Genomic DNA, 110,045 nt, shown 5'->3' with positions numbered 1-110,045 from the left:
GGTTCATAGCACCGGTCGCGGTCAATCCTATGCCACCCTCACCGTCAGCATAGGCAACGGACAGAAGCATGCCGCGAAGAAGAGGTGACAGCGCGGCGACATCGACGTCACCCTGCAGCTTGATTTCTGGAAGCATCGTGCGGCTTTGATCCCCAACCTGCGCCATGGAAGTGCAAGCGAGTATCGAGCGGCAAAAGAACAATTGCTAGTGAGAAAGCTAAAGCCGAAGGGTGCCCCTCACCCGCCCCCGCTCCGCCCTTTCAACCTGGCCCAGCCGGTCGGATCGGGGGCTGATCATCAGAGCCAGCGTCGCGTTTCTAACTGGCTGACAATGTCGCCCCTCTAGTCAGCTTTGGCATGATGTTGTAGCCGGTACACTCTATTTCCAGGTGCGACACGCCAAGAAAAACAATGGCTTGTGATTCTGGGATGTCTCGACGCAATCTGCAGCCGATGGTGATCGATTCCCCCTCGCCTGCACCAGCTTGCTGAACGCAAGGTGCCTACGACATCCGGACCGCGGATCGGCTTTTCTCGCAAGCCGGCCGGTTTAGCGTTGCCTTAAAGAAACTGTGCAAGGATGCAGGCGTATCCATCCACGCCGGAAACCTGATGACGTTTCGAAGAAATCCAAAGATAGTACGTGGCCTTGGCGCCTCGGCAGCCAGCCATGCAAGCGCATTTGCTCCGGCTCTATTTGCGGCAATTATTGCAGTCATCGTCGTCTGGGTCGCAACCAACTGGCGGCTGGAGCGATCGCTGGCGGAGGAGCGCTCGATTGTTGCCGGCGAGCTTTCGACAATATCATCTCGGCTTCAGACGAACCTCAATAGCAATGTGAAGCTGCTGCAAGGGCTGGCGGCTGGCATCGCGGTCGATCCGGCAATGGGCCAAAACGGATTTTCCAAACTTGCCGCGCAGATCCTGCAGCCCGATTCACAATTGCGCAGCTTCGCTGCGGCGCCGGACATGGTGGTCAGGTGGGTGTATCCGGAAAAAGGAAACGAAAAGGCCATCGGGCTCGATTACCGGAAGAATGAGAAGCAACGGGCTGCCGCGATGCTGGCGCGCAACACCCACAATATCGTTCTGACAGGCCCGGTGGAGCTCGTCCAAGGCGGAACTGCTTTCGTCGTCAGGTGCCCGATTTATATCAATGATGGAAAAAGCCAGATCTTTTGGGGGCTGCTCTCCGGAATTGTCGATATTCCGAGGCTCTATAGCGATAGCGGGCTTGGATCGACCGAGCTTGAGATTGCCATCAGCACGGTGCCCGAGCCCAACTCACCCAAACAGGTTTTTCTCGGAAATCTGGAGACGTTTTCGAAGCAACCGGTCGTGACATCCGTCGATATGACTTATGGCCGGTGGACGTTCGGCGCAGTGCCCAAGCGCGGATGGGGCCAGAACAGCGGGATCGGCATTTTTGAACTCTATGCGAGCCTGTTGGCTTTATGTGTCGTTGCGCCGATCATTTGGGTCGGCTTCCTGACCAAATCACGCCAACGAACAATCGAGAAGCTTCGGCTTCACAAGAAGAAGCTCGTTCGAGCGCGGCAAAGGCTGGAATATCTGTCGTTGCACGACGCCCTGACGGGGCTTGCGAACCGCCGGTTTGTCGACCAGATGATCGCGCAGCCAGAGAGACCCGGTGGAGAAGACTGTCTGATCCTCATTCATATCGACCTCGACCGATTTAAAGAGATCAACGATACGAAGGGGCATGCCGGCGGTGACATGGTCCTGCAAATAACGGCTTCGCGCCTCGCCGATTTGACCGGCCCGAACGACGTCGCGGCTCGGATCGGTGGAGACGAGTTCATCTTCGCCAGGTGGAGCACCAATCCCGAGCCTGAAGCAACCGAATTGGCCAAACAGATTGTCGACGCGCTCCAGCAGCCCCTCCTTATCGATGGGGCGGAGTATGTGGTCGGAGCAAGCGTCGGTGTCGCCTGGGAGAGCAAACGTGCTCGCGGGCGGGATCTCGGTCAGTTGCTTCTGAACGCCGATTTGGCTCTGTACGAGGCGAAGAAGGCGGGCCGCGGCCGCGCGGCGATTTTCACCGAAGAGCTTCGCAGCGCCGCAATCCATTCAAAAGAACTGGCGGATGAATTCAATCAGGCGCTCGACCGCGATGAGCTCGTTGCATTCTTCCAACCGCAGTTCAATGCAGACACGCTTGACATAGCAGGCGTCGAGGCGCTTGCCCGTTGGGAGCACCCGCAAAAAGGTCTGCTCGGCCCGAACAATTTTCTCGACGCCGCGGAAAGGCTGGGGCGGAGCGGCGACATGGACAGGCTGATCCTGCAGAAGGCTCTGTTCGAGCTGACACGATGGGACAGCCTGGGAATGCAGATCCCGCGCGTCTCAGTCAATATATCGGCGCGCCGACTGGCGCAGGCAAATCTGCTGGGCGAGCTGTCCGAGCTTCCCGTATCGAGAGGTCGCCTGTGTTTCGAGCTGCTTGAGACGATTTCCTTCGACGAGCTTCAACCTGCGCTCAATGACGTTATTCCGATGATCAAAGAGCTTGGCATTGAAATCGAGATCGACGATTTCGGCACCGAACATGCCAGTATCATCAGCCTGCTTCGATTTGAACCGCGACGGCTCAAGATCGATCGAGAGATCATCAAACCGATCATCGCGTCTGCATCTCAACGCCGTCTGGTCTCCTCCATCATCGAAATCGGCCGGTCGCAGAACATCGACATCGTTGCCGAGGGCGTCGAGACAATGGAGCATGCGAAGATCCTGAAAGATCTCGGTTGCCATTTGCTGCAAGGTTACGCCCTGGCCCGACCCATGACCTCGGATCAGTTGATCGAATTTTGCCGGATGAAGGGCAAGGGAGCGGCAAAGGCGAGCCGATAGCCTGCTCAAGCCGCCTCGGTCACGAGCTTCGTATTGAAGTAACTCTCCATTGCTTCAGAGCCGCCTTCCGAGCCGTAGCCGGAATCCTTGATGCCTCCGAAGGGCAGTTCCGGCAGCGCCAGCCCATGATGATTGATCGACAGCATGCCACTTTCGATATCGCGAGCAAGGCCTGCGCTGGTCTTTGCCGAAGTTGTGTAGGCATAGGCCGCCAGGCCGTATGGCAGGCGGTTGGCCTCCGCAATGGCAGAGTCGTAGTCCGAAAATGCACTCACGATCGCCAAGGGGCCAAATGGTTCTTCGCTGAGCACGCGGGCATGCTGTGGAACGTCGGTGAGAACCGTCGGCTGGAAGAAGTTGCCGAGATTGCCGATCCGTTTGCCGCCGGTCGCAATCTTCGCACCGTGCATCACCGCGTCGGCTGTCAGCGCCTCCATGGCTCCTACCCGCCTCGCGTTGGCAAGCGGTCCCATGGTCACGCCGTCGCTCAATCCATCGCCGACCTTGATCGCCTCGGCCGCCCTTACCAGGCCATCGAGGAATTGTTCGAAGACACGTTCCTGGATGAGGAACCGGGTCGGCGCCACGCAGACCTGCCCGGCGTTTCGAAATTTCGCAGCCGCCAACAGTCTGACCGCGAGATCGATATCGGCATCATCGAACACGATTGCCGGCGCATGGCCTCCGAGTTCCATCGTCACCCGCTTCATGTTGGCGCCGGCAAGGGAGGCCAGCTGCTTTCCGACGGCGGTCGATCCGGTGAAGGAGATTTTCCGGATAATCGGGTGCGGGATAAGGTGATTTGAAATATCGGCCGGAATTCCGAAAACCAAATTGAGGACACCCGCCGGCAGGCCCGCATCGGCAAAGGCGCGAACCAGTTCAGCGCAACTCGCCGGCGTCTCCTCCGGCCCCTTCAGTATGATCGAGCAGCCAGCTGCAAGGGCCGCCGAAACTTTGCGGACGGCCTGGTTCAATGGAAAATTCCAGGGACTGAAGGCCGCCACCGGGCCGACAGGCTCCTTGATCACCATCTGCCTGACATTGGCCGCTCGTGGCGGGATGAGCCGGCCGTAGGCACGGCGGGCTTCCTCGGCAAACCAGTCTATGATGTCGGCAGCCGCGGCTGCCTCTGCCCTGGACTCGGCGAGCGGTTTGCCTTGTTCCAATGTCATTATTACAGAGATCGCCGCAGAGCGCTGCCGCAGGATCTCCGCCGCCGCGTGCATCAGCCTTGCCCGCTCGAACGCACTTATGCGCCGCCACTGCTCAAACCCGGCGGCGGCGGCCGAAAGCGCTTCATCGAGATCAGCAGCGCCGGCATTGGAAACACGGCCGATGACTTCGCCCGAGGCCGGATTGACGACGGTCAGATCGTCGTTTGAACCCTGCCTCCAGCGGCCATTGATATAAAGTTGGGTATTCGGATATGCCGACATTCAGCTCTCCACTGCCTCTAGTAACCGAGCGCGCAACCATCTTTTCGATGATCGGAGGCGCCCAGCAGCGTGTTGTGTTGATCGTCTATCCAGATCGCCTGGGCGCCGCCGATCGCCCAATTCGGTGCGACGACCTTGAAGCCGCGGGCTTCGAGATCACGCCCGATCGAGGCTCGCAGAAGCGCTTCGGTTTCGATTGATGTCGTGCCGGGAAGTGGAAAGAGCCGAGGCAGGTCAATCGCACTTTGTATGTCCAGATTGAAATCGAACAGCTTGGAGAGGAAGTGGGCGTGGCCCATCGCCTGATAGTGCCCACCCATCACACCGAACGACAAGACGCTTTTGCCATTGCGGGTGACCAGGCCCGGGATGATCGTGTGCATGGGCCTCTTGCGCGGCCCCATCGCGTTCGGATGCCCCTGCTTCATACTGAAGCTCTGCCCGCGATTGTGGAACAACACGCCGGAATTCGGCGCCATCAATCCGCTTCCGTAAGAATGGAAGATCGAGTTGATGAAACTGGCGACATTTCGGTCCTTGTCGACAACCGAAATGTAGACAGTGTCGGCATGCTCGACGCCGTCGATAACAGCCCCGGCATCGGCGATGGTTTTCAGGTCGATCCTGGCGGCAAGGCTGTCGGCGAGTTCATCGGATAACAGGAAGTCGACCGGAACGTCTGAGGCGGCCATGTCTGCGACCCATCGATCACGAGCCGCATAAGCCAGCCGCGTGGCCTCGACTTCGATGTGCAGATTGTCCACACCAAGCGGATCGCCTTTGCGTTCGAAACGCTCCAGGATCTTCAGGATCATCAGAGCGACGATGCCCTGCCCGTTCGGCGGGCATTCATGCACCGTCCATCCGCGGTATGTCGCGCTGACCGGCTTCACATATTCGCCGGCAGCTGAGGCAAAATCGTCAAGGGTATGGAGGCCGCCAAGGGAATTCAGCCGGGTCACCATGTCGGCTGCCACCGGACCGCGATAGAAGCCGTCCCGGCCCGACGTTGCAATCGTTTCCAGCGTCTGCGCCAGTTCCGGCTGACGTTGAACCGATCCGACCGTCGGAGCCTGATCATCGATCAGGAACAGGCGACGGGTCGATGGATCGCGCAGCAGCAGGTCGCGTTGGTTCGAAATGTCGGCGGCAACCCGTGGCGTGATCGCATAGCCGTCGCGAGCCAATGCAATAGCCGGCGCAAGAATTTCCGACAGCGGCATCCTGCCGTGATCGGCAACGAGGCGGGTCCAGGCGTCCACCGCCCCAGGAACGGTCACCGCATGCGGCGATGCCCGCTCGATCGAACCGATGCCGTTTTCCTGAAACCAGGCAAAATGCGCCGCCGCCGGCGTCCGCCCCGAGCCGTTATAGGCAAGGACATCATCATTTCCATTCAACGCCAGTAGAGCAAAACAATCGCCGCCTAGGCCTGTGGATCCGGCCTCCACGACACATTGGACGGCACAGGCGCCGACGGCGGCGTCGATGGCCCTGCCGCCGGCTTTCAGGATCTCGATCGCTGTCAAAGTCGCCATCGGGTGCGATGTCGCGGCCATGCCATTGCGACCGACGGCCATCGATCTTCCCGGCAATTCGAAATTTCGCATATCGTCGCTTCCTTCGCTCAATAGAGGCCGGTTGCCCTCGCCCATGTATAAGTATCATCCAATGCGCGCGTGGAGCGATCGAACAATTCGTGGATCTCCGCCTCGGTGATGATAAGCGGCGGGCAAAGCGAGTAGTTGTCGCCAAGGGCGCGCGTGATGACGCCATGGACCTGGGCTCGCTTGCCTGCGTGAATGGCAATGCCGTCCGTCGGCTTGAACGGCTCTTTTGTTTCCTTGTTGCGAACCAGTTCAAGGGTGCCGATAAGGCCACGACCGCGGGCGTTGCCGACGAGCGGATGGTCGCCAAGCTCGTTCAACCGCCGCTGGAATACCGGAGCGATGTTGCGGACGTGGCCGACGATGTCACGTTCCTCGTAGATTTTCAGGGTTTCCAGGGCGACGGCCGTCGCGACCGGATGGCCGCTATAGGTGAAACCATGTCCGAATGTTCCGATCTTCTCGCTCTCGGCAACGACCGCGGAATGGATCTTTTCATTGATCATCAGGGCGGAGATCGGCTGGTAGGCTGCCGAAAGCTGCTTTGCCATGACGATCATATCCGGCTGAAGCCCGAAGCTTTCCGAACCGAACATCGTGCCGAGCCTGCCAAAGCCGCAGATGACTTCGTCGGCGATTAGCAGCACGTCGTATTTCTTGAGGATTGCCTGGATCTTCTCGTAATAGGTTGGCGGCGGAACGATGCAGCCGCCGGATGCCATCAAGGGCTCGGCGAAGAATGCGCCGATGGTTTCCGGTCCCTCGGCAAGAATCATCTGTTCAAGCGAATTGGCACAGCGCGTCGCGAATTCTTCCTCCGTTTCGCCCGGGCGGCCATAGCGATAGAACTCCGGGCAGTCCGTATGCAGCACCCGATCAATCGGCAGATCGAAATCACGGTGATTGTTCGGCAGTCCGGTCAGGCTTGCCGAAGCGATGGTCACGCCGTGGTAAGCCCGCATGCGCGAGATGATCTTCTTCTTTTCCGGCATGCCGATAGCATTGTGATAGTACCAGACAAGCTTCATGGCCGTGTCGTTGGCCTCGGAACCCGAATTGGCGAAGAACACTTTCGACATCGGAACCGGTGAAAGCCGAATGAGCCGTTCGGCAAGTTCGACCGCCGTCTCATGCGTTTTGCCGCCGAAGCTGTGATAGAAGGGCAGCTCTTTCATCTGGCGGGTCGCCGCGTCTACCAGACGTTGTTCGCTGAAGCCCAGCGACGCGCAGAACAGCCCACCAAGACCTTCGATGTATTTGTTGCCTTCGCTGTCGACGATGTGGATCCCCTCGCCCCTGGTGATCACCAGCGGGCCGTCCTTCAGATGCTGCGAAGCGTTGGTATAGGGATGCAGAACAAACGCAGCGTCCCGGGATTCGACGGAGTTGAGAAGGATGGTCACAGAGGTTCTCCAAATTGGGGTCTATTTCAGTGGCGGCTCCTGGCAAAGCTCTGCCGGTCAGCCGGCGCGACCTACTCGGTGCACCGGCTGCCAATTACTGCCGAGGGAGCTTTGCCGCTCAATCAATCAAGGGATGTCTTGATCCATTTCTGCGCCAACTTGTTGATCGTGCCGTCGGCTTCGGCGGCTTCGATCGCGGCGTCGAACATCGACTTCAACACCGTATCGTCCTTGCGGATGCCTGCCGCGATCCCCTGTCCAAAGACCCCGCCTTTGAAGGTCGGGCCGGCGATCTTGTAGTCCTTGAAGTCGTCCTTGCCGAGCGTTGCAGTCAATGAGGTTTTCTGGGCAACGACGGCGTCGATGCGACCGGCCTGAAGGTCCAGATCATGCTGCTCGACCGTCTTGTATTCTCTTGGATCGACAACGCCCTTGAAATAGGTATCGAGAAAGGCTGCGTTCGCCGTCGATACCTGGGCGCCCACGGCCTTGCCTTTGAGGGCGTCCCGAAGCGGCTGCAATTCCTGCTCGACCTTCGCCTTATCAGCGGCGAGGTCGACCGTCGTCCCCGTCCCCGGCAGATCGGCGAGAGGACCGGTTTTCTCGACCATGAATGCGGCCGCGGTCGGGGCATAGGGCTTGCTGAAGGAGATGACCGCAAGGCGCTTTTCGGTCACGATCATCGAGGCCATGATGGCATCGAACTTCTTGGCATTGAGTGATGGAATGAGCCCGTCCCAGTCCTGGGCGACGATAGTGCATTTCACCTTCATGCGGGCGCAAAGGTCATTGGCGAGATCGATCTCGAACCCGGCCAGCTTGCCGTCAGGACCGGTAAAATTCCAAGGCTCGTATGCGCCCTCGGTCGCAATGGTGATTTCGGTTGGTTTCGTCTGCGCGGCGGCAGCGCCGGCCGAGATGACGCCGAGCAAAGCGGACGTCAGCAAAAGCTTTGATACTTGCATGTTTTTATTCCCCTTTTTGGTGCGCCCTGCCCTTTTCCCAAGCAAGGCGGTTGCAGACTCCGCGACGTCCGTTTGTTAGGGCGCGCGAACCTTGATTGCCTCGGCCGCAAGGCAGAGGAGTTCGAACAAAACCTGAGCGGCGATTTGCGCCGTATTCGACGTCGGGTCGTATTGCGGAGCGATCTCGACAACGTCGCCGCCGACAATGTTCAAGCCGATAAGACCGCGCAGAATGCCAAGCGCCTGCGCCGAGGTCAGGCCGCCGACTTCGGGGGTTCCGGTGCCTGGCGCGAATGCGGGATCGAGAGAATCGACGTCGAAGCTGACATAGGTCGGCCCCGCCCCGACGATCTCTCTCGCCTTGGCGATGACGGCGCTGATGCCGAGATCACCGACCTCCTCCGCATGAATGACGGTCATGCCGGATGCATACGAGAATTCCCATAGATATTCGGAATTGCCGCGAATTCCGATCTGGATCGTCCGCCTGGGATCAAGCACACCATCGAGAACCGCCTGGCGAAAGGGTCCGCCATGGTGGAATTTACATCCCTCGAACGAACCGCCCGTGTCGCAATGCGCGTCGATGTGGATCATCCCCACAGGACGATCCCTGCCGACGGCCCTGAGAATCGGAAGGCCGACCGAGTGGTCGCCGCCGACGGCCAGGGGCACGACCCCCGCCTTTATCAACCCGCCGACAAATTCCTCGATATCGTCGTGAGATGCCGCAAGATCGAAGCGGCTTTTGAACGGGACATCGCCGACATCGGCAACACGGGCATGGGCAGTCGGGACGGTCCGCAAGACATGATCGTAAGGGCCAACCCGGTCGACGTTGCGTACGGCTCTTGGCCCGAACCGCGCACCGGATCGGTTTGTCACCCCGAGATCCATCGGAATGCCGAAAAGCGCGATATCTATATCAGCAAAACTGGGTGCGGCGTCCGGTCGATACGGCGCCTTCAGCAATGTCGGGACGCCGCAGTAAGGCGCTTGGCGACGATCGCCCCCGCCGAAGACCAGGTCGGCCACCTTGCGAAACTCCGGATCGAACATCTCACCGCCCGAAGCGTTCGAAAAGCGCTCCCGCAGTTCGTCCAGACTGAGAATCTCCGGCATCGGACCTCCAGATGTTGCGACCAGATCGCGGGCGGCTTTTAAACGCCGGCGAAAAGACGATTGCTTGTTGTAGTCAACATTGTATACATAATCGTATTCCGCTTGATCGAGCAAGAGGGAAAAAGTTATGGTGTCGTTCACCGAGGGGTGAGTGGACCAGAGACGGAAGGGGAATCGATTGGCATCGACCAAGACAGAACAGCGAGGATCGTTGCGTGAGAGCACCTATTCGCAATTGAAGGACCTGATCCTCACCGGCCAGCTTCGCCCCTCCGAGCGCCTTTCGGAGGTGACGCTGGCCAAGCGCTTCGGCGTCAGCCGAACGCCGTTGCGTGAAGCGCTGATGAAGCTGGAAGAAGAAGGGCTTATCGTCGGGCAGCGGAATTTCGGCTACACGGTGACCGATCTCGACGTCACCAAGTTCTGCAATCTGCTGGTCGTTCGCGAAGCGCTCGACGTTTGCGCGGCGCAACTCGCCTGCGAGGTTGCGAGCGAGGAAGACCTCGATCGGCTCCGGGACGTCATTGCCCAGATGGTGGAACTCAAGGATACGACCAACAAGACGCCGTCTGACGCGGCCCGCAACCTCGATCTTGGACTATACATCCATCGCGTCATCGTGGAATCGACCCGAAACGAGGCCCTCGTCAGGGTGACGGATCAAGTTTATCAGCAGCTTCGCCTCGCCCTTTGGCTTGAAGTTCTCTGGGTGGATCTGGAGCACACGGACCTCGACGAACACAGGGCGATCGCGGACGCCATCTGCGCGCGAGACCGGGAGGCGGCGGCGGCGGCAGCGCGAGCGCATGTGCAAAGCTCGCTCAAAAACATGTCGAAGCTCCAGCGCATCTGGGCGCATCGGCGCGCAGCCGACTAACGCAACCCCGATCTTTCACCAAGAGGCCCCGCATGGCACCTATCGACAGTTACCTGGCTCTCGTCGGCTTCGGGCAGACGGGTTGGGGTTGGCTCCTTCTCACTGCAGCGGCCATGACAATCGGCGTATCCGTCTGCGGTTTTCTGGCCGGAACGGTGATCGGTACGATGATCACCTTCATGCAGCTGTCCCGCCACATGGCCATTCGCTGGGTTGCGGATTGTTACACCACCGTTCTGCGCGGCGTTCCGGACCTTCTGGTTATCTATCTTTTCTATTTCGGCGGCAGCGCATTCCTGGGATCCGTCGGCGGGCTGTTCGGCTATCAAGGGTTCATCGGAATGCCGGCATTTCTAACCGGAACCCTGGCGCTCGGCGTGGTTTCGGCGGCCTATCAGGCGGAGGTATTTCGCGGAGCCTACAGATCGGTTGCACGCGGCGAAATCGAAGCCGCCAGCGCCGTCGGCATGCGGCCATGGGCCAAGTTCAGGCGCATCGTCGCCCCACTCGTCCTGCGCTACGCCATTCCGGGTCTCGGAAACACCTGGCAGCTGGTGTTGAAGGAATCGGCATTGGTCTCCGTCACGGGTCTCGTCGAACTCCTGCGCCAATCGCAAATCGCTGCCGGATCGACCCGCCGCCCCTTCGAGTTCTACCTGATGGCGGTTGTTCTCTATCTTGTCATCACCTGGTTCTCGTCAATCCTGTTCAAACGAATGGAAGCTCGAACCACCCAGGGCATAAGGGGGGCGTTGTAATGGATACGGGCTTCCTGTGGGATACGTTTCTCACGCTTCTGAGCGGTTTGCCGCTAACCCTTGAGCTTGCCGTTACGTCCATCTTGGCAGGAAGCATTCTGGCGCTTGCGATTGCGCTCCTGGCCGTCACAGGCGGCGCAGCCGGTCGAACCATCACCAGCGCTTACGTCTTCGTGTTCAGAGGATCGCCCCTGCTCGTCCAGATGTTCCTCATCTACTACGGCCTCGGTCAATTCCGGCATGAACTGCAGGACCTCGGCGTCTGGGGTTTCTTTCGCGAACCCTACTGGTGCGCGGTGCTGGCGCTCACTTTGAACACCGCCGCCTATTGCAGCGAGATTTTCCGTGGCGGCCTGCGGGCCGTCTCCATTGAGGAAATCGAGGCGGCGCGCGCCTGTGGCATGTCGGGCATTCTCTTGTTCAGACGGATCATTCTGCCGATTGCCATCAGGCATGCGCTGCCTGCTTATGGCAACGAGATCATCCTGATGATCAAAGCAACGGCGCTCGCGTCTGTCATCACGCTCATGGAAGTCACCGGCCTGGCTGGAAAATTGATCGCCGACAGCTTCCGCGCTTTCGAGATCTTCATCGTCGCAGGCGCGCTTTACCTTACGATCATTTTCGTCGTCACACGAATGCTCATGATGGTCGATTTCTGGCTTTCGCCTCATACGCGTATGCGGCTGCAATCTTAAACGGGAGTGCGCATGTCTGACAGGGGAACAGTTTTGGCCAGCGACAACAAAGACAAAAGCGCTGCCGTTTCGGTCAAGGATCTTCGCAAATGCTTTGGCCCATTGGAAGTCTTGAAGGGAGTCTCCCTCGAAGCTCATGAAGGAGAGGTGATTTCCATTCTCGGTTCATCCGGGTCCGGAAAATCGACGATGCTCAGATGTCTCAATATGCTCGAAGTCCCCGACAGCGGAGAAATTCGCATCGGCGGCGAGATGTATGCTCTGAAGAAAGCCAGGCATAGAACGGAACCGGCTGACCGCAGGCAAGTCGATCGGATGCGCGAACACATCGGCATGGTATTCCAGAGTTTCAACCTTTGGTCGCACATGACCATCCTGGAGAACGTGATCGAAGCACCGGTGCATGTGCAGAAACGCAACCGCGCGGAATGTATCGCGGAGGCGGAAGCTCTGCTCGAACGGGTCGGTATCGCCGACAAGCGAAACTTTTATCCCGCGCATCTTTCCGGCGGGCAGCAGCAACGAGCTGCGATCGCTCGCGCACTTGCGCAGCGTCCGAGGGTGATGCTGTTTGACGAACCGACTTCGGCGCTTGATCCCGAACTCGTCGGCGAAGTGCTCAAGGTCATGCGTTCCCTTGCTGAGGAAGGCCGGACCATGCTTGTTGTAACCCATGAAATGGCCTTCGCGCGAGACGTGTCCAGCAAAGTGGTGTTTCTTCACAAGGGTGTCGTCGAAGAAACAGGCGCGCCTGCCGAGCTTTTCACGCATCCGAAATCGGAACGGTTCCGGCAGTTCCTGGCAGGGTCGAGGTGACGTCGTTTGACCTCCGACGCGGATCTCAGGTGACCAGATTCTGACGGAGATCGTCGTTCAGCCTGCCTGTTTGATGCTTGCGGGCACGGGGCAACAGGTTCATGCTGGCCCTCAGTTTTGAGGCCCGCCGGTGCGGCCGAGATAGCCGCAGCATATCGGGCTTTCGTGGGACGCGTGCGATGGAGTGCGCAGGCTGCGGTTTCGATATTCAGAGCGGTTTTGCTTTCTGTCCGCGATGCGGCGCAAGGCAACCCCTCTCCTGTGCCGCCTGCGGTTATGCGTGTCAGCCCGATTTTGCCTTCTGCCCCAAATGCGGCGCATCGATCTCAGGTAACGCTCTGCCTGCGCCGAAGCCGATTATCGAGCTGGTGCCGGCAAAATCCGACAGCGATGCCGACCGGCGGCCGGTGACGGTGCTGTTTGCCGATCTCTGCGGCTTCACCACGCTGAGCGAGCAGATCGACCCCGAAATCATGCGGGTGCTGCAGAACGAATTGTTCGAAGAGATGACCCAGGCGGTCGAGGCTTATGGCGGCTTCGTCGACAAGTTTGTCGGCGATGCGCTGCTGGCGCTGTTCGGTGCGCCGGTCGCCCATGAGGACGATCCGGTCCGGGCGCTCAGTGCCGCGCTCGATATGATCCGTCGGGCGACCGAAGTCGGCGATCGCTGGCAGCCGCGCGCCGGCGTGCCGCTGCGTCTGCATATCGGCATCAACAGCGGCCCTGTCGTCACCGGCGGTTTCGGCGCGGTCAGCACAAAATCCTATTCGGTCACCGGCGACACGGTGAACACCGCCCAGCGGCTGCAATCGATGGCCGGCGAAAACGATATCCTCGTCGGGCCACTGACCTATCGCCTCACCCGCCATGCCTTTGCCTTCGACAGTCTCGGCGCGCAGACGCTGCGCGGCAAAAGCGGAAACGTCCTCGTCCATCGGCTGGCAGGGTTGCTGGAAGCGCCGCATACGGCGCGCGGTCTCGAAAGTTTCGGCCTTCAGGCGCCGATGATCGGACGGGATGCCGAGTTGTCGCGGCTGCTGACCTGCCTCGATCTCGCCTGCGGCGGTGCGGCGCAGCTCGTCCGCCTGATCGGCGAAGCCGGGATCGGCAAATCGCGGCTCGTCAATGAATTTGTCGGAACCGCTTGCGATGCGGCCCGTTTCCCGGGCCTTGCCATCCGCAAAGCCACCTGCTCTCCGCTCGGCGAACAATCCTATGGCACGCTCGCCGCGGTGGTGCGCAGCGCTTACGGCATCGGCGAACGGGATGATTTAGACCGGACGCGGCAACTGCTGACAACCGGATTCCGCGCTCTCGATCTCACACAAGAGGATGTCGACGGGCTTTTGCCGCTGTTTCTGCATGTGCTCGGCCTTGGCGATCCCGATGGGGCGTTACGGCACATCGAGCCGGAACAGTTGCGGCGGCAGATCTTCTATGCGGTGCGCACCGTCTTCGAGCGGCGGCTGGCGCAAGGCCCTCTGCTGCTCGTCATCGAGGATCTGCACTGGGCGGACGCCGCCTCGCTGGAAGTGCTCCGTTTCATGATGGATCGGCTGGAGCGGAGCCGGCTGATGCTGCTGGTGATCTACCGGCCGACATCGCAGACCGACCCGCTGAACTCCGATCGCGTCAACGTCACCGTGCAACGTCTTGACCCGCTCTTTGCGGCCGATGGGCAGAAGCTGCTCGCTGCCTTTTTTGGTGAAGGTCATGGCAAGCTGCCGGTCGCGATGCGCAAACGCATCCTCGACCGGGCCGGCGGCAATCCGCTTTTCATCGAAGAAATCCTTCGCGGATTGATCGACATGGGCACGCTGCACCATGACGGTCACCGCTGGCATGTCGCGGCCGACGACACCGATGTCGATATCCCGGTCAATCTGCAGGCGCTGCTGCTTGCCCGCGTCGATCGCCTGCCGCAGGAGATCAGACGCTTGACGCAGGAAGCGGCGGTCGTCGGCCCGAAGTTCGATACCGCCCTGCTCCGCACCGTCACCTCCGACCCGGCCGCAGTCGACGCGGCGCTGGATTATCTCTGCGATGCCAATATCATCGAGGAATTGCGCGGGCCGGATGTGGCCGGGTCGCCGGGCTATCGCTTCAGCCAGACGCTGATGCACGATGTCATCTATCATAATCTGCTGCTGCAGCGGCGCATGGAGCTTCACGGCAGGATCGGCAGGGTTCTGGAACGCCAATATGGTGCCGCACCCGACCGGGCCGAGCATCTGGCGCAACTCGGCCATCATTTCAGCCTGACCGCCGAAAAGGCCAAGGGCGCCGGCTATCTGATGGCGGCGGGCGATCTGGCCCGCAAGACCTACGCCAATGACGATGCCATGCGCCTCTACCATCAGGCTCTTGCCGGCTTCGCCAATGAGCCGGAGGTGACGCCGGAGCAATTGGCGCTGATGGAGCGTCTTGGCGATCTCTGCGGTCCCGCCGGCCGGCGCGATGCTGCCTTGAGCCATTATCAGCGGGCGCTTGCGGTCCACCGCACCAAGGACGATAGGATCGCCGCGGCAAGGATCCTGCGAAAGACCGGCCGTCTGCATCTCGACGCGGGGCGCCGCGACCAGGCGGAGACCCATTGCGCCGCGGCCGAAGCGATGATCGCGACGATCGATGCGCCGGTCGAACATGCGCATCTCCTGCAGGAGCGCGGCCATCTGGCTTTCCGCATGGGCGATCAGGCGGCCGCCGCCGAGTGGGCGACGCAGGCGCTGCAACGGCTGCAGACGCTGCCGGTCGACGGAACGACCGAGGCCGGACGCGAAGCCGCGCGCGCGATGGCGGAGGCCCTGAATACCAAGGGAGCGGCACTGGCGCGGCTCGGGCGCCGACGCGATGCCGTGCAGGAAGTCGAGCGCAGTCTTTCGGTCGCCGAGAAGGCCGATCTGCAAAGTGCGGCGTGCCGCGCCTATTCAAATCTCGGCGTTCTCTACACCATCGTCGATCCGGCCAACGCCATCAAGATCTGCCGGCGCGGGCTGGAGGTCGCTACCCGGATCGGCGATCTCGGCTTCCAGGCGCGCCTCCTCGCCAATCTCGCAGTGTCCTGCTGTACCTTTACCGATCGCTGCGCGGCCGAGGGTGTGCCGGCGGCGGAGAAGGCCGTCGAAATCGACCGGGCGCTCGATCAGCGCGACCATCTCTCCGTGCCCTTGATCGTGCTGGGGCAGATTCACCAATGCCATGGAAAGCCGAAGCTAGCTCGTAAGTATTACGAGGAAGCCCTTGAGGTTGCGAAGGAAATTGACGAACCGCAACTGCTCTTTCCGTGCTATGATGGCTTGGCGACACTGAGCCTCGAGCATGACGACATGGACGAGGCGGAACGGTATTTCACGCTGGCGCAGGATGTGTGCATCCGCCACAACCTCGATCCAGGCACACTCGTCGTCTTGCCGTTCCTCGACTGACCCTCTCATATGCAGCCGCTGGAGATCGGTTAATCCAATCAAGTCAAATAGATAAAAGGAGGAACTAAACATGCAGGAGAACCACTCGGAAAGACCATTGAAGCCCGGCGATCGCGCGCCGAACGTGGTGCTGGATGCGATCACACGCCAGGGCAAGATCGCTATCGACGATTTCCGCGGCCAGAAGCCGGTGTTTGTAGGGTTGTTCCGCGGGCTGCATTGTCCCTTCTGCCGGCGGCAGATCGCCGCCATGTCCGAGCTTACCGACGCATTGCAGGAGAAAGGCATCGAAAGCCTGACGGTCGTGAATACCCCGATCGAGCGCGCCCGCCTCTATTTCCGCTACCACCCGCTTCCCAATCTGCTGGCAGCCTCCGACCCGGAACGGATGTCCCACAGAGCCTTCGGCCTGCCGAGCGTTCAATTCACGGAAGCCGAGAACGACTGGCCGCGCAAGGTCAGCATGAACACGGTGATGTCGATGCGCATCGATATGCCGGGTGAGCTTCCCGAGCCCATGGACCCGATGGCGGCGTCGGAATACCTCGACGAGGTGGACGGCTACGAATTGACCGAGGATGACAATAAGATGATCGCCACCGGCAGAGGCCAGCTTGTCGGCGAATTCCTGCTCGATCGGGATGGCGTCGTGCGCTGGTGCTTCACGGAAGTCGAAGGGACCGGCCGCCATATGTTCGGCGTTCCTGCCCCGCGGGAAGTGATGTCGGCAGCGTCGAATATGGCTGTTTGACGTGAGCGATCCTGCGTTCAGGGATCATTCCTCGGGAATGATCCCGGACGCGAGGCCAGCCAATCGTAAAAGGCCGCTACCTCTTGGCGGCGCAGCGCCTTTGGCGCGGCGACGATGTAGTACGCCCACTTCACCGGCCAGCGGACATCCCGCAACAGATGGACCAGCCTGCCACTGTCGAGTTCCTGCGCTACGAGCGCCTTGCGCACGAGGGCGACGCCCCTCGCTCGGGCGGGTGGCCGAACGCTTCGGCTCGAAGCCGACCACGTCATTCTGCGTCCTGGCCTTCCTTGCCGGCTGCCTGCTGCTGCCGCTGGTCTTCAACGCATGGCTGATCTGACCGCTGATTTTCGTCTGGGGCGGGGTTTCGTTCGGGATCTACACCATGTCGCTGATCCAGCTGGGCGAGCGTTTCACCGGCCCTGCCCTGATCGCCAGGAACGCGGCCTTCGCCTTCGCATGGGGCATTGGCGGTTGACGGGCTCACCCTCGGCGGGAGTGGCGATGCAGCTGATCGGACATCAAGGGCTGCCGTTGTCCCTTGGCCTGCTCAGCTGTGTCCTGGCGGCGTTTCTGATGGCCGGGAGACGGACGGGCTGATGGTCGCGCAAAAGCCGCTATCTTACCGCCGCCGGCAGCACTTCGAATTTCCAGAAGTTTTCCGGGCTGAAATAGGTCTTAGCGAATGCGCGGATATCGCCGGCGGTGACCTTGTCGTAACCGGTTAGATTGTCGCGTATCCGGTCTAGACGACGCGAATCCGTCTGAGCGCCGCGCAAATATTCGATCCAGTATTCGTTGCTCTGCCGCTGATGCTTCAGCGTCTCGACGATCGGTCCCCGGGCGCGTGCGAACTCGTCCGGCGAGACATCCTGCGACCGCAGATCATTGGCGATGTCGTCGACCAGTGCGTAGAAGCGCCCGATCTTTGCCGGCTCGGTCTCGACGTAGAAAAATGCATAGCCATAGCCGGGGATTTCCCGTGAGAGGTTGGCGTCACCCTCCAGGACATAGCTTGCGCCTTCTGTAATGCGAAACTGGTCGATCAGCCGGTTCTGGAAGATCTGAGTGGCGATATTGGCGGTGAAGGACCGCGGCAGATCGGAGAGCAAATCGCCGATCGGAGCGCCAAGGGCGGCGGCCGCGTTATCCGCCCTGCCGCTATGGGTGAGCAAAACGGGCGTCTTGCTGGCAGCGGGAAAACGCACGTCGCCCCAATCTTTGCTCGGCGCCGCCTCCGGGCGCGGCGGCAAAGCGCCGAAGGTTTCCGCTGTCATCCGGATGGCGTCGTCCACCATGACGTCTCCGACGATGGTGATATCGATCGGGCCGTTGGACACCATGGGCCGGAACAGCGCCTCGAAATCTTCCGGCCTGGCAGCGGACAATTGAGCGCGATCGGGGAAGGTCCAGCGCGGATCGCCGGAATGCACGAGACCTGCGAAATCACGGCTGACAATGCCGCCGGGGGTCGCTTGATACTGATCGAGGCCACTCAAATAGGCCTGCTGCACCCGCTTGAATGCCTCGGGCCGGTAGGCGGGATCGGAGGTATATGCAGTCATCAGCTGCAATTGCGTCGCAAGATCTTCAGTCCGCGTGCGACCGTCAAAGTTGAAAGAACCGTCGCCGACCGAGAAGTCGATGCCGACGATGTTGGCCGTCAGCGCTTTCTGGATATCCTGGTAATCCATGGCCTTCACGCCGGACAGCGCGACGGCCGGCGATGCCCAGATCGGGGCGGGACGGTCGTGCGGCAGATCCAGACGGCCGCGGCCGATATCTTCGCGCACCAGCACTTCATTGGCGCGCAGCTTGGTGGGCTTGACGGTAAGGCGCACGCCGTTGGCAAAACGCACCATGGTCAGGCCGAGATCGTCGACGCTGCGGCGTTCGACCACGGCGCCCGGCTCGCCGAAATGGGTGTAGGGCCAGGCGATGTCGGCCGCACTGGATGGCGCCGAGACGGCAACGGCCTTTGAAGCATCATAGGCTTGCCGAACTGCGTCGGCTCCGCCCTGCGGTGATTGGGCCGTCTGCAGCACGACCTGCGGACCGTTGCCGGAGAAGGCATGCCGCAGCGCCTGATTCACCTCGGCCGCCGTAACGCCGTTCGTGATCGTCTCGAACAGCGAAAGGTCATCGGCGGGCGACGTGAAGACCTGATTGTCATCGACGCTGCTGGCCAGCATGGAAGCGATGTCGGTGGTCGTGCGCGTCGCGGCTCCGGCCGCAGCAGCCTGGAGGAACGAGCGATATTCGAGGACTTCACGATCGAGTTCAGCCTGCGCAACGCCGAACTCCTGGATACGCCGCTGTTCCTGGTCGATGGTCGTGAGCGCCGCCTGCCATTTATCCGGCTCGCAATTCGCCACGATCAGGACGATATGCGCCGAATCAAGAAGATCCTGGGAGCCGGCGATCGCGCTGATAAAAGGGGCATCCGCCTTGCTGGCAATGCTGCTCACCCGGCGTTTGAGCACCAACAGGCCCAGATCTTCGATAAGCTGCGTGCGGCGCTTGGCAAAAGTATCAGGCGCGGCGTCATAAGGACGCGTCCAGGCGATCTGTACGCTGGTCATGCCGCCGGGAACAGCGAGGACGTCGGCGCTTTCGCCTTTCGTCTCCAGCGTGCCCGGATCCGGTTTTGACGGTGTCGGACCTACGGCCGTCCAGTCGCCGAAGTGCTGCCGGACTTGGGCTTCCATGGCAGCCGGGTCGATATCGCCCACCACCATCAACGTTGCCCGATCGGGCCGGTAATTGGCCCGGTAATAATCGCGGACGAGGTCCACAGGCGCATTGCTGATGATGTCGGTTTTGCCGATCGGGACGCGGATGGTCGCGCGGCGGCCGGCGAGCAAGGAATTCATGATTCCGAGCCCCGCGCGATATTGCGGCGTATCGCGCAGCCGCTCCTCCGACAGGATGACGCCGCGTTCGCGATCGAACGCTCCGGCATCAAGGGTCAGCTCGCTCGCCGTCTCCCGCATCAGCATCAGGCCGGTCGAAACCGTGTCGGCATCGACCTCGGGAAGATCGAGCGCGTAGACAGTCTCATCATAAGAGGTATGGGCGTTGGTATCAGGCCCAAAGGCCAGGCCCTTGCGCTGCAGGATGCGGATCATCTCGCCTTCGGGGACATGCGTCGAACCCTTGAAGGCCATGTGCTCGAGAAAATGCGCCAGGCCCTGCTGATTGTCGTTTTCCTCGAGGGAGCCGGAGCCGATGCGAAAGCGGATCGCGGCCTGCCCGGGCGGCGTGGCATTGCGCATGATCGCAAACCGCATGCCGTTGGCAAGCATGCCGAAATGGACGTTGGTGTCGGCCTGAATGTCTCTTTGTGTTTGTGGCCAGGACGTGGACAGGGTGTCCGCATAAGCCGACGACGCGCAGCTTGCGACCAGAGCGAGCGTCGCGAGAAACCGCCAGGCGGCGGAGCATTCCATTTTGTGAGACATTCTTGTCCAGGAGATGAGCATGAAAGAGGCTGAGAGGCGTTGATCAGACTATTCCACAGGTTGCATTTTTCTTCAACTTCTATGTGTGCGTGGACGGAAAGCGAAAACGCTGGCGAGCCGCTACACCGCTGTCAGACCAATGTCATCGAAGTCTCCTAAGGGATTGCGCCTCATCTGTCACCAGGAGGCGTTTTCGATGGCGACATTGCAGCAGGTCGCATTCCGGGCCGGATGCTCGCTGGCGACGGCAAGCCGGGTTCTCAACCGCAACGGCCCGGCAAGCGACCTGATGGTGCGCAAGGTGCGCCGTGCCGCCGCGGAACTCGGCTATCGCCCGGCCGGCCCGTCCGCCGGGCGGCTTGGGCGCAGGCCGGTGATCGGCGTGCTGATTCCGAGCATCACCAATCCCGTCTTCGCCTCGTCGCTGTCGAGCATTCAGAACCGCATGCTGGTGGCTGGCCATGGCGTGTTGATCGCCCAGTCGAACTACGATCCGGCGCGGGAGGCCGATGCCGTCGCAGCACTCCTGAACGACCGGCCGACCGGGCTGATTCTCACTGTCTGCGATCCGTCGACCAGCGAGGCGCTGCTGGCCAGGCTGCCACCGACCGTGCTGCTCAACAACCTGCCGACGGCGCAGTTTCCGGCTGCCGTCACCGCCGACAATCGCGGCGCGGGCCGCGATATCGCCACCTTCCTGATCGGCATGGGCCATCGCCGCATTCTTTTTCTCTCCGGCAATTTCGCCGCTTCCGATCGCGCCCGCCTTCGCTACCGGGGCTATCTCGACGCCATGGCCGAGAACGGGCTGACACCGCTAGACGCCATGCAGATCCCCTTCGTCGGCGGCTACGACCAGCTCGATCTCGGCACCGCGATGACCTCGCTTGCGCCGACGGCGATCATCGCCTCCAACGATCTTCTGGCGCTCGGTGTCATCGGCGCGCTGAAGCGCGAGGGGCTGTCGGTGCCGGGGGATGTTTCCGTCTCCGGCTTCGACGGCATCGCCATCGGCCGTCTGATCGATCCGCCGCTGACAACCATCGAAATGCCGGATGCCAGCATGGGGGCGACGGCCGCCTCGCTGCTGCTCGACATGGCGGAGAATGCCGCCCCTGCCCGCCATCTCGACGTCGCCTACTCGCTTCGCCGCGGCGGCACGGTACGCGCCATCTAAACCACCCGGAAATAAAAGGCCGCCGCGCGCTCGGCGTGGCGGCCCTTCTTCTAACGCGGAAAGCGATCAGCTGCGCGGCAGCATGCCATCGACATCAGCGGCTGCGTCGTCGAGCGCTTCCTTCGGTTCGGCCGACTGGTCGACGATGCGCGAGAGGTTGTCGACGATCGTCTGGGTGACCTTGACGCCGTTCGAGCCGGGGAAGGCATACCAGGGGATCATCACCGGCATCTGGCTGAGGCCAGCCTGGAACAGCGGGTTCTGCTTGTAGAAGTCGCCGAGATATTCCGGCGACTTGGCGGCAAGCTCGTTGTTCGGAACATAGCCGGTGCCGGGCACGACGACCGAGGCGCCGTAAGGGCCGGCGGCGAATTTGGCGAACTTCCAGGCGGCGTCCTGCTTGGCGGCGTCATGGGTGAGGATGACGACGGCGTTGCCGCCGGTGGGAAGACGGCCGTTCACCGGATCGATTAGCGGAATCTTGGCGGTGCGCAGATCGAACTTGTCGCCGACATTCTTGATCGTGTTGCGCAGTGCGCCTGTGGTCTGGAACTCGAAACCGACCTTGCCGGCTGCGAAGGCCTGCTCCCCGGCAGGCTTGGTGAAGACCGGCATGCCGCCTTCGGTGACGAGGCGATGCAGGACCTCGACGGCCTTCTGGCCTTCCGGACCGTTGAAGGCGACCTTGCTTTCATCGTCGCTCAACATCTTGCCGCCGGCGCCGAAGAGCAGAGCCGAAAACATCCAGTCGTCGCCCTGCCAGCGGAAATCGATGCCGTCGACGCCGTTGCCGAGCGCCTTGATCTTGCCGCCGAGGGCGATGACCTCGTCCCAGGTCTTCGGCGGATTGTCGGGATCGCCGCCAGCTGCCTTCACGAGATCGGCGTTGTAATACATGATCGGATTGGAGGTGGCGAAAGCGAGGCCCACCTGCTTGCCCTTGACCTGTGCGAGCTTCAGGATGGTGTCGGAGAAGCCCTGCTCGGTCATGTTGCCGTCCTTCTGGACGAGCGGGCCGAGGTCGACGGCGACATCGCGTTCGTCGAGCATGCGCAGGCGGTTCAGGCCGATGAAGGTGATATCGGGCATTTCGCTGGTGCCGACCTGGCGAAGGATCGTCTGGATGCCTTCTTCATAGGTCGCCGAGGGGCTGGCGAACTGAATCTTGATATCGGGGTTCTCAGCCATGAACTTCTTCGAGATCGTGTCCATCACGTCCTTGAAGAAACCCGGCATCGGGTAATGAACCGTCAGCGTCGTCTCGGCATGCGCGGGAAGCGCGATTGCCATCGATACGGCCGCTGCGGCGAGCAGCTGGGTGATAAGTTTCATCGCTCATTCTCCTGAGTTGAAACCGGTCAGCCTTTGAGACCGGTCATGGTGATGCCCTCGACGAACCGCTTCTGCGCAAGCAGGAAGGCGGCGACGAGAGGAAGGGTAATGATCAGGGTCGCCGCCATCAGTGCGCCGTAGTCGTCGCCGGCCTCGGCGGCGCGGAAATACATCAGCCCAAGCGGCGGCGTGGCATAGTCCTGCTTGCTGATGACGATCAGCGGCCAGTAGAGATCGTTCCAATGGGCGACGACCGAGAAGATGGCGAAGGCGGTGACCGCCGGCCAGGCATTCGGCACGATGACGCGGGCGACGATGCCGAGCTCCGACATGCCGTCGAGACGGGCGGCATGGATGAGATCATCCGGCATGGCGCGGAAGAACTGCAGGAACATGAAGATCGCGAAAACCGAAATGGTGAAGGGCGCGACAAGAGCAGCATAGCTGTTGAGCAGCGAAGCGCGGTCGAAGGCGACATAGAGCGGCAGCGCGGTCGCGTGGATCGGCACGAGAAGGCCGAGCATAACCAGCACCATCATGGCCCGCGCCGCGCCGAAACGCAGTTTCGCCATGGCATAGGCGCAGGGGATGGCCACCAGCACCTGAAAGAGGAAGATCAGCCCGCAGACGACGACACCGTTCCACAACAACCGCGCCATCGGCACGCGGCTCAAGGCCTTGGCGAAATTCTCGACATAGGCGAGATGCGCCGGGATGAGCGACAGCGACGAGGTGAAGATGTCGCTCTGCGTCTTGCCGGCCGCCGAGATCATGAAGACGTAGGGCGCGAGAAAAACGATCGCCCCGAGGGAAAGCAGGCTGAGGCGGATGACCCTGCCGAGGGAAAAAGCGCTCGTCATCATGTGTAATGCACCCGGCGGTCGAGAATGCGGTACTGCAGGAACATCAGCACGACGAGGATTAGCAGGAAGACCACCGTCATCGCCGAGGCATAACCGACGCGCAGATAGACGAAGCCTTCCTGGTAGATCGTGAAGAGCAGCACCTCAGACGCCTTGTTTGGGCCGCCCTCGGTCAGCGTCTTCACCGTCTCGAAGACCTTGACCGCATTGGTGATGCTGATGGTGATGACGAAGAGCGTCGTCGGCCCGAGCATCGGCCAGGTCACCAGCAGGAAGCGGTCGAAGGCAGATCGGGCGCCGTCCACTTCGGCGGCCGCGTAAAGCTCACGCGGGATTGCCGTCAGCCCGGCCAGGAACAGCACCATGTTGAAGCCGGCCGATTGCCAGACGCCAATGATCGACAGGCTGTATAGAACCGTGCCGGAGCTGCCCAACCAGTTCGGACCGGGCAGACCGACGAGCGCCAGCAGCGCATTGATCGGGCCGATCGTCGGGTGGAACATATATTGCCAGACGGTCGCCATGGCGACGATGAGCGAGGCGACCGGCAGGAAATAGGCAGTGCGGAAGACGCTGCGGGCGGCGGTCTCGCTTTCGATCAGCATGGCGATGCCGAGGCCGAGCAGGATCGAGACGGGCGCGACGATCGCCGTATAGACCGTGGTATTCCACAGCGACTTGCGAAAGGTGCGGTCGGTAATCAGGTGAGCATAATTCTCGAAGCCGACGAAACGGAACTTGCCGTAGCCGAGTTCGAAATCGGTAAAGCCGAGCACGACGACAGCGGCGACCGGCAAAAGCACGAAAAGAAACAGCAGGATCATTGCCGGCAGCACCAGCATCCAGGCGATGCGGGCCTCGCTGCGCCGATGCGCAGCGGCGGAATCATGCGGCACGGCCATGGAGACGATGCTAGCCATGCGCCCTCTCCCGTGCGGCATCGCTAATAGCGAGCCCGGCATTGCCAGTGGCGAGCCCGGCATCAGCGGCTGCGACGCTGCCGGCCAGCCGGCTGCCATCCTCGGCAAAGATCAGCGTGCGGCCGGGCGACATCCGAAGCCCCACGGCATCGCCGGTCGCAAGCCCCGAGGCGTCGGACGGTTGAACCTTGGCGACGACCGTCTCGCCGACCGCATCGAGCCGGCAATGGATGATGACCTCGGATCCCAGGAACTCGACGCGTTGGATATGGGCGGCAAGGCCGTCATGCCGGTTCCTGGACAGGAAGACGAATTCGGGACGGATGGCGAAGGTGACCGGCATCTTCCTGTCCGGTGCATTTTCAAGTGTCAGGCGTAAACCGCCGAAAGCAACGACGCCGCCTTCGGCAGCAGCCGGCAGCAGATTGATGCGCGGCTGGCCGATGAAGCGGGCAACCTCGATATGGGCGGGGTCGTCGTAGATGACCTCGGGGCTGGCGATCTGCAGCAACCGGCCGCCCATCATCACGGCGACGCGGTCGGCCATCGACAGCGCCTCCGCCTGGTCATGGGTGACGTAGAGTGTCGGCACGCCGGCGCGCCGATGCAGGTCGACAATCTCGCCGCGGGCATGGACACGCAGGTTGGCGTCGAGATTGGAGAGCGGCTCGTCCATCAGGAAGACGTTCGGCTGGCGCACCATGGCGCGGGCGAGCGCCACGCGCTGACGCTGGCCGCCCGACATCTGGCCGGGCTTGCGGTCGAGCAGGTGGTCAATCTTCAGCGATTTCGCCATTTTCCTGACATCGCGGGCGATCGCAGCACGGGTGGCGCGCTGGCCCGGCATCAGGGATCCCAGGAAGGGCAACCGCTGCGTCCTAGACAGCCGGCGCATCGCCAGCGGCACGGCGATATTCTGAGACCCCGTCAGATGCGGATAAAGCGCGTAGGACTGAAAGACCATGGCGATGTTGCGATCGGCGGCCGCCACGCCGGACATGTCTCGGCCGCCGATCAGAATCTCGCCGCGGTCGGCGTGATCGAGGCCAGCAAGGACACGCAAGAGCGTGCTCTTGCCGCAGCCGGAGGGGCCGACCAGCGCGATGAATTCGCCGGCCTCGACATCGAGGCTGACGCCATTGAGGATCTGGTTGCCGCCGAAAGCTTTGGTGATGCCGCGAAGCGAGAGGGCGCTCATTCGGCAGCTTCCCGCTGCTTCACCGCTTGCGGATAGACCTCGTGTACGACCTCGTCGAGCACATAGGCGGTCATGCCGGGTACGGCGACGATCGTGCTGTCGACCGACGCGTCGAATTCATGGACGACGGCGCCGATCAGGCGCTCGCCCGGCATCTCCCGCTCCATCTTGTCGATGATGAAGGCGGCCGACGGCCCCCAGGTCAACGCAGTATTGTCGAAACGACCCTGCCAGGCCCAGTGAAGGTGGCCGCTGGCAAACAGCGCCACGTCATGGGCGGCGATCAGATCATAGAGCCGCCGGCGCTGAGCCGGGCGAATGCTCCAGTAGCCGGTATCGCCTTCATCCGGCGCATCGACGAACAGCGGCTTGTGCGCGAAGAGAGCCACGCGTCGCCCTGCCCTGTCCTCGAGCGCCTTGGCGAGCCATTCGAACTGGGCCTCTTCCTCCTCATCCTCATGGCCGAGAAGCAGCGAATTCAAGCCGATGAGGCGCCAGCCGGCCGCATCCTCCAGCCAGCGATCGTCACCGGCAAGGCTGCGCCAGCGGGCCAGCCGCTCACGATTGACGGGCTGGTCGGATCCCTTGAGATGGCCGACATCGTGATTGCCGGGGACGATCAGCATCGGGATCGACGCCTGGCGCATCAGATCCATCGAGAAGGTGATGTCCTCGTCCTTGTCGGCGCCATCGACGGTGAGATCGCCGGTGTGGATGATCAGATCGGCGCCGGTTGCTTCGATCCAGCTCAGAAGCGGCGCCCAGTTGCCGTTGAAATGCGGCTTGTTGGGGCTGAAATGGGTGTCGGTGATCTGAATGATTTTCATGGGCGCGCGTCTCCGAGACCTGGGACGCGCGTCGTGCGCAGTCCCTTCTCGGGCCCTCAATAGAAGGCTCGCATGTCAATCAGACACCTGATGTCTTCAGCTGCTTTTCAGTTTTGACATCAATTTGTCATGCAAGAAGAAGGCTGCCGCGGGCACGGGCAGCCTTTTTGAATTCTGAACCAGTGCGATCAGTGCCTTGGCGCGTTGGCGGGAATGGACGATACCGTGGCCGAGACGGGATCGCTCGCCGGAAACGAGTCCTCCAGGCCTTCGTTCAACTCCTCCTCCAGCACTTCGCTATCGTGAGTCGAGCGCGCGCTCGGCTGGGCGATCAGGCCCTTGCTGCCTTCGTCGAAATTGCCGTTGCTCAAGGCATCGTAACGGTTGATGCTGCCATCCGTCTCCCCGCCGGCAAAGCTGGTGAGCTGGACCATCATCACCTTGGCGTGGTCGACGGCCGTGGAATGGTCGAGTTCGCCGTGAGAGTTGTCGATCCTGACGGAGATCGATTCTCCTCCCTCGCCCAAAAACTCGACAGTGAAGACGTCACCGGCCTGTGTCACTCGCGTATCGATCAACTGCATGGAAACCTCCTGTGGTCATCGATATCAACGGCAATCACGCTCCGTGAGTTCCACGGGCAAGGCCATTCAGCGCTCACATGTGCGGCTCAGACGTTGGCACGCACTGCGCTTCTCCGTGGCGCTTATGGTTAATTTATTAATAATTCAGAGTTTACAAAGGGAACGAAGCGGCCTTTCCGACTGTTGATGGTGCGCCGCGGAGGAACCCCGATGATCCTGAAAATCCTTGCTCGCAAGATCGACCCCGATTGCCATGATACCGGCACCTATCCCGATGGGATCTTTGCCGAAAACCGGATCGATCTTTCCATCCGCGACGGCCGTCGCCGCTCGCCGCATGAGCGCGACTACGGTGCCGACAGGAAACTGGACAAGCTGCCGCTCGGCCTTGCCTGACCGCTCCTGCCTACCATTAAAGCCTGCGGAAGACCGGCATGCCTGGCGCAGGCAATACGGCGTTCAGCGCTCCTGCCGTGGCTTTAATCTTCTCGCCGCGATTGCCGATGTTCCAGCCGCCATATCGGGCGGCGCATCATATCCGCCTTCGTCCCGGGAAGGCCGCGTTGCGACGGTCGCCGTCTCACCCGGGCATGATCTGCCGGTTGAATAGGAGAATACAAGCAAAGATTGATAGTCGCATCACATAAGGATCGAACCGAAACGAGCCACATTCAGGTCAATATATGATGGTTAACCGACAGCCCTAGACCGGCCGCCATCATGTATTAAACCGAATTGGCGCTCGGAGATGGGGATGTATTCCTACGGCCAATTCCCTCGTGAACCGGGAGAAAAACTTATGGCTCAAACCGTTAGAATAAACGATATCAGCGTCGACAGGATCCAGGATTTTTCCTCTGCGGCTGAAGACAAGCTGCTGCTCGACCATTCGATTTTCGCCGCGCTCAGCCTATCCGAATTTTCCGATGAGAATTTCGTTCTCGGCACGAAAGCGCTCGAGGCGAATGACAAGCTGATTTACGATCAGGCGAGCGGCATGTCGTCTTTTGACGCGGATGGGAGTGCGGCGGGCACGGCCATCCCGGTCGCGGATCTCGATAATTCCGCCGCACTTCACTTCAACGATTTCCTGCTGATCTGACTTGGAGAGGCCCCGCTGCACTTCGGCGGCGGGCGGGCGCACCACGCGCTTTTCCAGGCTCCTCTTGCCGGCATCACATTGCCGGCCACATTCTCCGTTGACGCCACTCGCAACAGCGGAGAAGCCCTTGCCCTGGATTGCCTATATCGCCCATTTCATCGCAGCCGCCTTTCTGACCAACGGCATCCCGCATTTCGTCAACGGCGTCAGCGGCCGGCGCTTCCGCACGCCATTCGCAATGCCCAGTTCGCCGACGGCGAATGTCGTCTGGGGCTGGGCGAATTTCCTTATTGCCTTCCTGCTGTTTGCCAATATCGGGCCGCTCTATATCGGCACGCCGGGCGATACGATCTTCGTGGCGGCCGGCATGCTCGTCACCGGCACCCTGCTCGCCCGGATTTTCGGCGGCGATGCGAATTAGCGCAAATCTGTGGGGAAGCTCAGCTTGACGGTCGTTCCGTGGCCGGGAGAGGAATAGATGGATGCCTCTCCACCGCTCTGACGGACGAAGCCGTAAACCATGGCCAGACCAAGCCCTGCTCCACCATGTCCGCCTCGTGTGGTGAAATAGGGTTCGAAAGCCTTGTCTACGACCTCTGGTGTCATGCCGATGCCGCTGTCGGTCACCGAGATCAGCAAGGTGTTTCCCTTTGCCGTTGCACCGATAATGATGACGCCTCCCGTCGGCATCGCTGCCGACGCGTTGAGACAGAGGTTCAGAACGGATTGCTCCAAAAGGGCCGCGTCGAGCGATACGACCGGCAGGCCGGCATCCAGTTCCAGCTTGATGTGGCACTTTGCGCCGACAGCGATCTCCAGGATATCGGCCATTCCGCGAAGGAGGCTGGCGACATCCACGGCGCTTGGATAGAACGGCTGCTGGCTGCCGATCGACAGCATGCTGCCGGCCAGCGACCGTCCTCGCTCGGCAGCCTTGCGAATTCGCGCAATGTTGCGTTTCTGCCGATCGTTGAAGCCGGTTTCACGCTCGAGAAGGCCGAGGCTGCCGGTGATGATCCCGATCATGTTGCCGACTTCGTGGCTCACCTGATGCGTCATGCGCATAATGCCGTCCAGTCGCTGAACCTTTGCCGCTTCCGCCTCCTGTCGATCCATCAACGTGACGTCGCGTGCCAGAAGAACGATGCCGCCCTCCGGCTGTCGTGACATGGAGATCTCGATCACCCGCTGGTCGCTGGTGCGATGGCGGACGACTGCACGTTCCAGCAGGGCGCCGCGCTCCGGATCGGAGGGCAGCAAAGCGGGATCGATCTCCGGCACCGGCTCGACAAACCGGCGCAGCGGCAATTTGCGCGCGGAACCCGAATGGCCGAACAGTTCGATGATCCGCCTGTTCATGGTGATCGGTCGCCCCATCCTGTCGAAAAGCGCAATCCCCTCGTTCATATTGCGAAAGGTTGAACGGATGGTGCGAGCGGCGGCTTCTGCCGTGCGTCTCAATCGAGACACGCGATCCACGCTGTCCTTGAAGGCGCGGAAGGCGTCCAGCAGACGCACAAGCTCGGTTTCATTTCCACGGTAGGCTGGCGGACCCACTTCGTTTTCGCCCTTGGCGAGCGCATTCATGCCGTTCGACAGCGCCACGATGCCCCGTGACACACGCATGACCGACCGGATGGAGAAAATTGCCATCACGAGCACGAGCAGGAAAGCCAAGGCCACGGTTACCAGCAGTCGGCTCAAGGCATCGGAGGTCGAAAGCAGATCGTCGTTCAGCTGGCGTGCAACTGCATCGCTTTGCGTCTCCGTTGCATGGGAGAGGTCGCGTGAGACAGCATGCAGCTTTGCGACCGCCGCCCGGATCGCGAACATGTTCAAGAGGTATCGTGTCTGAGCTTCGAATACACGCTCATACGGCTGGAGCTCGGCAGGCGAAATCCTCAAATCGGCCGCGGTTTTCCCCTGCGCGGCCGTCGTATCCGCCACGTATCGTCTGCGAAGTTCACCGAGCTGGAAAAGACTGTCGGAGGTGGAAGCCGCTTGCACGATTCCATTCACTTGACGGCGCAGCTCGTGATCGACGATGCCTTTGCCGGTCGCCACCTCCCCCAGCGCCGCGGCCGCTTTAGCCTTGTGATTCTGTGCAGCGTCGGCGTCCCTGGCAAGCACAAGCGTCTGTGTCCTGATAAGATCGAGAAGCTCAACCATCCTCGGGCTCGCAAAGCCGCGGGCAGCCTGGTCTGCTCCGTGAGGCGCGGCCGTCTTCAGCAGGCTGTCGACCTGCAGCACGACAGCGCGGCTCTCGCTCGCCACCCGGTATGGCGAGGTCGAGTTCATCAGGAAGGGCGCGCTCGACACCAGATCGGAGACTTGCCGGGAAACGAGCGAGGCCTTGGCGAGGCTCGTGAAGGCCTGCAGGCCGTAAGCTGCCATCTCGTCACGGGCGCGCTGCAGCCCGTAGATCGCGATCGCCGACAGGCTGAACACCAGAAAGCAGATAAACGCAATCGCGAACGGCAGGCGAAAGGCAATGGAAGACAGAAAGGAGCGGCTGATCACGCGGACGGCTCGCCGTCGCCGGTGTGCAGGACATAGCCCTTTCCGCGTCGTGTCTTGATATGGCGTGGGAGGTCGGGATTGCGTTCGATTTTCCGCCGGAGCCGCAGAACCAGGACGTCGACGTTGCGGTCGATGTAGCGATCGCTTTCCGAGCCAAGCCGATCGAGGATCTGCGCCCGGCTCACCGGCTGGTTGGGGGTCTGCGCAAGGATTTCAAGCAGGGCGAATTCGGCCGTCGTCAGCGTTTTGCTGCGGTCGGCGAGGCAGACGGCTTGCCGGCCCATCAGGTCGATGGCCCAATCGCCAAGCAGCAGAGAGGGACGTTCGTGCTCCCGCTCACTCTCCTTTTCCTGTTTCAGCGACGGCACGGTTCGCCGCAAGACAGCTTTGATGCGGGCCGTCAGTTCGATCGGTTCGAACGGCTTGACGACATAGTCATCCGCAGCAGTTTCCAGGCCGAGAACACGATCGGCGGCACTGCCGGCTGCCGTCACCATGACGATACCGATATTGGCCTCCGACCGCAGTTTTTGGGCGAAAGCCCGGCCGGATGTCCGCGGCAGGTTGTGATCGACCAGCACCAGATGCATCTGCTCTCGTGCCAGGATATCGGTCGCCTCCTCGGCTGATCCCGCGCAGGTCGGAATCCACCCCTCGGCCTCGACGAGATCGGAGATAAGTTCCGCCATATCCGGATCGTCCTCGACGATCAGAATTCGAACCTTCTGATTCAGCACCGCTTGATCCTCCCGGCGCCATCATAGGCATGCTGCCGCCAATGTTCAAAGACACTCTGATGATGAGGTTTGTCACATTTGTAATGAATGTAACGTCGCTCCGCCCGGCGATGAAAAATCGGTAACCATTCTTCGATTGCGGCGACGCGAAGATCTGACATGCTGGCTGTGGAGATTGGAACGGGAGGTTCCAAGGGAGGCTTGCGTGAGGATATTGACCGCTTTTGCTGCGGGCATGGCTTTCTGGCTGTGCGGCGCAAGCCAAGGCATGAGCGAGGCGCGATTGAACGTCCTGTGCGGCGTCGACGAAGCCTGGTGCATGGCCATGGAAAAAGCGTTCGAAACCCGCGCGGGTATCGATATCTCGATGGTTCGCAAGAGCACCGGTGACATACTCGATCAGATCCGTGCCGAAAAATCCCATCCGACAGTGGATGTCTGGTGGGGTGGAACCGGTGATGCCCATCTGCAGGCTGCGTCAGAGGACTTGCTCGATCGATATCAGCCCGACCATGAACACGATATGCTGCCTTGGGCGCAGAACTTTTTTGCTATGTCCGGCTCCCGGTCGGCCGCCATATATGCGGGGGCTTTGGGTTTCGCCTACAATTCCGATCTGCTCGCAGCCCTGAAGCTTCCGGCCCCCACCTGCTGGCAGGACCTGACGAAAGAGGCCTATCGCGGCCATATCCAGTCCGGCAATCCGAATTCCTCCGGAACCGCTTTCACAATGCTGGCCACACTCGTGCAGCTCCTCGGCGAAGAGGAGGCGTTCCGTTACATGGCCGCGCTCAACCGCAATATCGTCGAGTATACCCGGTCCGGCTCGGCGCCGGTAAAGGCTGCCGCCCGCGGTGAAATCCTGATCGGCATTTCGTTCATGCATGACGCGGTAACCCTGAAGGAAGCGGGCGCGCCGCTGGTCATCGTCGCTCCCTGCGAAGGAACGGGCTACGAAATCGGCGCGGTCAGCATCGTCAAGGGTAGCCGCAATGCCAGGGCCGCCCAGGCATTCGTCGATTTCGCCCTCAGTCCCGAAGGCCAGGCGACAGGCGCTGCGGCCGGCCAGAACCAGGTTCCGTCGAACGCCAAAGCGGCTCTGCCGCCGGCTGCGCCCGACATCACCATGATCAAGATGGTGGATTATGACTTTGCAACATTCGGCCTGTCCGACGAGCGAAGTCGGCTGTTGAGCCGTTTCGACACCGAGATCTCACCGACCCAATAGGCCGGGATCCGACTTCCATCCGACATTTGACACACGGTGCGATCGACGCGCCGCGACGGGCAGCGCTTGTGCCGCTGACCCAACACCCACTCAGACGCAAGCAACAGGAGGATACCCATGCGACTGACAGTTCTTTCCACGCTTCTCTTTGCCGGAACGGCGCTGGCTGCCGGTTCGGTCCAGGCCGCCGGCGAGCTTAACCTCATCTGCTCGGCCGATGTCGTCATCTGCGAGCAGATGCAGGGCGACTTCGAAAAGGCTCACGACATCAAGGTCAATATGGTGCGTCTGTCGTCGGGCGAGACCTATGCCAAGATACGCGCCGAGGCTCGCAACCCGAAGACCGACATCTGGTGGGCCGGCACGGGGGATCCGCATGTCCAGGCAGCATCGGAAAACCTGACGCTGGAATACAAGTCGCCGATGCTCGACCAGTTGCAGGACTGGGCAAAGAAGCAGGCGGAGAGCACCGGCTTCAAGACGGTCGGCGTCTACGCCGGTGCGCTCGGCTGGGGTTACAACACCGAGATCTTCAAGACCAAGGGTTACAAGGAGCCCCGCTGCTGGGCTGATCTCCTGGCGCCGGAATTGAAGGGCGAAATCCAGATCGCCAATCCGAACTCCTCGGGCACTGCCTATACGGCTCTCGCTTCTCTGGTACAGATCATGGGCGAAGACCAGGCTATCGACTATCTGAAAAAACTGAACGCCAACGTCTCGCAATACACCAAGTCCGGATCGGCTCCGGTCAAGGCGGCGGCGCGGGGCGAAACGGCGCTTGGCATCGTCTTCATGCATGACGCCGTTGCCCAGACTGCCGAAGGCTTTCCGGTCAAGTCCGTCGCGCCATGCGAGGGCACCGGCTATGAAATCGGCTCCATGTCGATCATCAAAGGCGCCCGCAATCTCGACAACGCTAAGGTCTGGTACGACTGGGCGCTGCGGCCCGAAGTGCAATCGCGCATGAAGGATGCCAAGTCGTTCCAGCTGCCGTCGAACAAATCGGCGGAGGTGCCGAAGGAAGCGCCGAAGTTCGAGGACATCAAGCTGATCGACTACGACTTCAAGACCTATGGCGATCCGGCAAAGCGCAAGGCCCTGCTGGAGCGCTGGGACCGGGAAGTCGGCGCCATTGCCAACTGAAGATCGACGAGTGGCGCGGCATCCCGGACGGATCCGGGGTGCCTCTCCATTCTCCCATTTCATCAACCTGAAATAAGCGAGGTATGCCATGAGACGTGGCAATCGCCGATTGGACATCGTCCTTGGCCTGGGGGCGGCTGCCCTGATCCTGGTCCCGTGGTATCGCATCGAGGGCGGCTTCTTCGGATTCAACTGGCTGTCTGCCTTCCCGTTCTCCGCCGATACGGCGCCCGGCCTGCTGCAAATCCTGCAGCATGGAAGAACCTGGCTTGCCGGCGTGCTCCTGCTGTTTTTGCTCGGCTGTTTGGCGCGCCTGGTGCGCGATCCGATGCGGCGCGGAACCTTGCTCGCCTCGCTCGGCGCCGTCGGCCTCGTCTTCCTCTCTCTGCAGGGATTGGCGATCGGCTTTTCCGGCTGGACCTGGGCAATCAGTGAAAACCTGTTCGGCATATTATCCGAGGGACAGCCGTCGATGGGTGCCGGCGCGGTCCTCTTGGCGCTCGTCTTCGTTCTCCTCTTTGCGTTCGGACTGGCCGAACGCGGGGTGATGAAGGGAGATGCCTTCATCGTCGGCTCGATTTGCATTCTCGCGTTTCTGGTCACCGTCTTCGTTTTCTACCCGATCGGCAGCATGTTCATCGCTTCGGTGCAGGACTTCGACGGCTCCTTCAATCCGGATGGCCTTATACGCAACATTCAGGACCCCGGCATTTGGAGCCTGGGCTGCATAGCGGGTGAAGAACGTTGCGGCGTTGCCTGGCGCACGCTTCTTCTCGCCGTCATGACCGCTTCCGGCTCGACCCTGCTCGGCCTCGGCTTTGCGCTGGTCGCGACGCGCACGCGCTTTCCCTTCAAAAAGGGATTGCGCCTGCTGACGGTGCTGCCGATCATCACACCGCCCTTCGTCATCGGCCTGGCGCTGACGCTGCTGTTCGGCCGCGCCGGCGTTATCACCGAGGCCTTGTCCAGCCTGTTGGGTATCGAGCCAGGCCGCTGGCTCTATGGGCTCACCGGCATCTGGATCGCCCAGGTGCTCTCATTTACGCCGATCGCCTTCCTCGTCCTTATCGGCGTCGTCGAAGGCGTCAGCCCCTCGATGGAAGAGGCATCGCAGACCCTGCGTGCCGGTCGCTGGCGCACGTTCTGGCGCGTCTCCCTGCCGCTGATGAAGCCGGGTCTCGCCAACGCCTTCCTGATCGGATTCATCGAGAGCATGGCCGATTTCGGCAATCCGCTCGTGCTCGGCGGCACGCATGGCGTGCTTTCGACGGAAATCTTCTTTGCGGTCGTCGGATCGCAGAACGATCCGTCGCGCGCGGCCGTTCTTGCCATCGTGCTCCTGTGCTTCACGCTCTCGGCATTCCTCGCTCAGCGTCTCTGGCTATCGGGCCAGAGCTTTGCCACGGTCACCGGCAAGGGCGACAGCGGCGCTCATATCGCATTACCGCGCGGCCTTTCCATTGCCGTACATGCGGTGGTCGTTCCGTGGATGATTTTCACCGTCATCGTTTATGGAATGATCCTGATCGGCGGCTTCGTGAAAACCTGGGGCCTCGACAACTCGCTGACGCTCGACCATTACGCTCGCGCCTTCTCGATCGGTTTCGACAACGGCGCAATTGCGTGGACCGGCGTGGCGTGGAACTCCTTCTGGACGACGATGGAAATCGCGCTCGTCTCCGCACCCCTGACCGCTGCGGTTGGCCTGCTCACGGCCTATATCATCGTACGGCAGAAATTCGTCGGGCGGAACGTCTTCGAATTCGCGCTGATGATGAGCTTCGCCATCCCCGGAACGGTCATCGGCGTCAGCTACATCATGGCTTTCAACCTGCCGCCGATCGAGATGACCGGCTCGGCGCTGATCCTCATCCTCTGCTTCGTCTTCCGCAACATGCCGGTCGGCGTACGCGGCGGGATCGCGGCGATGAGCCAGCTCGACAAGAGCCTGGACGAGGCGTCGCTGACTTTGCGTGCGGACAGTTTCCGCACGATCCGCAAGGTGATCCTGCCGCTGCTGCGGCCAGCCATCACCGCTGCCCTGGTCTATTCCTTCGTGCGCGCCATAACCTCGATCAGCGCCGTCATCTTCCTCGTCAGCGCGGAATACAACATGGCCACGTCCTATATCGTCGGCCTCGTCGAGAATGGCGAGTACGGCGTAGCGATCGCCTATTCATCCATGCTGATCGTGGTGATGAGCATTGTCATCGCCGGCTTCCAGCTCGTCGTCGGCGAGCGCCGCCTACGCCGCGAAAATCGCGTCGCCGGCACCAGCTCAGCTCCCTCTGTTCCTCTCGGTCAGGAGAAAACCGCATGATCACCGTCAAACCCGGGTCCGTCACCTTCCAGAATGTCCGCAAGTCTTTCGGTGCATTCACGGCCATTCCGGACCTTTCCATCTCCATCGAGCCGGGCACGCTGGTGACCTTGCTCGGCCCATCCGGCTGCGGCAAAACCACCACGCTGCGCATGCTGGCCGGGCTCGAGCATCCGACATCCGGACGTATTCTGATCGGCGGCGCCGACGTTACCATGCTGCCCGCCAATGAGCGCGACGTGTCGATGGTGTTTCAGTCCTATGCCCTGTTTCCGCATATGACGTCGCTCGACAATGTCGCTTACGGTCTGCAGTCGTCGGGCCTCGGCAAGAAGGAAGCGCGGGAAAAGGCCGAGGAAGGATTGAAGCTCGTCGGCCTTGCGGGCATGGGCCATCGCCTGCCGGCCGAGCTTTCCGGCGGCCAGCAGCAACGCGTCGCGGTTGCCCGCGCGCTTGTGCTCGAGCCGCAGGTGCTGCTGCTCGACGAACCGCTCTCCAACCTCGATGCACGCCTGCGCCGCCGGGTGCGCACGGAGATCCGCGAACTGCAGCAACGGCTCGGCTTCACCGCCGTTTATGTCACCCATGACCAGGATGAGGCTCTGGCGGTGTCCGACCGCATCATCGTCATGAAGGATGGCGAGATCGCCCAGTCCGGGACGCCGCGTGAACTCTATGAAGCGCCGGCATCGTCCTTCATCGCCGATTTCATGGGCGAGGCCAATGTCATCCCTTGCGAGGTGATCGGCGTCGAAGGGACGGAGGCGCTTATCCGCGTGGCCGGCGTGGACCATCGTTTGCCAAGCCGCAGCGCAAAGCCCGGCATGGCAAAACTCGCCGTCAGGCCCGGATCGATCACCATAGCGGCAGCCGGCCAGCGGGGCTTGGCGGGACGCGTGCTCCACAGTGCCTATCTCGGCGGACATGTCGAATATGAAATCGAAACCGATGTCGGAACGCTCTTCATCATCGATCATGCCGTCGAAAGAAACCTGCCGCCTGCGAGCGATGTCACACTCGGGTTCGAGAACCGTGGCATTGCGCTGATCAATGCCTGAAACATCTGGGCCTGAAACATTTGGGCCTGAAACATTTGGAATGCGAATAAAGGATAGCAATATGACGATGCATGACACTGATCTGGAGCGGCGCTTCACCCTGGCCAAATCCCTTGCTGCGGAGGCTGGTGCTTTGGCGTTCGACTATTTCAATAAGCGCGAGACTCTTGTGATCGAGACCAAGCGCGATCTTCAGGACGTCGTGTCGATCGCGGATCGCAACGTCGAGACCTTCCTGCGTGAGCGGGTTGCGGCAGCAATTCCCGAGGACGGTTTCCTCGGCGAGGAGTTCGGCCATCAAGCCGGAAGTTCCGGCTATACCTGGGTTGTCGATCCAATCGACGGCACAGCGCCCTTCGTCAATGGCATGCCAACCTGGTGCGTTTCGGTCGCTGTCCTCTACCAGGGCGTCCCGGTTGTCGGCGTGATCCAAGCGCCTTGCGCGAACGAGCTTTATGCCGCAGCCCTTGGCCTTGGCGCGAGCTTGAATGGCGAGACGCTTTTGCTCGATCCCTCCCGCACGATACAGAACGCCATGACCGGTATTGGCTGCAATACGCACGTCGCTCCGGAGGTTGTCGGCTCCATCATAACGGCGTTGCTCGCCAGCGGCGGCACGTTCATTCGCAACGGCTCCGGAGCGCTGATGCTTGCCTATGTGGCTGCAGGGCGTCTCGTCGGCTATTATGAACCTAACATGCGGGCTTGGGACTGCATGGCGGGTTATTGCCTTGTGAAAGAAGCTGGAGGCCAGTACCTGCCCTTCCCGACCGAGGGCGAAGATTTGTTCAAGGGGCATCCCGTCCTGGCCAGCAATGTTTCCGCATATCCGGAATTGTTGGCGATTCACAATCTGCGCGACGGCAATAGAACCGCACTATAGAGCAGGCTACGTGGCGGCGAGCGCACGGCTGACAACGGCGGATGGTTGCGCCTACAACTGATTGTCATAATCTGCCATGAACCCGCTCAGGCAGGTGAAGAATCAGCAAATTCAACAATCCCCAATTGCCATGAAGACTCCGAAAAAACGCAGCAAGCCTCGACCAGACAAGTCTCAGCCATTGCTGCGGCAGCTCGCCGCCGTTCCTGCCAAGCTGTTTTCGGGGGCATTCCGCCAACAATACGGCGCGATTTGCTTCCGCCACGCCAATGACGGACCGGGAATCGAAATCCTGGTGATCACATCGCGCGAGAGTGCGCGCTGGGTCATTCCGAAAGGGTGGCCGATGAAAGGGAAGAAGCCGTTTGAAGCGGCAGCGATCGAAGCCTGGGAGGAAGCAGGCGTGCGCGGGACGGTGAGGAAAAAACCGGTCGGCCGCTACACCTATCTGAAAGAACTCGACAATGGTGACGTAGCCCCCTGCATCGTCGACTTGTTTCAGGTTGAGGTCATCGAGATCAGCGAAGATTTCAAGGAGCAAGGCCAGCGTATTCTCGAGTGGGTCAGCCCTGATGAAGCGGCAAGACGCGTTCGCGAGATCGAACTCAAGTCGCTGCTCGTCGAGTTTGAGGCCCGCGGGCGCGCTAAGCGCAATCCGCGCTGAAGGCTGTCCCTCCTCAAGTAACTTGCATCATGATAGTCACTGCTGTAGTGACAGATCCATGCAGCGGACGAGCTTCAGTCAATTCAAATGCCCGGCGGCGCGCGCGCTCGACAGCGTCGGCGACTGGTGGAGCATCATGATCCTGCGCGACGCCTTTCAGGGGCTGTCGCGCTTCGACGAATTTCAGAAGAGCCTCGGCGTGGCGCCGAACATCCTGACACGGCGGCTCAAACAGCTGACAGATCAGGGGCTGTTCGAACGGCGGCTCTACCAGCAACGCCCTGCCCGCTACGAATATCGGCTGACGGACAAGGGCCGCGATTTCTTTCCGGTGCTGATGACGCTGTTTTCCTGGGGAAGCCGGCACATGCCGGCGGAAGATCTCGCCTTTCTGCTCGGCGACGCCGCTTCGGGCAGAGAGCGCCAAATGGTACTGGTCGACGCACGGACCGGCCAAGAAGTGACACCCGAAAACACCAGCCTGCTTCCAGGCCCCGCAGCCGATGACGAGGTGCGTGCGCGGATCGCCCGCATGCGCGCCTGGTATCTCGGCATCGACGCATAGAGAGGAAAATATCATGGACCGCATTGTTGTCACCGGCATGGGACTTGTCTCGCCACTCGGCATCGGCGTCGAGCCCGCCTGGAAACGCCTCCTCGGTGGCGCTTCAGGTCTGAGGGTGCTGGCGGAGGATGTCGTCGGCGAACTCTCAGCCAAGGTCGGCGGCATCGTTCCCGGCATTGCTTCGGATGTTGAGGCGGGCTTCGACCCCGACCGCTACATCCCGCCCAAGGACCAGAAGAAGATGGACCGCTTCATCCAGTTCGCCATGGCGGCGACGGAGGAAGCGGTGAAGCAGGCCGGCTGGATGCCCACAGACGAGGGCGCGCGCGAACGCACGGCAACGATCATCGCCTCGGGCGTCGGCGGCTTTCCTGCCATCGCCGAGGCGGTGCGGATCGGTGAGGCGCGCGGCGTGCGGCGGCTGTCTCCCTTCACCGTGCCCTCCTTCCTCGTCAACCTCGCCGCCGGCCAGGTCAGCATCCGCTACGGCTTCAAGGGCCCGCTCGGCGCGCCGGTGACAGCATGCGCGGCCAGCGTCCAGGCGATCGGCGATGCGGCGCGGCTGATCCGTTCCGGCGAAGCGGATGTGGCGATCTGCGGCGGCGCCGAGGCCTGCATCGACAAGGTGAGCCTTGGCGGCTTTGCCGCTGCGCGTGCCCTTTCCACCGGCTTCAACGAGACGCCGGAGTTAGCCTCGCGGCCCTTCGACACGGAGCGCGACGGCTTCGTCATGGGCGAAGGCGCCGGCATCCTGGTGATCGAAACGCTGGAGCACGCGCTTGCCCGTGGCGCGACGCCGCTTGCCGAACTCGTCGGCTACGGCACGGCAGCGGACGCCTACCACATGACCTCAGGCCCCGAAGACGGCGACGGCGCGCGCCGGGCGATCGAGACAGCGCTCCGGCAGGCCAAGATCCCGGCGTCCGAGGTCAAGCATCTGAACGCGCATGCGACCTCGACACCGGTCGGTGACAAAGGCGAGATCGCGGCGATCGCCACGGTCTTCGGCCGCAATGGCGGCATCGCCGTCAGCGCGACGAAATCGGCGACCGGCCACCTGCTGGGTGCTGCCGGCGGGCTGGAGGCGATCTTCACCATCCTGGCGCTGCGCGACCAGATCGCGCCGCCGACCCGAAACCTCGATGAAGCCGATCCTGATGCCGACGGCATCGATATCGTCGGCAAGGTGGCGCGGCCACTGGCAATGGACTATGCCATCACCAACGGTTTCGGCTTCGGCGGCGTGAATGCCAGCGCCCTCTTCCGCCGCTGGTCGTAAAGGCCGCTTTTCTTGCGCTGGAAATGGCCTACACTTCCGCTCCATCGGGATCTTTTCCCCCGATAGAGCCGGAGATCCCCATGCGCGCCTTCTTCGCAGTTGTCATTCTGTGTGCCGCGTCCCTCCTCTCCCCTGTCTCGGCCCGGGCCGAAGATCCGATCGACGCCACACGGGCGATGATCGAGGAACAGATCAAAGCCTTCCTCAAGGACGATGCCGAGACCGCTTATTCCTTCGCCGCCCCCGGCATCAGGGCGATGTATCCCGACAAGAACCTGTTCTTCGCCATGGTGAAGAAGAGCTACGAGCCGGTCTATCACCCCGGCAACTACGCCTTCGGCCGCAGCCGCTCGATCGACAATGGCGCGCTGATCTACCACGAGGTGCTGATCTCTGGCCGCGACGGCAAGGACTGGACGGCGATCTACCAGATGACGCGACAGCCGGACGGCAGCTACCGGATCAACGGCGTGCAGATCATGCCGGATGCGGACAGCAAGGGTATTTGATCAAACGGGTGTGAGGTCGCCTCTCGCCCATTCCTCCATCGTTTCCGCCATGAAATCGGCGAAGCGGCCTTCGGCGATGGCCTTGCGGATGCCCTGCATCAGTTCCTGGTAATAGGCGAGATTGTGCCAGGAGAGCAGCATGCCGCCGAGCGCCTCGTTGGCGCGGACGAGATGGTGCAGATAGGCGCGGGAATAATCGCGCGAGGCCGGGCAGTTCGACTGATCGTCGAGTGGGCGCATATCCTCGGCATGACGGGCATTGCGAATGTTGACCTTGCCGCGGCGGGTAAAGGCCAGGCCGTGGCGGCCGGAGCGGGTCGGCATGACGCAGTCGAACATGTCGATGCCGCGGGCGACCGATTTCAGCATATCGTCCGGCGTGCCGACGCCCATGAGATAACGCGGCTTTTCCAGAGGAAGCACCGGCAGCGTCGTGTCCAGCATCTGCAGCATGACGTCCTGCGGTTCGCCGACGGCAAGACCACCGATCGCATAACCCTTGAGGTCGAGCTGGCTCAGCGCCTCAGCCGACCGGATACGCAGCGCCGGGATGTCGCCGCCCTGGACGATGCCGAACATCGCCTTTCCGGGCTGCTCGCCGAAGGCGACCCGGCAGCGCTCGGCCCAGCGCAGCGACATTTCCATGGCGCGCTCGATCTCCTTCGGCTCGGCCGGCAGGGCCACGCATTCGTCGAGCTGCATCTGGATATCGGAGCCGAGCAGCCCCTGGATTTCGATGGAGCGCTCCGGCGACATATGGTGCAGGCTGCCGTCGACATGCGACTTGAAGGTGACGCCCTGCTCGTCGAGCTTGCGCAGGCCGGAGAGCGACATGACCTGAAAACCGCCGGAATCCGTCAGGATCGGGTGTTCCCAGCGGATCAGCTTGTGCAGGCCGCCGAGGCGGGCGACGCGCTCGGCACTGGGGCGCAGCATCAGATGATAAGTATTGCCGAGGATGATGTCGGCGCCGGTCTCGCGCACCTGGTCGAGATACATCGCCTTGACGGTGCCGACGGTGCCGACGGGCATGAAGGCCGGCGTGCGGATGGTGCCGCGCGGCATGGAAATTTCGCCGAGGCGGGCGCCGGCATCAGTCTTCTTCAACGTAAATTGGAAGTTTTCTGTCATTTGTCTTTCCGGAAAAGAAGGCTCGCGTCTCCGTAGGAGTAGAAGCGGTAGCCTGTCGAAATGGCGTGTTCATAGGCCGCATGCATGGTCTCGAAGCCGGCAAAAGCCGAGACCAGCATGAACAGCGTCGAGCGCGGCAGGTGGAAATTGGTCATCAGCATGTCGACCGCGTTGAAGCGATAGCCGGGTGTGATGAAGATACCGGTGGCGCCGGCCCAGGGCTTGATCTCTCCGCTTTCCGCCGCTGCACTTTCGATCAGCCGCAGCGAGGTCGTGCCGACGCAGACGATACGCCCGCCCCTTGCCTTGACGGCATTCAGCCGGGCGGCGATCTCGGCGCTGACATAACCGCTTTCGAGATGCATCTTGTGATCGTCGGTATCGTCGGCCTTCACAGGCAGGAAGGTGCCGGCGCCGACATGCAGCGTGACGAAATGGCGTTCGATGCCGGCCTTATCCAGCGCCGCAAACAGATCAGGCGTGAAGTGCAGGCCGGCAGTGGGGGCGGCGACGGCGCCCTCCTCGCGGGCATAGATCGTCTGGTAATCGGCGCGGTCGCGCTCGTCCTCGGGCCGCTTGGCGGCGATATAAGGCGGCAGCGGAATATGGCCGACGGCGGCGATTGCCTCGTCGAGCGCCGGGCCTGTGAGGTCGAAGGCGAGCGTCACTTCGCCGGCCTCGCCCTTTTCCTCGACGGTGGCATCGAGCGAGCCAAGGAAGCAGCTTTCGCCGCTGTGACCGAAGGCGATGCGGTCGCCCTCCTTGATGCGCTTGCCGGGTTTGGCAAAGGCCTTCCAGCGGCTGGGGCCGATGCGCATATGCAGCGTTGCCGACACCTGCTGGCCGCCCGCCCCCTCGCGATGGCGGATGCCTTCGAGTTGGGCTGGAATGACCTTGGTATCGTTGAAGACCAGCGCATCGCCCGGCCGCAGAAAGGACGGCAGATCGCCGACTCGATGATCGGAGAGCACGCTTTCAGCATGGGGGTTGACGACGAGCAGGCGCGCGCTGTCGCGCGGCTCGGCGGGCCGCAACGCGATGCGTTCATCCGGCAGATCGAAATCGAAAAGGTCTACGCGCATAACGGCACTTTCAGGCAAAGCGAAACCCGCCCCCACGCGGTTGACGCGCAAGAGCGGGTTTCAGCAGAAATCACAATCAGACGTCGGCGGCAACCCGCATCGAGACGATCGAGTCCGGATCGGAAACCGGCTCGCCGCGCTTGATCTTGTCGACGTTGTCCATGCCTTCGATGACCTGGCCCCAGACGGAATACTGCTTGTTCAGCCAAGGCGCGTCGGTGAAGCAGATGAAGAACTGCGAATTGGCCGAGTTCGGGTTCTGCGAACGGGCCATCGAGCAGGTGCCGCGCGTATGGGTGGTCGCGGAGAATTCAGCCTTCAGATCCGGCTTGGAGGAGCCGCCCATGCCGGCGCGGCCGGGATTGAAGGTTTCCGAGCCCTTCTTGCCGAATTCGACATCGCCCGTCTGCGCCATGAAATCCTGAATGACGCGGTGGAAGACGACGCCGTCATAGGCCTTTTCACGGGCGAGCTCCTTGATGCGGGCGACATGCTCCGGGGCGACCTGCGGCAGAAGCTGAATGACAACCTTGCCCTTGGTGGTTTCCAGAATGATGGTGTTTTCGGGATCCTTGATCTCGGCCATTGTCTTCTCCTCTTGTTTCTCTCGTAACTTACTTCTTGCCCAGGGTGACCTTGATCATCCGGTCGGGACTTTTGACTTCGCCGTTCTGGCCTTCGCCGCGCTTGATCTTGTCGACATTCTCCATGCCGGAAACGACCTTGCCGACCACGGTGTACTGACCGTTGAGGAAGGAGCCGTCATCGAACATGATGAAAAACTGCGAATTGGCGGAATTCGGATCCTGCGAACGGGCCATGCCGACCGTGCCGCGCACGAACGGGGTCTTGGAAAACTCCGCCGGAATATCCGGCATATCGGAGGAGCCGGTGCCGGCGAGGCTCGCATCGAAACCCTTCTCCATATTGCCGTATTTGACGTCGCCGGTCTGGGCCATGAAGCCGTCGATGACGCGGTGGAAGGCGACGTTGTCATATTCGCCCTTCTTGGCCAGCGCCTCGATCTGGGCGACATGCTTCGGCGCCACCTCAGGCATCAGCTGGATGACGACGGGGCCGTTCTTCAACTGGATGGTGAGATAATGATCGGCCGACTGGGCGAAGGCGTCCCCCGCGAAGGAGGCGAGATACAACACGCCGGCAAATGCGAGATAAAAGAGTTTCATATGGGCTCCGTTGCGGCGGGTTTCGCCTGGTCTTTGCGCTTGCCAGACTTCGTATTTATCAGTCTGGGCGCTTGGATGTGAGGGCTTGCAAGACGGCGGCCGGCACGAAGGCGCTGACATCGCCGCCCATGGCGGCGATCTGGCGGACCAATGTGGCCGTAATGGGCCGCGAGGCCGTTCCCGCCGGCAAAAAGATGGTCTGGATATCGGGCGCCATCGTCCTGTTCATGCCGGCCATCTGCATTTCGTAATCAAGATCGGTGCCGTCGCGGAGACCGCGGATCAGAAGCGTGGCGCCATGGGCGCGGGCGGCATCGACGACCAGATTGTCGAAAGCGACGACATCGATGTCGCCGGTCTTGCCGGGCAGCGCTTCAGCCAGCGAAAGGCGGATCAGCTCGGCTCTCTCCTCGAAGGAAAAGAGCGGCGCTTTGCCGGGGTGGATACCGATCGCGACGATCACCTTTTCGGCGACGTTCAGCGCCTGGACCAGAACATCCACATGCCCATTGGTGATCGGGTCGAAAGACCCGGGATAAAAAGCTGTCGTCATCTGGCCCGACCGTTGGTTTGACGCCTTTTGTCACGGATGCCGGCTTGCCGCAAGTGATTTGGCCAATCGTCCCGGACGGTTGAACCGCGGATGAACGGCCCGTTCAAGGCGGTTTCAGACAGTATCTGCTTAACTCAGATCATCAACGCAGCCGATGCCATTCCGGCATCCGGCGCCTCCCGAAAGACCAATTCCATGCTGATCGTGCTCGTTGCACTTGCCGTCGTTTCCTCGCTCGCCGCCGAGATGGCCTATGGCTATTTCGCCGATCGCTACGAGGTGAGCTGGGTGCGGCCGGAGCTTGCTGAGCATGCCGCGATCGTGCGCGCCCAGGGCCGGCTGCGCGCAAAAAACTACGTTCGAATCTGAACGCCAGATGAACGAGACATTCAAGGAGGCTTCAGATCGGCATTGGTAAACACCGCCTCAACATCCGGCGGAACCATTTAAAAACGGATGCGTTCATTCAACCGATACATAGATGCGATTATCGCGGCAGGAAGGACTAAAGATGCCCGGCAAGATTACGATGATTAACGTGCTCTGGATGGTAATGGTCACGGGCATGCTGACCGCAACTGTCGCTCTCTATGATCAGAAGGTTGATACGTCCAAGGTTTATGGCCCCTATGCTTCGGCCCGGACGGCCGTACTGGGCCAGTACTGAGGGGCGAGAACGCAACTCCCCAGGAAAGGAATGCCTATGTTCACGATCTTGACAGTGCTCACCGCCCTTATCAGCGTCATGTTCATAGTGTCTGTAGCCTCGACGATATCGGCGCTTCGGCGCGAAGGTGAAGAGGTAAAGGCGCTGAACGAAAAACATAGCGCATTCTGACATTCCTCTTTTTCCAACTCCTTCCCCACCTTGAGCGGCACCCCTTCCGCTGCCAAGGCCATTCAAAGCCGGATGCACCCAGCGTCCGGCTTTTTCTTTGGGCCGGTAAGGACGGGCGCGGCTTGAAAAGAAAAGGGCGGCCCGAAGCCGCCCTTTCACTTGATTATTCCTCAGCCGACCCGGCCGGGTCACCATCGGTAGCCGGCGCCTCGCCGGCAGCCGCGTCCTCGGTGGTGGCGGCGCCTTCGGCGACCTCGACAGTCTCCTCCGCCTCATCCTCCGGTTCGCTGATGCGCTCGACCGAGACGACCTTCTCGTCCTTGGCCGTTGAGAAGATGGTGACGCCCTTGGTGGCGCGGCTGGCGATGCGGATGCCGCCGACCGGCACGCGGATCAGCTGGCCGCCATCGGAAACCAGCATGATCTGGTCGCCATCGTCGACCGGGAAGGCCGCGACCAGTTCGCCGATCTCGCCTGTCTTCGACGTGTCGGTGGCGCGGATGCCCTTGCCGCCGCGGCCGGAGATGCGGAAATCATAGGACGACGAACGCTTGCCGAAGCCCTTTTCGGAGACGGTGAGCACGAATTGCTCGAGCTGCTTCAGCTCCTCATAACGCTCGTCGGAGAGCTGTCCCTCTTCGGTGACCTCCTCGCCGACCAGCGCGATCTCCTCGGCCTCACCTGTCGTCAGGCGGCGGTCGTTGGCGGCGCGCTTCAGATAGGCGGCGCGCTCCCACGGCTCGGCGTTGACGTGGCGGACGATGGTCATCGAGATGATGCGGTCGCCGCCGGCAAGGCTGATGCCCCGCACGCCGATCGAATTGCGGCCGGCGAAAACGCGGACGTCGTCGACTGAGAAGCGGATGCACTGGCCGAGCGCCGTCGTCAGCAGCACGTCGTCACTTTCCGTGCATGTCTCGACGGAGAGGATTTCATCGCCCTCCTCCTCGAGTTTCATGGCGATCTTGCCGTTGCGGTTGACCTGGACGAAGTCCGACAGCTTGTTGCGGCGAACCGTGCCGCGCGTCGTCGAGAACATGACGTCGAGATTGTCCCAGCTCTCCTCGTCCTCGGGCAAGGGCAGGATGGTGGTGATGCGTTCGCCGGGGGCGAGCGGCAGCATGTTGATCAGTGCCTTGCCGCGCGAGGTCGGCGTGCCGATCGGCAGTCGCCAGACCTTTTCCTTGTAGACGATGCCGCGCGAGGAGAAGAACAGGACCGGGGTATGAGTGTTGACGACGAATAGCCGGCTAACAAAATCCTCGTCACGGGTGGTCATGCCGGAGCGACCCTTGCCGCCGCGGCGCTGGGCGCGATAGGTGGTCAGCGGCACGCGCTTGATATAGCCGAGATGCGAGACGGTGACGACCATGTCCTCGCGGGCAATCAGATCCTCGTCGTCCATTTCGAGGCCGCCATCGACGATCTCGGTGCGGCGCGGCGTGCCGAATTCATCACGCACGGCTGACAGTTCGTCCTTGACGATGGTCTGGATGCGGACGCGCGAGGAGAGAATATCGAGGTAATCCTTGATTTCCTCGCCGATTTTATTGAGTTCGTCGCCGATTTCGTCGCGACCAAGGGCCGTCAGACGGGCAAGGCGCAGTTCGAGGATGGCCCGGGCCTGCTCTTCGGACAGGTTGTAGGTCAGGTCCTCGTTGATGCGATGGCGCGGATCGTCGATCAGACGGATCAGGCTTTCGACATCTTCGGCCGGCCAGCGGCGGGTCATCAGTTCTTCGCGGGCCGACTGCGGATCGGGCGCCTGGCGGATGACGCGGATGACTTCATCGATATTGGCGACGGCGATGGCGAGGCCGACCAACACATGGGCGCGGTCACGCGCCTTGCGCAGCAGGAATTTCGTTCTCCGGCTAACGACTTCCTCGCGGAAGGAGACGAAAGCCCGCAGCATGTCGAGCAGGGTCAGCTGCTCGGGCTTGCCGCCGTTCAGCGCCACCATGTTGCAGCCGAAAGAGGTCTGCAGCGGCGTATAGCGATAAAGCTGGTTGAGGATGACCTCGGCATTGGCGTCGCGCTTCAATTCGACGACGACGCGATAGCCCTGGCGGTCGGATTCGTCGCGCAGATCGGAAATGCCTTCGATGCGCTTGTCGCGCACCAGTTCGGCCATCTTCTCGATCATCGTCGCCTTGTTCACCTGGTAGGGAATCTCGGTGATGATGATCTGCTCGCGGTCGCCGCGCATCGGCTCGATGGCCGCTACGCCGCGCATGATGACCGAACCGCGGCCGGTTTCATAAGCCGAGCGAATGCCGGCGCGGCCGAGGATCTTCGCACCGGTCGGGAAGTCCGGGCCGGGAATGATCTGCATCAGTTCCGGCAGCTCGATCGCCGGATCGTCGATCAGCGCAATGCAGCCGTCGATGACTTCGGAGAGATTGTGCGGCGGGATATTGGTCGCCATGCCGACGGCGATGCCGCCGGCGCCGTTGACCAGCAGGTTCGGGAACTTGGCGGGAACCACGACCGGCTCGGAAAGCGTGCCGTCGTAGTTGTCGCGGAAATCGACGGTTTCCTTGTCGAGATCGTCGAGCAGCGAATGGGCAGCCTTTTCGAGGCGGCATTCGGTGTAACGTTCGGCCGCCGGCGGATCGCCGTCGACCGAGCCGAAATTGCCCTGGCCGTCGATCAGCGGCAGACGCAGCGACCAAGGCTGGGCCATGCGGGCCAGCGCATCATAGATCGCCGAATTGCCGTGCGGATGGTATTTACCCATCACGTCACCGGTGACGCGGGCGCATTTGACGTATTTCTTGTTCCAGTCGATGCCGAGCTCGGACATGCCGTAGAGGATGCGCCGGTGCACGGGCTTCAGGCCGTCGCGCACGTCGGGAAGCGCGCGGCTGACGATGACGCTCATCGCGTAATCGAGATACGACCGCTGCATTTCCTCCATGATGGAGATGGGCTCGATGCCTGGCGGGAGCTTCCCGCCGCCGGGGGGTGTTTGCTCAGTCAAAACAGATCACGATCTCTTCTAGAATCACTTGAAGATTTATAGCGGAAAGCCCGTTCCCGCGCCAATTTCACGCGGCGTTTTGAACAGGCTTTTGCGGCTTAAAGAGGGTAAAACATGTAAGTTGCGCGGCCGAACCGGACAAATCCGCCGCGGGCCGCCGCGGGATATTTGCCAAATCGGAATAGCCGCTTCACAATCATAAAACCACACATAATAACCACTATATGGGGTTCCCGAGAGACGATGGCAAGCGCCGACCTATTGATCAACGCCTTCACGACGCTGCTCGTCACCATCGATCCGCCGGGGCTCGCGCCGATCTTCCTGGGGCTGACGACGGGCATGAGCCGCGCGCAACGGACGCAGGTGGCGCTGCGCGGCTCGACCATCGCCTTCATCATCCTCGCCGTCTTCGCGCTGTTCGGGGCCGGCGTGCTCGGCGTGCTCGGCATCTCGATCGGCGCCTTCCGCATCGCCGGCGGGCTGCTGCTCTTCTGGATCGCCTTCGAGATGGTGTTCGAGCGGCGCCAGGAACGCAAGGAGAAGGCGAGCGAGGCTGCCGTCACCAAGGATCATATCGAAAATATCGCCGTCTTTCCGCTCGCCTTGCCGCTGATCGCCGGTCCCGGTGCGATCTCGGCGACGATCCTGCTTGCCGGCACGCTGCCGACCTCCGTGGAAAAAGCCCAGCTGATCTCCGTCATCGCCGCCAATCTGCTGCTGACCTTCCTGATGCTGCTGATTGCCGAACGGCTCGACCGTTTCCTCGGCGTCACCGGCCGGGCGATCCTGACACGGCTGCTCGGCGTCATCCTCGCCGCCCTAGCAGTGCAATTCGTCGTCGACGGCGCGAAAGCGGCGCTCAATCTCATCAGCGCGACGCCGCACTGAAAAGTGCGGCATCTGCCGCGCGATAAGAAATGCGCGGGATCAAAGAAAAAGAGCATGACGCCATCAAAGGCATCATGCTCTCGGATATTCATCATACAGGAAAAACGGTCGATCAGAACGGGATGTCGTCGTCGAGGTCGCGCGAGAAGTTGCCGCCGCCACCGCCGCGGCTTGGCGATGATGACGGAGCCGGGGCGCCGTAGTCATCGCCATAATCATTGTTGCTGCTGCCTCGGCCGCCGCCGGAGCTTGCACCGCCGCCTTCACCGCGGCCGTCGAGCATGGTCAGGGTCGAACCGAAGCCCTGCAGCACCACTTCCGTCGAGTAGCGGTCTTGGCCCTGCTGGTCCTGCCATTTGCGGGTCTGCAGCTGGCCTTCGATATAGAGCTTGGCGCCCTTCTTCACATATTGCTCGACAACCTTGCAGAGGCCCTCGTTGAAGACGACGACCGTGTGCCATTCGGTCTTTTCACGGCGCTCGCCGGAATTGCGGTCGCGCCAGGTCTCCGAGGTCGCGATACGGAGGTTGGCGATCGGCCGGCCATCCTGCGTGCGGCGGATTTCCGGGTCCGCACCGACGTTTCCAATCAGAATTACCTTGTTTACGCTACCAGCCATGCTTCTCACCCTGCCTGCCGCCCTGCCCGGCGGCGTTAATCGATCAGCGCACCTTAAACCATCGCGGACCGCCGATGCGCGTAAACGGTCGTTCATCCACATGTTTATCCCATCAGAAAGCCGCATGCATTCATCAGGAATTTTGTTCTTTATTTGTTCTAGTTTATCCGTATGATCCTGTCAACAGAATCGAAAACCTTGACCCTAGTTGACATTCAGCCTCGACTCGCCGGTCGGCATCACTAAATAAGGGCTGTTATCCCAAAGGACCAAAGCTGAGACGATGAGCGAACTGAAGACGATCTCCATCCGCGGCGCGCGCGAGCATAATCTCAAGGGCATCGATCTCGATCTGCCGCGCAACAAGCTGATCGTCATGACCGGGCTTTCGGGCTCCGGCAAGTCCTCGCTTGCCTTCGACACGATCTATGCCGAGGGCCAGCGCCGTTATGTCGAGAGCCTGTCGGCCTATGCCCGGCAGTTCCTTGAAATGATGCAGAAGCCCGACGTCGACCAGATCGACGGGCTGTCGCCGGCGATCTCGATCGAACAGAAGACCACCTCGCGCAACCCGCGCTCGACGGTCGGCACCGTCACCGAGATCTACGACTATATGCGCCTGCTCTTTGCCCGCGTCGGCGTTCCCTATTCGCCGGCGACCGGCTTGCCGATCGAGAGCCAGACCGTCAGCCAGATGGTCGACCGCATCCTCGATTTCGGCGAGGGCACCCGTCTTTATATTCTCGCGCCGCTCGTGCGCGGGCGCAAGGGCGAATACAAGAAGGAACTGGCGGAGCTGATGAAGAAGGGCTTCCAGCGCGTCAAGGTCGATGGCCAGTTCTACGAGATCGCCGAAGCGCCGGTGCTCGACAAGAAATACAAGCACGATATCGACGTGGTGGTCGACCGCATCGTCGTGCGCTCGGATGTCTCGGCCCGCCTGGCCGACAGTCTGGAAACCTGCCTGAAGCTCGCCGACGGGCTGGCTGTCGCCGAATTCGCCGACAAGCCGCTGCCGCCGGAGGAGACTTCGGCCGGCGGCTCGGCCAACAAGTCGCTGAACGAGACGCATGAGCGCGTGCTGTTTTCGGAGAAATTCGCCTGCCCGGTCTCCGGCTTCACCATTCCCGAGATCGAGCCCCGGCTGTTCTCCTTCAACAATCCCTTCGGCGCCTGCCCGACCTGCGACGGCCTCGGCGCCCAGCAGAAAATCGATCCGGATCTGATCGTGCCGGAGCCGGAACGGACGCTGCGCGACGGTGCGATCGCCCCCTGGGCCAAGTCGACCTCGCCCTATTACAATCAGACGCTCGAGGCACTCGGCAAACATTACGGCTTCAAGCTCGGCACCCGCTGGAACGATCTCTCCGACGAGGCCAAAGACGTCATCCTCAACGGCACCGAGGACAAGATCGAATTCCACTACGCCGACGGCGCCCGCGCCTATACGACGCAGAAGAATTTCGAGGGCATCATCACCAATCTCGAGCGCCGCTGGAAGGAGACCGATTCCGCCTGGGCGCGCGAGGATATCGAGCGCTTCATGTCGGCAGCCCCCTGCCCGTCCTGCAACGGCTTTCGCCTGAAGCCGGAGGCCTTGGCGGTGAAGATAAACACGCTGCATATCGGCGAAGTCACCGGCATGTCGATCCGCATCGCCCGCGATTGGTTCGAGACGCTGCCGGCCAGCTTCAACGCCAAGCAAAACGAAATCGCCGTGCGCATCCTCAAGGAAATCCGCGACCGGCTGCGCTTCCTCAACGATGTCGGCCTGGAATATCTCAGCCTGTCGCGCAATTCCGGCACGCTGTCTGGCGGCGAAAGCCAGCGCATCCGGCTGGCCTCACAGATCGGCTCGGGGCTGACGGGCGTGCTCTACGTGCTCGACGAGCCGTCGATCGGCCTGCATCAGCGCGACAATGCCCGGCTGCTCGACACGCTGAAGCACCTGCGCGACATCGGCAACACCGTCATCGTCGTCGAACATGACGAGGATGCGATCCTGACGGCCGACGACGTGGTCGACATCGGCCCGGCCGCCGGCATTCACGGGGGCCAGGTCATCGCCCACGGCACGCCGCAGGATATTATGGACAATCCGCAGTCGCTGACCGGAAAATATCTGTCCGGCGAACTCGGCGTTCCCGTTCCCCACGAGCGCCGCAAGCAGAAGAAGGGCCGCGAGATCAAGGTGGTCGGGGCGCGCGGCAACAATCTGAAGAACGTCACGGCGGCAATCCCGCTCGGTGTGTTCACGGCGGTGACCGGCGTTTCCGGCGGCGGCAAATCCACCTTCCTGATCGAGACGCTGTATAAATCGGCGGCGCGCCGCGTCATGGGCGCGCGCGAAATCCCGGCCGATCACGACCGCATCGACGGCTTCGAGCATATCGACAAGGTGATCGACATCGACCAGTCGCCGATCGGCCGCACGCCGCGCTCGAACCCGGCGACCTATACCGGCGCCTTCACGCCGATCCGCGACTGGTTCGCCGGCCTGCCGGAAGCCAAAGCGCGCGGCTACCAGCCGGGCCGCTTCTCCTTCAACGTCAAGGGCGGACGCTGCGAAGCCTGCCAGGGCGACGGCGTCATCAAGATCGAGATGCACTTCCTGCCGGATGTCTACGTCATCTGCGACGTCTGCCACGGCAAACGCTATAACAGAGAGACGCTCGACGTCACCTTCAAGCAGAAGTCGATCGCCGACGTGCTCGATATGACCGTGGAGGAAGGCGTCGATTTCTTCGCGGCAGTACCCGCCGTGCGCGACAAGCTGCAGGCGCTGAAAGATGTCGGCCTCGGTTATATCAAGGTCGGCCAGCAGGCCAACACGCTATCCGGCGGCGAGGCGCAGCGCGTCAAACTCGCCAAGGAACTGTCGAAGCGCTCGACGGGACGTACGCTCTACATTCTCGACGAACCGACGACCGGCCTGCATTTCCACGACGTCGCCAAGCTGCTCGAAATGCTGCACGAACTGGTCAACCAGGGCAATTCGGTTGTGGTGATCGAGCACAATCTCGAAGTCATCAAGACGGCCGACTGGGTGCTCGATTTCGGCCCTGAGGGCGGCGATGGCGGCGGTGAAATCGTGGCTTTTGGCACGCCGGAGGCGATCGTCAAGGAGAAGCGCTCCTATACCGGACAGTTCCTCAAGGAATTGCTGGAACGGCGGCCGGCCAAGAGGGCGGCTGCGGCGGAATGACGATGCGGCCAGCCTCGCCCGAGGATCTGGAAACGGTCACGACTGAATGGCTGCCAACTGGGAGGACGACATGACGAAATCCGGCACTATCCGCACCGGCATCGGCGGCTGGACCTTCGAGCCCTGGCGCGGGCATTTCTTTCCTGATGACCTGAAGCAAAAGGACGAGCTGAATTATGCCAGCCGCCAGCTGAAGGTCATCGAGGTCAACGGCACCTATTATAGCACCCAGAAACCGGCGGTCTTCGCCAAATGGGCAACCGATGTGCCCGACGGTTTCATCTTTTCGCTGAAGGCCACGCGGTTCGTCACCAACCGGCGGGTGCTTGCCGAAGCCGGGGAATCGATGGAGCGGTTCCTGTCATCTGGAATCAGCGAGCTCGGCGATCATCTCGGGCCGCTGCTCTGGCAGTTCGCGCCGACGAAGAAGTTCGATGCGGACGATTTCGAGGCCTTCCTGAAGCTGTTGCCGGAAAAACAGGACGGGCTGGCGCTTCGCCACGTGGTCGAGGTGCGCCACGATTCCTTCAAGGTGCCGGAGTTCGTGGCGTTGCTGGCGAAATACGGCGTGGCGCCTGTTTGCGCCGAACATTTCGAATATCCGATGATCGCCGACGTCACGGCCGATTTCGTCTATGCCAGGCTGCAGAAGGGATCGGACGATATAGCAACCTGCTATCCCGACAAGGACTTGAAGGCCTGGGCGGACCGACTCGAGACCTGGGCCGAAGGCAAGGTTCCCGAGGATCTGCCGTTGATCGACAAGGGGCGCAAGGTCAAGGCCGAGCCGCGCGACGTCTTCGCCTTCATGATCCATGAAGGCAAGGTGAATGCGCCGCATGGGGCGATCGCCCTGCAGAAATTGCTCCAGTCATAAGTCGAGCTAAAGCGGCAAGACGTGGGCTGCGAGATCTTCCGCCGTCAGGCCCTTGCCGGCGCGTTGCCCTGCCTCTCCGTGCAGCCAGACGCCGGCCGCCGCGGCCTCGAAGGCCGGCAGGCCCTGGGCGAGCAATCCGCCGATGATGCCGGCGAGCACGTCGCCTGAACCGGCAGTGGCAAGCCAGGCGGGAGCGTTGGTGTTGATCAGCGCGCGGCCGTCCGGCGCGGCGATGACGGTATCGGCGCCTTTGTAGACGATAGCGGCATTGGCGCGGCGGGCCGCTGCTAGGGCCTTGTCCACCTTCCCCAGCGCATCGTCGCCGCCGATATCGGGAAAGAGCCGCGAAAATTCGCCCTCGTGCGGCGTCAGCACCAGCCGCGGCTCGCCCTGGAAAAGATCGAAAAGCTGCTGCGGATCGTCCTTGAACGAGGAGATGCCGTCGGCATCGAGCACGAGATGGCGCTCGGCAAGGGCCGAGACGAAAGCGCGCGCCCTGGCGCCGACGCCGAAACCGGGGCCGAGAACGAAGGTCTGCAGCCTGTTGTCGGCGAGCCAGTCTTCAAGGTCGGCCTCGGCGTCGATCCCATGCAGCATGACGGCGGTGAGATGGGCGGCATTGGCAGCCATCGCCGCGCGCGGCGCTGCTATCGTCACCAGGCCGGCGCCCGCCTTCAGGCCCGAGGTCGCCGACATGCGCGCGGCCCCCGTCTTGTCGGCCTCGCCGGAGAAGACGACCAGATGGCCGCGTTTGTATTTGTGGGTTTCCAACCGTTCGGCTGGCAGCACGGCTTTCCAGGCGTCCGGCCTGTTCTCGGCGATGACGCCGGCTGCCTCGGTCCGGATGATGCGGGCGGAAATACCGATGTCGAAGACCTCCAACTCTCCGCACAACTCCCTGCCTGGCATCAGCAGATGGCCGGGCTTGCGGGTCATAAAGGTGATGGTGTTGCAGGCGCGGAAGGCGGCGCCCAGCACCCGGCCGGTGCGGCCATCCAGGCCGGAGGGCAGATCGATGGCAAGCACGGGAAGACCGGTCTCGGCGACCCGCTCGACCACCCTGCGGACATCGGCCGGCACCTCGCGGCCGAGCCCCGCGCCGAACAGGCCGTCAATGACGACGTCGCCGCTTTCGGGACTATAGAGGTGCAGCGGTTCGCCCCGCAGCGCGCATCCGGCTTTCGCGCGGGCCGCATCGCCCTTCAGTCTGGCGGGATCGCCAAGATGGAAGAGCGCCACCAGAGCCCCACTCTCCTGCAGATGCCGTGCGGCGACATAGGCGTCGCCGCCATTGTTGCCCGGCCCGCAAAGCACGACGAAGCGCAACGCTTCGGGATGAAGGCGCAGGGCGACGGCCGCGGCCGCGGCACCTGCTCTTTCCGTCAAGGCGAAGGAATCGATGCCGGAGGCGGCAGCGGCAGCGTCGACCGCAGCCATCTCGGCAGGTGTCAAAAGAAGGTCGGACAGCTGGTGACTCATTGGCCTATTCAATCAAAAAACGCCTAAAAAACAACCGCCTGAAACATCAAAGAAAAGAACCAATTTTGTGCATTTGCCTATCTTTTCATCTCATCGAGGCATAGTTGCGCGACTCCTTAAATTAAGGTTTTTTTCGATTTTCGATAGGATTTTGATCGAAGGACAGAGTTTTCCAGCTGATTTGCTACCAAACCGACATCAGAATCTCCGCAAATGCGGCGGTTTCAGCAAAATCCGCGAATTTTTTTAAGAAGATGGATTTCAAACTGGCACGATATCTGCATCATATCCGGCGAGCGGGAACATTCCTGCCATAACGGGAGAAGCGGAGAGACATTTTCTCATGAAAAAGATCGAAGCGATCATTAAGCCTTTCAAGCTGGACGAAGTGAAGGAAGCTCTTCAGGAAGTCGGCCTGCAAGGTATCACGGTCACGGAAGCCAAGGGCTTCGGCCGTCAGAAGGGTCACACGGAACTTTACCGCGGAGCCGAATACGTCGTCGATTTCCTGCCGAAGGTGAAGGTCGAAGTCGTACTGGCCGACGAGAACGCGGAGGCCGTCATCGACGCGATCCGCAAGGCGGCGCAGACCGGCCGTATCGGCGACGGAAAAATCTTCGTTTCCAACGTCGAAGAGGTTATCCGTATCCGCACCGGCGAGACCGGCATCGACGCCATCTGACCCACTTTGCCAAGCGCGCAAAGTTCGATACGGTCAGCGCAGCCATGTATTGTCATCGTAAATCGGAGGAAGGTATTTAATGGCGACCGCAAGCGAAATTCTGAAGCAGATCAAGGAAAACGACGTGAAGTTCGTCGATCTGCGCTTCACCGACCCGAAGGGCAAGCTGCAGCATGTGACGATGGACGTTGTCTGCGTCGACGAGGACATGTTCGCTGACGGCGTGATGTTCGACGGCTCCTCGATCGGTGGCTGGAAGGCCATCAACGAGTCCGACATGGTGCTGATGCCCGATACCGAGACGGTGCATATGGACCCGTTCTTCGCTCAGTCGACCATGGTCATCGTCTGCGATATTCTCGATCCGGTTTCGGGCGAGGCTTACAACCGCGATCCGCGCGGCACCGCCAAGAAGGCCGAAGCCTATCTCAAGGCATCCGGCATCGGCGACACGATCTTCGTCGGCCCGGAAGCCGAATTCTTCGTGTTCGACGACGTCAAGTACAAGGCCGATCCCTACAATACCGGCTTCAAGCTCGATTCGACCGAGCTGCCGTCGAACGACGACACCGATTACGAAACCGGCAACCTCGGCCATCGCCCGCGCGTCAAGGGCGGCTATTTCCCGGTCCCGCCGGTTGACAGCGCCCAGGACATGCGTTCGGAAATGCTGACGGTTCTGTCCGAGATGGGCGTCGTCGTCGAAAAGCATCACCATGAAGTCGCCGCCGCCCAGCACGAACTCGGCATCAAGTTCGATACGCTGGTGCGCAACGCCGACAAGATGCAGATTTACAAATATGTCGTGCACCAGGTGGCCAATGCCTATGGCAAGACGGCGACCTTCATGCCGAAGCCGATCTTCGGCGACAACGGCTCGGGCATGCACGTGCATCAGTCGATCTGGAAGGGCGGCAAGCCGACCTTTGCCGGCGACGAATATGCCGGTCTTTCCGAGAGCTGCCTCTACTACATCGGCGGCATCATCAAGCATGCCAAGGCGATCAACGCCTTCACCAATCCGTCGACGAACTCCTACAAGCGTCTCGTCCCGGGTTATGAGGCACCGGTTCTGCTTGCCTATTCGGCCCGCAACCGCTCGGCCTCCTGCCGCATTCCGTTCGGCACCAATCCGAAGGCCAAGCGCGTCGAAGTCCGTTTCCCGGATCCGACCGCCAACCCCTATCTCGCCTTCGCCGCCATGCTGATGGCCGGCCTCGACGGTATCAAGAACAAGATCCATCCCGGCAAGGCCATGGACAAGGATCTCTACGACCTGCCGCCGAAGGAATTGAAGAAGATTCCGACCGTCTGCGGCAGCTTGCGCGAAGCGCTCGAAAGCCTCGACAAGGATCGCAAGTTCCTGACGGCCGGCGGCGTGTTCGACGACGACCAGATCGATGCCTTCATCGAACTGAAGATGGCAGAGGTGATGCGTTTCGAAATGACGCCGCATCCTGTCGAATACGACATGTACTATTCGGCCTGATCGGCCAGAACACGGAAAGTCCCGGCGTGCCGGGGCTTTCCCCTCCCAGGGTCATGGACGCCAGCAGGAGGATATGACGTTCATGTGACGCGCTTGCGCAAAAATCTTGATTTGCGCGGCACCAATCACCAAATTTGGTGATGAAAGGAAGTCGTACCATGAAAGAAAGAGTAGCAAAATTCAGTATCGGCGAAGTGGTCCGGCACAAGGTTTTCCCGTTTCGCGGCGTCATCTTCGACGTTGATCCGGAGTTCGCGAATACGGAGGAATGGTGGAATTCCATTCCGGCCGAGGTGCGCCCGAGCAGAGATCAGCCCTTCTATCACCTGCTCGCCGAAAATGACGAAAGCGAATATGTCGCTTATGTCTCCGAGCAGAACCTGATGAACGATGAAAGCGGCACGCCGCTTCGCAACCCACAGATCTATCAGATTTTCGATCAGGCCCCGTCCGGGCAGTTCAAACCCAAGATGAGCTTCGCCCACTAGATCGGTTGATCGACAGCATGAACAAGGCCTCGCCTCTCCCAGCGAGGCCTTTCTTTTGCCTTTCGCCGAGAAAAGCCTCTCATCCGGCTGCCGCCACCTTCTCCCCGTAAACGGGGCGAAGGGATATGCCGCAACCTTTCCGTCCCTCGCCGACGTCCTGCGTGGCACGTCCCCTCGCCCCGTTTACGGGGAGAGGGTTAGGGTGAGGGCAGCCATCAGCGTGAATCGAACAGCGATGGCGCAAAGCCGAGACCTATCAACAAAAAAACCCGGCCTGAAGCCGGGTTTTTATTCGATGCGGCCGCAGGATTACTGCGCCTTGGCGGCCTTCTGGGCGTCTTCCAGCTTCTTGCGGGCTTCCTCGGCCTTCTTCTGCATGCCTTCCTGCAGGCTGCGCTGGCTTTCAGCGAGCTTCGATTCGGAAACCGGTTCGCCGTCATAAGCGCCGGTGAAGCCTTCGAGCGAAATCTTGATCGGGTTCGGGGCGCGGCGGAAGTTTATCGAGGTGAAGATCACGTCGCTGCCCTTCTTGAGGCTGGCGATCATCGCGTCGGTCAGCGGAACTTCAGCGGTGCACTTGTCCGGCAGGCAGACGGCGTAGTCGAGCTTCTGGCCCTTGCCGCCGTCGATCTGCATGATGACGCCCGGGGGGATCAGGCGAGCTGTCGGAACCGAGACCTGCAGGAGCTTGCGGTTGATCTTGCCGGAAACCGAGATCAAGCCAACAGCCGTAACGAGCTGGCCGCCATTGGCGAGGATCAGGTTCTGGACAACACAGATGTCGTTGTCTTCCTGCTTGCTGCAGGTTTTGTACCAGCCGAGCCTCGGCGCGCCGGCGGCCTGTGCCTGGCCATCGGCAGGAGCTGCCGCTTCCTGGGCGAAGGAGGAGACCGGAGCCGAAGCGGCGCCGAACATCACTGCCAGAACGGACAGCGCTGCCCGCATTTTCTTTTCAGACTTGAACATCATAACGAATTCCGTCTCCTGATATCCGTTCAGGACAGCGACTTGCCGCCCCAACCTCGGGTCGTTCGGCACCCACCTCTTAAAAAAATAAGGCAAATGCATGACCCCGAAACTTCGGGTTCACCTGTTACATCGCAGCGTTCAAGATATCCAGCTTTTCTTTGGCAATTTGAGGAGCATTTCGTCGCGAAGCCAAAGAAATCGCCGCTTCGTGTTGGAATCGCTCGACCCCATGATAATCTCCGCGGTGAATCATGCCCGTTTTCGTGATCGCAAGGATTGCCGAATGCTCCGGATCGTCGTCCCCCTCGTCCTCTCGCTGCTGTGCGGCGCTGCCGCCGCCGAGCCGCTGTACGGCATTGCGATGCACGGCGAACCGGCCTTGCCGGCTGATTACAAACACTTCCCTTACGTCAATCCTGATGTGAAGAAGGGCGGCAAGATCACTTACGGCGTCGTCGGCACCTACGACAACCTCAACCCGTTCATCGTCAAGAGCAATCGGACGACGGCGCGCGGCATGTGGGATCCGGAATACGGCAATCTGGTCTACGAATCGCTGATGCAGCGCTCCAGGGACGAGCCGTTCACGCTCTACGGCCTGCTGGCCGAGACGGTCGAATGGGACGACGCCAGGAGCTTTATCCAATTCAATATCAATCCGAAGGCAAAATGGGCCGACGGCCAGCCGGTGACGCCTGAGGACGTGATGTTCACCTTCGAACTGATGCGTGACAAGGGCCGCCCGCCCTATTCCGATCGCCTAAAAGTCGTCACCAAGATGGAGAAGGTCGGCGAACACAGCGTGCGCTTCACCTTCAACGAAAAGGCCGACCGCGAGACGCCTTTGATTTTCGGCCTTTTCCCGGTGCTGCCGAAACATGCGGTCGATCCGGAAACCTTCGACCGCACATCGCTGACGCCGCCTGTGGGATCCGGTCCCTACAAGGTGAAGACGGTGAAGCCCGGCGAGAGCATCACCTATGAGCGTGATCCGAATTACTGGGGCAAGGACATTCCCGCCAAGGTCGGTACCGACAATTACGACCAGATCACCGTCCAGTATTTCCTGCAGGACACGACATTGTTCGAAGCCTTCAAGAAGGGTGATGTCGACCTCTACCCCGACGGTAATCCCGGCCATTGGGCCAATGCCTATAATTTTCCTGCCGCTACCTCCGGGGCCGTGATCAAGGATGTGTTCACGCCGAAACTCCCAAGCGGCATGCTCGGCTTCGTATTCAACACGCGCCGGCCGATCTTTGCCGATCTCAAGGTGCGCGAAGGCCTGTCGCTGGTGTTCGATTTCGAATGGGCAAACAAGAACCTCTATTCCGGCGCCTATAAGCGCACCCAGAGCTTTTGGCAGAATTCCGTATTTTCAAGTTTCGGCGTTCCTGCCGATGCGAGGGAACTTACCCTGCTCGGGCCGATCAAGGACAAAATCGCGCCAGAGATTCTCAACGGCACTTATAAATTGCCAGTCACCGACGGCTCCGGCCGCGACCGCAATGTGCTGAAGCAGGCCGTCGGACTGTTGAAACAGGGCGGCTATGCGATCCAGGGCGGCAAGATGCTGGATGCCTCCGGCCACCAACTCGCCTTCGAGATCATGACGCAGAATGCCGACCAGGAGAAGCTCGCAATTGCCTATCAGCGTTCACTGCAGACGATCGGCATTGCCGCTTCGATCCGCACCGTCGACGATTCGCAATATCAAAGCCGAACGAACAGCCGCGACTACGATATGATCATCAAGTCCTACACGTCGTCGCTGTCGCCCGGAAACGAGCAGCTCGGCCGATGGTCTTCAGCCGCCAAGACCAGCGATCGCGCCGACAGTTTCGCCGGTGCCGCCGATCCTGATATCGACACGCTGATCGACCATCTACTCAGGGCGCGCTCGGCAGAGGACTTCACCGCGGCGGTGCGCTCCCATGATAGGTTGCTGCTGTCCAGCCATTATGTGGTTCCGCTCTACCATATAGATCAGCAATGGGTGGCGCGCAGCAAGCGCATCGGCCGTCCGGACACGGTGCCGCTTTACGGCTACCAGCTGCCGGTATGGTGGGATACGAGTGTGCAGTAAGATTCGGCCGAACCGCGCGGCCTTTATGTCTCCCTTCGGAGACGCATAGACATAAGGAAAATCATCATGGAGCGTATCACCATCGACGTCGTCTCGGATGTCGTCTGCCCCTGGTGCTATCTCGGCAAGGCGCGGCTGGAACTCGCCATCGCCGAAGTGCAGGACGAAATCGGCGTCGACATCAACTGGCGGCCGTACCGGCTCAATCCCGACTATCCCAAGGAGGGCGTCGACCAGAAGAAGGCGCTGGCTGAGAAGCTCGGCGGCGAGGAGCGCGTGGCGCAGGCCCATAAGATGCTCACCGATTTGGGCCGCGAGGTCGGCATCGCCTTCGATTTCGAGGCGATCAAGATCGGGCCGAATACGCTCGATGCGCATCGGCTGATCCACTGGGCGATGATCGAAGGCCGCGAGAAGCAGGACAAGGCTGTTGACGCCCTGTTCAAGGCGAATTTCGAGGAAGGCCGCAACGTCGGCGACCATGCGGTGCTGCTCGACATCGCCGAAAAGGCCGGCCTCGACCGCTCGGTCATTGCCTCGCTGCTCGCCTCCGATGCCGATCGCGATCTGATCGTCGCTGAGATCAAGGCGGCGCAGGAAATGGGCGTCAACGGCGTGCCGTTCTTCATCTTCGACCAGCAATATGCCGTTAGCGGCGCCCAGACGCCCGACGTGCTGGCGAATGCGCTGCGCGATATCGCCAAGGCGAAGGCCGAGGCGCGATCGGGGCTCAACTGAGGCTGCGGCCATGTGAAGGCGGTCGCAGTTCCCAATCCTAATTAGAAGGTGGACTTTGTCCGTGGGACTGATTCATCAGCAGATAAGACTCTGCAATCACAGTGACCATGTGCTGACCTATTGAGTATGGCGATAGTGTTCTAGAACGGCTTGCTCCGCCTCAACCCGTTCGATTGTAACTCCCATCGATTCCAGAAACAGCGTTAATCTCCACCAATCGACTTTGGAGCAATCTCCAAATTGATCATGCATCTCCACGACCAGCTGCGGAGCAGGCAACTCTCTAACGAATCTTAAGCCCGAACCATGTTTAACAAAATTCCACCGCTGACCATCAACGACAAGAGCTCCAGATCGAGGAAAACCTAAAAGGAGTGTAAAGTCGTTCGCGTGTGAGTAGTCTTGAGTGAATGCCGAAAACAACTGGTACTGAATATTCAATAGTTCGCGGATTTTCGATGAGTAAAGAGACAAACTTCATCTCCCGAAGCGAGTATTGTGACGGCCGTTCAATATCGCTTCAGTTTTGCTTGGAGCGCTGCCGACACCCGTGAAAGTGTTGATGCGCGTTGACAGGTTGAGGACAAGATCGCAATTTTGCGACGTCCAAGCTCAACCCAAAACCGGAATGCAGCGCACCTCGGTCTTTACCGAATTGGCGATGAAACATTCATCGTGGGCGCGGTGATGCAGGGCTTCGAACTCGCTCAAAGAGGGCAGCCTCTCACCGCTGAAGACGACATGCGGCCTCAGCGTCACGACGGTCATGGCGAGACGGCCTTCGGCGTTCTTCTCCATGATGCCCTCGGCAGCATCGGTGTAGTTGTCGACGCAAAATTGCTGCTTTGCGGCGATCGACAGGAACCACAGCATGTGGCAGCTGGAGAGCGAGGCGACGAAAGCCTCCTCCGGATCGACGGCGTCTTCGGCGGAATAGGGCAGCGGAACGACATGTGAGGACGAGGACGCTCTCACCTCGATGCCGCCGTCGAAAGTCCAGCGATGGGCGCGGCTATAGCGATTGTCGGTGAAGGTCTCGCCGTTCCGCTCCCAGGCGATCGTTGCGCCGTATGTGGCCATGCCGTCTCCTTCGGTTTACTTCGCCATCTCGGCCAGTTGCGTCATGATCACGGCGGCGCCCTGCAGGCGTTTCTCCGGCGTCGGCAGGTCGCGGGTCAGGAACAGGCTGTGGTCGGGGCGGATCTTTGCCATCGTGCCCTGTCTGCCGATATAACCGACGAGGTTTGCCGGGTTGGGGAATTCCTTGTTGCGGAACTGCACGACGACGCCCTTCGGGCCGGCATCGAGCTTTTCGACATTGGCGATGCGGCAGAGCGATTTGATGTAGACGATCTTCAGGAGATGCTGGACTTCGATCGGCATCGGCCCGAAACGGTCGATCATCTCGGCGCCGAAGCCGTCGATCTCCTTGAGTTCGGTGATTTCGCCGAGACGGCGGTAGAGCGCCATGCGCAGATGCAGGTCAGGAACGTAACCCTCAGGGATCATCACGGTCGTGCCGACGGAGATTTGCGGCGACCAGCCGGTGTCGTGGATCTCGTCGACACCCTTGACCTCGGCGACCGCCTCTTCCAGCATCTGCTGATAGAGTTCGAAGCCGACCTCCTTGATGTGGCCGGACTGCTCTTCGCCGAGCAGGTTGCCGGCGCCGCGGATATCGAGGTCGTGGCTTGCCAGCTGGAAACCGGCGCCGAGCGTGTCCAGCGACTGCAGCACTTTCAGCCTGCGGTCGGCCGTTGCCGTCAGCACCTTGTTGACAGGCAGGGTGAAGAGCGCGAAGGCGCGCACTTTCGAGCGGCCGACGCGGCCGCGCAGCTGATAGAGCTGGGCAAGGCCGAACATATCGGCGCGGTGGACGATCAGCGTGTTGGCTGTCGGAACATCGAGGCCGGATTCGACGATGGTTGTGGACAGCAGCACATCGTAGCGGCCTTCATAGAAGGCGTTCATGATGTCTTCGAGTTCGCCGGCCGGCATCTGGCCATGGGCGACGGCAACCTTCAGTTCCGGCACATCCGACTGCAGGAAGGCGTGCACATCGGCGAGATCGGCGAGCCGCGGGCAGACGTAAAAACTCTGTCCGCCGCGATAGTGCTCGCGCATCAGCGTCTCGCGGATGACCAGGCTGTCGAAGGGCGAGATGAAGGTGCGCACCGCCATGCGGTCGACCGGCGGCGTGGTGATCAGCGACAGTTCGCGCACCCCGGTCATCGCAAGCTGCAGCGTGCGCGGGATCGGCGTCGCCGATAGGGTCAGAACGTGCACGTCGCTCTTCAGCTCCTTCAGCCGCTCCTTGTGCTTGACGCCGAAATGCTGCTCCTCGTCGATAACGAGCAGGCCGAGATTGGCGAATTTGATGCCGGCGCCGAGCAGCGCATGCGTGCCGACGACGATATCGGTCTTGCCCTCAGCCACTTCCTTCTTGGTCAGCGCCAGCTCCTTGGCGCCGACAAGGCGCGAGGCCTGCTGGACACGCACCGGCAGGCCGCGGAAGCGCTCTGAAAAGGTCTTGAAATGCTGGCGGGCAAGCAAGGTCGTCGGCACCACGATGGCAACCTGGACGCCGTTCATCGCAGCGATGAAGGCGGCGCGCAGCGCCACTTCGGTCTTGCCAAAGCCGACGTCACCGCAGACCAGGCGATCCATCGGCCGGCCAGCGCCGAGATCGGAGCGCACCGCGTCGATGGCGTTATCCTGGTCCTCGGTCTCATCATAGGGGAAACGGGCGGCAAACTCGTCGTAAAGGCCGTCCGGCGTCGTCAGCATCGGCGCGTGGCGGGTCAGCCGCTCGGCGGCGATGCGGATCAGGGCATCGGCCATATCGAGCAGGCGCTTCTTCAGCTTGGCCTTGCGCATCTGCCAGGCGCCACCGCCGAGCTTGTCGAGCTGGGCCTCGGTGCCCTCGCCGCCATAGCGCGAGAGAAGATCGATGTTTTCGACCGGAAGGAAGAGTTTGGCCTCGTCGGCATATTGCAGTTCGAGGCAGGCATGCGGGGCGCCTGCGGCCTCGATCGTCTTCAGCCCGATGAAGCGGCCGATGCCGTGTTCGGCGTGGACGACGATCGAGCCCTCGTCGAGGCCGGCGACCTCGGCGATGAAATCGGCGGCGCGCTTGCGGCGCTTGGAGCGGCGCACCATGCGGTCGCCGAGAATATCCTGCTCGCCGATGACGACGAGATCGCCCGCCTCGAAGCCGGATTCGAGATTGAGCACGGCGGCCGCCGCCTCGCCTTTGCCCAGCGCGCCGACATCTTTCAGCGCCTCGACCGGCTTGACCTTCTCCAGACCATGCTCGTTCAGCACCTGCAGCAGGCGCTCCAGCGAGCCTTCGGTCCAGGCGGTGACCAGCACTTTCGCCCCGCCGGCCCGCCGATCAGCGATATGCTTGACGACAACGTCGAAGATGTTGATGCGTTCGGCATCGCCTCCGCCCTCGGCATTCGAACGGGCCCAGCGCTGGCCCTGGCGGGCGTCGATATTGACGACCCGCCTCGCCTCACTCTCGATCTCGTTGAAGGGGCTGATGCGGATCGCCCCGAGCGCGTCGAGGGTTTTGGCGAAAAGCTTGCTGTCGAGATAGAGCTGGCCGGGCGTTACCGGCTTGTAGGGCGTGCCCTGGGCCATCTGGCCCTTGGCCGGCTGGCCGGAATTCAGCCGGGCATCGTAATAATCGAAGACGAGCTTGGAGCGCTCCTCGGCTGCCTCGCGCACCGTATGGTCGGTGACGACGCGGAAACCGCTGAGATAATCGAAGACGGTATCGAGCTTCTCGTAGAAGAGCGGCAGCCAGTGCTCCATGCCGGGATAACGGCGGCCTTCGGAGACGGCGAGATAAAGTGCGTCGTCACGCGTCGTCGCGCCGAAAGCCGAGAGGTAATTCTTGCGGAAGCGGCTGATCGTATCCGGCGTCAGCGTCACCTCGCTCATCGGATTGAGGTCAAGCGAGCGCACCTGGCCGGTCGTGCGCTGGCTCGCCGGATCGAAACTGCGGATCGATTCCAGCGTGTCGCCGAAGAAATCGAGGCGGACCGGCTCTTCCGAACCCGGCACGAAGACGTCGAGAATACCGCCGCGCACGGCATATTCGCCGACTTCGCGAACCGTCGCCACACGGTCGAAGCCGTTGCGCTCCAGGCGGCCGGCGAGATCGTCCATGCGCAGCTGGTTGCCGGGGCGAGCCGAAAAGCTCAGGCTTTCGATGACATCCTGCGGCGCCACCTTCTGCAGCATGGCATTGGCGGTGACGAGCACGATGGCCGCATGCGGCTTCTTGCGATGAGCGATGAGGCCGCCGAGTGCGGCCAGCCGGCGGGCCGAGGTATCGGCGCTCGGGGAGACGCGGTCATAGGGCAGACAGTCCCAGGCCGGCAGGGTGAGAACCGGAATATCGGGGGCGACGAAGCCCAGCATCTGCTCGAGATCGGCCATGCGGTGGCCGTCCGATATGACGTAGGCGACCGGCTCTCCCGCCCGGGCGAGTTCGGCCAGCAGCAGCGGTTCGAGGCCGACAGGCACATTGCCGATCGTCAGCGGCTCGGCAATGGCCGCAAGCTTCTTCGCATCAAAACCAGGGATCATTCCGGCGTCCTGAGGGGCTTGTCGAAATCGGGCGTATAGGCGGCAAGGCGGGCAAAGATCGGTGTCTTGAAACGCTCGGGGACCGGCCATGTTCCCATGATCCAGCGGACCAGATCATTGTCTTCCTCAGCCATGATCGTCTCGAATTCGTCGAGCTCGGCTTCCGAAAGCGTCGCGATCTCTGCTTCGGCGAACTGGCCGAAGACCAGATCCATCTCGCGGATGCCGCGGTGCCAGCAGCGGAAAAGGATCCGGCGGCGGCGCGGGTCGAGACCGGCACTGGTGAGCGTGACACCTGTCATGGCATTACCTTCCTGTTGATGCGCCTCTATAGACCCTGGAAAGCGGCTTGTCAGCCTTGCCAAGGCCGCATTGTTCATCGCATTTTGGCCGCATGCGCCCCGCCATTCTCGATCCTCTGTTTTCCCCCATTTCGGGCCTTCCGGGCGTCGGCCCGAAGATCGCCGAACTGCTGGTCAAGCTGCTCGGGCGCGAGACGCCGGAGGATTGCCGGGTCATCGATCTCATCTTCCATGCGCCCTTTTCGCTGATCGATCGGCGCAACCAGCCGGGCATCGCCCGCGCGCCGCAGGGCGCGATCGTGACGATCACCGCGCGCGTCGACCGGCACCAGGTGCCGCCGCGTGGCAAGAGCAATGTGCCCTACCGGGTCTTTCTGCATGACGAGACCGGCGAGCTGACACTGGTCTTTTTCCGAGGCCAGGCCGCCTGGCTAGAAAAGCAGCTGCCGATCGATGCGGAGGTGACGGTCAGCGGCAAGGTCGACTGGTTCCACGGCCGCGCCTCGATGGTGCATCCGGACTATATCGTCAGGGCCGATGAGGCGGAGAACCTGCCGCTGGTCGAGCCGATCTATCCGCTGACGGCAGGACTTTCACCGAAGACATTGCGCAAGATCATCGACGCTGCCTTGCCGCGTTTTCCCGAGCTGCCGGAATGGATCGACCCGGCGCTGGCGCAGAAGCAGGGTCTGCCGTCGATCCGCGACAGCTTTCATATGCTGCACGAGCCGCGCGACCCCGCCGATATAGACCCACAGGCCCCAGCGCGGCGGCGGCTTGCCTATGACGAGTTCCTCGCCGGCCAGCTTTCACTGAGCCTGGTGCGCCAGCGGCTGCGCAAGGTGGCGGGCCAGCCGGTGGAGGCGACGGGAGACATCAGCGGCAAGATCCTGAAGTCCCTGCCCTTTTCGCTCACATCAAACCAGAACGAGGCGATCGCCGAGGTTTTGCAGGACATGGCCGGGGCCGAGCGCATGCTGCGGCTGCTGCAGGGCGATGTCGGCTCCGGCAAGACGCTGGTGGCGCTGATGGCGATGGCGGCGGTGATCGAGAGCGGCGGCCAGGCCGTGCTGATGGCGCCGACCGAAATCCTGGCGCGCCAGCACCACGCGACGATCTCGAAATTCGCCGCCTCCGCCGGGCTTGGCATCGAGGTGCTGACCGGCCGCACCAAGGGGCGTGAGCGCGAGGAAATCCTCGAACGCATCGCCTCAGGCGCGGCACAGATCATCATCGGCACGCATGCGCTGTTCCAGGACAGCGTCTCTTACGCCAAGCTGATGCTGGCCGTCGTCGACGAGCAGCATCGTTTCGGCGTGCATCAGCGCCTGAGGCTGACCGCCAAGGGCATCTCGCCGCACATGCTGGTGATGACGGCGACGCCGATCCCGCGCACGCTGGTGCTTGCCGCCTTCGGCGATATGGATGTTTCCAAGCTCACGGAAAAACCGGCCGGCCGCAAGCCGATCCAGACGATCACCGTGCCGATGGAACGCACCGGCGAAATCGTCGGCCGGTTGCAGGGCGCGCTTGCCGAGGGCAAGAAGGCCTACTGGATCTGCCCGCTGGTCGAAGAATCCGAAGAGCTCGACCTGATGTCGGCCGAGGAGCGGCATGCGACGCTCGTTTCCGCCCTCGGCCCCGATATCGGCCTCATCCACGGCCGGATGAGCGGACCGGAGAAGGATGCGGCGATGATGGCGTTCAAGAACGGCGAGACCCGGCTGCTCGTCGCCACCACCGTCGTCGAGGTCGGCGTCGACGTGCCGGATGCGACGATCATGGTGATCGAACATGCCGAACGCTTCGGCCTGGCGCAATTGCATCAGCTGCGCGGCCGCGTCGGGCGCGGCGACGAGGCCTCGACCTGCATCCTGCTCTATAAGGGGCCACTCGGCGAAACCGGCCATGCCCGGCTGTCGATTATGCGCGAAACCGAGGACGGCTTTCGCATTGCCGAGGAAGACCTGAAGCTGCGCGGCGAAGGCGAATTGCTCGGCACCCGCCAGTCCGGCACGCCGGGTTTCCGCATCGCCAGCCTCGAGGCGCATGCCGACCTGCTGGAAATCGCCCGCAAGGATGCCGCCTATCTGATCGAGCGCGATCCGGAGCTCACCAGCGAAAGAGGACAGGCGATCCGCACCCTGCTCTATCTCTTCCGCCGCGACGAGGCGATCCGGTTCTTGAGGGCAGGATAAGCGCGACGCGCTCTATCTCTTCTTTCCATGCATGTCGTTATCTCAAAACCGCCGAACGCTTTTGGGTGACATGCATCAATCCGCTTTTGAAACCGCCACCGGCTTCGGCCGCGGCAGATGCTTCTGCTTCGGCTCGGTTGGCGTGTGACCGGGGGCGACGAGGCCGCCCGAAATCAGGAACTTGGCGGCGTCTTCCGGGCTCATGTCGAGCAGGACGATTTTCTCACGCGGCACGAAGACGAGGAACCCGGCGGTCGGCACCGGCGTCGGCGGCAGGAAGACGGCCACCATGTCCTGGCCCATGGCGTTGAACTTCGAGGCGATCTCGCCCTTGGCATCGGTGGCGATGAAGACCAGCGCCCAGAGGCCGGGACTGGGATATTCGATGAGGCCGACCTTCTTGAAGGAGTTCGCCTGTTCCTTCAGCACGGTTTCGAAAATCTGCTTCACACTTCGATAGACGGTGCGCACCAGCGGCATGCGCTGGACGATCGATTCGCCGAAACGGACGATGCTCTGGCCGATCAGGTTCTTGCCGAGAAAACCGACGACGGTGATCAGCACGACGGCGATCAGCAAGCCGAAACCGGGAATGGCGAAATTGAGATAGCTTTCCGGATTCCAGCGCGCAGGAATATAGGGCCTGACCCAGCTGTCCGACCAGTGGATGAAGGTCCAGGTCAGCCAGATGGTAATCGCGATCGGCGCGCAGATGATCAGGCCTGCAAGAAAATTATTCCTCAGCCGCGTTGCGACCGGCATTCTGGGGGTGTTGTCGGTCATCTCTCCTGATGAGCTCCATCTCGGTCCTGGACAGGCCGGAACGCCGGCCTTTCCCCCTTGTCCGCCTGGTAAAACTGCCAGAATTCGGGGCGTGGCACAATATGTTTCAGCGCGAAGATCGGGTCCTCGTGGGCTTATTCCACGGTCACGGATTTTGCCAGATTGCGCGGCTGATCGACATCGGTGCCCATGAAGACGGCGGTGTGATAGGCGAGCAGCTGGATCGGCAGCGAGAAGATCATCGGCGCGATGATTTCGTCGACGACCGGCAGAGTGATCGTCGCCATGGTCGGCAGTTTCGAGGCCGCCGCCCCCGCCTCGTCGGTGATGAAGATGATGCGGCCGCCGCGGGCTGCGACCTCCTGCATATTGGAGACGGTTTTTTCGAAGAAACGGTCGTAAGGAGCGATGACGATCACCGGCATGTTCTCGTCGATCAGCGCGATCGGCCCGTGCTTCAATTCGCCGGCGGCATAACCTTCGGCGTGGATATAGGAAATTTCCTTGAGCTTCAGCGCGCCTTCCATGGCGAGCGGAAAGCTGGTGCCGCGGCCGAGATAGAGCACGTCCTTGCATTTCGACAATTCGCGCGACAGGCTTTCCATCTGCGGCTGGATGAGGTTCAGCACCCGGCTCATGATGCGCGGCATTTCGGCGAGATGGCGCACCAGCGCCCTCTCCTCCTCGGCGCTCACCGTGCCGCGCGCCTTGCCGGCGCCGATCGCCAGCGATGCCAACACGGCCAGCTGGCAGGTGAAAGCCTTGGTCGAGGCGACGCCGATTTCAGGGCCGGCCATGATCGGGAAGACCGCGTCGGATTCGCGGGCGATCGTCGATTCGCGGACATTAACGACGGCGCCGATCTTCAGGCCGTTCTCCCGGCAATAGCGCAGCGATGCCAGCGTATCGGCGGTCTCGCCGGATTGCGAGATGAACAGCGCCGCCTGCGACGGCGACAGCGGCATTTCGCGGTAGCGGAATTCGGAGGCGACGTCGATCTCCACAGGCAGGCGGGCATAACGCTCGAACCAGTATTTGCCGACAAGGCCAGCCAGATAGGCGGTGCCGCAGGCCGAGATTGCCAGGCCGGTCGCCGCCTTGAAATCGATCGCGGCGGCATTGGCGCCGATGGTGTTCTCGGCGAAATCGACGTAATGGCTGAGGGCGTGGGAGATGACCTCCGGCTGCTCGTAGATTTCCTTTTCCATGAAATGGCGGTGATTGCCCTTGTCGACGACATAGGCGGTCGCCTGCGAGATCTGGCGGGTGCGCTTGACCGGCTTGCCGGTAAAATCGATGACGGCGACGCTGTCGCGGGTGATGACGGCGCAATCGCCGTCGACGAGATAGGTGATCTCGTTGGTGAAGGGCGAGAGCGCGATGGCATCCGAGCCGAGGAACATCTCGCCGCGGCCGTAGCCGACGGCAAGCGGCGGGCCGGATCGGGCGGCCATGATCGTGCTGGGATCGGCCTTGAGCATGACAGCGAGCGCATAGGCGCCGGTTAGCCGGTTCAGCATCTCCAGCATGGCGGCGCGCGGCTCCAGGCCCTCGCGCAGATATTTCGCCATCAGCTGGGCGACGACCTCGGTGTCGGTCTGGGTTTCGAAGACCGCGCCCTCGGCGGTCAGTTCGTCGCGCAGCTCGGAGAAGTTCTCGATGATGCCGTTATGAACGACGGCGACACCTTCGACGAAATGCGGATGGGCATTGGTTTCGTTGGGAACACCGTGGGTCGCCCAGCGCGTATGGGCAATACCGACCAGGCCTGGGAGCGGCTCGGCGTCCAGGCGCTTTTCCAGGTTGAACAGCTTGCCTTCGGCGCGGCGGCGATCCATCACCCCCTCATGGATGGTGGCAACGCCAGCGGAATCATAACCGCGATATTCGAGACGCTTCAGCGCATCGACCAGCCGCCCGGCTACAGGCTGAGTTCCGACGATCCCCACAATTCCGCACATGCAATATCCCCACAAGGCTCCGACAATCGAGGCCAGTCCTAACGATTCCCGCTTAGTTATCAATCACCTCGGCGGTAACTTTCAATTTCCGCCGGTTACGCAAAGCGCCCCTCAGGCCTTAGCCTTCTTCGCCGCCTTGATGGCGAGCGCGCGCTCGCGCAGCAGCGATGCACGGCCGGGCTTCATCTCCTGCCGGGCACGGCCGAGCGCCAGCGCATCGGCCGGGACGTCGGCGGTGATGACGCTGCCGGAGGCGATATAGGCGCCGTCGCCGATCGTCACCGGGGCGACCAGCGAGGAGTTGGAGCCGATGAAGGCGTTTTCGCCGATCACCGTCTCGGCCTTGTTGACCCCGTCATAATTGCAGGTGATCGTGCCGGCGCCGATATTGCTGCCGGCGCCGATAGCGGCGTCGCCAATATAGGTGAGATGGTTGACCTTGGCGCCCTCGCCGATCCGGCCATTCTTCACCTCGCAGAAATTGCCGACCTTCGAACCATTGCCGAGGTCGGCACCTGGCCGCAGCCGCGCGAAGGGGCCGACGGTCGCGCCTTGGCTGACATGGGCACCTTCTATATGCGAGAAGGCATGGATGACGGCGCCGCTGTCAATCACCGCGCCGGGGCCGAAGACGACATTCGGCTCGATCAGCGCATCCTGGCCGATGACGGTGTCGTAGGAGAGAAAGACCGTTTCCGGCGCTATCATGGTAACGCCTGACAGCATCATCTGGTGGCGGCGGCGCTCCTGCCAGAAGCGCTCGATGACGGCGAGTTCGGCCCGGGTGTTACAGCCGGTCATCTCGATTTCAGGGGCGTCGACAGCGGTGACGCGGCCACCGAGTGAGCGGGCGATCTCGACGAGATCGGTCAGATAGAATTCGCCCTTGGCATTGGCGTTGCCGATGCGCGAGAGCAGATCGAGCGCCTTGCGGCCGTTGATCGCCATCAGCCCGCTGTTGCACCAGGTCACAGTTCGCTCGGCATCGGTCGCGTCCTTTTCCTCGCGGATGGCGATGAGTTCGCCGTCCTTGACGAGCAGGCGGCCGTAGCCGGTGGGGCGATCGGTGTGGAAGCCGATGACGACGATATCGCTGCCTTCGGCAAGGCCCTGGCGGGCAGCCTGCAAAGGCCCCTCGGTCTGCAGCGGCACGTCGCCATAGGTGACCAGAATATCGTCATAACCCTTGGCGATCGCCTCGCGCGCCGCCAATACCGCATGGCCGGTGCCGAGCCGCTCCTTCTGCAGGCAGGCTTCGATGCCGACGCCGGCAATCGTTGCAGCCTTTGCCACCTCCTCGGCATCGCGGCCGACGACGAGCGCGACGGAGGAAATGCCGGCGGAGGCGACTGCCTCGACCACGTGGGCGATCATCGGCCGTCCGGCGACCGGATGCAGCACCTTCGATTTCGAGGATTTCATCCGCGTGCTGTCACCGGCGGCAAGGATGACGGCAAGACAAGTACGTTCCATGATCTGCTCCGCGAATCCGCGCCATGAGGCGGCTTTGTTGCCTCATACTGCATAATTCCTGAAATCGGAATCGATTTTCGGAAAGCGCGTCGGGTGGATTGAAAGTCTTGCAGCGTGCTTTGCGCGCCCGAAAAGACGCGCGGCGCTCTCGGATCAGCCAAGCCTTTACGGGTGTTAAATTTCGGTCGAAATCGACACGATGACGGTCTCCGAACCGCGGGCTGCGAAGGCCTCGTGCACATGGTGACGGCCGTCCAGGATGACGAGCTCCATGGCGCGGCGCGCAGCAAGGCTGTCACCGGAAACGATCGCATCGACGATGCGCATATGGGTGTCGGCGATATTGGCGAAGCCGTTTTCGGTGGGCGGCGTGCTCATACGGAACATGCCGACGAGGGCCGCCTCGATCAGGCTGCCCAAGGTGCGCATAAAGGGATTGTGCGAGGCTTCGGCGATCGCCAGGTGAAAGCGAAGGTCGGCAAGCGCCAGGCTGTCGGCCGTATGCCCACTCGCCGCCATATCGAGCGCCAGTGCGCGCAGCGTCTCGATATCCTCGGCATTCGCCCGTTCGGCGACGAGACCGGCGGCGAAGGGTTCGACCGCGAGACGGATATCGTAGAGCTGCAGCAGGAACTCTTCGGTTACGCCATTGTCGAAGTGCCAGGCGATGATCTCGCTGTCGAACATGTTCCAGAGGTTCTTCTCGGTCACACGCGTGCCGACCCTCGCCTTGGCGACGACCATGCCCTTGGCGGCGAGCGTCTTCATCGTCTCGCGCAAGACGGTGCGGGACACCTTGAAGCGCTGCGCCAGTTCGGTATCGCCAGGCAGGATAGAGCCGACAGGATAGGTGCTGGCGACGATCGCCTTGCCGAGTTCGTCGACCACCTGCGCGTGGCTCGTCCGGGTTCTGCGCCCCGTCTTACGTGTCTCTTCCAATGTGTTGCGCAAGCGATCCCTCTCCCCTCAGGCGTACCTCTTGTTCAGACTGGAAACGAACAGGATGGCTTTCTGCATCAGAATGAATGCAAACAGCAGAAGGCCGATCAGGATCTTGGTCCACCAGCTCGACAGCGTGCCGTCGAAGGTGATGTAAGTCTGAATGAGCCCCTGGATCAGGATCCCGATGAAGGTTCCCGCCACGAATCCCGCTCCTCCGGTCAGCAGCGTCCCCCCGATGACGACCGCCGCGATGGCATCGAGTTCGACGCCGACTGCTGCAAGAGAATATCCGGCAGAGGTGTACAGCGAAAAAACGATCCCGGATAGGCCTGCCAGGAAACCCGACAGCGCATATATCTGGATTGTCGTGCGTCCCACGGGCACGCCCATCAGCCGCGCCGTCTGCGGGCCGCCGCCGAGTGCATAGACATTGGTGCCGAAGCGGGTGCGCTGGGCGATGAAAATGCCAACCGCAAAGACCAGAAGCATGATGCCGCCGATCAGCGTCAGCCGGCCGCCTCCGGGCAGGCGCCAATAGAGGCTCGTCAGCGTCGAATAATAGTCGTGGTCGATCGGGATGCTGTCGATCGACAGCACGAAGGCCATGCCGCGCGCCAGGAACATGCCGGCGAGCGTGACAATGAAGGCCGGCATTTCGAGATAGTGGATGATTGCGCCCATGACCGCGCCGAAAGCGGTGGTGATGACCAGCACCAGCGCGAAGGCCAGCAGCGGATGGATCGAGGTCTTCTGCAGGATCACCGCGAGAAAGACGCCGGTGAAGGCGATGATCGAACCGATCGACAGATCGATGCCGCCCGAGATGATGACGAAGGTCATGCCGACGGCGGCGATGCCGAGGAAGGCATTGTCGGTCAGAAGATTGCCGATGACGCGGGTCGACAGCATGTTCGGATATTGCAGCGTGCAGCCGGCATAGGCGAGCACGAAGATGACGATGGTCGCCAGCAGCGGCAGGTATTTGGAGTTCATTTCGGCTGCTCCCTTCCGCCCTGCCGGCGGCTGGCGAAGATGGCGAGCGACTGCACCGCCGGCGACTGGATGACGAGGATGACGATAATGATGACCGCCTTGATGATCAGGTTGAATTCGGGCGGGAAACCGGAGGACAGAATGCCAGTATTCACCGCCTGGATGATCATCGCGCCGATCAGCGATCCGAGGATGCTGAAGCGTCCGCCGAGCAACGAATTGCCGCCGACGACAACGGCGAGGATGGCGTCGAGTTCCAGCCAGAGGCCGGCATTGTTGGCATCGGCGCCCTTGATGTCGGCGGCGACGATGATGCCCGCGATCGAGGCGCAGAGACCGCTCAGCATGTAGACGGCCATCAGCAGCACCGGCGTCCGAATGCCCGACAGCGTGCTGGCGCGGCGATTGATGCCGACGGCCTCGATCAGCATGCCGAGCGCCGTGCGGCGGACGAGCAGAATGACGAGCAAGGCGACGAGCAGCCAGATGACCACAGGCATCGGCAGGAGCGCCAGGGAACCGCTGCCGAAGAAGGTCAGCCCGTCATCGTTGAAGGTGAGGATGGCGCCTTCGGTGATGAGCTGGGCGATGCCGCGGCCGGCGACCATCAGCACCAGCGTGGCGATGATCGGCTGGATATTGAGGACCGCCACCAGGAAACCGTTCCAGACGCCGCAGGCAATGCCGATCGCCAGCGTCAGGACAATGGTGTAGGCCACTGAATTTCCTGCGACAATCGACGAGGCGGCGACGGCGCCGCAAATGGCGATGACAGCGCCGACGGACAGGTCGATGCCCTTGGTGGCGATCACCAGTGTCATGCCGATCGCCAGCAACGCCACCGGCGCGCCGCGATTGAGCACATCGATCAGGCTCCCGTAAAGCCGGTCGTTCTGAACAACGACATTAAAAAACTGCGGCGACGTGATGAAATTCAACAAAAGAATGACAACGAGCGCAATCAATTGCGGCGCCAGGCGATAAGCCAGCGCCTTGAGCGAGGACCTCATGCATCCTCCTTCTTATGTTCGGCGGCGGCAATGGCTTCGACAATGCCGGCCGCGGTGATACGTTCGCCGGTGAGTTCGGCGATATGCTGTCTGTCACGAAGGACGATGACACGTGAACTATAGGCGACAAGCTCTTCAAGTTCCGAGGAAATCACGATCAGCGACATGCCTTCGGCGCAGAGCTGCTCGATGAGCTTGATGATCTCGGCATGGGCGCCGACATCAATGCCGCGGGTCGGCTCGTCGAGGATCAGAAACTTCGGATTGGTCGCCAGCCAGCGGGCGAGGATCGCCTTCTGCTGGTTGCCGCCGGAAAGCAGGCGGATCGGCTTTTCGCGATCGGTGGTGCGGATATCGAGCGCCTTGATGTAGCGGTCGGCAAGCGCATTCTGCTCGGCGCGCGACAGCGGCCGGGTCCAGCCGCGGCGCGCCTGCAGCGCGAGCGCGATGTTCTCCCGGATCGACAGGTCGCCGATGATGCCATCGGTCTTGCGGTCCTCGGGGCAGAAGCCGAAACCTTTTTCGATGGCGGCGCGCGGGCTGGAAAGCGTTACCGGCTGACCGTCGATCGTGGCGCTGCCGCTGTCGGCATGCTCGATGCCGAAGAGAAGCTCTGCGGTTTCAGTGCGGCCGGAGCCGAGCAGACCGGCAACGCCGACCACCTCGCCGGCACGCACATCGAGATCGAAGGGCTTGACCTTGCCGCGCTTGCCGTAGCCGGCGAAGCGGTAGCGCACCTCACCGGCTGCGAGGTTGTGCTCCCTCACCGTCTCCTCGACATGCGCCAATTCGCGCCCGAGCATCATGGCGATCAGGCCCTGGCGCGGCAGATCGGCGACGTCGCGGGTGCCGACGAGCTTGCCGTTGCGCAGCACGGTGATCCGGTCGCTGATCGCATAAACCTGCTCGAGAAAATGAGTAATGAAAACAATGCCAAGACCGCGCCTCTTCAGATCCTCGATGATGCGGAAGAGCAGTGCCACTTCCTGGTTGTCGAGGCTGGCGGTGGGCTCATCTAGGATCAGCACCTTGCCGGAAAGATCGACGGCGCGGGCGATGGCGACCACCTGCTGGACGGCGACGGAGAAGCGGCCAAGCTCGGCAGTCACGTCGATATCGATGCCGTAACCGGTCAGTAGTTCTCGCGCCTTACGGTTCATCGCGCGCACGTCGGTCATGCCGAAACGCCTTGGCTGGCGTCCGAGAAAGAGATTTTCGGCGACGCTCAGATTGGCCAGCAGGTTGACCTCCTGGTAGACCGTGCCGATGCCGAGCTTCTGAGCGGCGAGCGTGTTGGCCGGATTGATTTCCTGACCGTCGAGCGTCAGGCTGCCCTCGTCACGATGATAGGCGCCGGTGAGGCATTTGATCAGTGTCGATTTGCCGGCGCCATTCTCGCCCAGCAGCGCGTGCACCTCGCCCTTGCGCAGCGAGAAATCGACCTTGTCCAACGCCACTGCGCCGGGAAAGAATTTCGATATTCCGGAAGCTGCGAGAACGTTCTCGAAATCGTGAATCATAAGGGTGTGTTTTCCTGATATTGACGGCAAAAGCCGCGCCGCGGCCGGACATGACGTCCCAAGGCGGCAAGGCAGTTCCGCACCGGTCCATGACGGGCCGGTGCGGTTCTACAGCGCTTGAATGCTGCATCTTTCACCCTTAAATCGATCCCGATTTGAGGGGTATGCAGCGGCGTCAAATCAGATCAGTAGCCCTGACCCTTCTTCTCTTCGTAGACCTTCATCGGCTCGTCGGCAGGCGTGTAGAGCTTGGATTCGGTCTGGATCCACTTCGCCGGAGCCTTCTTGTCCTTCAGGTAGGCGTCGAGCGCGTCGAAGGCCGGGCCTGCCATGTTCGGCGTCAGCTCGACCGTCGCATTGCTTTCGCCTTCGGACATCGCCTTGAAGATATCGGGAACGGCGTCGATCGAGACGACGAGGATATCCTTGCCCGGCTTCAGACCGGCTTCCTTGATCGCCTGGATGGCGCCGACGGCCATGTCGTCATTATGGGCGTAGAGAGCGCAGATATCCTTGCCGCCATTCTCGGCCTTCAGGAAGCTTTCCATGACTTCCTTGCCCTTGGTGCGGGTGAAGTCGCCGGTCTGGCTGCGAACAATCTTGAGGTTGTCGTGGCCGGCGAGAGCTTCTTCGAAGCCCTTCTTGCGGGCGATGGCCGGCGACGAACCGGTCGTGCCCTGCAGCTCGACGACGTTGCACTTCTTGTCACCAACGGTCTTGACCAGGAAGTCGCCGGCGACCTTGCCTTCGTGGACGAGGTCAGAGGTGACAGCCGTCAGGTAGAGATCGTCCGGCGCCTTGATGGTGCGGTCGAGTAGGATGACCGGAATCTTGGCTTCCTTGGCTTCCTTCAGAACGTCGTCCCAGCCGGTTTCAACAACCGGCGCAATGAGAATGGCGTCGACGCCCTGAGCAATGAAGGAGCGCAGCGCCTTGATCTGATTTTCTTGCTTCTGCTGCGCATCGGCAAACTTCAGATCGATGCCGCGCTTCTTGGCCTGCTCCTTGGTTACGGTCGTTTCAGCCGCACGCCAGCCCGATTCCGAGCCGATCTGCGAGAAGCCGACGGTCAGTCCGCCAGCCGAAGCCGAACCGAACATGCAGGCAGCAAGAATCGTGGCACTCAAAAGTGCAGTCTTCAATTTCATGATTTCCTCCCAAGCCGCGTCTCGCGGCGCACGGTCAAAAAATCATATAGTATTACTTTTGTAAATCAGAATCTTTGCATGCACTGCAGCAAAAAAAGAGCGCCCACAGGAGGCGCTCTTCGCAACTGCGAATTGAAAGCAACTTATTGCGCCGGCAGCTTGTCGTCGACGCCTTCGACATAGAAGTTCATGCCGAGCAGCGTGCCATCATCGGCCTTCTCGCCGGCCTTCAGCCAGGGCGTGCCGTCCTGCTTGTTGATCGGGCCGGTGAAGGGATGCAGTTCACCCGACTTGATCTTGGCTTCGGTTTCCTCGGCCATTTTCTTCACGTCGTCAGGCATGTTGGTGTAGGGCGCCATCTTCAGGATGCCGTCCTTCAGACCGTCCCAGCTCTGCTCGGACTTCCAGGTGCCGTCCAGAAGCGCGTGGACGCGTTTGGAGTAGTAGGTGCCCCAGGTATCGACGATCGCCGTCAGCTGCGCCTTGGGACCGGCTGCGATCATGTCGGATGCCTGACCGAACGCGTGGATGCCGCGTTCTTCGGCAACCTGCATCGGCGCGGTCGTATCGGTGTGCTGGGTCAGCACGTCGACGCCCTGGTCGACCATCGCCTTGGCGGCATCGGCTTCCTTGCCGGGGTCGAACCAGGTGTTGACCCAGATGACCTTCAGCTTGAAGCTCGGATCGACCGACTTGGCGCCCTGCTCGAAGGAGTTGATGCCCATCACCACTTCGGGAATCGGGAAGGAGGCGATGTAGGCGGCGCCGTGATTCTTCGAGGTCTTGGCGGCGATCTGGCCGAGGATATAGCGGCCTTCATAGAAGCGCGAGTTGTAGGTGGCGAGGTTGGGGCCTGACTTATAGCCGGTGCCGTGCTCGAACTTGACCTTCGGGAACTTGGCGGCAACCTTGACCGTCGCATCCATGAAGCCGAAGGACGTCGTGAAGATCAGCTTGCAGCCGGAACGGGCCAGGCGCTCGATGGCACGCTCGGCATCCGGGCCTTCCGGCACGTTTTCGAGGTAAGGCGTTTCGATCTTGTCGCCGAATTCGGCCTGGACCTGCTGGCGGCCGAGATCGTGGGCCTGCGAATAGCCGCCATCGGTGTGCGAACCGACATAGACGAAGCAGACCTTCGTCTTATCGGCGGCTTGAGCGGTCGACGAGATGCCGATCACGGCGGCGGCCGAGGCGGCGAGTGCGAATGCGTATTTCTTCATGATAACCCCTGTTGGTTTGAAGTTGTTGCGGAAACCCGTCTTTATCGTGTTGCCTTATCGCTCCGGCACGAAGGCCTTTCCGAGCGAGGCGGGCGTATTGATCAACGTCGTGCGCCGATTATGAGAAATGATGATGAGAACCACAATAGTCGCGGCATAGGGCAGCATCGAGAGGAACTGCGAGGGAATTCCGAAACCGAAGGCCTGCGCATGCAGCTGCAGGATGGTGACCGCGCCGAAGAGATAACCGCCGGCAAAGACCCGCCACGGCCGCCAGGAGGCAAAGACCACCAGCGCCAGCGTGATCCAGCCGCGCCCTGCCGACATGTTCTCCGCCCATTGCGGGGTGTAGACGAGCGACAGCTGGGCGCCGGCAAGACCGGCGCAGGCGCCGCCGAACATCACCGCCAGGTAGCGCGTGCGGATGACCTGAATGCCGAGCGCATGGGCCGAAGCGTGACTGTCGCCGATCGCCCTCAGCTTCAGCCCGGCCCGGCTGCGGAACAGGAACCAGCTGACGCCGACCACAAGCGCAATCGACAGGTAGAAGATCAGATCCTGCCGGAAGAGAATATGGCCGATGACCGGAAGATCCGACAGGACCGGAATGACGATCTCTCCCAGACGAATGCCGGGAACGCTGACATAGGCTTCGCCGAGCATGCCGGAGGCACCGAGGCCGAGAAGGGTGAGCGCCAGTCCCGTCGCCACCTGGTTTGCCACCAGCGTCAGCGTCAGGAAAGCGAAGAGTAGCGAGAAAAGCGCGCCTGAGGCAATGCCGCAGACAATGCCGACATAGGGCGAGCCCGACATTTGCGCGCCGGCAAATGCGGCGACCGCGCCCATGATCATCATGCCTTCGACGCCGAGATTGAGCACGCCGGAGCGCTCGGTGACGAGTTCGCCCAGCGCTGCGATGACGAGCGGCGTCGAGGCGGTGATGACGGTCAGCAGAATGGCTTCGAAGATGCTCATGCCGCGCCCCTGACCCGCGACCAGACGATGCGGATTTTGTAATAGATCAGCGTATCGCAGGAGAGCACGAAGAAGAGAAGCAGACCCTGGAAGACGCGGGTGACCTTGTCGGAAACGCCGAGCGACAGCTGTGCGGCCTCGCCGCCGAGATAAGTTAGCGCCAGCACCAGGCCGGAGGCGATGATGCCGAGCGGATTGAGGCGGCCGAGGAAGGCGACGATGATGGCGGTGAAGCCGTAGCCCGGCGAAATCGCCGGCTGCAGATGGCCGATCGAGCCGGAAACCTCGGCTATCCCGGCAAGGCCGGCAAGGGCGCCCGAGAAGAGGAAGCTGAACCAGATCATCTTCTTCGACGAGAAACCGGCAAAGCGCCCTGCCCGTTCCGATTGGCCGAGCACGACGATTTCGAAGCCTTTCAGCGTGTAGCGCAGCATGAACCAGACGGCGGCGGCCGCAATGAGGGCGAAGATGAAAGCCCAATGGGCCCGGCCCGATTCTTCGAAGATCGCCGGCAGCACCGCCTCAGGCGCGAAATCGCGCGAGACCGGAAAATTGAAGCCCTTCGGGTCGCGCCAGGCGCCGCGGATCAGCCAGTCGAGAAAGAGCTGGGCGATATAGACCAGCATCAGCGAAGTCAGGATCTCGTTGGTGTTGAAATGCGCCTTCAGCAGCGCCGGAATGGCGGCGAAAAGCGCACCGCCGAGCGCGCCAAGAATCAGCATCAACGGCAACACCAAAGGCGAGTGCCAGTCGTAAAAGACGATCGGCAGATAGGAGCCGGTGATGGCGCCGATGGTGAACTGACCTTCGGCGCCGATATTCCAGTTGTTCGAGCGATAGCAGACCGCAAGACCGACGGCGATCAGGATCAGCGGTGCGGCCTTGATCGCCAATTCGTGCAGCGACCAGACCTCGAGCAGCGGCTCGACGAAGAAGGCGTCCAGCGCCTCCACCGGATCCTTGCCGAGCATGGCGAACATGATGGCGCCGAAGACCAATGTCAGCATAAGGGCCAGCAGCGGCGAGACGAAGGCGTAGAGCTTCGAGACGTCGGGGCGTTTTTCGAGTTCAATGCGCATGGGGCGCCTCTTCAATGCGCATGGGGCGCCTCCGGGGCATCACTGCTCTGGTGCAGGCCGCCCATCAGCAGGCCGATCTTTTCGCGCGTCAGCTCGCCGGCCGGATAGGGCTTAGAGAGACGCCCCTCCGAGATGACGGCAATATCCGTCGCCACTTCGAAGATCTCGTCAAGATCCTGGCTGATGACGACGACGGCCGAGCCGGCCTTCGCGAGATCGACCAGCGCCTGGCGGATGCGGCTTGCAGCCCCGGCATCGACGCCCCAGGTCGGCTGGTTGACGACGAGCACTGCCGGCTGGCGGTCGAGCTCGCGGCCGACAATAAATTTTTGAAGATTGCCGCCGGAGAGGGAACCTGCGGCCGGATTTTCGCCGCTCTTGCGGACATCCATCGCCTCGGAAATCCGCCGCGCGGCAGATTTCACAGCACCTTGGCGGATGATGCCGAGCAGGCCAAGAAAGGCTTTCCGATCCGACTGGCTGCGGGCGAGCACCAGATTGTCGGAGAGTTTCATGGCGGAGACGGCGGCATGGCCGTGCCGCTCCTCCGGCACGAAACCGGCGCCGAGCAGGCGGCGGGCGGTGATGCCCTCAGTGCCCACAGGCTTCTTGCGAATGACGATCGCTTCGGCCGACGCGACCGGATATTCGCCGGACAACGCATCGAAGAGTTCGCTCTGGCCGTTGCCGGCAACACCGGCGATGGCAAGGATTTCGCCTGAGCGCACGGCCATCGAGACATCGCGCAGCGGCATGGCGAAAGGCGTGCGGGCGGCGACGGAAAGACTGGCAACGGCCAGCTGCACCTCGCCCTTGTCGCTGCGCTCGGGATGGGTGACGCTCGCCACCTCGCTGCCGACCATCATGCGGGCAAGCGAGGACGGCGTTTCCTGCTTCGGATCGCAGGCGCCGGTGACGCGGCCATGGCGCAGCACGGTGGCGCGGTCGCAGATGCGCTGCACCTCCTCCAACCGGTGGCTGATATAGAGAACCGAGCGGCCCTCGGCGCGCAGCTTGAACAGCGTTTCGAACAGCCGGTCGGCCTCCTGCGGCGTCAGCACCGAGGTCGGCTCGTCGAGAATGATCAGCTTCGGGTTCTGCAGCAACGCACGGACGATCTCGATGCGCTGGCGTTCGCCGACCGAGAGATCGGCGACATGGGCATGCGGGTCGAGCGGCAGGCCATAGGCCTGGGACAGCGCCCTCGCCTCCTCGGCGATCCTGTCGATCGGGATGGCGTCATCGAGCGAAAGTGCGATGTTTTCGGCAACCGTCAGCGCCTCGAACAGCGAAAAATGCTGGAAGACCATGCCGATGCCGAGCTTGCGGGCCTCACCCGGCGAGGTGATCGAAACCGGCTTGCCCTGCCAGAGGATATGCCCGTGCGTCGGCTCGAGAACGCCGAACAGCATCTTCACCAGGGTGGATTTGCCTGCGCCATTTTCGCCGAGAAGCGCGTGAATTTCGCCCGGCGCGATATCGAGATCGATTTCATTGCAGGCGGCAAAGCCACCGAAAAACTTCGTCAGCTTCTGGACGGATAACAACGCACCGGGTTCCGGCACATTCAATGGCGACACGTTCCCCTCATTTCTTCTGCCGATCGGTCCGTTCGGATCTCATGGAATCAGCAGCGTCGTTCCTGTTGTTTTTCTTGTTTCCAGATCCGCGTGAGCCCGCCCAACCTCACGCAGCGGATAGGTTTGATTGACATTGATACGCACTTTGTTGCTTTGCACAACATCAAATAGCGCCTTGGCGCTGTCGATCAGTTCCTGGCGTGCGGCAATGTAGGTGAAGAGCGTCGGCCGCGTCGCAAACAGCGACCCCTTCTGCGCCAGCTGAGAAAGGCTGAAATTCTCGATCGGCCCGGAGGACTGGCCGAAAGAGGCAAAAAGGCCGCGTGGCTTCAGGCAGTCGAGCGACTGTGGAAAAGTATCGCGGCCGATCGAATCATAGACGACATCGACGCCCTTGCCGGAGGTGATCTCGCGGACCCGGACGGCGAAGTCTTCGCTCTTGTAGTTGATCACATGGTCGTAGCCATGGGCGAGCGCCAGCGCGATCTTGTCTTCAGAGCCCGCCGTGCCGATGACGGTGGCGCCGAGCGCCTTTGCCCATTGGCCGGCGATCAGCCCGACGCCGCCGGCGGCGGCATGAAACAGAAGCACCGTCTCAGGACCGACCTTGAAGGTGCGGTTCAAGAGATATTCGGCGGTCATGCCCTTCAGCATCATCGCCGCTGCCGTTTCGAGCTCGATGCCATCAGGCACATGCACCAGATGGCGCGTCTCGATATTGCGCTCGGCGCTATAGGCGCCATCGGCGCTGGCATAGGCGACGCGGTCGCCGATCTTAAAATCCGCAACGCCGGGGCCGACCGCCGTGACGGTGCCGGCGCCCTCCTTGCCGGTAACGAAGGGCAGGTGCGGCGCCTTATAGGTGCCGTTGCGGAAATAGACGTCGATGAAATTCAGGCCGACCGCCGCCTGTTTAAGCTGCACTTCACCGGCCGAAGGCGACGGCAGATCGAGTTCGACATAGTCGAAAACCTCCGGCCCGCCCGTTCTGGAGAATGAAACCGCCTGTGTCTTCGTCATTTGCCTGTCCTCAAGCTTCGCGTCCGAGAGCGGGGAAGAATTGCAGCACCGCGCCGATGACGTAAAGATAGAGCCCGGTCACGATGAAGAGAATGAGCGCCCATTCCGGTGTGTCGAAATGCATCAGCAACGAAAAAATGCCGAGCGCCGACCACAGGAGGAAGACGCCGAGATTGAGCGGACGCAGCCTTTTGACGCGAACCGGGTGCAGGAAATTGATTGGCAGGAAGGTCAACACCACCGAAACCGTCACGACGGCGAGCGCCGTCGTCGCGCTGGCATCGATGACGAACAGGGTGAAGACGATCATGTTCCAGACGACGGGAAAGCCGGAAAAGAAGTACTCGTCGGTCTTCATGCCCATATCTGCGTAATAGATGGCGCTGGAAACGACGATCATGCCGGCGGCGACGAAGGACCAGGGCTCGCCGATCATGCCGCTCTGATAGAGCGCGAAAGCCGGCAGCAGCACATAGGTGACGTAATCGATGATATTGTCGAGCGTATCGCCCGACCAGTTCGGCAGCACTTCCTTGACGCGCACCTTGCGGGCGATCGGCCCGTCTATGCCGTCGACCAGAAGCGCCAGGCCCAGCCACCAGAACATGTCGATGAAGCGATGCTCGGCGGCGGCAACGACGCCGAGAAAGGCCAGGAAGGAACCGGAGGCCGTCAGGATATGGACGGAAAAGGCGCGCATCTCCGCGTAAGGAACGCGCTTATACTTGAAAATCTTCATATTCCCCCGACCGCTTTATCGCGCTCGCCCCGGCAAGCCTGTTTTTCGCCAACCGTCACCGGCCCCCTCTTCCTGAATCGGGTCCCGACGCCGTAGGTCTTTGTTGTCGCACCATTTTTGCCGAAAACCGACATGCAGTTCAGGCGCGCCGCCCTAATATGCATCCTTTGCCGGGCTTCGCCAGCGGGAAATACGACATTGCCCGCCGGCCCCCCGGTTGACCATTGAATCCTGACCATGACATGCATATTTCCCTTCAGGAGCACTGCGTGGAATGGAATGCCTTTAATTCGAGCCCGATATGTAATATCTGCCTCGCATCCGACAGTTCATCCGACGAAACGGGATCCGCTACCGCAATGAACGCGCCTGCAAAGACCGAAGACTTCGCCTCGTCCATCCCCGCCGGCGTCTACGCCGAGACGGTGCTTTCCGTGACGCATTATACCGACCGGCTCTTCCGCTTCACGATGACCCGGCCGCAGGGCTTCCGTTTCCGTTCCGGCGAATTCGCGATGATCGGCCTGATGGTCGAGGGCAAGCCGGTCTTCCGCGCCTATTCGATCGCCAGCCCCGCCTGGGCCGAAGAGCTTGAATTCTTCTCGATCAAGGTGCCGGACGGCCCGCTCACCTCGCATCTGCAGGCGATCAAGCCCGGCGACCAGGTGCTGATGCGCAAGAAGCCGACAGGCACGCTGGTGCTCGATGCGCTGACGCCGGGCCGCCGTCTCTATATGTTCTCGACGGGAACGGGCATTGCGCCTTTCGCCAGCCTGATCCGCGATCCCGAGACCTATGAAAAGTTCGAGGAAGTCATCCTCACCCATACGACGCGCGATGTCGCCGAACTGAAATACGGCTTCGACCTCGTCGAGGAAATCCGGAATGACGAGCTGCTGAAGGAAGTGGTCGGCGACAAGCTGCGCCATTATGCGACCGTCACCCGCGAAGACTTCGCCTATCGCGGCCGCATCACCGACCTGATTTCCTCGGGCAAGATGTTTACCGATCTCGGCGTACCGCCGCTCGATCCGGCGATCGACCGCGGCATGATCTGCGGTTCCTCGGCCATGCTGAAGGACACCAAGGAACTGCTCGAAAGGGCTGGTCTCGACGAAGGCGCCAACAGCAAGCCCGCCGAATTCGTCATCGAGCGCGCTTTCGTCGGCTGAGTTTTTCCGACAACAGATATGACAACGGCTCCGGAAACGGGGCCGTTTCTATTTTTGGGCGAGATAGTCGATCAAGACAGCCATGGCGGCGCGCGCCTCGTCCACCCTGCCCTGATGAATGGCCCGGACGACGGCGATATGCAGCGCGATGGCGCGATCCATGCGCTCGGCGTTTGCGGTGGAATACCAGAGGCGCCGCGAATGCGTCTGCACCGGCCCGAGTGCTGCGACGATAAAGCCGTTCGGGCAGGCATCCTCGAGGATTTCGTCAAAGGCCTTGTCGGCGGCGAAGAAGCCGGCGAGATCACCGGTGACGGCGCATTCCTCCATGGCGCGGGCGCAGTCGCCGAGACGCGCACGCTGCTCGTCCGTCGCATGTTCGGCTGCAAGGCTTGCAGCGATTGGCTCCAGCTCGCGGCGCACCTGCATGACGTTGCCATGATCCTCCGGCGCGATCTCGGCCACCTGCAGCCCCACACGCGGCTTCACCAGAATCAGCCCCTGCCACGCAAGCTTCTGGATCGCCTCGCGCACCGGCGTGCGCCCATGGCCCGCCATATCGATCAGCTGCTTTTCGGTGACAAGCGCCCCTGGCTTCAACGCCAGCGTGACGATCAGATGCTCCAGCGCGAGATAGGCAAGATGGCTCTGTGACGTCTGCATGCCGAAAGTCCGTCGCCTGAATCTGATATATCACATAGTGGCACGGTCAAAAACCGAAGACAAGTCGGCATTGAAATATCAGAATAGAGACAAAGAGATAACAGCCGTGTGAATTCGACGAATGCGATTGCTGACCTGGTCGTCCACGCCGCAAAAGAACTCCCTTCACTCGCCCCACCCTCCGTTATGCTCGGCCTTGAGCCGAGCATCCACACCACGCCCACCAGCGGTAATGGCATGGATCCTCGGCTCAAGGCCGAGGAGGACGGAGGGTGGGGTTGGCGTTCTTCCAAACTCATCCAGAGTCACGTCGCGTCGGGCGCTTCATCCGGTCAGCTCTTGCGAAAAGCCCGGCTGGATACCAAGCGGCGTGAGATCTGGGAATTTGGGTGTCTACGCCACGAAGGAACTCATTTCCCGCCCCACTCTCCGTCATGCTCGGCCCTGAGCCGAGCATCCACGCCGCATCCGCCAGCAGTCGCGGCATGGATCCTCGGCTCAAGGCCGAGGAAGACGGAGAACTGGGTTGGCGTTCCTGCTAAACTCACCCGGCATAGAGAGACATCGCGCGTTTGCCATGACGCACTCATGATGCGTCACTCGTGCCGCAGCGCCTCGATCGGGTTCAACTGCGCTGCCCGTCTCGCCGGGAAATAGCCGAAGATCATGCCGATTGCGGCGGAGAAGAGGAAAGCGACGGCGACCATCATCGCGCTGAAGACGAAGGGGACTTTCAGGAAAGTCACCGCCACCAGACCGAGGCTGAGGCCGAGGCCGATGCCGGTGATGCCGCCGAAGAGCGAGAGCGCCACCGCCTCGACCAGAAACTGGGTGAGCACCTGGTTTTCGAGCGCGCCGATCGCCAGGCGAATGCCGATCTCGCGAGTACGTTCGGTGACGGAGACCAGCATGATGTTCATGATGCCGATGCCGCCGACCAGCAGGCTGATGGCGGCGACGGCGCCGAGCAGGCCGGTCAGCAGCGTCGTCGTGCCGGTCATCGCCTCGGCGATCTGGGTCATGTCGTTGACGTTGAAATCGTCCTGCCGGCCGGGGATGATCTTGCGGCGCTCGCGCAGAAGATCCTCGACATCGGACTGCACCTTGGCCGTGGAGACGCCGTCGCGCGCCGAGATGATGATCTGCGGCACGTTGCTGTTGCCGCTGATGCGCCGCTGGAACACCTTGACCGGCATGATGACGACATCGTCCTGGTCGGTGCCCATGCCGGACTGGCCACGCTTGGCGAGCACGCCGATAACAGGGCATGAGACCTTGCCGACGCGGATCTGCTGGCCGATCGGGTCGGCGGCGCCGAAGAGCTGCGAGCGCACCGTCTCGCCGATGATGCAGCGGGACTGGCCACGTTCCTCGGCGGGGGTAAAATTGCGGCCGAGTGCCAGGTTCCAGTCCTGAGCGACGAAATAGTCGTTGGTGGTGCCGGAGACGCTGGTCGAATGGTTCTGGCCACCTGATATCACCGTCGCTGTCGACTGGTTGAGCGGCGCGACCGCCCTCAACCCGCTGATCTGGTCGCGGATGGCCGCGACGTCCTTGACGCTGAAGCGCTTGGCTTCCGAGCTCGCCCGGCCGGGACCGAACTGGCCGGGGCGGACGAACAGCATGTTGGTGCCGAGCCGCGACAATTCGGTCGAGACCTGCGCGGTGGTGCCATTGCCGATCGTCACCAGCGCGATGACGGCGGCAACGCCGATGACGACGCCGAGCACGGTCAGGAACGAGCGCAGCATATTGCGGCTGATGGCGCGCAGAGCGAGTTTCAGCGTCTCAAAGAACATGATCCGCCCTCCTCTGGTGCTCGACCTCGGTCTCCAGCTTGCCGTCGACGAACCTGAGCAATCGCTGGGCATAGGCGGCGATATCGGGCTCGTGCGTCACCATGACGATGGTGATGCCCTGCTCGCGGTTCAGCCGGGTCATCAGATCCATAATCTCGACGCTGGTTTTCGTGTCGAGATTGCCTGTCGGCTCGTCGGCAAGCAGCAGCGCCGGTTGGGTGACGATGGCGCGGGCGATGGCGACGCGCTGCTGCTGGCCGCCGGACAGTTCCTGGGTCTTGTGATGTTCGCGGCCGGAGAGGCCGACCAGCGCCAAGGCCTCGTGCGCCCGTTCGCGCCGTTCGCGCACCGCCATGCCACGATAGATCAGCGGCAGTTCGACATTCTCGAGCGCCGAGGTGCGCGACAGCAGGTTGAAGCCCTGGAAGACGAAGCCGAGCATGTGGCGGCGCAACAGCGTCAGCTGACCGCGGTCGAAGCCGGAGGTCGGGATGCCCTGGAAGGCGTAGTCGCCTGATGTCGGCACGTCGAGGCAGCCGAGGATGTTCATCGCCGTCGACTTGCCGGAGCCCGATGGGCCCATGATCGCGACGAATTCATGGGCGTTGATTGCAAGGTCGACATGGTCGAGCGCGCGGATTGCCGCCTCGCCCTCGCCGTAGATTTTCGAGACCTGCCTGAATTCGATGAGCGGCGGGCTTGCCATCCGTCTCTCCGCTCAGTTCGCACGCGTCGTGGCGTCGGTCACCAATGCGTCACCGTCCTTGAGGTCGCCGGAGACGACCTGGGTGAACTGGCCGTCGGATGAGCCGACCTGGATGACGACGGGGCTGGGCCGGCCGTCGCGCAGCACCCAGACGCGGCGCTGAGCGCCCGTCAGCGCCTGACCTGCATTGCCGCCGCGCTGGCGTGGCGGGCCGAAGATGCCGAAAATGCCGCGGCCGCGCCGTCCCGCCTGGGTCGGGGCGTAACGCAGCGCCGTGTTCGGCACCATCAGCGTATCCTTGACGGCCTCGACGGTGACGTCGGCCGTCGCCGTCATGCCGGGGCGCAGCAGGAGATCGGCATTGTCGACGGAGAGGACCGCCTTATAGGTCACGACATTGTTGACCACCTCGGAGGCGAAGCGGATCTGCTCGATCTCGGCGGGAAAACTCCGGTCGGGATAGGCGTCGACTGAAAACTTCGCCTTCTGGCCGACAGCGATCTGGCCGACATCGGCCTCGTCGACATCGACCTGCAGTTCCATCTTCTTCAGGTCGCCGGCGATGGTGAACAGGATCGGCGCAGAAAGCGAGGCTGCGACGGTGGCCCCGGGATTGACGGCGCGGGTGAGGATGACGCCGTCGATCGGCGAGACGATCTTGGCCTTGGCGAGATTGACCTCGGCAAGCTGCAGGTCAGCCTCCGAGGCGAGCACCTCTGCTTCGTTGATCTGTTTGGCGGCGACGGCGGAATCATATTTGTAGGTGGCGTCGTCGAGGCTCTGCTGGGTGGAGACATTGCTCCTGACCAGGCTCTTCAGCCGCTCCAGCGAGGTGCTTGCCGACTGCAGATCGGCATTGGCCTTGGCGACATTCGCCTTGGCCGAATTCAGCTTGGCGCGTGAACTCTTCACATCGGCCTCGAGCTTGTTGGTATCGAGCAGCGCCAGCACGTCGCCCGCCTTGATCGTGCTGTTGTAATCGACATTGACGTCGCGGACGGTGCCGGAAAGCTCGCTCGATATATCCACCTGCTCGGTCGGCTGCACCGAGCCGGTGGCGGTGACGAGCACCGTCAGATCGCCGCGTTTGGCCGGCTGGGTAGCATAGTTCACTTCGCTTTGCCCGCGGCCCATGTAGAAATAGGCGGCGCCGGCTGCTGAAGCAACGAGGATCAACAGGATGAACAGCCGTCCGCGCCAGCGGCTGCGCTTGCCCTGACGTCCCGATGCGGCAAGCACCGTTGCGAGCTCGGACGCGCCGCTTGTCTGTGCCCCGGTCTTCTTGCCGGTTCCGGTGTCGTTCATGTCATCCTCGATCAGTCAGTGGCCGTCTCGGCCCCGCAGTAAAATAAGCACAGCGCAGATGAACCGGGCATTAGCATTGCCGCCGAAGTGGCACGGAATTGCGGATGGGGGAAATGAAATATTGGTAAGAAAAGTCAAGTTTTGACGCGGAACGCACGTCAGTCGGCATCCTCAGCATATTGGCCGGCGCCCGGCAGCTGAGGCAACCAGGCTTCGCGCCGCTTGATCCAGACTTCATGATCCGGGACGAGGTCGCTCGGCGGACTGTCGAGCGAGCCGAGGCGGATTTCCGCGGCGTCCTCCTGCAGGCAGAAAAGCCGGCTGCCGCAGACGGGGCAGAAGCTGCGACCGGCGAAGGTCGCGATCTCACCGCTATGGGAAAAAGCCGGGCGCGGCCAGACCGCGAAGAAGACGAAGGCGGAGCCGCTCGATTTGCGGCAATCGGCGCAGTGGCAAAGGCCGACGCGAAGCGGCTCACCTTCGACGCGATAGGCAACCGCCCCGCACAGGCAACTTCCGGTCCGGATCCGCATGGCCGCTGTCAGGCGTCGAGACTGGTGGGCAGCCCCGGCGGACGCCGCTTTGCCGCCATCAACAGATCGAGTTCGGTGGCGGATGGGCCGAACTTCTCGTAGAGGCGTTTTGCCTCCTTGTCATCCAACCGGTATTTCCTGGCAAATTCGCCGATACTGTAGGGGCGGCCACGCAACACTCTTCGCGCCGGGGTCGCCGTATTCGGTGCGTCGGTCATGGGTTTCTCCTTTCTTTCCATGCCCTTTAAGTTAGAGCGATGGGGTCGATTGAAAAGAGCCGATGGGCCGCAGCGGGCTGCCGGCATGGAGCGATGGGGTCTGATGGCGGAACCTTCCTGCCACCAGACGCATTGTCGAATCGAGGTAGCGGGCCGCGCCAAGCGGACGCGGTGGTGCTGGAGAACATCGGGATTTTTCCGCTTTCTCCCGATGGCCAACGAAACGGCAGGCGAGCTCCCTACCCGCCCGGCCCGCTTCCTCATCCCTCATTTCGAGACGAGATCACGAAATATTAAAATGGGGAACGCATGGGCCGGAGCGAGGTTTTTCCAGCGAGGTCGACGTGGCCTCGTTCAAACCCAAGGAGAACCGAATGGCAAACCAAGGTGGAACCCATGAACAGCACGTCAAAGCCGGGCAGCAGAGTCACAAGAACGACTCCAATACCCGCAGCTCCTCTTCAGGTGGCCGCGACGCGCAGTCCAGCGGATCCCGCGGCGGCAGCCATGAACAGCATGTAAAAGCTGATCAACAGAGCCATAAGAACAGCCACTAAGGCTGTCCTGAGATGAATGTTCGGCCCGCGCCTCCCTTCCGGCGCGGGCTTTTTTTCAGCTCTCAGGACAGACGCCGGCCGTCCTCGCTGAAGAGATGCAGCACGGCAGGGTCGAAATGCAGCGGCAGGCTGTCGCCGGATTTCATCCGTTGCTGGCCGGCAAAGACGGCAATCAGCTTCTTTCCGCCGGTGTCGGCGTGGACGACGGTCTCCGAACCCAGCTCTTCGACAAGGGTGACCCTTGTTTCCAGTCTGCCCGGGCCTGCCGCTTCGGCAAGGGTGATGTGTTGCGGGCGAATGCCGATGCTGACCCTCTCGCCGATGGGGCGTGGATCCTGGGCAATGACGGACAGGCGATGGCCGGCGACGGTTTCGACCTCGGTGAGATTGCCGTCATGGCCGATAATTGCGCCCTCCAGGAAGTTCATGTGCGGGGCGCCGATGAAGCCGGCGACGAAGCGGTTGGCCGGCTTGTTATAGAGTTCCAGCGGCGTCCCGACCTGCTCGATCCTGCCGCCTCTCAGCACCACGATGCGGTTTGCAAGCGTCATCGCCTCGACCTGATCGTGGGTGACGTAGATCATTGTCGCCTTTAGCCGCGCATGAAGGGCGGCGAGTTCGGCGCGCATGGAGACGCGCAGTTCGGCGTCGAGATTGGACAGCGGTTCATCGAGCAGGAAGGCATCCGGCCGGCGGACGATGGCGCGGCCGATCGCGACGCGCTGGCGCTGACCGCCGGAGAGCTGGCCCGGACGGCGCTGCAGGAAAGGTTCGATCTCCAGCATGCGGGCGGCATCAGTGATGCGCGCTTCGATCTCGGGTTTCGCCACCTTGGTATTCTCCAGTCCGAAGGCCAGATTCTCACGCACGCTCATATGCGGGTAGAGCGCGTAGGACTGGAAGACCATGGCGAGGCCGCGGTCGGCGGCACCGATCGCCGTGACATCCTTGCCGTCGATGGCAATGCTGCCGGCAGTCGGCTTGTCGAGGCCGGCGATGAGGCGCAGCAGCGTCGACTTCCCGCAACCGGAGGGGCCGACGAAGGCGACGAACTCGCCGTCCTTGACCTCAAGCGAGACATCGCGGATGACCTCGACGGCGCCGAAATTCTTGACGATGTTCCTGAGCTCGAGCCCGCTCATGCACTCTCCTGTTTCATCTTATTTCAGTCCGGAGCCGGCGATGCCGGTGGTGATGAAGCGCTGCAGGAAGACGAAGATCAGCACCACCGGGATCATCGAAACGACCGTCATGGCGAGGATATAGTGCCATTGCACATTGAGCTCGCCAGCATAGACGTTGAGGCCGACCTGCAGCGTATAGAGCTCCTTGCGCGACAGCACGATCAGCGGCCAGAGGAAGTCGTTCCAGCGCCAGACGACCGAGAAGATCGCCAGCACCGCCAGCGCCGGCGCCGAGAGCGGCAGGATGATGCGCCAGTAGATCTGCCATTCGCTGGCCTTGTCCATGCGTGCGGCGTCGATCAGCTCGTCCGGGATGGTCAGCATATATTGGCGGAGCAGGAAGACGCCTGTGGGGGTGGCGACCGTCGGCAGGATGACGCCCCAGAGGCTGTCGAAGAGGTTCAAGGTGCCGATGACGGAATAGAGCGGCACGACGATGACCGAGAGCGGCACCATCAGTGTCGCCAGGATCATCAGCATGACGGCGGTGCGGCCGGGGAACTGGTATTTCGACAGAGCAAAGGCGGCCATCGAATTGACGAGCAGCGTGATCGCCGTCGCGGCCACGGTGACGAAGACGGAGTTGCGCAGGAACAGGAAGAAATCGAAACGCTGGAACGGTTCGGTGTAGTTGGCGGCGGCGAATTCGACCTTGCGCACCGGGGTGCGGTCCTTGATGTTGACCTTGACGATTTCGCCGGGCTGTTTCGGGTCGATCATCTGGCCGATGATGCCGATGCGGCGGACTTCGGCGAGCACGCGGCTGCTGCCATCCGGCATCGTCACGGTATAGAGCGGCAAGGGCTTGTCGTGTCCGGGCACCACAGCCTGTTCGGTGACATAGGGCAGGAAGGACGGCGGGAATTCGGCAAGGGCGGCCGGCGTCTTGAAGGAGGAAAAGACCAGCCAGACGGCCGGGCCGAACATCAGGAAAACGCCGGAGATCAGCCAGATCCAGGTGACGACGTCGGTCCAGTGCCAGCCGCGGCCGCGGCGGCGCAGAAGAAAGGTGGCGACAGCGCTCATTGGCGTTTCCCTCTCTTCTCATTGCGGCTGCTGGCGGCGAGCTGGACCAGCGTCAGGATGACGAGCACGATGCCCATCAGGATCGAGGCGGCCGACGCAAGCCCCGGATTGCGCAAGGAACTCGCAAAGCCCGTCTCGTAAATATACTGGGTGATGTACATGGTGCTGGTGCCCGGCCCGCCGCCTGTGAGCACGAAGACCTCGTCGAAGATCTGCACGGCGCGGATCAGCGCCAGCACCAGGACGACGATGAGGTTCGGCATCAAGAGCGGCAAGGTGATGCGCCGGAAGATGCGGGTCGGGCTCGCCTTGTCCATCGCTGCCGCCTCATAGAGATCCTTCGGGATCGCCTGCAGGCCGGCGAGCAGGATCAGCGCGTAAAAGCCCATATGCGCCCAGACCGAGACGAAGACGGCGAAGAAGAAGGCCCAGAAACGATCGCTGAGCCAGGAGAACGGCTCGAAGCCGAAGGGGCTCAACGCATAGTTCAGCAGACCCTGGCGCTGCAGGATCCATTTCCAGATCAGGCCGACGACGACCGGAGACAGCAGCACCGGGAAGAAGAAGACGGCGCGCCAGAAGCCGCGATTGGAAAGCTCGCGGTTGAGAATCAAGGCCGTTGCCAGCGCGGCGATCAGCATCGCCGAGACCTGGAAGACGACGAAAACGCCGGTGTTGCGCACGGCCGCCCAGAAGGTGTCGGCGGCGCAGGTCGAAGGGTCGAGATAGGAACGGCAGTCGAACAGGATGTGGTACTGCTCGGCGCCGACATAGGTCCTGTTCTGCAGGAAGATGCCGCTGCCGCTCGTCGTCGAATAGAGGAAGTTGATGACCAGCGGCAGGAGCACGAAGACGCTGAAGATCAGCATGTTGGGCGCCAGGAAGACGCCCGCCATGCCGTTCAGCCCCGTCAGCTTCTGCCAGGCGCGCATGGGAATATCGACGATCCCCATGACAAGCCGGACAGGTGCTGCGAGCGCCTGCCGAGGGCCGGCCTTTGCCGGCGGTTCGGAAGAAACCGTCTTTTCCGCCATCCGTTCGTCCGTCAGTTGGCGCCGACCTTGGCCTTGATGTCTTCGTCAATACGGGCATAGGCGTCGTCGAGCTTCATTTCGCCGGCGATCACCTGGCTGATGCGGGCGACGATGGCGCTGTAATAGGCGTCCGACCACTTCCAGCCCGGCAGTTTCATCGCCGGTGCCGCCGTCTGAGCCGCCGATTCGACGAAGGCCTTCAGCGCCGCCTGCACATGCGGATTGTCGGTCTTGAAGTCCATCTGGCCTGCGGCAACACCCTTATGCGCCGGAATGAACAGGCTGCGCTCGGCGAATTCCTTCTGCACGTCGGCGCCTGCGAGGTAATCCATCACCTTGGCGACATCCTTCGGGTTTTGGGTGTATTTGACGGCAACGAGGCCGGCGCCACCCTGCATGCCGGTGCAGGCGGCCGTGCCGCAGGGGCTTCCCGCCATGACCCAGTCGAAGCTGTCGCCGATCTTCTGTGCGAAGGCCGAAATCTGCCAGCTGCCCGAGTAATAATAGGCAAGGCCGCCATTGATGAAGTCTTCGGCGGCGGCACGGTAGGTGGTGCCGGCAGCGCTGACCCAGACATCCTTGTTGACGATGCCCTCCTCGTTCCACTTGACGAAGCGGCTGAGGAATTCCTTGGAGCCCTGGTCGATCGGCGCCGGCTTGCCATCGGCGGCGATGTAGTTGGCGCCGTAGGAAATGTTCGGGCCGGAGACGCGGTGACCGGAGCGGTCGATCGCCATGGCAAAGACCTTCTGGCTGTCGGCGACCCTCTTGGCGGCCGCCGCCCAATCATCCCAGGTCGCCTTCGGGCCGGGAAGTTCGACGCCGGCCTGCTCGAACAGCGTCTTGTTGACGAAGCCGCCGGTCAGGGTCAGCTGGGTCATGAAACCGGTGATGGCATTCGAGCCGTCGGGCCGCATCCAGTCGGCCTGGGCGCCGAAATTGTCGTCCCAATATTTCGCATCGGCGAGCAGCGGGCGAAGATCGAGCCAGTGCTGGGCCTGCGCCTTCAGATTGGTGACGCGGGCGATATCAGGCCCCTTCCCGGCTTCGAGCTGCACCGGCAGCTGTTCCTTGACGACGTCGTAGGAAACCTCGTCGAGGATGACGTTGACGTCCGGATTGGCCTTGGAGAAACGCGAGAGCAAGTCCTTGATGACAGCGCCTTCGCCGCCATCGGAATACCACATGATGCGCACGTCGCCAGCATGGGCGCCAACGGAGCTCAAAAGAACCGCGGCCAAAGCCGCGCCGATCGATTTCATTCTGGTCATTTTCTCCTCCTCTTAACCGATGAAGTCCTACAGCGCCGCGCGTCTTTTCGGACGCGTAAAGGACGCTGTAACACTTTGAATTGCTGCATAAAATCGATTCCGATTTAAGGAATTATGCAGCAGGCCCGGTCGGTCCTCCACCTGCCCGGACACGTCGTCTACGAAGCGGCGCGCCGAGGCTGCCTGCCTGACATCTCAAGATGTACCGCGTCTCCCCCCACCGACCAGTCCGACGGCCGAAGAATACGGCCTTCGGCGCGCACGGTGCCGTCCTCTTCGAAGACGACCTGACCATAATCCGGATCGATGACGATCAATGCGCCGTCATTGTCGCGGCGGGCTGCCAGCGTGGCGAAACGTGCCCGCATGCCGTCAAGGCCGCCTTCGCGCCCGTGATCGGAGAGACGGACGATCCAGCGGCCGTTGCGGCCGGCGAGGCGCAGTTCGACGTCCGTCGTTGGGCCATGCTTCACCGGCTCCAGCGGCCCGTTGCCGATCAGCATGGCAAGGCCATTGCCGGAACGGGCGAGCGCCAGATTGCCCTCGAACATCGTGTCGTCGAAGGCTTCGAGCGGGAACCAGGCATGGGTGAAATCCGGCTGGCCCTCGTGGATGTCGAAATCGAGGATGGCGAGATCGCGATATTGATGGACGCGCGGCAGCGTTCCGCAGCCGCCCCAGAAACTCGGCCGGCCGTAACCGAACTGGATGGTTTCGCCGGGATGGTTGATCCAGATCTGGGCTTCCGGCCGGTCGCCGAGGCGCAGATGCAGCACCGTCTCCTGATATCCCCAGGCACCGGGGCGATAATGGGCGATGGTGCCGAGGGCGGTATCGCGTGTCTTGTAGTGATAGAGGGCGGCAAAACGGTTCTCGCCCTGGGAAAAGGTCCATTCCTGCGCCTCGTCGGCGTCGTGCATGGCAATCGCAGCAAGCGCTTTCGGGAATTGCAGGCCGTGATCGCGGATACAGACGGCAAGCTGCGGCAAGGCGTGAACGCGACGCCCGTACCAGCCGCGGCCCCAGAGCAGCCTAGAAATGGCCGACAGTTCGACGGAGCGGCCGGGGCGCAGCGTATGCTCGTAGGAGCGGCCCTGGCTGCCGGTCAGCATGCCCTGATGGGCCGAGCGAGCGACGATCTCCATCAGGCGGACGATGCTGGCATTCGCCCGGGCGCGGATCGTATGATCCGGTGCGCAGGCAGCAAGCGCCGTCAGGCCCTTGAGGTCGATCGGGAAATAGGGAACGGAATTCCACTCGGCCATTTCCCAGCGCTCGAAATGATCGAGCCAGGCGCGGACACGCTCTTCGCCGACCTTCATCTGCTCGGCGCCGGTGCGGCCGGAGCGGACGAAGACGGCGTCGGGGAAAAGCCTGCCGCCGAGATAGGCGGCGGTGTGGAAGAGCAGCGCGTGGTTTTCCGAAAAATACCACTGAACGTCGTTGCCCGGCTCATCCATCCAATAGCGGTAATTGAGAACCGCATGCTCGATCCTCTGCCGCAGATCTTGCGACAGCAGATCGCTCCAGCGAGTATAGCCAAACAGCAGCGGCACCAGCACGAAATCGGCGCAGTCGTGACAATCCTCGATGACGGGCAGCATGGCCGAGATCATCGCCTCGGTCTGCTCGCCGCCCTGCCCCAGGGCGAGGCGGGCGAAAGCGCAGACCGTATCGGGCTCGGAATGGGCGGCGACTTCTTCAAGCGCCTCGTCGATCCGATCTTCCAGCGCAGCCGGCGCCGGCCCCTGGCGTTCGGGATGACAGATCTCGACGCCGAGCGTGCGGCCGAGCGAAAATTCGCCTGTTTTGAAGCTGATGCGGAAATGGCGGAAATCGGCGGGCATGCGCGCGGACGAGCCGAGTTCCAGCCTGGTTGCGCCCTTCTCCAGTGCGAAATCATACTCGAACCGCTCGACCGACATGAAGTCGCCTTCGACCTCGACATGACAGCTCAGCCCCAGCGGCAGCGGCGCGGGAAACAGGATCGTCACGTCCTCGCCGAGATAGGCGGTGCGGTCGAAGCGCATGCCTTCGAGGATCGCCTCCAGCCCGTTCGCAGCATCGGCGGCGATCGGAACGGGAAGCGATGTTTCGACTTCCGGCCCGTAGAGATAATCCAGCTGGAAATAGAAACGGGCGTCGCGCTCGGCCAAATCGTCGAAATAGATGCGGATCTCGTTGAGTCCGGCTGAAAGTTCGACTTCGAAGCTCTGCTGGGCTTCCAGATTGCGCTCGTAAGGCGCCATGAAGCCCTGCTCGCGGCCGTTGACGAAGAGGATCGCGCCGCCGCAGGTCGACAGGCGAAGCTTGGCGAGCCCGGCCGAGCGGGCATCGAGGAAGGTGCGCGCCCAGCAGCCGATGCGGGTCGGGCGAAACCAGAAGCCGGAGAGATCGACACGCGGAGAGGCAAAGGGCAGCCACCACCGGACGGGCTCGAACTCGGCGGTCGGCTGCGGTCTTTGGCCGGAGAAGGATTTTTTGAATTCGGTGCGGCAGGGATATTCGTGCGGGATGAAGTTCTTCGTCTTGGTGACGAAGAAAAACGGATCCATCCTGCCTTCCATCGGCCGGTCGGCGACGTCGTAGCGCGCCTGCGAGAGGTGGCCGAGCTGCCAGTAGACGATCGGGCTCTCCTTGCCGGTGGCGCGGCGAAGATGGGATTTCTCAGTGGTCATGCTTCAGCTCGTTCGAGCCGCGAGTCGTCGGAAACACCGACGCGTGGACTGGCCGTCAAACCGCATCTTCAAAGCCTCCCTGCTCTGTCGCTTGTCGCGGACTCCTCTTGGCCAATTGTGCATAGGCATTCCGTTTGCGCAATCTGAAAGATTTTTGCATAAAGGCATGGGAGCGAGGAGAACTACATGGGGGCAGAGGAGAAAAAAGGCAGGCGCACGCGTCTCGACGACATCGCCGCGCGATGCGGCGTCTCGATCAGCACCGTGTCGCGGGCGCTTGCCGGCGAAAAGGGTGTGAGGCCCGAAATCCGCAAGCTGGTGCTGGAAACGGCAAGTGCGGTCAGCTACGCCCTGCCGGCCAGCGTTGCCGGCAAGAAGGTCATGCTGGTCGCCTCCGGCGCGGCGATGATCGATTATGTCCGCAACCAGTTCACGCTCTATGTGCTCGAAGGATTGAATGCGCGGGCAGCCGCTCTCGGCATCGAGATGGCGATGCGTCCGGTCGCCGACAAGGCCGACGAAGCCCGTGTCATCGCCGAGATGCGCGATGATCCGGGTTTCGGCGGCATGCTGATCCTGACCGTCGACGAGGAAGATATGCTGGCCGCCGCCGCCAGTCTCGGAAAGCCCGTGGTGCTCGTCAATAGCGACGATCCCTATATGCGGCTTTCCAGCGTGACGCCCTGCAACCGTTCGGCCGCCTTCATCGCCGCCGAGCACCTGATCAAGGCGGGGCACGAACGCATCCTGTTCATGCTGCGGCCGGGACGGCGAACGATCGAGCGGCGCCTGGAGGGCTGGCGCGATGCCCTGCAGCATCATGGGCTGACGGCCGATGCCGATCTGGTGCTCGAGGTCGACGACTGGCTGCCGGAACTGGGTGCCGAGACCCTCACCCGTTTTGTGAGTGACAAAGGCCTCTCTTTCACCGCTGTCCTGACGGCCGGCGACAGCCTTGCCGCCGGCGCCGTGCACGGATTGCAGGCAATGGGCTATGCCGTGCCGCAGGATATCTCCGTCATGGGCATAGACGACCTGCCGCAATCGGCCTTTCTCAATCCGCCCCTTTCGACGGTGCATATCCCGATGCGCGAACTCGGCGCCACCGCGCTCGATCTGCTGCGTGATATGATGCTCGGCCTCGCGATGCCGCGGCGGCGGGTCGAGCTTTCCTGCCATCTTGTGGAAAGGGGCAGTGTTGCAGCCGTCAGCGGCGCAGCAGCGCGAAATATCAAGCCTCGATAAAGCTCGCCTCGAATAGCTCGCGCGCATAGGCGTCATGCGTGGTGCCCGCCTGCAGATCCGCCTTGGTCAGCTCGTCAACAAAGCCGCCGTTTTTCATGATCAGCACCCGGTCGCACATATGGGCGATGACCGCGAGGTCGTGGCTGACGAGCAGATAGGTCAGGCCCTTTTCCTCGCGCTGATCGGCCAGCAGGTTGAGGATTTCGGCCTGGACCGAGACGTCGAGCGCCGATGTCGGCTCGTCGAGCAGCAGGATGGGCGGCGAGAGGATCAGCGCCCGGGCGATCGCCACGCGCTGCCGCTGGCCGCCGGAAAGTTCATGGGGGAAACGATTGGCGAAGCTTGCCGGCAGGCCGACCTGAATCAACGCCTTTTCGACCTTCGACCAGATCTCCGAATGGCCCATGGCGCGCAGCGGTTCGGCCAAAGCGGTGCCGATGCGATGGCGCGGATGCAGGGATCCATACGGATCCTGAAAGACCATCTGGGCAAATTTCAGCTCCTCGCGGGAGCGCTGCTTGCCGATCGGTTTGCCGCCGAGTTCGATCTGCCCGGTCCAGCCGGTCTCCATGCCGGCAAGGCAACGCAGCACCGTCGATTTGCCGCAGCCGGATTCGCCGACAATACCGAGCGTCTCCCCCTGCCTGACCTGAAAACTGATACCCCTGACGACATGGTTGCTGGATTTGGCGGAGGCAAAGACGACATCGAGGTCGCGGACATTGATCATTGCGCCGTCTCCAGATCGAGTTTCGCCCTGTCGAGTACCGCCAGCCGGCGAACCGGCTTCTTCGGGTCGGGCAATGCGGCTATCAGCCCGCGGGTATAGGGATGGCGGGCCTCTTCCAGACTGGTCAGCGTCTCGACGATGCGGCCGGCATACATGACGATGATCCGTTCGCAGAAGGCTGCCACCATCCGAATGTCATGGCTGATCAACAGCAGGCCGGAATTGTTCTCGCGCACCAGTTCATCGAGCAGCAACAGCACGTCCTTGCGGACGCTGACATCGAGCGCCGAGGTCGGTTCGTCGGCAATGACCAGCTTCGGCCGCGCCAAGAGCATCATGGCGATCATCACGCGCTGGCCCATGCCGCCCGATATCTGATGCGGATAAAGCGCCATGACCCGGTCCGGATCGCTGATGCGCACGCGCTCCAGCATGGCGCGGGCGGCGTCTTGCGCCGGGGCCTTGCCGAGACCGAGGTGAAGGCGTGCGGCCTCGGCGATCTGCTTGCCGATCGAAAGCACCGGGTTCAAGGAATAACGCGGATCCTGCATGATCAGCGCGATGTCCTTGCCGCGAAGCGCGCCCATCTGCCGCTCGCTCTTGGGAAGCAACGGATCGCCGCCGAGATCGAGGCGTTCGGCTGAAACCACCGCTGCCGGCGGCAGCAGCCGCATGATCGCGCGGCCCGTCGTCGATTTTCCGGAACCGGATTCGCCGACGATGCCGACGCGTTCGCGCCCGACGTCGAAACTGACATTGGATACGGCGGGCACGGCACCTCGCCCGAAGCGGACGGTCAATCCTTGGACGGAGAGAACCGGCTGCAGATCATGATCCTGCATTTTACGATCTGGCATGGCGGGGATCCAGAATGTCGCGCAGAGCATCTCCGGCGATGTTGAAGGCAAGGCTGGTGAGAAGAATGGCGATCCCCGGCATGACGGCGACCCACCAGTAATCCAGCATGAATTTGCGACCGTTGGAAATCATCGCCCCCCATTCCGGCGCCGGCGGTTGCGCACCGAGGCCGAGAAAGCCGAGGGAAGCCGCCGTCAGGATGATGCCGGCCATGTTGAGCGTCAGCCGGACAATCACCGACGGAATGCACATGGGGGCGATATAGAGCAGCAGGATGCGCATCGGCGACGCGCCGTAAAGGCGGGCGGCGACCACATAATCGGCATTTCTGACGACCAGCGCCTCGGCGCGGGCGAGTCTGGCGATCGGCGGCCATGCGGTCAGCGAGATCGCGATAATTGCCGTGGTCAGGCCGGCGCCGAGTGCGGCGGCAAAGGCCAGCGCCAGGATCAGCGACGGGAAAGACAGAACGATATCGGTCGCCCGCATCAGCAACGCATCGGTGCGGCCGCCGAAGAAGCCGGCGACAACGCCGATCAGCAGGCCGATCGGGCCGACGATCAGCGAGATCGACAGCACCGTCTGGATGGTGATGCGCGTGCCGAAGATCAGGCGGCTCAGAATGTCGCGGCCGAATTCGTCGGTACCGGCCCAATGCGCCAGGCTCGGGGCCTGCAAGGCATCGCCGAGCGACTGCACGACCGGATCATAAGGCGCCAGAATCGGCGCGAAGATCGCGATGAGGCAGAGCAGGCCGAGAATGACGAAGCCGGCAAGGCCAAGCGGTTCCGCGGCCAATTTGCGGCCGGCGCGCGCAAATGAGGCCGCGACGCGGGTCGCGACACTTGGCGGGTGGATCTGAATGTCGGCGTGGATGGCGTCGCTCATCGGGCCGCCTCCCGCATGCGCGGATCGAAGACGGCGTAAGCGACGTCGGCGAGGAAGTTTAACAGCATGAAGATGAATCCCACGATGATGGTGCCGGCCACGATGGCGTTCATGTCGCCGATCATGAGGGCGTTCGTCATGTATTGGCCGATGCCCGGCCAGGAGAAGACGATCTCGGTCACGACAGCGCCTTCCAGCAGCCCGCCATAGGAAATCGCCAGGATGGTGATGAGTTGCACCGCGATGTTCGGCAGGACGTGGCGCCAGATCGTGCCGAAGGGGCTCACACCCTTGGCACGGGCGGCGATGACATAGTCCTGGCTCAACTGCTCCAGGGTGAAGCTGCGAGTCATGCGGGTGATGTAGGCCATCGCCGCATAGGCCAGGATGATCGCGGGCAGAATGATATGTCCGAGCGCATTCCAGAAGATTTCCGTCTCGCCCTGCAGCAGGCTGTCAATCAGCAACAGGCCGGTCTGCGGCGTGACGAGGCCTTCATAAAAGACATCGATCCTGCCCGGCCCGCCGACCCAGTTGAGGCCCGCATAGAAAATGACCAGCCCGACGATGCCGAACCAGAAGACGGGGATCGAATGCCCGACGAGCGCCACCACCCGGGCTATCTTGTCGATGAAGCTGTCGCGAAACAAAGCCGCGACAAGGCCGAGAGGCACGCCGACGAATGTCGAGATGATCACCGCCAACGTCGCCAGTTCGAATGTCGCCGGAAACGCCTGGGCGAGGTCCGACGAGACCGGATTGCCGGTGAGCACGGCAGTGCCGAAATCACCATGCGCCAGCCCGTTCAGATAAAGGAAGAACTGCTGGTAGATGGGCAGATCGAGCCCGAGACGGGCCCGCATCGCTGCATAGGCGGCGGGATCGGCGAGCTCGCCGACGATCGCGCCGACCGGATCGGTGGGCAGGACGCGGCCGATCACGAAGGTCACACAGAGAAGAATGAACAGGCTGACCAGCAAATGCGCCAGGCGTCGGCCAAATTCGGCTACGGAGAGTTCCTTCATGATCGGCTGTCCTCTCGAGTCTTACTGGGTTTCGACCTTGGTCACGTTCTCGAGACGCGTCATTTGAGACGGATGTCCGACATATCCCTGGACCTTGCCGGTCAGGACGATCGGCTCAAAGCGCTCGAACATCGGCAGCACGGCAGGCTTCTGTTCGACGAACATCTTCTGCATCTGCACGTAGAGTTCGCCGCGCTTTTTGGCGTCCGGCTCCATCGATGCTTTCGCCGTCAGCGCCGTCAGCTCGGGAATATCCCAGGCCGAGCGCCAGACGAAATTGCCGGCATTGTTGGCCTCTTTCGAGTTGTCGGGATTGGAGGAAAACTGCTCCATCGAGCCGAGCACGTTCGGCATGTAGGCGCTGGTCTGCGGGATCAGCAGATCGAAATCCCGGGCGCGATGGGCGGCGATGATTTCGGAACCGTTGCCCTGCTGGATGTCGATCTTGATACCGACCTGGGCAAGGGAAGCCTGGATGGCGGTGGCAAGATCGATGCGCGGTGTCTGGGCGATGGTCTTCAGCGTCAGCGAGAAGCCGTCCTTATAACCCGCCTCTGCCAGCAGTTGCTTGGACTTCTCGACGTTGAGCTGCCAATCCGGGCTCGGGATCGCATATTCGAAATTCTCCGGCACGGGCACGGTCCTCGCCCGTCCGTACGGCCCCATGATCGTCTTCTCGATACCCTTGTAGTCGATGCCGTAGGCAATCGCCTCGCGGACCTTGGGGTTGGAGAGGTATTGGTTGCCGGCATTCATCGACAGCACGTAGAAGCCGCCTGTCGGAATGCGCTGGATGGCGAAGCCCTGCTTGACCTGGAATGTCGCGAGATCGGAGGCCGTCAGCGCACTGGCAATATCGATATCGCCGCGCTCCAGCATCAGCCGCTCGACCTGGCTTTCCGGCACATGGCGGACGATGACGCGGCGCATCTTCGGAGCGCCGTCGACATAACCCTTGTTGGCGTCGAGAATGACCAACTCGTTCGGAGACCAGCGGTTGAGGGTGAATGGACCGGAACCGGCCGAATGCGTTCGCATCCAGGCATTGCCATAGTCATTGTCGACGGCGTGGCTTTCGACCTCGACGCTGTCGACCACGCTGGTGGTGGTCGTCGTCAGCCGGTAGAGCAGAAGCTCCGCCGTCACCTGGTCGGAAAGATCGATACGCACCGTCTGGTCGTCGACCGCCTTGACGAGCTTGTCGACATTGTTCTTGTCGTAGCCGACGCGCTTCAGGTTGGCGGCTGCGGCCTGATCCATCTTCAAGAGCCGCCCCAGCGAATAGACGACGTCCTTCGAGGTGACCGGGTTGCCGGAGGCGAAATTGGCCTTGCGCAGCGTAAAGGTGATGCCCTTGTCGTCAACCTTCCAGCTTTCCGCCAGCTGCGGAAGGATCTTTCCGTCCGCCGTGCTGGCGACCAGCCGGTCGTAAAGATTCGACATGATCTCAACGGCTTTGCCCTCGGTCGCCTGCTGCGGATCGAGGGACAGAACCTGGGCCAGCGATGTTCCGATCACCAGCTGGTCCTGCGGCGTGGCAGCCTGCAGCTGCGGGGCAGCCATCGTCAGCGCGCCGAAAACGGCGCCGACGAACAGGCCTTTAGAAAAATGCTTCATTGTCGCTCCTCCGTGAATTACTATAGAAGACATATTATGTCGCCCGTATGTCGTATTATGATCTATCGAAGTCTGATACGGTTGACAAGACCCGAGCGGGAGACTTGAGTGCAAAGGGATTGGGGAACAGAAAAATGACGACACTCAGCCGTGGGCGAGAAAGACTGGCACAGCAGGTCATCGATCAGCTGCGGGCGCAGATCGAGACGGGGATGCTGCGGGTCGGCGACCAGCTGCCGACCGAGCCGCAGCTTGAAGCAACCTTCGGCGTCAGCCGCACCGTGGTGCGCGAGGCGATCGCCGACCTCAGGTCGGCCGGCTTCGTCAAGCCGATCCAGGGCAAAGGGGTGTTTGTCGCGGATCCGAAATCTCAATCGGTGCTGCCCTTGACGCCGGTGGAAATCAAAAGCATCCCCGAAACCCTTGAATTGCTAGAGTTTCGCATGGCTGCCGAGGGTGAAGCGGCGGCGATTGCCGCCTATCGCCGCACCGCCGAGCAGGAAGCCGCCATCCGTGAGGCCAACCGCCGTATGGCGAACCTGATCGAAACCGGACAGCAAACGGTGGAGGCCGATTACGCCTTCCATATGGCGATCGCCGCCGCCACCAACAACCGATTCTATGTCGATGTCCTGCGCCAATTCGGCCCCAAATCAATTCCCCGCGGCCAGTTTCCGACGCTGCCCGAAGCCAATGACCGCGACTACCTGCAGAAGGTCTATGCCGAACACGTCGAAATCCTCTCGGCCATCGCCGATCAGGATCCGGATCGCGCCCGCCAGGCGATGCGCGCGCATATGATGGCGAGCCAACGCCGCTACCGGATGCTCGCCGAGCAGCAATAGGGCTCGACTCTCTTCAAAATTCATATTATGTCATATGACATTGTGTAATTTCGAAAGAGACTCAAATGTATCTGGGAACACAGGTCGCCGCGCGGGACGACGACGATTATCGCATCTTCGCGCAACTGGGTGTGAAGCATATCAATGCCGACCCGCCGGGAGAACCGAGCAGCTGGACGCTTTCCGACCTCGAGCGCCATCGCGACAAGGTCGAAAGCTTCGGCCTGATCCTCGACATGATCCAGCTGCCGCTGCCCTCGCAGCCGATCGAGAAAGCGTCCTATCCGGATATATTGCTCGCCGGCCCGGAGCGCGACAGGCAGATCGACGCCGTCTGCAAGCTGATCGAAGATACCGCGGCGGCCGGCATTCCGGCGGTCAAATATAATCTCAACCTGATCGGCATTCCCCGCACCCCCGATGAACCGGGACGCGGCGGCTCGATGAATGCCAGCTTCCGCTGGGACAAGACCGATCAGCAGGCAGCACCCGGTCTTGCCGGGGTGCTCTCCGAAGACGAAAACTGGGAACGGATCGATTATTTCCTCGAACGGGTCGTGCCGGTCGCTGCAAGCAACCGCGTCAGGCTCGCCTGCCATCCGCACGATCCCTATACGCCGCCGGGCTTTCGCGGCGTCACGCGGGTGCTCGGCACCGTCGAAGGCCTGAAGAAATTCGTGCTGATGCGGGAAAACCCCTATCACGGCCTCAACTTCTGCCAGGGCTCGATCGGCGAGATGCTGGACAATCCCGGCAAGGAGATCGACGACGTCATCCGCTGGTTCGGCGAGCGCAACAAGATCTTCAATGTTCATTTCCGCAACATCCGCGGCGGCAAGCTCTCCTTCATGGAGACCTTCCCCGACGAGGGCGACATGGACATGGTCCGCTCGGCGAAGATCTACAAGGAAGTCGGTTTCAAATACATGCTGATGCCCGATCACGTGCCGACCGTCAGCGGCAAGGACCCTTCCGCCACCGCATTCGCCTACTGCTACGGCTATATCGCGGCCCTTCTGCAGACGCTCGAAAGCGCCTGAGACGGCTAATTTTCAACAAGTAAGGAACAGGACTTTCATGATGAACCCGATTGAATTGAAGAAGGCCGTCGGCAGTGGTCTGCTCTCGTTTCCGGTGACGCATTTCGACGATCAGCTCACATTCGACGAGGCAAAATACCGCCGTCATGTCGAATGGCTTTCGGGGTATGACGCGGCCGCACTGTTTGCCGCCGGCGGCACGGGAGAGTTCTTCTCCCTCAATCCGGCCGAAATCCCGCAGGTCGTCCGCGCTGCAAAGGCTTCGGCCGGCAAGACGCCGATCATCTCCGGCACCGGCTACGGCACGTCGCTCGCCATTGAAATCGCCAAGGCGGCCGAAAAGGCAGGCGCCGACGGGCTGCTGCTTTTGCCGCCCTACCTGATGTTTGCAGAGCAGGCCGGCCTGATCGCACATGTCAAGGCGGTATGCCAATCGGTCGGCATCGGCGTCATCGTCTATAACCGCGACAACGCCGTCCTGACCGCCGAAAGCATCGCGCGGCTCGCCGAGGAATGCCCGAACCTGATCGGCTTCAAGGACGGCGTCGGCGATGTCGACAAGGTCATCGAGATTACCACCCTGCTGGGCGACCGCCTCGTCTATGTCGGCGGCATGCCGACCCATGAGGTTTACGCCCAGGCCTATTTCGCCGCCGGCGTGACGACCTATTCCTCGGCCGTCTTCAACTTCGTCCCGGCGCTGGCCCAGCGCTTTTACGGCGCCCTTCGCACCGGCGACCAGGCAACCGTCGACGAGATCCTGAAGAGCTTCTTCTTCCCCTTCGTCGCCCTGCGCAACCGCAAGAAAGGTTATGCCGTCTCGATCATCAAGGCCGGGCTGCGGGTGCTCGGCCAGAACCCCGGCCCGGTGCGGCCGCCTTTGACGGATCTCACCCAGGAGGAGCTGACGCTCTTGGAAAAGATCGTCCAGTCCAACGGCGTCGAACGGATCGCGGCGGAGTAATCGCCGACCGAGGACGACAGCTCGCTCCTTGTAGGCATCATCCTCGGCCCTGTGCAATGGCCGTTCTAACCCGCGATTTGCCCCTCACCCTAGCCCTCTCCCCGCTTGCGGGGCGGGGGGACGTGCCCCGCGAACGCTCAGCGAGGAACGGAGAGGTCGCGGCATATCCCCTTCGCCCCGCAAGTGGGGAGAAGGTGCCGGCAGGCGGATGAGAGGCCGATGTCGGCAATCTCTTTGGCCGAGGACAGTCCCTGCCCCAACGCCTCTCTCCTACAGAGCCACCCCACTGCCACGATCGAAGACATGCACTTGGTCGCTGGCGATACTTGCCTCGAACACCGTGCCGTAGCGGGCTGGGTATTCGCCGTCGACGATGGCCGTCACCTGCTGGCCGGCGAGGTCGAAGACCACATGGGTCTGGGCGCCTGTGGGTTCCACCAGCATGGTGCGGCCGGCAAGCGGCGTGCCGGCCGACAGGCCGGGAATAAGATGTTCGGGGCGCAGGCCGATGGTGACGGCCTGGCCGGGCCTGACCCGGCGGTCGGGCGCGATACGGATCGCCGTGCCGTCTTCGAGGCGGGCGGCGGGCGCGCCGTTTTGACCCTCCACCGTGCCGTCGAGCATGTTCATCGCCGGCGAGCCGATGAAGGCGGCGACGAAGAGGTTGGCCGGCTTCTTGTAAAGTTCGAGCGGCGTGCCCGACTGCTCCACCCTGCCCTGATTGAGCACGACGATGCGGTCGG

General features: G+C 61.8%; 96 protein-coding genes and 2 pseudogenes (1 of these 98 cut by a window edge). 39 read left to right on the top strand and 59 right to left on the bottom strand.

The features are described 5' to 3' along the window. Positions 1–612 precede the first annotated feature (612 nt). Complete coding sequence (locus ATY75_RS08980) at positions 613–2,874, top strand: EAL domain-containing protein (protein ID WP_088937258.1); 2,262 nt, start codon at positions 613–615, stop codon at positions 2,872–2,874. Positions 2,875–2,879: 5 nt separating this feature from the next. Here ATY75_RS08980 and ATY75_RS08975 read toward each other — a convergent pair whose 3' ends face one another. The 5 genes from ATY75_RS08975 to speB all read right to left on the bottom strand — a co-directional run bounded on the left by ATY75_RS08975 (position 2,880) and on the right by speB (position 9,410). Next, on the bottom strand, positions 2,880–4,313 hold the full coding sequence (locus ATY75_RS08975; RefSeq protein ID WP_088937257.1) for an NAD-dependent succinate-semialdehyde dehydrogenase: 1,434 nt from the start codon (positions 4,311–4,313) through the stop codon (positions 2,880–2,882). 17 nt (positions 4,314–4,330) lie between these two features. After that, positions 4,331–5,923, bottom strand: coding sequence for a gamma-glutamyltransferase (gene ggt, locus ATY75_RS08970; protein WP_088937264.1), 1,593 nt, complete (start codon positions 5,921–5,923; stop codon positions 4,331–4,333). A gap of 17 nt (positions 5,924–5,940) precedes the next feature. Then, positions 5,941–7,323, bottom strand: coding sequence for an aspartate aminotransferase family protein (locus ATY75_RS08965; RefSeq protein WP_088937256.1), 1,383 nt, complete (start codon positions 7,321–7,323; stop codon positions 5,941–5,943). Positions 7,324–7,445: 122 nt separating this feature from the next. Further along, the gene (locus ATY75_RS08960) at positions 7,446–8,288 is read right to left on the bottom strand and encodes a lysine/arginine/ornithine ABC transporter substrate-binding protein (RefSeq protein WP_064838503.1); all 843 of its coding nucleotides are present in this window, start codon (positions 8,286–8,288) and stop codon (positions 7,446–7,448) included. 75 nt (positions 8,289–8,363) lie between these two features. After that, positions 8,364–9,410, bottom strand: a complete 1,047-nt coding sequence (speB, locus tag ATY75_RS08955) for an agmatinase (RefSeq protein WP_088937255.1) — start codon at positions 9,408–9,410, stop codon at positions 8,364–8,366. A gap of 178 nt (positions 9,411–9,588) precedes the next feature. Here speB and ATY75_RS08950 point away from each other — a divergent pair, with 178 nt between their 5' ends. From ATY75_RS08950 to ATY75_RS08925, 6 genes are all read left to right on the top strand, one after another. Further along, entirely contained in the window at positions 9,589–10,287 is a 699-nt protein-coding gene (locus tag ATY75_RS08950) for a GntR family transcriptional regulator (protein ID WP_088937254.1), read from the top strand. 32 nt (positions 10,288–10,319) lie between these two features. After that, positions 10,320–11,045, top strand: coding sequence for an ABC transporter permease subunit (locus tag ATY75_RS08945; RefSeq protein WP_088937253.1), 726 nt, complete (start codon positions 10,320–10,322; stop codon positions 11,043–11,045). Then, a complete protein-coding gene (locus ATY75_RS08940; RefSeq protein ID WP_088937252.1) occupies positions 11,045–11,743 on the top strand; it encodes an ABC transporter permease subunit in 699 nt (232 codons plus the stop codon). The genes ATY75_RS08945 and ATY75_RS08940 overlap by 1 nt, the downstream gene beginning before the upstream one ends. A gap of 12 nt (positions 11,744–11,755) precedes the next feature. Further along, positions 11,756–12,559, top strand: a complete 804-nt coding sequence (locus tag ATY75_RS08935; protein WP_088937251.1) for an ATP-binding cassette domain-containing protein — start codon at positions 11,756–11,758, stop codon at positions 12,557–12,559. 179 nt (positions 12,560–12,738) lie between these two features. Next, positions 12,739–15,984 (top strand): adenylate/guanylate cyclase domain-containing protein, encoded by a 3,246-nt coding sequence (locus ATY75_RS08930; protein ID WP_088937250.1) that lies wholly within the window; start codon positions 12,739–12,741, stop codon positions 15,982–15,984. Between the two features lie 70 nt (positions 15,985–16,054). Further along, positions 16,055–16,735 carry a peroxiredoxin-like family protein gene (locus ATY75_RS08925; RefSeq protein ID WP_064838496.1) on the top strand — a complete coding sequence of 227 codons (681 nt, stop codon included), beginning with the start codon at positions 16,055–16,057 and terminating at the stop codon, positions 16,733–16,735. A 17-nt stretch (positions 16,736–16,752) separates the two neighbouring features. Here ATY75_RS08925 and ATY75_RS34890 read toward each other — a convergent pair whose 3' ends face one another. Then, positions 16,753–16,944 (bottom strand): hypothetical protein, encoded by a 192-nt coding sequence (locus ATY75_RS34890; protein ID WP_210199550.1) that lies wholly within the window; start codon positions 16,942–16,944, stop codon positions 16,753–16,755. Between the two features lie 17 nt (positions 16,945–16,961). On the opposite strand from ATY75_RS34890, the pseudogene ATY75_RS08915 reads away from it, so the two are divergent. Continuing rightward, positions 16,962–17,335 (top strand): annotated as a pseudogene (locus tag ATY75_RS08915) (MFS transporter); the annotation flags it as partial. Positions 17,336–17,352: 17 nt separating this feature from the next. Here the strand turns inward: ATY75_RS08915 and ATY75_RS08910 are convergent. After that, a complete protein-coding gene (locus ATY75_RS08910; protein ID WP_088937263.1) occupies positions 17,353–20,196 on the bottom strand; it encodes a M16 family metallopeptidase in 2,844 nt (947 codons plus the stop codon). A gap of 196 nt (positions 20,197–20,392) precedes the next feature. Between ATY75_RS08910 and ATY75_RS08905 the strand changes: the two genes are divergently transcribed. Then, the gene (locus ATY75_RS08905) at positions 20,393–21,373 is read left to right on the top strand and encodes a substrate-binding domain-containing protein (protein ID WP_088937249.1); all 981 of its coding nucleotides are present in this window, start codon (positions 20,393–20,395) and stop codon (positions 21,371–21,373) included. Positions 21,374–21,439: 66 nt separating this feature from the next. On the opposite strand, the gene ATY75_RS08900 is transcribed toward ATY75_RS08905, so the two are convergent. The 6 genes from ATY75_RS08900 to ATY75_RS08875 all read right to left on the bottom strand — a co-directional run bounded on the left by ATY75_RS08900 (position 21,440) and on the right by ATY75_RS08875 (position 27,097). After that, complete coding sequence (locus ATY75_RS08900) at positions 21,440–22,705, bottom strand: ABC transporter substrate-binding protein (RefSeq protein ID WP_088937248.1); 1,266 nt, start codon at positions 22,703–22,705, stop codon at positions 21,440–21,442. 26 nt (positions 22,706–22,731) lie between these two features. Beyond that, on the bottom strand, positions 22,732–23,568 hold the full coding sequence (locus ATY75_RS08895; RefSeq protein ID WP_088937247.1) for a carbohydrate ABC transporter permease: 837 nt from the start codon (positions 23,566–23,568) through the stop codon (positions 22,732–22,734). Beyond that, positions 23,565–24,488, bottom strand: a complete 924-nt coding sequence (locus tag ATY75_RS08890; protein ID WP_088937246.1) for a sugar ABC transporter permease — start codon at positions 24,486–24,488, stop codon at positions 23,565–23,567. Before ATY75_RS08890 ends, ATY75_RS08895 begins: the two co-directional genes overlap by 4 nt. After that, positions 24,481–25,686 carry an ABC transporter ATP-binding protein gene (locus ATY75_RS08885; protein WP_088937245.1) on the bottom strand — a complete coding sequence of 402 codons (1,206 nt, stop codon included), beginning with the start codon at positions 25,684–25,686 and terminating at the stop codon, positions 24,481–24,483. Before ATY75_RS08885 ends, ATY75_RS08890 begins: the two co-directional genes overlap by 8 nt. Beyond that, entirely contained in the window at positions 25,683–26,513 is an 831-nt protein-coding gene (locus tag ATY75_RS08880; protein WP_088937244.1) for a metallophosphoesterase, read from the bottom strand. Before ATY75_RS08880 ends, ATY75_RS08885 begins: the two co-directional genes overlap by 4 nt. A 188-nt stretch (positions 26,514–26,701) precedes the next feature. Continuing rightward, positions 26,702–27,097 (bottom strand): hypothetical protein, encoded by a 396-nt coding sequence (locus tag ATY75_RS08875; protein WP_088937243.1) that lies wholly within the window; start codon positions 27,095–27,097, stop codon positions 26,702–26,704. Between the two features lie 210 nt (positions 27,098–27,307). On the opposite strand from ATY75_RS08875, the gene ATY75_RS08870 reads away from it, so the two are divergent. The 3 genes and pseudogenes from ATY75_RS08870 (at position 27,308) to ATY75_RS08860 (ending at position 28,620) form a co-directional block, all read left to right on the top strand. Further along, complete coding sequence (locus ATY75_RS08870; RefSeq protein ID WP_088937242.1) at positions 27,308–27,493, top strand: hypothetical protein; 186 nt, start codon at positions 27,308–27,310, stop codon at positions 27,491–27,493. A gap of 415 nt (positions 27,494–27,908) precedes the next feature. Beyond that, a pseudogene (locus ATY75_RS08865) lies at positions 27,909–28,199 on the top strand (calcium-binding protein); the annotation flags it as partial. 127 nt (positions 28,200–28,326) lie between these two features. Beyond that, positions 28,327–28,620 carry a hypothetical protein gene (locus ATY75_RS08860; RefSeq protein ID WP_088937241.1) on the top strand — a complete coding sequence of 98 codons (294 nt, stop codon included), beginning with the start codon at positions 28,327–28,329 and terminating at the stop codon, positions 28,618–28,620. Here ATY75_RS08860 and ATY75_RS08855 read toward each other — a convergent pair. Next, entirely contained in the window at positions 28,617–30,719 is a 2,103-nt protein-coding gene (locus ATY75_RS08855; RefSeq protein ID WP_088937240.1) for an ATP-binding protein, read from the bottom strand. The genes ATY75_RS08860 and ATY75_RS08855 overlap by 4 nt on opposite strands. Then, a complete protein-coding gene (locus ATY75_RS08850; protein WP_041683629.1) occupies positions 30,716–31,456 on the bottom strand; it encodes a response regulator transcription factor in 741 nt (246 codons plus the stop codon). Before ATY75_RS08850 ends, ATY75_RS08855 begins: the two co-directional genes overlap by 4 nt. A gap of 235 nt (positions 31,457–31,691) precedes the next feature. Between ATY75_RS08850 and ATY75_RS08845 the strand changes: the two genes are divergently transcribed. From ATY75_RS08845 to ATY75_RS08805, 9 genes are all read left to right on the top strand, one after another. Further along, positions 31,692–32,684: an ABC transporter substrate-binding protein gene (locus ATY75_RS08845; protein ID WP_088937239.1), complete on the top strand. Its 993-nt coding sequence runs from the start codon at positions 31,692–31,694 to the stop codon at positions 32,682–32,684. A 117-nt stretch (positions 32,685–32,801) separates the two neighbouring features. Then, positions 32,802–33,827, top strand: a complete 1,026-nt coding sequence (locus ATY75_RS08840; RefSeq protein WP_012483807.1) for an ABC transporter substrate-binding protein — start codon at positions 32,802–32,804, stop codon at positions 33,825–33,827. 88 nt (positions 33,828–33,915) lie between these two features. Beyond that, on the top strand, positions 33,916–36,147 hold the full coding sequence (locus tag ATY75_RS08835; RefSeq protein WP_088937238.1) for an iron ABC transporter permease: 2,232 nt from the start codon (positions 33,916–33,918) through the stop codon (positions 36,145–36,147). Next, entirely contained in the window at positions 36,144–37,205 is a 1,062-nt protein-coding gene (locus tag ATY75_RS08830; protein ID WP_088937237.1) for an ABC transporter ATP-binding protein, read from the top strand. The genes ATY75_RS08835 and ATY75_RS08830 overlap by 4 nt, the downstream gene beginning before the upstream one ends. 61 nt (positions 37,206–37,266) lie before the next feature. After that, the gene (locus ATY75_RS08825) at positions 37,267–38,088 is read left to right on the top strand and encodes an inositol monophosphatase family protein (RefSeq protein ID WP_088937236.1); all 822 of its coding nucleotides are present in this window, start codon (positions 37,267–37,269) and stop codon (positions 38,086–38,088) included. A gap of 130 nt (positions 38,089–38,218) precedes the next feature. Beyond that, positions 38,219–38,752, top strand: a complete 534-nt coding sequence (locus ATY75_RS08820) for an NUDIX hydrolase (protein ID WP_088937235.1) — start codon at positions 38,219–38,221, stop codon at positions 38,750–38,752. 58 nt (positions 38,753–38,810) lie between these two features. Beyond that, the gene (locus ATY75_RS08815) at positions 38,811–39,317 is read left to right on the top strand and encodes a helix-turn-helix domain-containing protein (RefSeq protein WP_088937234.1); all 507 of its coding nucleotides are present in this window, start codon (positions 38,811–38,813) and stop codon (positions 39,315–39,317) included. Positions 39,318–39,330: 13 nt separating this feature from the next. Next, complete coding sequence (gene fabF / locus ATY75_RS08810) at positions 39,331–40,596, top strand: beta-ketoacyl-ACP synthase II (RefSeq protein WP_088937233.1); 1,266 nt, start codon at positions 39,331–39,333, stop codon at positions 40,594–40,596. Positions 40,597–40,676: 80 nt separating this feature from the next. Next, the gene (locus tag ATY75_RS08805; RefSeq protein WP_088937232.1) at positions 40,677–41,105 is read left to right on the top strand and encodes a DUF4864 domain-containing protein; all 429 of its coding nucleotides are present in this window, start codon (positions 40,677–40,679) and stop codon (positions 41,103–41,105) included. On the opposite strand, the gene tgt is transcribed toward ATY75_RS08805, so the two are convergent. From tgt to coaD, 5 genes are all read right to left on the bottom strand, one after another. Continuing rightward, positions 41,106–42,236, bottom strand: coding sequence for a tRNA guanosine(34) transglycosylase Tgt (gene tgt, locus ATY75_RS08800; protein WP_088937231.1), 1,131 nt, complete (start codon positions 42,234–42,236; stop codon positions 41,106–41,108). Next, entirely contained in the window at positions 42,233–43,318 is a 1,086-nt protein-coding gene (queA, locus tag ATY75_RS08795) for a tRNA preQ1(34) S-adenosylmethionine ribosyltransferase-isomerase QueA (protein WP_088937230.1), read from the bottom strand. Before queA ends, tgt begins: the two co-directional genes overlap by 4 nt. A gap of 76 nt (positions 43,319–43,394) precedes the next feature. Further along, on the bottom strand, positions 43,395–43,904 hold the full coding sequence (locus ATY75_RS08790; RefSeq protein WP_003573154.1) for a peptidylprolyl isomerase: 510 nt from the start codon (positions 43,902–43,904) through the stop codon (positions 43,395–43,397). Positions 43,905–43,932: 28 nt separating this feature from the next. Then, the gene (locus ATY75_RS08785; protein ID WP_064838472.1) at positions 43,933–44,505 is read right to left on the bottom strand and encodes a peptidylprolyl isomerase; all 573 of its coding nucleotides are present in this window, start codon (positions 44,503–44,505) and stop codon (positions 43,933–43,935) included. A gap of 58 nt (positions 44,506–44,563) precedes the next feature. Further along, complete coding sequence (coaD, locus tag ATY75_RS08780; RefSeq protein WP_064838471.1) at positions 44,564–45,058, bottom strand: pantetheine-phosphate adenylyltransferase; 495 nt, start codon at positions 45,056–45,058, stop codon at positions 44,564–44,566. 90 nt (positions 45,059–45,148) lie between these two features. Between coaD and ATY75_RS08775 the strand changes: the two genes are divergently transcribed. From ATY75_RS08775 to ATY75_RS35440, 3 genes are all read left to right on the top strand, one after another. Continuing rightward, the gene (locus ATY75_RS08775; RefSeq protein ID WP_088937229.1) at positions 45,149–45,427 is read left to right on the top strand and encodes a hypothetical protein; all 279 of its coding nucleotides are present in this window, start codon (positions 45,149–45,151) and stop codon (positions 45,425–45,427) included. Positions 45,428–45,569: 142 nt separating this feature from the next. After that, entirely contained in the window at positions 45,570–45,725 is a 156-nt protein-coding gene (locus ATY75_RS34550) for a hypothetical protein (RefSeq protein ID WP_003539654.1), read from the top strand. 36 nt (positions 45,726–45,761) lie between these two features. Next, complete coding sequence (locus tag ATY75_RS35440) at positions 45,762–45,896, top strand: hypothetical protein (RefSeq protein ID WP_010056528.1); 135 nt, start codon at positions 45,762–45,764, stop codon at positions 45,894–45,896. A 163-nt stretch (positions 45,897–46,059) separates the two neighbouring features. Here the strand turns inward: ATY75_RS35440 and gyrA are convergent, their stop codons facing one another. Next, positions 46,060–48,879: a DNA gyrase subunit A gene (gene gyrA, locus ATY75_RS08770; protein ID WP_088937228.1), complete on the bottom strand. Its 2,820-nt coding sequence runs from the start codon at positions 48,877–48,879 to the stop codon at positions 46,060–46,062. Positions 48,880–49,122: 243 nt separating this feature from the next. On the opposite strand from gyrA, the gene ATY75_RS08765 reads away from it, so the two are divergent. Next, positions 49,123–49,770 carry a MarC family protein gene (locus ATY75_RS08765; protein ID WP_088937227.1) on the top strand — a complete coding sequence of 216 codons (648 nt, stop codon included), beginning with the start codon at positions 49,123–49,125 and terminating at the stop codon, positions 49,768–49,770. Between the two features lie 112 nt (positions 49,771–49,882). Here ATY75_RS08765 and ATY75_RS08760 read toward each other — a convergent pair whose 3' ends face one another. Then, on the bottom strand, positions 49,883–50,389 hold the full coding sequence (locus ATY75_RS08760) for a single-stranded DNA-binding protein (protein ID WP_003586486.1): 507 nt from the start codon (positions 50,387–50,389) through the stop codon (positions 49,883–49,885). Between the two features lie 283 nt (positions 50,390–50,672). Here ATY75_RS08760 and uvrA point away from each other — a divergent pair, with 283 nt between their 5' ends. Both uvrA and ATY75_RS08750 read left to right on the top strand, forming a co-directional pair. Continuing rightward, entirely contained in the window at positions 50,673–53,594 is a 2,922-nt protein-coding gene (gene uvrA / locus ATY75_RS08755) for an excinuclease ABC subunit UvrA (protein WP_088937226.1), read from the top strand. Between the two features lie 70 nt (positions 53,595–53,664). Further along, positions 53,665–54,471 carry a DUF72 domain-containing protein gene (locus tag ATY75_RS08750; protein WP_088937262.1) on the top strand — a complete coding sequence of 269 codons (807 nt, stop codon included), beginning with the start codon at positions 53,665–53,667 and terminating at the stop codon, positions 54,469–54,471. A 6-nt stretch (positions 54,472–54,477) separates the two neighbouring features. Here the strand turns inward: ATY75_RS08750 and ATY75_RS08745 are convergent, their stop codons facing one another. Continuing rightward, positions 54,478–55,950, bottom strand: a complete 1,473-nt coding sequence (locus ATY75_RS08745) for an NAD(P)H-hydrate dehydratase (RefSeq protein WP_088937225.1) — start codon at positions 55,948–55,950, stop codon at positions 54,478–54,480. Between the two features lie 343 nt (positions 55,951–56,293). Here ATY75_RS08745 and ATY75_RS08740 point away from each other — a divergent pair, with 343 nt between their 5' ends. The 3 genes from ATY75_RS08740 (at position 56,294) to hspQ (ending at position 58,609) form a co-directional block, all read left to right on the top strand. Then, positions 56,294–56,632 (top strand): P-II family nitrogen regulator, encoded by a 339-nt coding sequence (locus ATY75_RS08740; protein WP_003539626.1) that lies wholly within the window; start codon positions 56,294–56,296, stop codon positions 56,630–56,632. Positions 56,633–56,711: 79 nt separating this feature from the next. Beyond that, positions 56,712–58,121, top strand: coding sequence for a type I glutamate--ammonia ligase (glnA, locus tag ATY75_RS08735; RefSeq protein ID WP_003559365.1), 1,410 nt, complete (start codon positions 56,712–56,714; stop codon positions 58,119–58,121). 158 nt (positions 58,122–58,279) lie between these two features. Further along, entirely contained in the window at positions 58,280–58,609 is a 330-nt protein-coding gene (gene hspQ / locus ATY75_RS08730) for a heat shock protein HspQ (protein WP_003539613.1), read from the top strand. Positions 58,610–58,918: 309 nt separating this feature from the next. Here the strand turns inward: hspQ and ATY75_RS08725 are convergent, their stop codons facing one another. Beyond that, on the bottom strand, positions 58,919–59,578 hold the full coding sequence (locus tag ATY75_RS08725) for an invasion associated locus B family protein (RefSeq protein WP_064838465.1): 660 nt from the start codon (positions 59,576–59,578) through the stop codon (positions 58,919–58,921). 283 nt (positions 59,579–59,861) lie between these two features. Here ATY75_RS08725 and ATY75_RS08720 point away from each other — a divergent pair, with 283 nt between their 5' ends. After that, positions 59,862–61,664 carry an extracellular solute-binding protein gene (locus ATY75_RS08720; RefSeq protein WP_088937261.1) on the top strand — a complete coding sequence of 601 codons (1,803 nt, stop codon included), beginning with the start codon at positions 59,862–59,864 and terminating at the stop codon, positions 61,662–61,664. Between the two features lie 66 nt (positions 61,665–61,730). Further along, complete coding sequence (locus ATY75_RS08715) at positions 61,731–62,402, top strand: DsbA family oxidoreductase (RefSeq protein ID WP_064838464.1); 672 nt, start codon at positions 61,731–61,733, stop codon at positions 62,400–62,402. Between the two features lie 117 nt (positions 62,403–62,519). On the opposite strand, the gene ATY75_RS08710 is transcribed toward ATY75_RS08715, so the two are convergent. From ATY75_RS08710 to ATY75_RS08695, 4 genes are all read right to left on the bottom strand, one after another. Further along, the gene (locus tag ATY75_RS08710) at positions 62,520–62,876 is read right to left on the bottom strand and encodes a hypothetical protein (RefSeq protein WP_088937224.1); all 357 of its coding nucleotides are present in this window, start codon (positions 62,874–62,876) and stop codon (positions 62,520–62,522) included. A 138-nt stretch (positions 62,877–63,014) separates the two neighbouring features. Next, positions 63,015–63,482: an OsmC family protein gene (locus ATY75_RS08705; protein ID WP_088937223.1), complete on the bottom strand. Its 468-nt coding sequence runs from the start codon at positions 63,480–63,482 to the stop codon at positions 63,015–63,017. A 15-nt stretch (positions 63,483–63,497) separates the two neighbouring features. Continuing rightward, positions 63,498–67,001: a transcription-repair coupling factor gene (gene mfd / locus ATY75_RS08700; protein ID WP_088937222.1), complete on the bottom strand. Its 3,504-nt coding sequence runs from the start codon at positions 66,999–67,001 to the stop codon at positions 63,498–63,500. Next, positions 66,998–67,303 (bottom strand): succinate dehydrogenase assembly factor 2, encoded by a 306-nt coding sequence (locus ATY75_RS08695; RefSeq protein ID WP_064838460.1) that lies wholly within the window; start codon positions 67,301–67,303, stop codon positions 66,998–67,000. Before ATY75_RS08695 ends, mfd begins: the two co-directional genes overlap by 4 nt. Positions 67,304–67,395: 92 nt before the next feature. Here ATY75_RS08695 and recG point away from each other — a divergent pair, with 92 nt between their 5' ends. Further along, a complete protein-coding gene (gene recG / locus ATY75_RS08690) occupies positions 67,396–69,501 on the top strand; it encodes an ATP-dependent DNA helicase RecG (protein ID WP_088937221.1) in 2,106 nt (701 codons plus the stop codon). Positions 69,502–69,576: 75 nt separating this feature from the next. Here the strand turns inward: recG and ATY75_RS08685 are convergent, their stop codons facing one another. The 14 genes from ATY75_RS08685 to pcsA all read right to left on the bottom strand — a co-directional run bounded on the left by ATY75_RS08685 (position 69,577) and on the right by pcsA (position 85,944). Next, the gene (locus ATY75_RS08685; protein ID WP_088937220.1) at positions 69,577–70,284 is read right to left on the bottom strand and encodes a DUF502 domain-containing protein; all 708 of its coding nucleotides are present in this window, start codon (positions 70,282–70,284) and stop codon (positions 69,577–69,579) included. Positions 70,285–70,418: 134 nt separating this feature from the next. Continuing rightward, positions 70,419–72,245: a glutamine--fructose-6-phosphate transaminase (isomerizing) gene (gene glmS, locus ATY75_RS08680; RefSeq protein ID WP_088937219.1), complete on the bottom strand. Its 1,827-nt coding sequence runs from the start codon at positions 72,243–72,245 to the stop codon at positions 70,419–70,421. Positions 72,246–72,356: 111 nt separating this feature from the next. Beyond that, complete coding sequence (gene glmU, locus ATY75_RS08675; RefSeq protein WP_088937218.1) at positions 72,357–73,718, bottom strand: bifunctional UDP-N-acetylglucosamine diphosphorylase/glucosamine-1-phosphate N-acetyltransferase GlmU; 1,362 nt, start codon at positions 73,716–73,718, stop codon at positions 72,357–72,359. Positions 73,719–73,892: 174 nt separating this feature from the next. Further along, positions 73,893–74,669: a FadR/GntR family transcriptional regulator gene (locus ATY75_RS08670; protein WP_064838455.1), complete on the bottom strand. Its 777-nt coding sequence runs from the start codon at positions 74,667–74,669 to the stop codon at positions 73,893–73,895. Positions 74,670–74,684: 15 nt separating this feature from the next. Continuing rightward, a complete protein-coding gene (gene yjfF / locus ATY75_RS08665) occupies positions 74,685–75,653 on the bottom strand; it encodes a galactofuranose ABC transporter, permease protein YjfF (protein WP_088937217.1) in 969 nt (322 codons plus the stop codon). Further along, a complete protein-coding gene (locus ATY75_RS08660; RefSeq protein ID WP_088937216.1) occupies positions 75,650–76,663 on the bottom strand; it encodes an ABC transporter permease in 1,014 nt (337 codons plus the stop codon). The genes yjfF and ATY75_RS08660 overlap by 4 nt, the downstream gene beginning before the upstream one ends. Beyond that, entirely contained in the window at positions 76,660–78,183 is a 1,524-nt protein-coding gene (ytfR, locus tag ATY75_RS08655) for a galactofuranose ABC transporter, ATP-binding protein YtfR (RefSeq protein WP_088937215.1), read from the bottom strand. Before ytfR ends, ATY75_RS08660 begins: the two co-directional genes overlap by 4 nt. A gap of 185 nt (positions 78,184–78,368) precedes the next feature. Next, positions 78,369–79,331, bottom strand: coding sequence for a galactofuranose ABC transporter, galactofuranose-binding protein YtfQ (gene ytfQ / locus ATY75_RS08650; RefSeq protein WP_049735514.1), 963 nt, complete (start codon positions 79,329–79,331; stop codon positions 78,369–78,371). 143 nt (positions 79,332–79,474) lie between these two features. After that, complete coding sequence (locus ATY75_RS08645; RefSeq protein ID WP_088937214.1) at positions 79,475–80,551, bottom strand: BMP family ABC transporter substrate-binding protein; 1,077 nt, start codon at positions 80,549–80,551, stop codon at positions 79,475–79,477. Between the two features lie 54 nt (positions 80,552–80,605). After that, positions 80,606–81,526: an ABC transporter permease gene (locus tag ATY75_RS08640; protein WP_088937213.1), complete on the bottom strand. Its 921-nt coding sequence runs from the start codon at positions 81,524–81,526 to the stop codon at positions 80,606–80,608. After that, positions 81,523–82,605 carry an ABC transporter permease gene (locus ATY75_RS08635; RefSeq protein ID WP_088937212.1) on the bottom strand — a complete coding sequence of 361 codons (1,083 nt, stop codon included), beginning with the start codon at positions 82,603–82,605 and terminating at the stop codon, positions 81,523–81,525. Before ATY75_RS08635 ends, ATY75_RS08640 begins: the two co-directional genes overlap by 4 nt. A gap of 11 nt (positions 82,606–82,616) precedes the next feature. Continuing rightward, positions 82,617–84,185 carry an ABC transporter ATP-binding protein gene (locus ATY75_RS08630; RefSeq protein ID WP_088937211.1) on the bottom strand — a complete coding sequence of 523 codons (1,569 nt, stop codon included), beginning with the start codon at positions 84,183–84,185 and terminating at the stop codon, positions 82,617–82,619. A 39-nt stretch (positions 84,186–84,224) separates the two neighbouring features. After that, positions 84,225–85,205, bottom strand: coding sequence for a quinone oxidoreductase (locus tag ATY75_RS08625; protein ID WP_088937210.1), 981 nt, complete (start codon positions 85,203–85,205; stop codon positions 84,225–84,227). A 10-nt stretch (positions 85,206–85,215) separates the two neighbouring features. Continuing rightward, positions 85,216–85,944 carry a phosphatidylcholine synthase gene (pcsA, locus tag ATY75_RS08620; protein WP_088937209.1) on the bottom strand — a complete coding sequence of 243 codons (729 nt, stop codon included), beginning with the start codon at positions 85,942–85,944 and terminating at the stop codon, positions 85,216–85,218. 359 nt (positions 85,945–86,303) lie between these two features. Here pcsA and ATY75_RS08610 point away from each other — a divergent pair, with 359 nt between their 5' ends. After that, a complete protein-coding gene (locus ATY75_RS08610; RefSeq protein WP_088937207.1) occupies positions 86,304–87,116 on the top strand; it encodes a ferredoxin--NADP reductase in 813 nt (270 codons plus the stop codon). A 48-nt stretch (positions 87,117–87,164) separates the two neighbouring features. Here the strand turns inward: ATY75_RS08610 and ATY75_RS08605 are convergent, their stop codons facing one another. The 6 genes from ATY75_RS08605 to ATY75_RS08575 all read right to left on the bottom strand — a co-directional run bounded on the left by ATY75_RS08605 (position 87,165) and on the right by ATY75_RS08575 (position 92,340). After that, positions 87,165–87,779, bottom strand: coding sequence for a GntR family transcriptional regulator (locus tag ATY75_RS08605; protein WP_088937206.1), 615 nt, complete (start codon positions 87,777–87,779; stop codon positions 87,165–87,167). A gap of 596 nt (positions 87,780–88,375) precedes the next feature. Continuing rightward, positions 88,376–89,578 (bottom strand): ABC transporter permease, encoded by a 1,203-nt coding sequence (locus ATY75_RS08595; protein ID WP_088937204.1) that lies wholly within the window; start codon positions 89,576–89,578, stop codon positions 88,376–88,378. Then, complete coding sequence (locus ATY75_RS08590) at positions 89,568–90,284, bottom strand: ABC transporter ATP-binding protein (RefSeq protein WP_064838442.1); 717 nt, start codon at positions 90,282–90,284, stop codon at positions 89,568–89,570. Before ATY75_RS08590 ends, ATY75_RS08595 begins: the two co-directional genes overlap by 11 nt. Before the next feature lie 12 nt (positions 90,285–90,296). Beyond that, a complete protein-coding gene (locus tag ATY75_RS08585) occupies positions 90,297–91,589 on the bottom strand; it encodes an efflux RND transporter periplasmic adaptor subunit (RefSeq protein ID WP_088937203.1) in 1,293 nt (430 codons plus the stop codon). Between the two features lie 158 nt (positions 91,590–91,747). Then, positions 91,748–92,122, bottom strand: coding sequence for a GFA family protein (locus tag ATY75_RS08580; protein ID WP_088937202.1), 375 nt, complete (start codon positions 92,120–92,122; stop codon positions 91,748–91,750). A gap of 8 nt (positions 92,123–92,130) precedes the next feature. Continuing rightward, complete coding sequence (locus ATY75_RS08575; protein WP_064838439.1) at positions 92,131–92,340, bottom strand: hypothetical protein; 210 nt, start codon at positions 92,338–92,340, stop codon at positions 92,131–92,133. A gap of 374 nt (positions 92,341–92,714) precedes the next feature. Here ATY75_RS08575 and ATY75_RS08570 point away from each other — a divergent pair, with 374 nt between their 5' ends. After that, entirely contained in the window at positions 92,715–92,897 is a 183-nt protein-coding gene (locus tag ATY75_RS08570; protein WP_082935646.1) for a hypothetical protein, read from the top strand. A gap of 62 nt (positions 92,898–92,959) precedes the next feature. On the opposite strand, the gene ugpC (ATY75_RS08565) is transcribed toward ATY75_RS08570, so the two are convergent. From ugpC (ATY75_RS08565) to ATY75_RS08545, 5 genes are all read right to left on the bottom strand, one after another. Next, positions 92,960–94,039, bottom strand: a complete 1,080-nt coding sequence (gene ugpC, locus ATY75_RS08565; protein ID WP_088937201.1) for a sn-glycerol-3-phosphate ABC transporter ATP-binding protein UgpC — start codon at positions 94,037–94,039, stop codon at positions 92,960–92,962. An 18-nt stretch (positions 94,040–94,057) separates the two neighbouring features. Beyond that, on the bottom strand, positions 94,058–95,107 hold the full coding sequence (locus ATY75_RS08560; RefSeq protein WP_088937200.1) for a carbohydrate ABC transporter permease: 1,050 nt from the start codon (positions 95,105–95,107) through the stop codon (positions 94,058–94,060). Continuing rightward, complete coding sequence (locus tag ATY75_RS08555; RefSeq protein ID WP_088937199.1) at positions 95,104–96,141, bottom strand: sugar ABC transporter permease; 1,038 nt, start codon at positions 96,139–96,141, stop codon at positions 95,104–95,106. The genes ATY75_RS08560 and ATY75_RS08555 overlap by 4 nt, the downstream gene beginning before the upstream one ends. An 11-nt stretch (positions 96,142–96,152) precedes the next feature. Then, the gene (locus tag ATY75_RS08550; protein ID WP_064838435.1) at positions 96,153–97,412 is read right to left on the bottom strand and encodes an ABC transporter substrate-binding protein; all 1,260 of its coding nucleotides are present in this window, start codon (positions 97,410–97,412) and stop codon (positions 96,153–96,155) included. A 158-nt stretch (positions 97,413–97,570) separates the two neighbouring features. Beyond that, positions 97,571–100,090, bottom strand: coding sequence for a hypothetical protein (locus tag ATY75_RS08545; RefSeq protein WP_088937198.1), 2,520 nt, complete (start codon positions 100,088–100,090; stop codon positions 97,571–97,573). A 186-nt stretch (positions 100,091–100,276) separates the two neighbouring features. Here ATY75_RS08545 and ATY75_RS08540 point away from each other — a divergent pair, with 186 nt between their 5' ends. After that, positions 100,277–101,335: a LacI family DNA-binding transcriptional regulator gene (locus tag ATY75_RS08540; protein ID WP_088937197.1), complete on the top strand. Its 1,059-nt coding sequence runs from the start codon at positions 100,277–100,279 to the stop codon at positions 101,333–101,335. Here ATY75_RS08540 and ATY75_RS08535 read toward each other — a convergent pair. The 5 genes from ATY75_RS08535 to ATY75_RS08515 are packed head-to-tail and all read right to left on the bottom strand — an operon-like array spanning position 101,322 to position 106,453. After that, entirely contained in the window at positions 101,322–102,065 is a 744-nt protein-coding gene (locus tag ATY75_RS08535; RefSeq protein ID WP_088937196.1) for an ABC transporter ATP-binding protein, read from the bottom strand. The genes ATY75_RS08540 and ATY75_RS08535 overlap by 14 nt on opposite strands. After that, positions 102,062–102,907: an ABC transporter ATP-binding protein gene (locus ATY75_RS08530; RefSeq protein ID WP_088937195.1), complete on the bottom strand. Its 846-nt coding sequence runs from the start codon at positions 102,905–102,907 to the stop codon at positions 102,062–102,064. The genes ATY75_RS08535 and ATY75_RS08530 overlap by 4 nt, the downstream gene beginning before the upstream one ends. 1 nt (position 102,908) lies before the next feature. Beyond that, the gene (locus ATY75_RS08525) at positions 102,909–103,811 is read right to left on the bottom strand and encodes an ABC transporter permease (RefSeq protein ID WP_088937194.1); all 903 of its coding nucleotides are present in this window, start codon (positions 103,809–103,811) and stop codon (positions 102,909–102,911) included. Beyond that, the gene (locus ATY75_RS08520; RefSeq protein ID WP_054183148.1) at positions 103,808–104,836 is read right to left on the bottom strand and encodes an ABC transporter permease; all 1,029 of its coding nucleotides are present in this window, start codon (positions 104,834–104,836) and stop codon (positions 103,808–103,810) included. Before ATY75_RS08520 ends, ATY75_RS08525 begins: the two co-directional genes overlap by 4 nt. 21 nt (positions 104,837–104,857) lie before the next feature. After that, positions 104,858–106,453 (bottom strand): ABC transporter substrate-binding protein, encoded by a 1,596-nt coding sequence (locus ATY75_RS08515; RefSeq protein WP_088937193.1) that lies wholly within the window; start codon positions 106,451–106,453, stop codon positions 104,858–104,860. Positions 106,454–106,587: 134 nt separating this feature from the next. On the opposite strand from ATY75_RS08515, the gene ATY75_RS08510 reads away from it, so the two are divergent. The 3 genes from ATY75_RS08510 to kdgD all read left to right on the top strand — a co-directional run bounded on the left by ATY75_RS08510 (position 106,588) and on the right by kdgD (position 109,302). Beyond that, positions 106,588–107,298, top strand: coding sequence for a FadR/GntR family transcriptional regulator (locus ATY75_RS08510; RefSeq protein WP_064838427.1), 711 nt, complete (start codon positions 106,588–106,590; stop codon positions 107,296–107,298). A gap of 65 nt (positions 107,299–107,363) precedes the next feature. Further along, a complete protein-coding gene (locus tag ATY75_RS08505; protein WP_088937192.1) occupies positions 107,364–108,338 on the top strand; it encodes a mannonate dehydratase in 975 nt (324 codons plus the stop codon). 37 nt (positions 108,339–108,375) lie between these two features. Beyond that, the gene (gene kdgD, locus ATY75_RS08500; RefSeq protein WP_088937191.1) at positions 108,376–109,302 is read left to right on the top strand and encodes a 5-dehydro-4-deoxyglucarate dehydratase; all 927 of its coding nucleotides are present in this window, start codon (positions 108,376–108,378) and stop codon (positions 109,300–109,302) included. Between the two features lie 270 nt (positions 109,303–109,572). Here the strand turns inward: kdgD and ugpC (ATY75_RS08495) are convergent, their stop codons facing one another. After that, a protein-coding gene (gene ugpC / locus ATY75_RS08495; protein WP_064838418.1) for a sn-glycerol-3-phosphate ABC transporter ATP-binding protein UgpC crosses the window boundary here: on the bottom strand, positions 109,573–110,045 show its final stretch. It continues 601 nt past the right edge of the window; the window shows 473 of its 1,074 coding nt (coding positions 602–1,074); its start codon lies beyond the right edge, outside the window; the stop codon is at positions 109,573–109,575.

It is taken from the genome of Rhizobium sp. N122, assembly GCF_002211295.1.
GTDB lineage: Bacteria > Pseudomonadota > Alphaproteobacteria > Rhizobiales > Rhizobiaceae > Rhizobium.
Note: the sequence above shows the minus strand (reverse complement) of the source record. Positions and strands in the feature narration are given on the sequence as shown.

Bases quoted from the DNA above. Each gene is read 5' to 3' on its own strand.
- ATY75_RS08980 (WP_088937258.1), top strand. From the start codon at position 613: ATGACGTTTCGAAGAAATCCAAAGATAGTACGTGGCCTTGGCGCCTCG.
- ATY75_RS08975 (WP_088937257.1), bottom strand. From the start codon at position 4,313: ATGTCGGCATATCCGAATACCCAACTTTATATCAATGGCCGCTGGAGG.
- ggt (WP_088937264.1), bottom strand. From the start codon at position 5,923: ATGCGAAATTTCGAATTGCCGGGAAGATCGATGGCCGTCGGTCGCAAT.
- ATY75_RS08960 (WP_064838503.1), bottom strand. From the start codon at position 8,288: ATGCAAGTATCAAAGCTTTTGCTGACGTCCGCTTTGCTCGGCGTCATC.
- speB (WP_088937255.1), bottom strand. From the start codon at position 9,410: ATGCCGGAGATTCTCAGTCTGGACGAACTGCGGGAGCGCTTTTCGAAC.
- ATY75_RS08945 (WP_088937253.1), top strand. From the start codon at position 10,320: ATGGCACCTATCGACAGTTACCTGGCTCTCGTCGGCTTCGGGCAGACG.
- ATY75_RS08940 (WP_088937252.1), top strand. From the start codon at position 11,045: ATGGATACGGGCTTCCTGTGGGATACGTTTCTCACGCTTCTGAGCGGT.
- ATY75_RS08935 (WP_088937251.1), top strand. From the start codon at position 11,756: ATGTCTGACAGGGGAACAGTTTTGGCCAGCGACAACAAAGACAAAAGC.
- ATY75_RS08930 (WP_088937250.1), top strand. From the start codon at position 12,739: ATGGAGTGCGCAGGCTGCGGTTTCGATATTCAGAGCGGTTTTGCTTTC.
- ATY75_RS08925 (WP_064838496.1), top strand. From the start codon at position 16,055: ATGCAGGAGAACCACTCGGAAAGACCATTGAAGCCCGGCGATCGCGCG.
- ATY75_RS08910 (WP_088937263.1), bottom strand. From the start codon at position 20,196: ATGTCTCACAAAATGGAATGCTCCGCCGCCTGGCGGTTTCTCGCGACG.
- ATY75_RS08905 (WP_088937249.1), top strand. From the start codon at position 20,393: ATGGCGACATTGCAGCAGGTCGCATTCCGGGCCGGATGCTCGCTGGCG.
- ATY75_RS08900 (WP_088937248.1), bottom strand. From the start codon at position 22,705: ATGAAACTTATCACCCAGCTGCTCGCCGCAGCGGCCGTATCGATGGCA.
- ATY75_RS08895 (WP_088937247.1), bottom strand. From the start codon at position 23,568: ATGATGACGAGCGCTTTTTCCCTCGGCAGGGTCATCCGCCTCAGCCTG.
- ATY75_RS08890 (WP_088937246.1), bottom strand. From the start codon at position 24,488: ATGGCTAGCATCGTCTCCATGGCCGTGCCGCATGATTCCGCCGCTGCG.
- ATY75_RS08885 (WP_088937245.1), bottom strand. From the start codon at position 25,686: ATGAGCGCCCTCTCGCTTCGCGGCATCACCAAAGCTTTCGGCGGCAAC.
- ATY75_RS08880 (WP_088937244.1), bottom strand. From the start codon at position 26,513: ATGAAAATCATTCAGATCACCGACACCCATTTCAGCCCCAACAAGCCG.
- ATY75_RS08875 (WP_088937243.1), bottom strand. From the start codon at position 27,097: ATGCAGTTGATCGATACGCGAGTGACACAGGCCGGTGACGTCTTCACT.
- ATY75_RS08870 (WP_088937242.1), top strand. From the start codon at position 27,308: ATGATCCTGAAAATCCTTGCTCGCAAGATCGACCCCGATTGCCATGAT.
- ATY75_RS08845 (WP_088937239.1), top strand. From the start codon at position 31,692: ATGGCTTTCTGGCTGTGCGGCGCAAGCCAAGGCATGAGCGAGGCGCGA.
- ATY75_RS08840 (WP_012483807.1), top strand. From the start codon at position 32,802: ATGCGACTGACAGTTCTTTCCACGCTTCTCTTTGCCGGAACGGCGCTG.
- ATY75_RS08835 (WP_088937238.1), top strand. From the start codon at position 33,916: ATGAGACGTGGCAATCGCCGATTGGACATCGTCCTTGGCCTGGGGGCG.
- ATY75_RS08830 (WP_088937237.1), top strand. From the start codon at position 36,144: ATGATCACCGTCAAACCCGGGTCCGTCACCTTCCAGAATGTCCGCAAG.
- ATY75_RS08825 (WP_088937236.1), top strand. From the start codon at position 37,267: ATGACGATGCATGACACTGATCTGGAGCGGCGCTTCACCCTGGCCAAA.
- ATY75_RS08820 (WP_088937235.1), top strand. From the start codon at position 38,219: ATGAAGACTCCGAAAAAACGCAGCAAGCCTCGACCAGACAAGTCTCAG.
- ATY75_RS08815 (WP_088937234.1), top strand. From the start codon at position 38,811: ATGCAGCGGACGAGCTTCAGTCAATTCAAATGCCCGGCGGCGCGCGCG.
- fabF (WP_088937233.1), top strand. From the start codon at position 39,331: ATGGACCGCATTGTTGTCACCGGCATGGGACTTGTCTCGCCACTCGGC.
- ATY75_RS08805 (WP_088937232.1), top strand. From the start codon at position 40,677: ATGCGCGCCTTCTTCGCAGTTGTCATTCTGTGTGCCGCGTCCCTCCTC.
- tgt (WP_088937231.1), bottom strand. From the start codon at position 42,236: ATGACAGAAAACTTCCAATTTACGTTGAAGAAGACTGATGCCGGCGCC.
- queA (WP_088937230.1), bottom strand. From the start codon at position 43,318: ATGCGCGTAGACCTTTTCGATTTCGATCTGCCGGATGAACGCATCGCG.
- ATY75_RS08790 (WP_003573154.1), bottom strand. From the start codon at position 43,904: ATGGCCGAGATCAAGGATCCCGAAAACACCATCATTCTGGAAACCACC.
- ATY75_RS08785 (WP_064838472.1), bottom strand. From the start codon at position 44,505: ATGAAACTCTTTTATCTCGCATTTGCCGGCGTGTTGTATCTCGCCTCC.
- coaD (WP_064838471.1), bottom strand. From the start codon at position 45,058: ATGACGACAGCTTTTTATCCCGGGTCTTTCGACCCGATCACCAATGGG.
- ATY75_RS08775 (WP_088937229.1), top strand. From the start codon at position 45,149: ATGAACGGCCCGTTCAAGGCGGTTTCAGACAGTATCTGCTTAACTCAG.
- ATY75_RS34550 (WP_003539654.1), top strand. From the start codon at position 45,570: ATGCCCGGCAAGATTACGATGATTAACGTGCTCTGGATGGTAATGGTC.
- ATY75_RS35440 (WP_010056528.1), top strand. From the start codon at position 45,762: ATGTTCACGATCTTGACAGTGCTCACCGCCCTTATCAGCGTCATGTTC.
- ATY75_RS08765 (WP_088937227.1), top strand. From the start codon at position 49,123: ATGGCAAGCGCCGACCTATTGATCAACGCCTTCACGACGCTGCTCGTC.
- ATY75_RS08760 (WP_003586486.1), bottom strand. From the start codon at position 50,389: ATGGCTGGTAGCGTAAACAAGGTAATTCTGATTGGAAACGTCGGTGCG.
- uvrA (WP_088937226.1), top strand. From the start codon at position 50,673: ATGAGCGAACTGAAGACGATCTCCATCCGCGGCGCGCGCGAGCATAAT.
- ATY75_RS08750 (WP_088937262.1), top strand. From the start codon at position 53,665: ATGACGAAATCCGGCACTATCCGCACCGGCATCGGCGGCTGGACCTTC.
- ATY75_RS08745 (WP_088937225.1), bottom strand. From the start codon at position 55,950: ATGAGTCACCAGCTGTCCGACCTTCTTTTGACACCTGCCGAGATGGCT.
- ATY75_RS08740 (WP_003539626.1), top strand. From the start codon at position 56,294: ATGAAAAAGATCGAAGCGATCATTAAGCCTTTCAAGCTGGACGAAGTG.
- glnA (WP_003559365.1), top strand. From the start codon at position 56,712: ATGGCGACCGCAAGCGAAATTCTGAAGCAGATCAAGGAAAACGACGTG.
- hspQ (WP_003539613.1), top strand. From the start codon at position 58,280: ATGAAAGAAAGAGTAGCAAAATTCAGTATCGGCGAAGTGGTCCGGCAC.
- ATY75_RS08725 (WP_064838465.1), bottom strand. From the start codon at position 59,578: ATGATGTTCAAGTCTGAAAAGAAAATGCGGGCAGCGCTGTCCGTTCTG.
- ATY75_RS08720 (WP_088937261.1), top strand. From the start codon at position 59,862: ATGCTCCGGATCGTCGTCCCCCTCGTCCTCTCGCTGCTGTGCGGCGCT.
- ATY75_RS08715 (WP_064838464.1), top strand. From the start codon at position 61,731: ATGGAGCGTATCACCATCGACGTCGTCTCGGATGTCGTCTGCCCCTGG.
- ATY75_RS08705 (WP_088937223.1), bottom strand. From the start codon at position 63,482: ATGGCCACATACGGCGCAACGATCGCCTGGGAGCGGAACGGCGAGACC.
- mfd (WP_088937222.1), bottom strand. From the start codon at position 67,001: ATGATCCCTGGTTTTGATGCGAAGAAGCTTGCGGCCATTGCCGAGCCG.
- ATY75_RS08695 (WP_064838460.1), bottom strand. From the start codon at position 67,303: ATGACAGGTGTCACGCTCACCAGTGCCGGTCTCGACCCGCGCCGCCGC.
- recG (WP_088937221.1), top strand. From the start codon at position 67,396: ATGCGCCCCGCCATTCTCGATCCTCTGTTTTCCCCCATTTCGGGCCTT.
- ATY75_RS08685 (WP_088937220.1), bottom strand. From the start codon at position 70,284: ATGACCGACAACACCCCCAGAATGCCGGTCGCAACGCGGCTGAGGAAT.
- glmS (WP_088937219.1), bottom strand. From the start codon at position 72,245: ATGTGCGGAATTGTGGGGATCGTCGGAACTCAGCCTGTAGCCGGGCGG.
- glmU (WP_088937218.1), bottom strand. From the start codon at position 73,718: ATGGAACGTACTTGTCTTGCCGTCATCCTTGCCGCCGGTGACAGCACG.
- yjfF (WP_088937217.1), bottom strand. From the start codon at position 75,653: ATGAACTCCAAATACCTGCCGCTGCTGGCGACCATCGTCATCTTCGTG.
- ATY75_RS08660 (WP_088937216.1), bottom strand. From the start codon at position 76,663: ATGAGGTCCTCGCTCAAGGCGCTGGCTTATCGCCTGGCGCCGCAATTG.
- ytfR (WP_088937215.1), bottom strand. From the start codon at position 78,183: ATGATTCACGATTTCGAGAACGTTCTCGCAGCTTCCGGAATATCGAAA.
- ytfQ (WP_049735514.1), bottom strand. From the start codon at position 79,331: ATGAAATTGAAGACTGCACTTTTGAGTGCCACGATTCTTGCTGCCTGC.
- ATY75_RS08645 (WP_088937214.1), bottom strand. From the start codon at position 80,551: ATGAAGAAATACGCATTCGCACTCGCCGCCTCGGCCGCCGCCGTGATC.
- ATY75_RS08640 (WP_088937213.1), bottom strand. From the start codon at position 81,526: ATGAGCATCTTCGAAGCCATTCTGCTGACCGTCATCACCGCCTCGACG.
- ATY75_RS08635 (WP_088937212.1), bottom strand. From the start codon at position 82,605: ATGCGCATTGAACTCGAAAAACGCCCCGACGTCTCGAAGCTCTACGCC.
- ATY75_RS08625 (WP_088937210.1), bottom strand. From the start codon at position 85,205: ATGACGAAGACACAGGCGGTTTCATTCTCCAGAACGGGCGGGCCGGAG.
- pcsA (WP_088937209.1), bottom strand. From the start codon at position 85,944: ATGAAGATTTTCAAGTATAAGCGCGTTCCTTACGCGGAGATGCGCGCC.
- ATY75_RS08610 (WP_088937207.1), top strand. From the start codon at position 86,304: ATGAACGCGCCTGCAAAGACCGAAGACTTCGCCTCGTCCATCCCCGCC.
- ATY75_RS08605 (WP_088937206.1), bottom strand. From the start codon at position 87,779: ATGCAGACGTCACAGAGCCATCTTGCCTATCTCGCGCTGGAGCATCTG.
- ATY75_RS08595 (WP_088937204.1), bottom strand. From the start codon at position 89,578: ATGTTCTTTGAGACGCTGAAACTCGCTCTGCGCGCCATCAGCCGCAAT.
- ATY75_RS08590 (WP_064838442.1), bottom strand. From the start codon at position 90,284: ATGGCAAGCCCGCCGCTCATCGAATTCAGGCAGGTCTCGAAAATCTAC.
- ATY75_RS08585 (WP_088937203.1), bottom strand. From the start codon at position 91,589: ATGAACGACACCGGAACCGGCAAGAAGACCGGGGCACAGACAAGCGGC.
- ATY75_RS08580 (WP_088937202.1), bottom strand. From the start codon at position 92,122: ATGCGGATCCGGACCGGAAGTTGCCTGTGCGGGGCGGTTGCCTATCGC.
- ATY75_RS08575 (WP_064838439.1), bottom strand. From the start codon at position 92,340: ATGACCGACGCACCGAATACGGCGACCCCGGCGCGAAGAGTGTTGCGT.
- ATY75_RS08570 (WP_082935646.1), top strand. From the start codon at position 92,715: ATGGCAAACCAAGGTGGAACCCATGAACAGCACGTCAAAGCCGGGCAG.
- ugpC (WP_088937201.1), bottom strand. From the start codon at position 94,039: ATGAGCGGGCTCGAGCTCAGGAACATCGTCAAGAATTTCGGCGCCGTC.
- ATY75_RS08560 (WP_088937200.1), bottom strand. From the start codon at position 95,107: ATGAGCGCTGTCGCCACCTTTCTTCTGCGCCGCCGCGGCCGCGGCTGG.
- ATY75_RS08555 (WP_088937199.1), bottom strand. From the start codon at position 96,141: ATGGCGGAAAAGACGGTTTCTTCCGAACCGCCGGCAAAGGCCGGCCCT.
- ATY75_RS08550 (WP_064838435.1), bottom strand. From the start codon at position 97,412: ATGACCAGAATGAAATCGATCGGCGCGGCTTTGGCCGCGGTTCTTTTG.
- ATY75_RS08545 (WP_088937198.1), bottom strand. From the start codon at position 100,090: ATGACCACTGAGAAATCCCATCTTCGCCGCGCCACCGGCAAGGAGAGC.
- ATY75_RS08540 (WP_088937197.1), top strand. From the start codon at position 100,277: ATGGGGGCAGAGGAGAAAAAAGGCAGGCGCACGCGTCTCGACGACATC.
- ATY75_RS08535 (WP_088937196.1), bottom strand. From the start codon at position 102,065: ATGATCAATGTCCGCGACCTCGATGTCGTCTTTGCCTCCGCCAAATCC.
- ATY75_RS08530 (WP_088937195.1), bottom strand. From the start codon at position 102,907: ATGCAGGATCATGATCTGCAGCCGGTTCTCTCCGTCCAAGGATTGACC.
- ATY75_RS08525 (WP_088937194.1), bottom strand. From the start codon at position 103,811: ATGAGCGACGCCATCCACGCCGACATTCAGATCCACCCGCCAAGTGTC.
- ATY75_RS08520 (WP_054183148.1), bottom strand. From the start codon at position 104,836: ATGAAGGAACTCTCCGTAGCCGAATTTGGCCGACGCCTGGCGCATTTG.
- ATY75_RS08515 (WP_088937193.1), bottom strand. From the start codon at position 106,453: ATGAAGCATTTTTCTAAAGGCCTGTTCGTCGGCGCCGTTTTCGGCGCG.
- ATY75_RS08510 (WP_064838427.1), top strand. From the start codon at position 106,588: ATGACGACACTCAGCCGTGGGCGAGAAAGACTGGCACAGCAGGTCATC.
- ATY75_RS08505 (WP_088937192.1), top strand. From the start codon at position 107,364: ATGTATCTGGGAACACAGGTCGCCGCGCGGGACGACGACGATTATCGC.
- kdgD (WP_088937191.1), top strand. From the start codon at position 108,376: ATGATGAACCCGATTGAATTGAAGAAGGCCGTCGGCAGTGGTCTGCTC.